At 74.3% G+C, this 113,432-nt stretch carries 95 protein-coding genes and 4 pseudogenes (2 of these 99 only partly in view); 47 read left to right on the plus strand and 52 right to left on the minus strand.

Annotation, left to right across the window (positions count from 1 at the left end):
* The 3 genes from ACZ51S_RS17390 to ACZ51S_RS17400 form a co-directional block, all read left to right on the plus strand.
* On the plus strand, positions 1-190 hold the end of the coding sequence (locus tag ACZ51S_RS17390; RefSeq protein WP_468803307.1) for an ABC transporter permease. The gene continues 2,378 nt to the left of window position 1, outside the view; the window shows 190 of its 2,568 coding nt (coding positions 2,379-2,568); its start codon lies off the left edge, out of view; the stop codon is at positions 188-190.
* Between the two features lie 180 nt (positions 191-370).
* On the plus strand, positions 371-1,738 hold the full coding sequence (locus ACZ51S_RS17395) for an AMP-binding protein (RefSeq protein WP_468961314.1): 1,368 nt from the start codon (positions 371-373) through the stop codon (positions 1,736-1,738).
* 63 nt (positions 1,739-1,801) lie between these two features.
* On the plus strand, positions 1,802-2,767 hold the full coding sequence (locus ACZ51S_RS17400) for a glycosyltransferase family 2 protein (protein WP_468803309.1): 966 nt from the start codon (positions 1,802-1,804) through the stop codon (positions 2,765-2,767).
* Between the two features lie 7 nt (positions 2,768-2,774).
* Here the strand turns inward: ACZ51S_RS17400 and ACZ51S_RS17405 are convergent, their stop codons facing one another.
* The 3 genes from ACZ51S_RS17405 to ACZ51S_RS17415 form a co-directional block, all read right to left on the minus strand.
* Positions 2,775-3,986, minus strand: coding sequence for a hypothetical protein (locus ACZ51S_RS17405; RefSeq protein ID WP_468961316.1), 1,212 nt, complete (start codon positions 3,984-3,986; stop codon positions 2,775-2,777).
* A 287-nt stretch (positions 3,987-4,273) separates the two neighbouring features.
* Complete coding sequence (locus tag ACZ51S_RS17410; protein ID WP_468961318.1) at positions 4,274-5,260, minus strand: aldo/keto reductase; 987 nt, start codon at positions 5,258-5,260, stop codon at positions 4,274-4,276.
* A gap of 381 nt (positions 5,261-5,641) precedes the next feature.
* On the minus strand, positions 5,642-6,037 hold the full coding sequence (locus ACZ51S_RS17415; RefSeq protein WP_468885963.1) for a cupin domain-containing protein: 396 nt from the start codon (positions 6,035-6,037) through the stop codon (positions 5,642-5,644).
* A gap of 52 nt (positions 6,038-6,089) precedes the next feature.
* On the opposite strand from ACZ51S_RS17415, the gene ACZ51S_RS17420 reads away from it, so the two are divergent.
* Both ACZ51S_RS17420 and ACZ51S_RS17425 read left to right on the plus strand, forming a co-directional pair.
* On the plus strand, positions 6,090-7,082 hold the full coding sequence (locus ACZ51S_RS17420) for a GlxA family transcriptional regulator (protein ID WP_468803313.1): 993 nt from the start codon (positions 6,090-6,092) through the stop codon (positions 7,080-7,082).
* Positions 7,083-7,112: 30 nt separating this feature from the next.
* Positions 7,113-7,436 (plus strand): putative quinol monooxygenase, encoded by a 324-nt coding sequence (locus tag ACZ51S_RS17425; RefSeq protein ID WP_388940705.1) that lies wholly within the window; start codon positions 7,113-7,115, stop codon positions 7,434-7,436.
* Positions 7,437-7,510: 74 nt separating this feature from the next.
* Here ACZ51S_RS17425 and ACZ51S_RS17430 read toward each other — a convergent pair whose 3' ends face one another.
* Positions 7,511-9,052: an MMPL family transporter gene (locus ACZ51S_RS17430; RefSeq protein ID WP_468961444.1), complete on the minus strand. Its 1,542-nt coding sequence runs from the start codon at positions 9,050-9,052 to the stop codon at positions 7,511-7,513.
* A gap of 579 nt (positions 9,053-9,631) precedes the next feature.
* The gene (locus tag ACZ51S_RS17435; protein WP_468961321.1) at positions 9,632-11,254 is read right to left on the minus strand and encodes a hypothetical protein; all 1,623 of its coding nucleotides are present in this window, start codon (positions 11,252-11,254) and stop codon (positions 9,632-9,634) included.
* A 251-nt stretch (positions 11,255-11,505) separates the two neighbouring features.
* Between ACZ51S_RS17435 and ACZ51S_RS17440 the strand changes: the two genes are divergently transcribed.
* Positions 11,506-11,916, plus strand: coding sequence for a rodlin (locus tag ACZ51S_RS17440; RefSeq protein WP_467896707.1), 411 nt, complete (start codon positions 11,506-11,508; stop codon positions 11,914-11,916).
* Positions 11,917-12,299: 383 nt separating this feature from the next.
* Positions 12,300-13,028, plus strand: coding sequence for a hypothetical protein (locus ACZ51S_RS17445; RefSeq protein ID WP_468961323.1), 729 nt, complete (start codon positions 12,300-12,302; stop codon positions 13,026-13,028).
* 48 nt (positions 13,029-13,076) lie between these two features.
* Here ACZ51S_RS17445 and ACZ51S_RS17450 read toward each other — a convergent pair whose 3' ends face one another.
* From ACZ51S_RS17450 to ACZ51S_RS17480, 7 genes are all read right to left on the minus strand, one after another.
* On the minus strand, positions 13,077-14,330 hold the full coding sequence (locus ACZ51S_RS17450) for an ATP-grasp domain-containing protein (RefSeq protein WP_468961325.1): 1,254 nt from the start codon (positions 14,328-14,330) through the stop codon (positions 13,077-13,079).
* Entirely contained in the window at positions 14,327-15,619 is a 1,293-nt protein-coding gene (locus ACZ51S_RS17455) for an ATP-grasp domain-containing protein (protein WP_468961327.1), read from the minus strand. Before ACZ51S_RS17455 ends, ACZ51S_RS17450 begins: the two co-directional genes overlap by 4 nt.
* Positions 15,616-16,854, minus strand: coding sequence for an ATP-grasp domain-containing protein (locus tag ACZ51S_RS17460; protein WP_468474612.1), 1,239 nt, complete (start codon positions 16,852-16,854; stop codon positions 15,616-15,618). Before ACZ51S_RS17460 ends, ACZ51S_RS17455 begins: the two co-directional genes overlap by 4 nt.
* Positions 16,851-18,167, minus strand: a complete 1,317-nt coding sequence (locus ACZ51S_RS17465) for an MFS transporter (protein WP_468804020.1) — start codon at positions 18,165-18,167, stop codon at positions 16,851-16,853. Before ACZ51S_RS17465 ends, ACZ51S_RS17460 begins: the two co-directional genes overlap by 4 nt.
* 52 nt (positions 18,168-18,219) lie before the next feature.
* On the minus strand, positions 18,220-19,260 hold the full coding sequence (locus ACZ51S_RS17470) for a PLP-dependent cysteine synthase family protein (protein WP_468961329.1): 1,041 nt from the start codon (positions 19,258-19,260) through the stop codon (positions 18,220-18,222).
* A gap of 150 nt (positions 19,261-19,410) precedes the next feature.
* Positions 19,411-20,022, minus strand: a complete 612-nt coding sequence (epsC, locus tag ACZ51S_RS17475) for a serine O-acetyltransferase EpsC (RefSeq protein ID WP_388940356.1) — start codon at positions 20,020-20,022, stop codon at positions 19,411-19,413.
* Entirely contained in the window at positions 20,022-20,603 is a 582-nt protein-coding gene (locus ACZ51S_RS17480) for an NADPH-dependent FMN reductase (RefSeq protein ID WP_468474615.1), read from the minus strand. The genes epsC and ACZ51S_RS17480 overlap by 1 nt, the downstream gene beginning before the upstream one ends.
* A gap of 455 nt (positions 20,604-21,058) precedes the next feature.
* Between ACZ51S_RS17480 and ACZ51S_RS17485 the strand changes: the two genes are divergently transcribed.
* Positions 21,059-21,670 carry a CAP domain-containing protein gene (locus ACZ51S_RS17485; protein WP_468474616.1) on the plus strand — a complete coding sequence of 204 codons (612 nt, stop codon included), beginning with the start codon at positions 21,059-21,061 and terminating at the stop codon, positions 21,668-21,670.
* A gap of 111 nt (positions 21,671-21,781) precedes the next feature.
* Here ACZ51S_RS17485 and ACZ51S_RS17490 read toward each other — a convergent pair whose 3' ends face one another.
* Positions 21,782-22,963 carry a cytochrome P450 gene (locus tag ACZ51S_RS17490; protein WP_468961331.1) on the minus strand — a complete coding sequence of 394 codons (1,182 nt, stop codon included), beginning with the start codon at positions 22,961-22,963 and terminating at the stop codon, positions 21,782-21,784.
* Positions 22,960-23,670, minus strand: a complete 711-nt coding sequence (locus tag ACZ51S_RS17495) for a cyclodityrosine synthase (protein ID WP_388940347.1) — start codon at positions 23,668-23,670, stop codon at positions 22,960-22,962. The genes ACZ51S_RS17490 and ACZ51S_RS17495 overlap by 4 nt, the downstream gene beginning before the upstream one ends.
* A 397-nt stretch (positions 23,671-24,067) precedes the next feature.
* Here ACZ51S_RS17495 and ACZ51S_RS17500 point away from each other — a divergent pair, with 397 nt between their 5' ends.
* Positions 24,068-25,249, plus strand: a complete 1,182-nt coding sequence (locus ACZ51S_RS17500; protein ID WP_468474618.1) for an MFS transporter — start codon at positions 24,068-24,070, stop codon at positions 25,247-25,249.
* A 7-nt stretch (positions 25,250-25,256) separates the two neighbouring features.
* Here ACZ51S_RS17500 and ACZ51S_RS17505 read toward each other — a convergent pair whose 3' ends face one another.
* Genes ACZ51S_RS17505 through ACZ51S_RS17515 form a run of 3 tightly spaced genes read right to left on the minus strand, consistent with a single transcriptional unit; the run spans position 25,257 to position 27,656 of the window.
* A complete protein-coding gene (locus ACZ51S_RS17505; protein ID WP_468474677.1) occupies positions 25,257-26,054 on the minus strand; it encodes an amino acid ABC transporter ATP-binding protein in 798 nt (265 codons plus the stop codon).
* Between the two features lie 37 nt (positions 26,055-26,091).
* A complete protein-coding gene (locus ACZ51S_RS17510) occupies positions 26,092-26,892 on the minus strand; it encodes an amino acid ABC transporter permease (protein ID WP_388940343.1) in 801 nt (266 codons plus the stop codon).
* Positions 26,889-27,656: an ABC transporter substrate-binding protein gene (locus tag ACZ51S_RS17515; RefSeq protein WP_468474678.1), complete on the minus strand. Its 768-nt coding sequence runs from the start codon at positions 27,654-27,656 to the stop codon at positions 26,889-26,891. The genes ACZ51S_RS17510 and ACZ51S_RS17515 overlap by 4 nt, the downstream gene beginning before the upstream one ends.
* Before the next feature lie 807 nt (positions 27,657-28,463).
* Between ACZ51S_RS17515 and ACZ51S_RS17520 the strand changes: the two genes are divergently transcribed.
* From ACZ51S_RS17520 to ACZ51S_RS17535, 4 genes are all read left to right on the plus strand, one after another.
* Positions 28,464-29,867, plus strand: coding sequence for a glycosyltransferase (locus tag ACZ51S_RS17520; RefSeq protein ID WP_468474619.1), 1,404 nt, complete (start codon positions 28,464-28,466; stop codon positions 29,865-29,867).
* Between the two features lie 4 nt (positions 29,868-29,871).
* A complete protein-coding gene (locus ACZ51S_RS17525) occupies positions 29,872-30,627 on the plus strand; it encodes a PIG-L deacetylase family protein (protein WP_468474620.1) in 756 nt (251 codons plus the stop codon).
* Entirely contained in the window at positions 30,624-31,859 is a 1,236-nt protein-coding gene (locus ACZ51S_RS17530) for an MFS transporter (protein WP_468961334.1), read from the plus strand. The genes ACZ51S_RS17525 and ACZ51S_RS17530 overlap by 4 nt, the downstream gene beginning before the upstream one ends.
* Before the next feature lie 231 nt (positions 31,860-32,090).
* Positions 32,091-32,741, plus strand: coding sequence for a transcriptional regulator (locus ACZ51S_RS17535; protein ID WP_468961336.1), 651 nt, complete (start codon positions 32,091-32,093; stop codon positions 32,739-32,741).
* A 64-nt stretch (positions 32,742-32,805) separates the two neighbouring features.
* Here ACZ51S_RS17535 and ACZ51S_RS17540 read toward each other — a convergent pair whose 3' ends face one another.
* From ACZ51S_RS17540 to ACZ51S_RS17550, 3 genes are all read right to left on the minus strand, one after another.
* Positions 32,806-34,233: a nucleobase:cation symporter-2 family protein gene (locus ACZ51S_RS17540; RefSeq protein WP_468474623.1), complete on the minus strand. Its 1,428-nt coding sequence runs from the start codon at positions 34,231-34,233 to the stop codon at positions 32,806-32,808.
* A gap of 287 nt (positions 34,234-34,520) precedes the next feature.
* A complete protein-coding gene (locus ACZ51S_RS17545) occupies positions 34,521-34,712 on the minus strand; it encodes a hypothetical protein (RefSeq protein WP_468961338.1) in 192 nt (63 codons plus the stop codon).
* 183 nt (positions 34,713-34,895) lie between these two features.
* Complete coding sequence (locus tag ACZ51S_RS17550) at positions 34,896-35,561, minus strand: DUF4360 domain-containing protein (RefSeq protein WP_388940332.1); 666 nt, start codon at positions 35,559-35,561, stop codon at positions 34,896-34,898.
* 248 nt (positions 35,562-35,809) lie between these two features.
* Here ACZ51S_RS17550 and ACZ51S_RS17555 point away from each other — a divergent pair, with 248 nt between their 5' ends.
* Entirely contained in the window at positions 35,810-36,754 is a 945-nt protein-coding gene (locus ACZ51S_RS17555) for a nucleoside hydrolase (protein ID WP_468474625.1), read from the plus strand.
* A gap of 260 nt (positions 36,755-37,014) precedes the next feature.
* Here ACZ51S_RS17555 and ACZ51S_RS17560 read toward each other — a convergent pair.
* Together ACZ51S_RS17560 and ACZ51S_RS17565 are read right to left on the minus strand one after the other, a co-directional pair.
* Positions 37,015-37,782, minus strand: a pseudogene (locus tag ACZ51S_RS17560) (IclR family transcriptional regulator domain-containing protein); the annotation flags it as partial.
* 869 nt (positions 37,783-38,651) lie between these two features.
* Positions 38,652-39,230 (minus strand): RNA polymerase sigma factor, encoded by a 579-nt coding sequence (locus tag ACZ51S_RS17565; protein WP_468474626.1) that lies wholly within the window; start codon positions 39,228-39,230, stop codon positions 38,652-38,654.
* A 453-nt stretch (positions 39,231-39,683) separates the two neighbouring features.
* On the opposite strand from ACZ51S_RS17565, the gene ACZ51S_RS17570 reads away from it, so the two are divergent.
* The gene (locus ACZ51S_RS17570) at positions 39,684-40,115 is read left to right on the plus strand and encodes a VOC family protein (protein WP_388940327.1); all 432 of its coding nucleotides are present in this window, start codon (positions 39,684-39,686) and stop codon (positions 40,113-40,115) included.
* A gap of 24 nt (positions 40,116-40,139) precedes the next feature.
* Here the strand turns inward: ACZ51S_RS17570 and ACZ51S_RS17575 are convergent, their stop codons facing one another.
* Positions 40,140-40,766: an NADPH-dependent FMN reductase gene (locus ACZ51S_RS17575; protein WP_468474679.1), complete on the minus strand. Its 627-nt coding sequence runs from the start codon at positions 40,764-40,766 to the stop codon at positions 40,140-40,142.
* Between the two features lie 313 nt (positions 40,767-41,079).
* Here ACZ51S_RS17575 and ACZ51S_RS17580 point away from each other — a divergent pair, with 313 nt between their 5' ends.
* The gene (locus tag ACZ51S_RS17580; protein WP_468474628.1) at positions 41,080-41,850 is read left to right on the plus strand and encodes a polysaccharide deacetylase family protein; all 771 of its coding nucleotides are present in this window, start codon (positions 41,080-41,082) and stop codon (positions 41,848-41,850) included.
* A gap of 83 nt (positions 41,851-41,933) precedes the next feature.
* Here the strand turns inward: ACZ51S_RS17580 and ACZ51S_RS17585 are convergent, their stop codons facing one another.
* Positions 41,934-42,803, minus strand: a complete 870-nt coding sequence (locus tag ACZ51S_RS17585) for a hypothetical protein (protein ID WP_468804013.1) — start codon at positions 42,801-42,803, stop codon at positions 41,934-41,936.
* Between the two features lie 512 nt (positions 42,804-43,315).
* On the opposite strand from ACZ51S_RS17585, the gene ACZ51S_RS17590 reads away from it, so the two are divergent.
* Together ACZ51S_RS17590 and ACZ51S_RS17595 are read left to right on the plus strand one after the other, a co-directional pair.
* Complete coding sequence (locus ACZ51S_RS17590; RefSeq protein WP_468474630.1) at positions 43,316-44,422, plus strand: mechanosensitive ion channel family protein; 1,107 nt, start codon at positions 43,316-43,318, stop codon at positions 44,420-44,422.
* Between the two features lie 201 nt (positions 44,423-44,623).
* A complete protein-coding gene (locus ACZ51S_RS17595) occupies positions 44,624-45,526 on the plus strand; it encodes an alpha/beta fold hydrolase (RefSeq protein WP_468474631.1) in 903 nt (300 codons plus the stop codon).
* 58 nt (positions 45,527-45,584) lie between these two features.
* On the opposite strand, the gene ACZ51S_RS17600 is transcribed toward ACZ51S_RS17595, so the two are convergent.
* Positions 45,585-46,613: a cation diffusion facilitator family transporter gene (locus tag ACZ51S_RS17600; RefSeq protein ID WP_468885935.1), complete on the minus strand. Its 1,029-nt coding sequence runs from the start codon at positions 46,611-46,613 to the stop codon at positions 45,585-45,587.
* Positions 46,614-46,708: 95 nt separating this feature from the next.
* On the opposite strand from ACZ51S_RS17600, the pseudogene ACZ51S_RS17605 reads away from it, so the two are divergent.
* A pseudogene (locus ACZ51S_RS17605) lies at positions 46,709-47,012 on the plus strand (hypothetical protein); the annotation flags it as partial.
* Positions 47,013-47,064: 52 nt separating this feature from the next.
* Here the strand turns inward: ACZ51S_RS17605 and ACZ51S_RS17610 are convergent.
* On the minus strand, positions 47,065-47,616 hold the full coding sequence (locus ACZ51S_RS17610; protein ID WP_468474633.1) for a hypothetical protein: 552 nt from the start codon (positions 47,614-47,616) through the stop codon (positions 47,065-47,067).
* Positions 47,617-47,814: 198 nt separating this feature from the next.
* On the opposite strand from ACZ51S_RS17610, the gene ACZ51S_RS17615 reads away from it, so the two are divergent.
* The 3 genes from ACZ51S_RS17615 (at position 47,815) to ACZ51S_RS17625 (ending at position 50,909) form a co-directional block, all read left to right on the plus strand.
* Positions 47,815-48,486, plus strand: a complete 672-nt coding sequence (locus ACZ51S_RS17615; RefSeq protein WP_468474634.1) for a hypothetical protein — start codon at positions 47,815-47,817, stop codon at positions 48,484-48,486.
* Between the two features lie 99 nt (positions 48,487-48,585).
* On the plus strand, positions 48,586-49,140 hold the full coding sequence (locus ACZ51S_RS17620; protein ID WP_468474635.1) for a heme-binding beta-barrel domain-containing protein: 555 nt from the start codon (positions 48,586-48,588) through the stop codon (positions 49,138-49,140).
* 152 nt (positions 49,141-49,292) lie between these two features.
* Positions 49,293-50,909 (plus strand): alpha/beta hydrolase, encoded by a 1,617-nt coding sequence (locus ACZ51S_RS17625; protein WP_468474636.1) that lies wholly within the window; start codon positions 49,293-49,295, stop codon positions 50,907-50,909.
* Here the strand turns inward: ACZ51S_RS17625 and ACZ51S_RS17630 are convergent.
* Positions 50,837-51,595 carry an SDR family NAD(P)-dependent oxidoreductase gene (locus ACZ51S_RS17630; protein WP_468474637.1) on the minus strand — a complete coding sequence of 253 codons (759 nt, stop codon included), beginning with the start codon at positions 51,593-51,595 and terminating at the stop codon, positions 50,837-50,839. The two genes, ACZ51S_RS17625 and ACZ51S_RS17630, sit on opposite strands and share 73 nt — an antisense overlap.
* A gap of 116 nt (positions 51,596-51,711) precedes the next feature.
* Entirely contained in the window at positions 51,712-52,296 is a 585-nt protein-coding gene (locus tag ACZ51S_RS17635) for a TetR/AcrR family transcriptional regulator (protein ID WP_468474638.1), read from the minus strand.
* A gap of 164 nt (positions 52,297-52,460) precedes the next feature.
* On the opposite strand from ACZ51S_RS17635, the gene ACZ51S_RS17640 reads away from it, so the two are divergent.
* On the plus strand, positions 52,461-52,895 hold the full coding sequence (locus ACZ51S_RS17640; RefSeq protein WP_468474639.1) for a CBS domain-containing protein: 435 nt from the start codon (positions 52,461-52,463) through the stop codon (positions 52,893-52,895).
* A gap of 231 nt (positions 52,896-53,126) precedes the next feature.
* Positions 53,127-54,182 carry an N-acetylmuramoyl-L-alanine amidase gene (locus ACZ51S_RS17645; RefSeq protein WP_468961341.1) on the plus strand — a complete coding sequence of 352 codons (1,056 nt, stop codon included), beginning with the start codon at positions 53,127-53,129 and terminating at the stop codon, positions 54,180-54,182.
* Positions 54,183-54,388: 206 nt separating this feature from the next.
* On the opposite strand, the pseudogene ACZ51S_RS17650 reads toward ACZ51S_RS17645, so the two are convergent.
* From ACZ51S_RS17650 to ACZ51S_RS17670, 5 genes and pseudogenes are all read right to left on the minus strand, one after another.
* Positions 54,389-54,715 (minus strand): annotated as a pseudogene (locus ACZ51S_RS17650) (hypothetical protein); the annotation flags it as partial.
* Positions 54,712-55,371 (minus strand): DUF2278 family protein, encoded by a 660-nt coding sequence (locus ACZ51S_RS17655; protein WP_468961343.1) that lies wholly within the window; start codon positions 55,369-55,371, stop codon positions 54,712-54,714. The pseudogene ACZ51S_RS17650 and the gene ACZ51S_RS17655, both read right to left, overlap by 4 nt.
* A 106-nt stretch (positions 55,372-55,477) precedes the next feature.
* Entirely contained in the window at positions 55,478-56,992 is a 1,515-nt protein-coding gene (locus ACZ51S_RS17660; protein ID WP_468474642.1) for an alpha/beta hydrolase, read from the minus strand.
* A gap of 74 nt (positions 56,993-57,066) precedes the next feature.
* Positions 57,067-60,251: pseudogene (locus tag ACZ51S_RS17665) on the minus strand (amidohydrolase family protein).
* Positions 60,252-60,388: 137 nt separating this feature from the next.
* Positions 60,389-61,864 (minus strand): multicopper oxidase family protein, encoded by a 1,476-nt coding sequence (locus ACZ51S_RS17670; RefSeq protein WP_468474644.1) that lies wholly within the window; start codon positions 61,862-61,864, stop codon positions 60,389-60,391.
* A 169-nt stretch (positions 61,865-62,033) separates the two neighbouring features.
* Here ACZ51S_RS17670 and ACZ51S_RS17675 point away from each other — a divergent pair, with 169 nt between their 5' ends.
* Positions 62,034-63,176 carry an ADP-ribosylglycohydrolase family protein gene (locus tag ACZ51S_RS17675; RefSeq protein ID WP_468961345.1) on the plus strand — a complete coding sequence of 381 codons (1,143 nt, stop codon included), beginning with the start codon at positions 62,034-62,036 and terminating at the stop codon, positions 63,174-63,176.
* Between the two features lie 159 nt (positions 63,177-63,335).
* The gene (locus tag ACZ51S_RS17680; RefSeq protein WP_468961347.1) at positions 63,336-65,240 is read left to right on the plus strand and encodes a choice-of-anchor R domain-containing protein; all 1,905 of its coding nucleotides are present in this window, start codon (positions 63,336-63,338) and stop codon (positions 65,238-65,240) included.
* 24 nt (positions 65,241-65,264) lie between these two features.
* Here ACZ51S_RS17680 and ACZ51S_RS17685 read toward each other — a convergent pair whose 3' ends face one another.
* The 3 genes from ACZ51S_RS17685 to ACZ51S_RS17695 are packed head-to-tail and all read right to left on the minus strand — an operon-like array spanning position 65,265 to position 69,277.
* Positions 65,265-66,464 (minus strand): anhydro-N-acetylmuramic acid kinase, encoded by a 1,200-nt coding sequence (locus ACZ51S_RS17685; protein WP_468474647.1) that lies wholly within the window; start codon positions 66,462-66,464, stop codon positions 65,265-65,267.
* Positions 66,461-67,852, minus strand: a complete 1,392-nt coding sequence (locus tag ACZ51S_RS17690) for an MFS transporter (RefSeq protein ID WP_468961350.1) — start codon at positions 67,850-67,852, stop codon at positions 66,461-66,463. Before ACZ51S_RS17690 ends, ACZ51S_RS17685 begins: the two co-directional genes overlap by 4 nt.
* A gap of 3 nt (positions 67,853-67,855) precedes the next feature.
* Positions 67,856-69,277: a L,D-transpeptidase gene (locus ACZ51S_RS17695; RefSeq protein WP_388940288.1), complete on the minus strand. Its 1,422-nt coding sequence runs from the start codon at positions 69,275-69,277 to the stop codon at positions 67,856-67,858.
* Between the two features lie 198 nt (positions 69,278-69,475).
* Here ACZ51S_RS17695 and ACZ51S_RS17700 point away from each other — a divergent pair, with 198 nt between their 5' ends.
* From ACZ51S_RS17700 to ACZ51S_RS17750, 11 genes are all read left to right on the plus strand, one after another.
* The gene (locus tag ACZ51S_RS17700) at positions 69,476-70,096 is read left to right on the plus strand and encodes an L-threonylcarbamoyladenylate synthase (protein ID WP_388940286.1); all 621 of its coding nucleotides are present in this window, start codon (positions 69,476-69,478) and stop codon (positions 70,094-70,096) included.
* 492 nt (positions 70,097-70,588) lie between these two features.
* The gene (locus ACZ51S_RS17705) at positions 70,589-72,325 is read left to right on the plus strand and encodes an AfsR/SARP family transcriptional regulator (RefSeq protein ID WP_468474649.1); all 1,737 of its coding nucleotides are present in this window, start codon (positions 70,589-70,591) and stop codon (positions 72,323-72,325) included.
* 74 nt (positions 72,326-72,399) lie between these two features.
* Positions 72,400-74,592: a TOMM precursor leader peptide-binding protein gene (locus ACZ51S_RS17710; protein ID WP_468474650.1), complete on the plus strand. Its 2,193-nt coding sequence runs from the start codon at positions 72,400-72,402 to the stop codon at positions 74,590-74,592.
* Complete coding sequence (locus tag ACZ51S_RS17715) at positions 74,582-76,492, plus strand: TOMM precursor leader peptide-binding protein (RefSeq protein ID WP_468961353.1); 1,911 nt, start codon at positions 74,582-74,584, stop codon at positions 76,490-76,492. Before ACZ51S_RS17710 ends, ACZ51S_RS17715 begins: the two co-directional genes overlap by 11 nt.
* 48 nt (positions 76,493-76,540) lie before the next feature.
* Positions 76,541-78,088 carry a SagB family peptide dehydrogenase gene (locus ACZ51S_RS17720; protein WP_468961355.1) on the plus strand — a complete coding sequence of 516 codons (1,548 nt, stop codon included), beginning with the start codon at positions 76,541-76,543 and terminating at the stop codon, positions 78,086-78,088.
* A 30-nt stretch (positions 78,089-78,118) separates the two neighbouring features.
* Entirely contained in the window at positions 78,119-80,896 is a 2,778-nt protein-coding gene (locus ACZ51S_RS17725) for a lantibiotic dehydratase (protein WP_468961357.1), read from the plus strand.
* Positions 80,884-81,951, plus strand: coding sequence for a lantibiotic dehydratase C-terminal domain-containing protein (locus tag ACZ51S_RS17730; RefSeq protein WP_468474654.1), 1,068 nt, complete (start codon positions 80,884-80,886; stop codon positions 81,949-81,951). The genes ACZ51S_RS17725 and ACZ51S_RS17730 overlap by 13 nt, the downstream gene beginning before the upstream one ends.
* On the plus strand, positions 81,948-83,054 hold the full coding sequence (locus ACZ51S_RS17735; RefSeq protein ID WP_468961359.1) for a peptidase M50: 1,107 nt from the start codon (positions 81,948-81,950) through the stop codon (positions 83,052-83,054). Before ACZ51S_RS17730 ends, ACZ51S_RS17735 begins: the two co-directional genes overlap by 4 nt.
* Positions 83,055-83,159: 105 nt before the next feature.
* On the plus strand, positions 83,160-84,128 hold the full coding sequence (locus ACZ51S_RS17740; protein WP_388940271.1) for an ABC transporter ATP-binding protein: 969 nt from the start codon (positions 83,160-83,162) through the stop codon (positions 84,126-84,128).
* A complete protein-coding gene (locus tag ACZ51S_RS17745; protein ID WP_467890665.1) occupies positions 84,125-84,880 on the plus strand; it encodes an ABC transporter permease in 756 nt (251 codons plus the stop codon). Before ACZ51S_RS17740 ends, ACZ51S_RS17745 begins: the two co-directional genes overlap by 4 nt.
* Positions 84,877-86,838: a TOMM precursor leader peptide-binding protein gene (locus ACZ51S_RS17750; RefSeq protein WP_468474657.1), complete on the plus strand. Its 1,962-nt coding sequence runs from the start codon at positions 84,877-84,879 to the stop codon at positions 86,836-86,838. The genes ACZ51S_RS17745 and ACZ51S_RS17750 overlap by 4 nt, the downstream gene beginning before the upstream one ends.
* 131 nt (positions 86,839-86,969) lie before the next feature.
* Here ACZ51S_RS17750 and ACZ51S_RS17755 read toward each other — a convergent pair whose 3' ends face one another.
* Positions 86,970-87,143 carry a thiazolylpeptide-type bacteriocin gene (locus tag ACZ51S_RS17755; RefSeq protein ID WP_007268044.1) on the minus strand — a complete coding sequence of 58 codons (174 nt, stop codon included), beginning with the start codon at positions 87,141-87,143 and terminating at the stop codon, positions 86,970-86,972.
* Positions 87,144-87,380: 237 nt separating this feature from the next.
* On the opposite strand from ACZ51S_RS17755, the gene ACZ51S_RS17760 reads away from it, so the two are divergent.
* Positions 87,381-88,700, plus strand: coding sequence for an amidohydrolase (locus ACZ51S_RS17760; RefSeq protein WP_468961362.1), 1,320 nt, complete (start codon positions 87,381-87,383; stop codon positions 88,698-88,700).
* On the opposite strand, the gene ACZ51S_RS17765 is transcribed toward ACZ51S_RS17760, so the two are convergent.
* Positions 88,693-89,154 carry a hypothetical protein gene (locus ACZ51S_RS17765; protein WP_468885908.1) on the minus strand — a complete coding sequence of 154 codons (462 nt, stop codon included), beginning with the start codon at positions 89,152-89,154 and terminating at the stop codon, positions 88,693-88,695. The two genes, ACZ51S_RS17760 and ACZ51S_RS17765, sit on opposite strands and share 8 nt — an antisense overlap.
* A gap of 150 nt (positions 89,155-89,304) precedes the next feature.
* Between ACZ51S_RS17765 and cynR the strand changes: the two genes are divergently transcribed.
* Both cynR and ACZ51S_RS17775 read left to right on the plus strand, forming a co-directional pair.
* On the plus strand, positions 89,305-90,204 hold the full coding sequence (gene cynR, locus ACZ51S_RS17770) for a transcriptional regulator CynR (RefSeq protein ID WP_468961364.1): 900 nt from the start codon (positions 89,305-89,307) through the stop codon (positions 90,202-90,204).
* A gap of 99 nt (positions 90,205-90,303) precedes the next feature.
* The gene (locus tag ACZ51S_RS17775; RefSeq protein ID WP_468474661.1) at positions 90,304-90,543 is read left to right on the plus strand and encodes a DUF6296 family protein; all 240 of its coding nucleotides are present in this window, start codon (positions 90,304-90,306) and stop codon (positions 90,541-90,543) included.
* 106 nt (positions 90,544-90,649) lie between these two features.
* On the opposite strand, the gene ACZ51S_RS17780 is transcribed toward ACZ51S_RS17775, so the two are convergent.
* The 3 genes from ACZ51S_RS17780 to ACZ51S_RS17790 form a co-directional block, all read right to left on the minus strand.
* A complete protein-coding gene (locus tag ACZ51S_RS17780) occupies positions 90,650-91,909 on the minus strand; it encodes an MFS transporter (RefSeq protein WP_468474662.1) in 1,260 nt (419 codons plus the stop codon).
* The gene (locus ACZ51S_RS17785; protein WP_468961365.1) at positions 91,906-94,464 is read right to left on the minus strand and encodes an ATP-grasp domain-containing protein; all 2,559 of its coding nucleotides are present in this window, start codon (positions 94,462-94,464) and stop codon (positions 91,906-91,908) included. Before ACZ51S_RS17785 ends, ACZ51S_RS17780 begins: the two co-directional genes overlap by 4 nt.
* 85 nt (positions 94,465-94,549) lie before the next feature.
* A complete protein-coding gene (locus ACZ51S_RS17790) occupies positions 94,550-95,509 on the minus strand; it encodes a PLP-dependent cysteine synthase family protein (protein WP_468961367.1) in 960 nt (319 codons plus the stop codon).
* A 184-nt stretch (positions 95,510-95,693) separates the two neighbouring features.
* On the opposite strand from ACZ51S_RS17790, the gene ACZ51S_RS17795 reads away from it, so the two are divergent.
* Positions 95,694-96,278 carry a YdeI/OmpD-associated family protein gene (locus ACZ51S_RS17795; protein ID WP_468474665.1) on the plus strand — a complete coding sequence of 195 codons (585 nt, stop codon included), beginning with the start codon at positions 95,694-95,696 and terminating at the stop codon, positions 96,276-96,278.
* On the opposite strand, the gene ACZ51S_RS17800 is transcribed toward ACZ51S_RS17795, so the two are convergent.
* The 5 genes from ACZ51S_RS17800 to ACZ51S_RS17820 all read right to left on the minus strand — a co-directional run bounded on the left by ACZ51S_RS17800 (position 96,275) and on the right by ACZ51S_RS17820 (position 100,676).
* Complete coding sequence (locus ACZ51S_RS17800) at positions 96,275-97,171, minus strand: RNA polymerase sigma-70 factor (RefSeq protein ID WP_468474666.1); 897 nt, start codon at positions 97,169-97,171, stop codon at positions 96,275-96,277. The genes ACZ51S_RS17795 and ACZ51S_RS17800 overlap by 4 nt on opposite strands.
* 53 nt (positions 97,172-97,224) lie before the next feature.
* Positions 97,225-97,842 carry a HutD/Ves family protein gene (locus tag ACZ51S_RS17805; RefSeq protein WP_468961369.1) on the minus strand — a complete coding sequence of 206 codons (618 nt, stop codon included), beginning with the start codon at positions 97,840-97,842 and terminating at the stop codon, positions 97,225-97,227.
* Between the two features lie 238 nt (positions 97,843-98,080).
* A complete protein-coding gene (locus ACZ51S_RS17810) occupies positions 98,081-99,502 on the minus strand; it encodes a VWA domain-containing protein (protein ID WP_468961445.1) in 1,422 nt (473 codons plus the stop codon).
* 138 nt (positions 99,503-99,640) lie between these two features.
* Positions 99,641-99,844 carry a cold-shock protein gene (locus tag ACZ51S_RS17815; protein ID WP_007268031.1) on the minus strand — a complete coding sequence of 68 codons (204 nt, stop codon included), beginning with the start codon at positions 99,842-99,844 and terminating at the stop codon, positions 99,641-99,643.
* Positions 99,845-100,013: 169 nt separating this feature from the next.
* A complete protein-coding gene (locus tag ACZ51S_RS17820) occupies positions 100,014-100,676 on the minus strand; it encodes an NADPH-dependent F420 reductase (protein WP_468476624.1) in 663 nt (220 codons plus the stop codon).
* A gap of 222 nt (positions 100,677-100,898) precedes the next feature.
* Between ACZ51S_RS17820 and ACZ51S_RS17825 the strand changes: the two genes are divergently transcribed.
* Positions 100,899-101,360 (plus strand): hypothetical protein, encoded by a 462-nt coding sequence (locus ACZ51S_RS17825; protein ID WP_468476623.1) that lies wholly within the window; start codon positions 100,899-100,901, stop codon positions 101,358-101,360.
* A gap of 78 nt (positions 101,361-101,438) precedes the next feature.
* Here ACZ51S_RS17825 and ACZ51S_RS17830 read toward each other — a convergent pair whose 3' ends face one another.
* The 3 genes from ACZ51S_RS17830 to ACZ51S_RS17840 all read right to left on the minus strand — a co-directional run bounded on the left by ACZ51S_RS17830 (position 101,439) and on the right by ACZ51S_RS17840 (position 104,114).
* The gene (locus ACZ51S_RS17830) at positions 101,439-102,800 is read right to left on the minus strand and encodes an FAD-dependent oxidoreductase (protein ID WP_468961371.1); all 1,362 of its coding nucleotides are present in this window, start codon (positions 102,798-102,800) and stop codon (positions 101,439-101,441) included.
* A gap of 186 nt (positions 102,801-102,986) precedes the next feature.
* A complete protein-coding gene (locus ACZ51S_RS17835; RefSeq protein WP_468476621.1) occupies positions 102,987-103,520 on the minus strand; it encodes a GNAT family N-acetyltransferase in 534 nt (177 codons plus the stop codon).
* Between the two features lie 93 nt (positions 103,521-103,613).
* Complete coding sequence (locus ACZ51S_RS17840; RefSeq protein ID WP_468476620.1) at positions 103,614-104,114, minus strand: hypothetical protein; 501 nt, start codon at positions 104,112-104,114, stop codon at positions 103,614-103,616.
* A gap of 272 nt (positions 104,115-104,386) precedes the next feature.
* On the opposite strand from ACZ51S_RS17840, the gene ACZ51S_RS17845 reads away from it, so the two are divergent.
* The 3 genes from ACZ51S_RS17845 to ACZ51S_RS17855 all read left to right on the plus strand — a co-directional run bounded on the left by ACZ51S_RS17845 (position 104,387) and on the right by ACZ51S_RS17855 (position 106,882).
* Positions 104,387-104,932: an HPP family protein gene (locus ACZ51S_RS17845; protein ID WP_468803051.1), complete on the plus strand. Its 546-nt coding sequence runs from the start codon at positions 104,387-104,389 to the stop codon at positions 104,930-104,932.
* 105 nt (positions 104,933-105,037) lie between these two features.
* Positions 105,038-105,799 carry a VOC family protein gene (locus ACZ51S_RS17850; RefSeq protein WP_468476633.1) on the plus strand — a complete coding sequence of 254 codons (762 nt, stop codon included), beginning with the start codon at positions 105,038-105,040 and terminating at the stop codon, positions 105,797-105,799.
* A 60-nt stretch (positions 105,800-105,859) separates the two neighbouring features.
* Entirely contained in the window at positions 105,860-106,882 is a 1,023-nt protein-coding gene (locus ACZ51S_RS17855) for a PHP domain-containing protein (RefSeq protein ID WP_468961373.1), read from the plus strand.
* 106 nt (positions 106,883-106,988) lie between these two features.
* Here the strand turns inward: ACZ51S_RS17855 and ACZ51S_RS17860 are convergent, their stop codons facing one another.
* Positions 106,989-107,933, minus strand: a complete 945-nt coding sequence (locus tag ACZ51S_RS17860) for a hypothetical protein (protein WP_468961375.1) — start codon at positions 107,931-107,933, stop codon at positions 106,989-106,991.
* Positions 107,934-108,265: 332 nt separating this feature from the next.
* Between ACZ51S_RS17860 and ACZ51S_RS17865 the strand changes: the two genes are divergently transcribed.
* Positions 108,266-109,933: a carboxylesterase/lipase family protein gene (locus ACZ51S_RS17865; protein ID WP_468961377.1), complete on the plus strand. Its 1,668-nt coding sequence runs from the start codon at positions 108,266-108,268 to the stop codon at positions 109,931-109,933.
* A gap of 52 nt (positions 109,934-109,985) precedes the next feature.
* Here the strand turns inward: ACZ51S_RS17865 and ACZ51S_RS17870 are convergent, their stop codons facing one another.
* The gene (locus ACZ51S_RS17870; RefSeq protein WP_468476615.1) at positions 109,986-111,332 is read right to left on the minus strand and encodes a M64 family metallopeptidase; all 1,347 of its coding nucleotides are present in this window, start codon (positions 111,330-111,332) and stop codon (positions 109,986-109,988) included.
* A 163-nt stretch (positions 111,333-111,495) separates the two neighbouring features.
* Here ACZ51S_RS17870 and ACZ51S_RS17875 point away from each other — a divergent pair, with 163 nt between their 5' ends.
* On the plus strand, positions 111,496-112,851 hold the full coding sequence (locus tag ACZ51S_RS17875) for a helix-turn-helix domain-containing protein (RefSeq protein ID WP_468803055.1): 1,356 nt from the start codon (positions 111,496-111,498) through the stop codon (positions 112,849-112,851).
* Between the two features lie 89 nt (positions 112,852-112,940).
* Here ACZ51S_RS17875 and ACZ51S_RS17880 read toward each other — a convergent pair whose 3' ends face one another.
* On the minus strand, positions 112,941-113,432 hold the 3' portion of the coding sequence (locus tag ACZ51S_RS17880; protein WP_468961379.1) for an MFS transporter. It continues 1,032 nt past the right edge of the window; only the last 492 of its 1,524 coding nucleotides appear in the window; its start codon lies beyond the right edge, outside the window — the gene reads right to left on this strand; it ends in the stop codon at positions 112,941-112,943.

Raw genomic sequence — 113,432 nt, forward strand, 5'->3', positions numbered from 1 at the left:
CGGCCTGTTCGGGGCGTGGAAGGTCAGCGGACTGGCCAACGGGGCCATCCCGCAGTACGCCTTCTCCCTCCCCTGGGGCACCCTCGCCCTCGTCGTCCTCCTCTCCCTGGCCGTCGGCGCCGCGGCGGCCGCCCTTCCCGCCCGACGGGCCGCCGCGCTCAGCCCGCTGCACGCCGTCGCGGACGCGTAGCGCCCGTTCCACGGGGTCTGGCGTTTTGGACCTTCTGCTGACGGGATCCGGCCGTCCTGGTCGGGAACGCGCCTTGCGCGCGGGTCCTCTGACGGACTGGAATGCCAAGGTCAGGGCCCGTCACCGCGCACCACGACCCGCACGGTGCCCGGTCCGGAAACCGGCATGGAAGGAACCGCGTTGGCATCCCTGCTCGACGGCTGCACCCCCTGGCCCGGGGAATGCGTCGACCGCTACTGGGCGGCCGGTCACTGGGGCGGCAACACGCTGGACAACCTGCTGCGCGGGTGGGCCCTGGAGTACGGGCCGCGGACCGCGCTGGTGCACGGCGGCACCCGCGTCACCTACGCGCACCTGAACCGGCGCGTGGACCGCATGGCCGCCGGGTTCCGGCTGCGCGGCCTGCGGCCCGGTATGCGGGTCGTCGTCCAGCTGCCGAACGTGCCCGAACTCGTCGTCACCGTGTTCGCCCTGATGCGGGCCGGCGTGGTCCCCCTCCTCTGCCCGGTCGCGTACCCCGCGTCCGGGGTGCCCGAGCTCGTACGGGTCACCCAGGCCGTCGGGTACGTCGGCCCGGCCACGTACGGGGGCTTCGACCACACGGCGATGGCCGCGGACATCGCGGCCCGGTGGCCCTTCCTGCGGCGGGTGTTCACCTATGAGGCGCCGGGGACCGAGTCCCCGTACGGCGGTATGACGACCGACCCGTCGAACTGCCAGTACGCCCCGCTGGGTTCCATCGACGCCGCACCCGAGCCGGCGCTGCCGCTGAGCGCCGGCCAGGTGGCGTTCCTGCTGCCCGCCGACGGCGACGGCGGCGGCACGCCGCGGCTCGTTCCGCGCACCCACAACGACTACGCCTACCAGGCGCGGGCCGCGGCCGGGCTGGTGTCGCTCACCGAGGACGACGTGTACCTCGCCGCGCTGCCCGCCGGGTCGGCCCTCGCCCTCGGGTGCCCCGGCGTCATCGGCACGCTCGGTGTGGGCGGCACCGTCGTCCTGGCCGACGGGACGGACCCCGCCGCGTGCCTCCCGGCCGTCGAACGGGAGCGGGTCACCCTGACCTCGCTGCCGCCGGCCGCCGCCGAGGCCTGGCTCGACGCGCTCGCCACGGTCCGGGCCGACGTGAGCAGTCTGCGTCTCGTACAGATCGGCGGCGGGCCCCTGTCCCGGGCGACCGCCGAGCGGGTGGAGCGCGAACTGGGCGGGCGGCTCCAGCAGGTCTTCGCCATGGCCGAGGGGCCGCTCGTGCTCACGCGGCCCGGCGATCCGGACGAGTCCGTGCTCACCACGCAGGGGCGCCCGCTGTCGCCCGACGACGAGGTCCTCGTCGTCGACGCCGACGGCCGGAACGTGCCCGACGGGGAGCCCAGCGAACTCCTGGTCCGCGGCCCGTACACCGCCCGTGGCTACTACCGGGCGGCCGGGGACAACGCCCGCTCCTTCACCGCCGACGGCTACTTCCGCACCGGCGCCCTGGCACGGCGCACGGCGTCGGGCGACCTGGTGGTGACCGGCCGGCGGCCCGAGCGGCCCCCGGCGGGCTGAGGACCGGCCGGGCGGGGCGACGTCCTCCCGGCCGACATGCCGGCTCTGGGCCCCTCCCGCATCATGAGTGCTGTGCACGAGCCACCGCGGGGACCGGTCTCTGTGTCGGTCGTGGTTCCCGTCTTCAACGAGGAGGAGGCCCTGCCCGTTCTCGCGGCGCGGCTGCGGCCCGTCCTGGACCGGGGCGGGGAACCGTACGAGGTCCTCGCCGTCGATGACGGCTCCACCGACCGGACGCCCCGCGTGCTGGAGGACCTGCGCCGTGCGTGGCCCCAGCTGCGCGTCGTGACCCTGCGGCGCAACAGCGGCCACCAGGCGGCCCTGACCGCCGGACTGCACCGGTCCCTGGGCTCGTACGTGATCAGCATGGACGCGGACCTCCAGGACCCGCCGGAACTCGTCCCGCAGATGCTTGCCCTGGCCCGGGCGGACGGTCTGGACGTCGTCTACGGCATCCGGAAGGACCGCTCCGCCGACACCGGGTTCAAACGCCGGACGGCCGCCGCGTACTACTGGCTCATGCGCCGCCTGGCCGGCTCCCACGTGCCCGCCCAGGCCGGCGACTTCCGCCTGCTGTCCCGACCCGTGGTGGAGACCCTGAAGACGCTCCCCGAGCAGCAGCGGATCTACCGCCTGCTCATCCCGTGGCTCGGCTTCCCCGAAGGCCGGATCACCTACCAGCGCGGGGAGCGGGCCGCCGGGGCCACCAAGTACCCGCTCCACAAGATGGTCCTCCTGGCCCTGGACAGCATCACGAGCTTCTCGGCGGTCCCCCTGCGCCTGGCCACGGCGATCGGCGCCTCCAGTCTCGTCGTCTGCCTCGCCTTCCTCGTCTGGGCCCTCGTCGCCCATGCGAGGGGCAGCACCCTGCCCGGCTGGACCTCCTTGATCATCACGGTCCTGTTCTTCGGGGCCGTCCAGCTCTTCTGCGTGGGAATGCTCGGCGAGTACGTGGCCCGCATCTACACGGCCGTCCAGGGCCGGCCCACCTACCACGTCGCTCGCGACACGGAGGACGAACGGCGGTAGGAGACGGTCACACCAGGACTCCGGAGAAGAACATCGCCCCCAGCAGTGCGTACTGGAGCGCGCAGCAGGCCAGCAGGGGCACCTGGACCCAGCGGGACGCCCGCGCGACCAGGACGAGCCCGACGAACATCTGCGCGTGATTGCGGTACCACGACATCTCCGCACCCGCGAGGAACGGCACGAGGAACACCGCCTCCGTCAGGACCAGGGCGGCCCATTGCCCGGCGTCGAGCCGGCGGTCCCGTACGAGCAGGACGGCGGCCGTCACCAGGACGAGCACGGCGAAGGCTGTGTTCAGCCACAGCTGCGTCCGGTGCGCCTCGAGGGCGTGCTCCACCAGTGGCGGAAGCGGCCCCTCGGGCGTGTACCAGTCGCGGAAGGGGAAACCGTACGCCTTGCCCATCTCCTCGAAGGGCTGGTGCAGGCCGCCCTGTCCGTAGCTGGATTCCTGGATGATCTCGTACGCGTCCCAGTGGCCCGTGGCCTGCCACATCAGCCATTTGGCCCAGAGCACTCCGCAGCTGGCGAGCGCGGCCGACGATCCGGCCTTGGCGAACCGCACCGGCCACGTGTCGCCCCGCCACGCGAAGAAGGCGCCGGCGAGCAGCATGCCGACGGCGACGGCACCGACGGGATGGCAGGCGGCCGCCACGAAACCGCCGGCGGCGGCGACCCCCCAGGACCCGCGCCGCACTCCGTCGGTGCAGACCAGGAGGGCCAGGGTGGCGGTGGCGACGGGGAAGGCGGCGTGGAGGTAGACCCCGCCGGGGAACACCGTACCGATGGCGAGGGTGAGGCCGGTGGCCCAGGTGAGCCGGGCGCCGAGCAGCCGCCAGAGCAGCACGAACATGCCCAGCAGGGACACTTCGGTGAGGACGACGGCGGAGAGCTCGTAGGAGAGCCCGGTGGCCGACACCGCGCGGACCGCCATCGGGTATCCGGGGAACCAGGCGACGTTTCCGCACATGACGTCGCGGAAGTCCGGATAGCGGTCCCGGCACCGGAACATCTCGTAGCCGGTGCGGGCGATGGACAGGTAGTGCGCGGAGTCCCAGCGGCTGCGGCCGCCGGTGGACCAGTACGCCACCCCCGACCCGTCGGCGGAGACCGATGCCCTCGCGACCATCCAGGTGAGGAGGTTCGAGACCAGCCACGCGACGACCGGCGGCCAGGGGGCCCGGCGATTCTCGCGGCCCGCCGGGCGGGTCGGTTCCACCATCTCCAGCCCCGCGATCGTCTCGTCGGCGGTGCCCGGTCCCGCCGGGGGCGGTCCGTGGTCCGCCGCATGGCCAGGCCGGGCGGAGGAGACCTGGCGGCCCGTACGGTGCCGTGCTTCACGGTCAGTCTGGCGAACGCCTCGCGCGGCTGCATCCGGGGGCGCCCGCAGGGGTCACGCGTACCGCGCCGGCAGGCGTCCCGGGACCCGCCGGTCCTCCGCTCCGCCGAACGGGCGAAGGCCCCGGCCGTGCCGTCGGACCCGCACCCGCCGGGCGGACCGGCCCGTGCTCAGTTGTCGACGAAGGTGAGGCTGGTGGCGTCGTACCGGGTGCCCGCGATCCGCTCCGCCGGCGCGGCGGCCTCGATGGCGGCGAGGTCCTCGGGGGACAGCTCCACGGCCAGGGCCGCGACGTTCTCCTCCAGGTAGCGCTGCCTCCGGGTGCCGGGGATCGGAGCCACGTCGTCGCCCCGGTGCTGGACCCACGCCAGGGCGAGCTGCCCGGTGGTGATGCCCTTCGCCGCGGCCAGTTCGTCGAGCCGCGCGACGATCGCCAGGTTCCGTTCGAGGTTCCCCTCGGCGAAACGCGGCTGCGTGCGCCGGATGTCGTCCTCGGCCATCCCCTCGACCGAGCTGTACCGGCCGGTCAGGAAGCCCCGCCCGAGCGGGGAGAAGGGCACCAGGCCGATGCCGAGTTCACGGCAGAGCGGGGCGGTCTCCGCTTCGAGGTCCCTGGTCCACAACGACCACTCGCTCTGCAGCGCGGCGATCGGGTGGACCGCGTGCGCCCGCCGGATGGTGGCCGCCCCGGCCTCGGACAGGCCGAGGTGGCGGACCTTCCCGGCCTGGACGAGCTCGGCCATGGCCCCGACGGTCTCCTCGATCGGCACCTTCGGGTCGACCCGGTGCTGGTAGTAGAGGTCGATGTGATCGACGCCGAGGCGCCGCAGCGACGCCTCGCACGCCTCCCGCACGTAGGCCGCGTCACCGCGGATCAGGGTGGGCTCGCCCAGCCGGTTGGCGAAGCCGAACTTGGTGGCCAGCACCACTTCGTCGCGGCGGCCGGCGACGGCCCGCCCGACCAACTCCTCGTTGTGGCCGAATCCGTAGAAGTCGGAGGTGTCGAGGAGGGTCACGCCGAGGTCGAGGGCGCGGTGCACGGTCGCGATCGACTGCGCGTCGTCCGGCGTGCCGTAGCCGTGGCTCATGCCCATGCATCCCAGGCCCTGCGCGGAAACCTTCAGACTGCCCAAGTGCCGGGCGGGTACGCCGTTCATGCCGCTTCCTCCTGATCTCGGAACATCACCGGACCAGGAGGCTAGGTGTTGGAGCGCACTCCATGTCAACCGCCGCCTGCCGAGCGGCGGCCGACACGGGGCACGGGACACGGCGCACGAGGCACGGCACACGGCAAAGGCCCCGGTCTCCGTGAGGAGGCCGGGGCCTTGATCGAGCGCTGGGCAGGCCTTGCACCTGCATTCCCCCACGGGAAGTGGGGTGTCTTTCCTTGGACCACCAACGCCGGTCCCACCACCGTGTTTCCCCGGCGGCGAGCTCGAGGTCAACCATACCGCAGCCCCGCGGCTACGACGTCCCCCCGGGCCTCGGTCGTGCCCGCGCGGGGACTCCGCGCCGGGCCCGACCGCGCGAGGGGCCGCTCAGCCGCCGAGGCCGTGCCCGGTCGTCACGTCCACGTGGTCCGGGACCTCCTCGTGACGGTCGCCCACGCTGAGCGTGCCGGAGGGCTCGAACAGGAGGAGCGCGGCGCCCGACGGCGCGGAGGGCTTGTGCTCGGTGCCGCGGGGGACGGTGAACACGGCTCCCCGGGGGAGCAGGACGGTGCGTTCTCCTCCGGGCTCGCGCAGGGAGATGCGCAGTTCGCCGTCGAGCACGAGGAAGAACTCGTCGGTGTGGTCGTGGGCGTGCCAGACGTGTTCGCCCTCGACCTTGGCGACGCGGACGTCGTAGTCGTTGACGCGGGTGACGATGCGGGGGCTCCACAGGGTGTCGAAGGAGGCCAGGGCCGTGCTCAGGGAGATGGGTCCGTTGCTCATGGGCCCATCCTGAGCGGTTCCGCGCGAGGGCCGTGAGTGCTAGGAATCGCAGATGCCGAAAGAATCCTCGCAGTCCCCGCGCCCGGCGGGAGTACACCGGGTCGTCGTGATCGTCGACGAGAACTCGAACCCCTTCGAACTGGGCTGCGCGACCGAGGTCTTCGGTCTGCGCCGGCCCGAGACCGGACGCGACCTCTACGCGTTCGGGCTCTGCTCCCCCGAGCCCCGGACGCAGATGCGGGACGGGTTCTTCACGCTCACGGGAGTCGCCGGGCTGGAGGCGGCCGACACGGCGGACACCCTGATCGTCCCCAACCGCCCCGACGTCGAGGTGCCCCGCCGTCGGGCCGTCCTCGACGCCGTCCGGCGGGCGCACGCGCGCGGCGCGCGCCTGGTCGGCTTCTGCAGCGGGGCCTTCACCCTGGCCGAGGCGGGAGTCCTCGACGGGCGCCGGGCCACCGCGCACTGGCAGTGGGCGGACTCCTTCCGGGCCCGGTTCCCCTCCGTACGCCTCGAACCGGACGTGCTGTTCGTCGACGACGGAGACATCCTCACCGCCGCGGGGAGCGCGGCCGCGCTCGACCTCGGACTGCACCTGGTCCGACGCGACCACGGCGCGGAGGTCGCCAATGCGGTGAGCCGGCGGCTGGTCTTCGCGGCGCACCGGGACGGCGGCCAGCGGCAGTTCGTGGAGCGCCCGGTCCCCGACCTGCCCGACGAGTCCCTGGCGCCGGTGCTGGCCTGGGCCCAGGAGCGGCTGGACGCACCGCTCACGGTCTCCGACCTCGCGGAGCGCGCGGTGGTGAGCCCGGCGACGCTGCACCGCCGCTTCCGGGCACAGCTGGGCACGACGCCGCTGGCGTGGCTCACGGGGGAACGGCTCGCCCTGGCATGCCGGTTGCTCGAGCGGGGCGAGTCCCGCCTGGAGCTGGTCGCGCGGCACAGCGGGCTCGGCACCGCCGCGAACCTGCGCGCGCTGATGCGCCGCGAGACGGGCATCACCCCGTCGGCGTACAGGCGCCGGTTCGGGCCGGAGGCGGTGTGACGGCGGCCCGGGCGTGCCTACAATGACTGAATGATCTTCATTGTGGTGAAATTCGCCGTCAAGCCCGCGTACGTGGACCAGTGGCCGGAGAAGGTCGCGGAGTTCACCCGCGCCACCCGCGCCGAGCCGGGCAACCTGTGGTTCGAGTGGTCCCGCAGCCTCGAGGAACCGGACACCTACGTCCTGGTCGAGGCGTTCCAGGACGACGCGGCCGAGGCGCACGTCACCTCCGAGCACTTCGCGGCGGCGCTGGAGACCATGCGTCCGATGGTCACCCGCACGCCCGAAATCGTCAGCACCACCATCGAGGGCGCCACCGGCTGGAGCCGGATGGGCGAGCTCCGGATCGACTGAACCGGCCCGGCGCCCAGTCTGCCGCTGCCGACCGCCCGGACGGACGCGGCAGACCGTCGCCCGGGCGCCCGTGCTCAGCGAACCGCCGCCTCCTCTCGCGGCGCCGTGGACCCGCTCCCGGCGGCCGGGCGGGGGCGGCGCAGGGGGCGTGGGGACCACCAGTTGGCGCGGCCCAGGAGGGTCATGGTGGCGGGGACCAGGAGGCAGCGCACCAGCGTGGCGTCGACCACCACGACCAGGGTCAGCGCTGTCGCCAGCTGCTTCATCACCAGCACCTCCCCCGTCGCGAAGCCGGTGAAGACGATGCACATCAGCAGCGCCGATGAGCTGATGATGCGGGCGGAACGCTGCACGCCCGCCTCCACGGCCAGGTCGTTGCCGGCGCCGGCGCGGTAGAGCTCCTGGATGCGGGAGAGCAGGAACACCTCGTAGTCCATGGACAGGCCGAAGGCCAGGGCGAACACGACCACCGGCAGCCAGTAGCCCAGGCCGCCCAGGGTGTGCACGCCCAGGAGCCCCGCGCACCAGCCGTCCTGGAACACCAGGACGAGCGCGCCGAACGAGGCACCGAGGGACAGGGTGTTCATCACGATCGCCTTCAGCGGGAGCAGCACCGAGCCGGTCATCGCCAGCAGCAGGACGTAGCTGGTCAGGGCGATCAGGGCGGCGGCGCGCGGCGCGTGCTCGACGACCTCGGCCCTGAAGTCGGCGTCGAGCGCGGCCCGTCCGGTCACCCACACGGGGAATTCCGACGGGCGGTCCGCGCGGAGCCGCTCCACCAGCCGGGTGGCGGTGGCCGCGTCCTCGTCGGGGACCGGTACGAGGCGGACGACGGAGACCCCGGGACCCGCGGCGGTGGCGGGTTCGATCCGCTCCACCTGCGGTACGGCCGCGAAGCGCTCCGCCCACGCCGTCAGCCGGGACGGGCCGGTACGGGCCACGACCACGACGGCGTCGGCGCGGTGCTGGGGGAACTCCTCGGTGACCAGGTCGGCGAAGCGCCTCGCCTCGGTGCCCGGCGGGAGTTGCAGTTCGCCGACCGGGCTGACGAGGTGGACCCGCAGGAAGGGCGCGGCGGCGGCCAGCAGCAGGACCCCGACCCCGACGGCGACGGCCGGGGCCCGGCGGCGGGTCCAGCGGGCCAGCGCCGCGAAGGCACCCTCGTCGGCCTCCCGGCAGGCGCGGGCCCCGATCCGCTTCCCGCAGGCCGTGAGGAGTGCGGGGGTCAGGGTGACGGCGGCGGCCAGCGACAGCAGGACCGTGCCCGCCGCGGCCAGGCCGACGGAGGCGTAGAAGTCGCTGGGGAAGGCGGCCAGCCCGCTGAGGGCGGCCGCGACGACCAGGGCGGCGAACAGGACCGAGCGGCCCGCGCTGCCCATGGTCCGCACCACCGCCTCCGGGACGTCGTGGCCGGCGGCGAGCTCCTCCCGGAAGCGTCCGACGGTGAGCAGCGAGTAGTCCACGGCCAGGCCCAGGCCCACCATCGTGGTTGTCGACAGCACCGGGGAGGTGAGGTCGTACCAGCGTGACAGCAGCAGGAGCCAGAGCATCCCGGTGCCGATCGTGGCGACGGCGGCGAACAGCGGCACGGCGGCCGCCACGAGGCCGCCGAACAGGAGGTAACACCACCCCCAGGGTCAGAGGCAGGGTGATCAGTTCGGCGCGCCGGGTGTCGGCCAGGGTCCGCGCCGCGACCTCGGCGCGCGCCCGGTCGCTGCCGCCGAGCGTCACCGCGGAGCCGGGCACGGCCCGCCGCACGGCGCGCAGCCGGGCTTCCACGGCCCGCTCGCAGCGCCGGCGGTCCTGCCCGGCCTGCTCCCGGTCCAGCCGGACGGAGAGCAGCACGGCCCGCCGGCCGGCGGCGTACGCGCCTTCGGTGAGGGGGGTGACGGCGTGTACGCCGGGGACGGCGGCCAGGTCGCGGCGCGCCGCGGCGAGTTCCCGGCGGAGGTCCGGGTCGGTCACCGGCACGCCGGACACCACCGCGTCGATCTGGCCCCCGTAGGGGCGGACGCCGTCCAGCAGCCGGTTGCCGCGCACCGATTCGTGCGCGGCCACGCTCCAGGGCCGCCGGTCCATGCCGTCCGCCACCGGTCCGGCGGCGGCCGCCCCGGCGGCGAGGAGCAGCAGCCACAGCAGCAGCACCGGCACGTGGTGGCGTACGCAGACCAGGGCGAGCCGGGCGGGCACCGTGCTCAGGCGGCACATCGGCGGCCTTCGGCGAGGTAGGCGGAGCCGATGGTGACGTCGCCCGGTTCCCGTACGGTCAGCCGGACGAAGCCGTCCTCGCGTCTCCCCCGCATCGGTTCGAGGCAGCCGGCGTCGGCCGTCAGCCAGGGCGAGTCGACGATCCGCACGGTCACCGTGCCGGGCCGGGGCATACGGAGGGTGATCCCGGCCGCGCCGGAGCTCCGTACGGTGGCCGGCGGGTCCACGAGGGGAACGGCGTCCCGGACGCGGTAGATCCGCCAGTTCCGGTCCCGCCACACCGGCTCCAGGTAGGCGGGCGCGCCGGTGACCAGGGCGTGTTCGGCCTCGGAGGCGGCGTCGGGCGGGCCGTCGTGCAGGACCACGAGGCCCACGGCCCAGTGGTCGAGCCAGGCACGGTAGGCGTCGGGGGCGAGGCCGCCGGCCCCGTAGAAGAGGCGGCCGCGTTCCACGTCCGCCTGCCGGTTCCAGCCGCGGGCCAGGGTGACGTACGGGGCGAGGACGGCGGCCTCGCGGTGGCTGCGCGCCATGACGGCCTCCACCCGGGTGCGGTCCGCGCCGAGGCGGCCGAGCTCGGCGAGGACCCCGTCGGTCTCCGCCGCCCACGCCGGGACCCGTACGGTATCGGCGAGGTGGGCGGCCGTGTTCCCGCCCGTCCAGAGCAGGCAGAGGGCGAGGCCGGCCCCGGCCAGGGCGCTGCGTACGCGGCCGGACGCCGACGCGGCGGCGAGGAGCAGGGCGGGCGCGGCGAGGCAGCCGAGCCGCTCGACGTTCGTCCCCATCGGGGAGGGGACAGCGTACGTGAGCACGACGGCGGCCGCGTACAGCGCGGCGGTGCGTCTGACCCACGGCCAGCCGCGCGGTGCCGCCGCCAAGACGGCCAGGGACATCAGCAGCGGCGGCCAGATCCGCTCCGCCGGCATGGGCTGTTCGCCCCGGAAGGGGAAGAGCCAGGCCGTCAGGGCGAGTACGGCACAGGGCGGCAGGAGCAGGACGGCGGCTTCGGCGGCCCGGCGGCCGGGCGCGGGCGGGAGCGCCGTGCCGATCAGGAGGAGGAAGAGTCCGGCGACGGGGCTGGCCATGGTGGCGAGGGCGGCGCAGAGCGCGGTGGCGGTGAGCCGTCCCGCCCGGCCGCCGGACGTCCGGAACCGGACTCCCAGTACCGCCGCGAGTCCGAAGGCGACGCCCAGGACGAAGGTCGTACGCCCCGACGCCGCCTGGCACCACAGGGCGAGGGCCGCCGCCAGCGCGGGCCGTTCGGGCGACCGGACTCCGCTGCGCGCGCACAGCAGTCCGGCGAGCCAGGTCGCCGCCAGCCCGCCCGCCACGGTGACCGGGACCACGCCGAAGGCGGCCATGGCGTACGGCGAGACGAGGCTGTAGGCAGCGGTGTGCAGCCCTCCGTGCCAGGCGAGGTTGTAGGCGGAGCCCGGGTGGCGGGCGGTGAAGTCCGCCCAGGTCGTCTGGGCCGCGAGGTCCCCTCCGCCGGTCGCCAGGACCGACGCCCACACGGCGTACAGCGGCAGCGCGCAACCGGTCGCGGCGAGCGCGGCCCTGACGGTGAGGGGGAGGGCGGCGGGGGGCCGCCGGAGCAGGGCGACAGAGGTCATGGGCGGCTCCGGTCGTGACTGCGCGTCGAGGGGGCGGAGGGGCGGGGGCCGTACCCTCCAACGACGGGTGGCGGCCGGTGTGGCGATGTTCCGGTCAGGGGCACCCGGTCGGCGCCTTGGGGGGCGCGGCGGCGGGGGCGGCGCTCTGCCGTTCGGGTGACGCACCGCCACGTCCCCGGCCGTGTTGCCGTTACAAGGGCGGATCCCCCGATCCGGGGCTCGTTTCCGCTACAGCGAAGGACAGTTCTCGAATGCTGAAGAAGATGATGGTCACCGCAGCAGCCACCGCCGCCGCCGTCGGCGCGGGTGCCGCCGTCGCCGCTCCGGCCATGGCCATCGGCAACGACAACGGGATCAACACCGTCAACGGCAACGGCGCCCAGCAGATCTACGGCAACCAGAAGACCACCGGCGACCAGAGCCCCCAGCTCGGCCTGGTCCAGGGCACCCTCAACAAGCCCTGCATCGGCCTGCCCGCGAAGGTCAACGTCCAGTCGCTCCTCGCCCTGGTCAACGTCGGCGTCCAGGACATCAACGTCCTGTCCAACCCGCAGAACCAGCAGTGCACCGAGAACTCCACCCAGGCCAAGGGCGACGAGCCGCTCTCCCACATCCTGAGCAACATCCCGGTCCTCTCCGGCAACCTGTCCGCGGGCAGCTGACCTCCGGCTACCGCCGCTGAGCGGGCCGGCCGTGGGCGTCCGCACGAACACCCACGGCCGGCCCATTCGCGTTCCCCGGGGGCGCCGTTGTGCGGGATCCCGGACTCCCCCGTGCCGCTCGGGCCCCGGGACGGGCGGCACGGGGGCGCATGACGAAAGGCCCCGGTCTCCGTGAGGAGGCCGGGGCCTTGATCGAGCGCTGGGCAGGCCTTGCACCTGCATTCCCCCACGGGAAGTGGGGTGTCTTTCCTTGGACCACCAACGCCGGTCCCACCACCGTGTTTCCGCGGCTGCGAGCTCGAGATGAACTGTACCGTAAGTCCCAGGTCAGCGCACCCGCCCCAGGGCCGACAATGGTCTGACGTCGACGAAGGGGGGTACCGATGCCGCGCCGTCCGCGCGTCATGGCGGTGGCCGTCGCCCTGCTGGTCTGCGGGGCCGTCTCCTCGGCCTGCGGGCCCGCCGGGTCGGGAGCCGGGGCGGGGTCGCGCCGCGCGGAGCCGCTGACGGCGGCCGAGTTGCTGTCGGTCCTGCCCTCGGGGAAGGACCTGCCGGGCTTCGTCGTCACGGCCCGGGGGCCGGCCGCCGCGGCCACACCCTCCGCCGTGGCCTCCCGGGTCGCCCCGGGACATCCCGCGGAGTGCCAGGCCCTGGTCGACTTCGAGCTGGACCACGGGGCGGCGCACCGGCCGGCGGCCAGGGTGGTGGCCACGGTAGCGCCGCGCTCGGGCGCCTCGGACGCCCGTCGGAACGTCGACTTCGGGAAGCTCCACTCCGTGGCGCTGTCGAGCCACACCGTCGAGGAGGCGTCGGCGGTGCTGGAGTCCCTCAGGAAGGCCGTACCGCTGTGCGGGGGGTTCCTGGTGTACACCCTGGCCTACGGTGACCAGGACGCCCGCGTCGTCGTCGGCCGGCGGCCCGTGCCGACGGCCGGGGACGACGCGGTCGCCTTCGACTGGACGGTGCCGGGCATCGCGATGGAGCAGACCGTGCCCGTCACGGTCGTCCGTACCGGCGGCGTCCTGACCGCGTACTCCGGCGCGGTACCGGCCGGCGTCGCACAGGGACAGCACCGGCGGCTGCGGGCCTTCCTCTCCGGGTCCGCGGGCTGACGGGCGGCAGGCGACGGGAGCCGGGAACCCTGGTCGCCCGCCGGCCGGTCAGCCGATCACGATCTCCGTCTCGAACCGGGCTCCCAGTTCCCGCAGGCGCCGCTCGCACTCCTCCCGCGTCGGCGCCGACAGTACGGCGGCCGCGAGGAAGTCGGAGGACAGGGCGGCCTCTTCGATGACCTCGCCCGGTTCCGCGAAGACCCCGTAGAACTCCACCCAGGGCTCCTCGGGGGTGACCGGGATGGCGCGTACGGTGCCGGGCCGCTTCATCATCAGGACCTGGCCCGCCATGCGGACCGGCTCCAGCCGGGCGCCTTCCGCCGTCCCGGCCGGGACGGGCAGCCGCAGTCCCGTGTGCGCCCGCACCGCCAGCTCGACCGGGTGCACCCCGAACACCGCGTCCAGCACCTCCCGGATCCGCGCGCCGGCGGGGCGGGAGGCGACCTCGCAGACGACGAGGCGGTCGTCGGGGGTGTGGAAGACCTCCGCGTGGAAGCAGTAGTCCGCCGGGCCGCCGAGGGCGTCGAGCGCCTCCTGCGCCACCTCCAGCAGGCGCGGGGTCAGCGGGTCCGAGGGGGCCAGGGTGAGGTCCACCCGGGCGCCGGGGTCGGCGCGGAAGGAGGAGAGGTCGTACTGGTACTGGGACGGCCAGGCCATCACCGTGCGGCCGCCCACGACCACGCCGTCCACGTGGCACATCCGGCCCGGGACGTACGCCTCCGCCAGCAGGTCCTCCCGGGGCGGCGCGCCGGGCGGGAAGGCCTCGGCCAGGTGCTGCTCCAGCTCGTCCGGCGTCGTGACGATCCTCAGCCCGATGGAGCCGAAGCCGTCCCGGGCCTTGAAGACCAGCGGCAGGCCGTGCTGGTCCGCGAAGTCCCGCGCCCCGTCGGCCGTACCGGGCAGGGAGTACGGGGCGACCTCGATGCCGGCCGCCTCCAGCCGCCGCTTCATCAGCAGCTTGTCCCGGAAGGGCAGCACTTCCTCGGGCAGCTGCCCGGGCAGGCCGAACTTCTCGCGCAGCCGGGCCGCCCGCAGCAGGTCCGCCTCGTGGGGGGCGATGACGTGGGTGACCCCGTACTCCTCGGCCAGTTCGAGGGCGACGTGGTCGAGGAGTGCCTCGTCCTCGAAGTCGTCGAGCACGACCAGCCTGCGGTAGCCCCCGTCGCCGTCCGGGACCTGTTCGCGGGCGCCCTCGATCCGGTCGCGGGCGGCGATCACCACCACGCCGCCTTCGAGTCCCGCCAGCCAGCGGTCGTAGGGGAACGGGCCGAGGGGGAACCGGTGCAGTACGAGGGCGGTCACGCCGCGACCTCCAGCTCTCTGGCGCCGGCCGGCACCGGGGCCGGGGTCACGTCGATGCGGATCCGCGCGGTCAGCCGCTCGCACAGGGCGATCGCGGCGTCGGTGTCTGCCGCGGTCACCGCGGCGAAGCCGAGCCGGTCCCAGTTGTCCCGCAGCGGGCGCACCGGGTCCCCGGGCCCCACGGAGACCTCCACGGCGAGCACGTCGGGGCGGGCGGCGACCTCCTCGACGCCGGAGACGGCCGTGACCGTGCCGGGGTCACGGAGCACGAAGCGGGTGCAGGCGCCCGCGCGTGCCTCCGGGGGCTCCGCGAGGGCCTCGACCAGGCCCAGCGGCCAGGCGACGCCGTAGCCGAGGAGGTCGATCCCGTAGGCGGCCTCGACCAGTTCGTTGATGTGGCCGCCGCCGACCCGGTTGTGGGACTCGATGACGACGGGGCCCCGGGAGGTCAGGCGCAGCTCGGTGTGGCTGGGTCCGTCGGTGACGCCCATCGTGTCGAGGAAGTCCTCGACCGCGGCCGTGATCCGGGCGTGGGCGTCCGGTGCCAGCCGGGCGGGCAGGGCGTGGCCGAGCTCCGCGAAGTGGGTCTCGTCGACGAGCTTCTCGGTCACGGCGATCACCACGTGGCGGCCGGCGAAGCTGAAGGCCTCCACGCTGAACTCGGGCCCGTCGAGGTAGGACTCCATCAGGAACTCGGTGATCCTGTAGAGGGTCGAGCCGCGGTCGGTGTGCCGGCCGCGCAGCTCCTCGATCCGCTCCCAGGTCGCGTCCAGTTCCTCGGCGCCGCCGACGCGGAGCAGGCCGAAGCCGGCGGTGGCGTCGGTGGGCTTGATGATGAAGGGGTAGCCGGCGAGGGCGGCGAAGGCGTCGAGGGAAGCGCGGTCGGTGACCCGGTCCCAGTGGATCGACAGCTTGCCGCGCTCGGTGAGGTGCCGGCGCATCAGGAACTTGTCGCGCATGCGGCGGCTGGCCTCGGGGCCGGTGCCGGGGAAGCCGAAGTGGGCGTTGAGGCGGGCTGCCATGTCCAGGCCGGCCTCGGTGAGGGAGGCGATCGTGTCGAAGCCCCAGACCTCCCGGGCGGCCTCGGCGAGCGGCCGTACGGTGTCCCAGTCGGTGTAGTCGACCATCAGCAGGGCGTCGGCGAGGCCCGTCTGGTAGGCGTTGATCTTGTCGGGGTGCTGGAGGAGCACCACGCGGACGCCCAGCGCCTTGGCGCGTTGGAGGTGCTGGTCCGTGGCGCCGACGAGCAGGAGGGTGCGGTCCGCGGCGCGCGCGGTCGGGGCGGTCATCGCAGTGCTTCCTTCGGGGTGGGAGTGGTCGTGGTGCGCAGTGCGGTGCGGGCCGCGGCGATCCGTTCGGCGGCTCCGGAGGGGGTCGGGGCGTCGACGACGGCGTAGCCGTGGCGGGTGCCGGAGTCGGTGGTGCGGGGCAGGACGTCGCCCGGCGCGTACGGGAAGTGCACGCCGTGGACGTGGTCGAGGGCACGCAGTGCGTCGAGGCCCTCGACGGACTCCAGGCGTCCGGCGGGGAGCTGGAAGAAGCCGATGGAGGCGTACCGGTGCGGTGCGGGGACGGTGACGTCCTCGCCGGCCAGGCCGCGGAAGATCGCGGCCTCCAGGTCGTAGCCGGTGGCGACCTCCACGAGCAGCGGGATCCGGTCACCGCCGAGGCGGGCCTGGGATTCGACGATGCGCGGGCCGGCCGGGGTGAGGATGACCTCGGTGTGGGCGGGGCCGAAGGCGTAGCCGGTGAGGTCGAGCAGGGCGGTGACGGTGTCGCGTACGGCCTCGGCGTCGGCCGGGTCGAGGGGGGCCGGGTGGATGTGCCCGGTCTCCACGAATCCGGGCGGGCCGCTCGTCTGCTTGGCGGTGATCCCGACGACGTGGTGGGTGCCGCCGACGGTCAGGGTCTCGACGCTGTATTCGGGTCCTTCGAGGAAGTCCTCGATGATGAAGGGTCCTTCGAAACCGCCGGCCTTGATGCGCTCGGTCCATTCGTCGAGGTCGTCGGCGGTGCGGACCAGTGCGATCCCCCGGCTGCCGGCCGTGTTGGTGGGCTTGACGACGGCGGGCAGTCCGAACTCGGCGAGCAGCGGCTCCACTTCGGCGAGGGTCTCGGCCCGCCGGGCCCGGACGACGGAGACGCCGCCGGCGTTGAGCAGGCCGCGCATCGCGTGCTTGTCGTTGAGCAGCCGTACGGATTCGGCGGTGTTCGGCGACAGGCCGAGGGCCTCGGCTTCGGCGAGCACGGGGGCCATGGTGGCCTCGCTGCCGAGGTGCAGGACGTACTGGACGTCGTGCTCCAGTGCCGTCCTGGCGACGAGGGCGCGCAGGGCCGTCTCGTCCGTGAAGTCGGCCGGGAGCAGTTCCCGCGAGTGCGCGGCGACGGCGTCGAGGTAGTCGGGCGGGCGCAGCGCCGGGTCCCAGATCGACCAGACCTGGAATCCCGTTTCGACGGCCTTGCGTACGAGCTGTTCGTACGGCATCACCATCAGGATGCGGCCGGGCTCGCGGGGCGGGGTCATGACGTGGCTCCGTTCTGGGCCGGTGCGGTCGCCGGCGGGGCGGCCGGCCGCTCGGCGGCGGGTTCCTGCTCCGCGGCGGGGCGGCGGGATCCGCGCAGCGGCAGCAGGGAGCGGTAGACGAGGATGGCGCCGAGGCCGAAGGCGCCGTAGAGGACGCTCATGCCGACCGGGGAGAGGAAGGCTCCCACGGTCACGCAGACCGATCCGATGAGCAGGCCGACGCGGGGCACCAGGCCGTAGGCGGCGAGGTACTTGGTGCGGGCGGCCGGGTCCACCAGGTCGGCCAGGAGGGCCTGCTTGACCGGTACGTTCGCGATCTCGCCGAGGGTGAAGACGACGGCGGCGGCGATCAGGATCCAGCCGTTGTCGCTGACGGCGAGGACCATGTGGCCGGCGGTGAAGAGGGCGATCCCGGCGTAGAGGCGGACCCGGTCGGACAGCCGGCGGAACATGCTGCCGGCGAAGAGGGCGAAGCCGACGACCAGGACGGTGTTGACCGCCCGCAGGATGCCGAGCATGGCGACGCCGTCCACGGAGGGGAACCACCGCTCCAGGCCGGCCAGCGCCTGTTCGGGGAAGTCGTCGGCGAGGCGGACGGCGATGTAGTAGCCGATCTGGACCTCGATGGCCCGGGTGAGGAGCGCGGCGCCCACCAGCCTGAGGAACACCCGGTCCCGGGAGACGGCGAGGTAGCCGCGGAGCATGGCCGGGATGCCGGACGCCCGGTCTCCGGCGGATTCCGGGGCGCTCTCGGCGATCCGCCACCAGGTGACCAGGGCGGTCGCCAGGGAGAGCGCGGCCGCACCCGCCAGCAGCAGGGTGAAGTGTTCTCCGTAGAAGAAGCCGCCGATCAGGGCGCCGACGGTGAACGCCATGTTGATCGACCAGTAGTTGACCGTGTAGACGAGCCGGCGGTTCTCGGGGGTGGAGACGTCGATCATCATCGCCTCGGCGGCGGGTGTGGCGGCGCTGGCGAGGCAGGTGTTGAGCAGGAAGAGGAGGAAGGTGGCCGCCCCGGACTGCCACCAGGGCGAGTTGGCCAGGGCGAGCAGGGCGAAGGTGAGCGCCGCCCCCACCTCGCCGGCGACCATCAGCGGCTTGCGGCCGTGGACGTCGGCGAGGTGGCCCCCGACGAAGTTGCTGGCGATGCCCGCCGCGGCCACGGCCATGGTCAGCGCGCCGGCCGCGGCCGCGCCGTAGAGCGTGGCGAGGTGGATGACCATCAGCGGCATCAGCATGATGCCGAGCATCCGCTGGACGAATCCGATGCCGAGCCTCAGCTTGATGTTCGGATGGAGCTGACGGAAGTTCACGCCGGGTTCCTTCGGGGGTGGGGGACGGGGCCGGGCGCCCGGGCGCGGACGGTCAGGGCTTTGCGGTCAGGGCGGGGGCGGGGGCCGGGGCGGGGGCGGGGGCCGGGGCGGGGGCGGGGGCCGGCTGCTGGGCGGGCCGGGCGGCGGGGGCGGAGGCCTCGTTCCAGAGGCTGAGGTAGCGCTCGCCGGTGTCGGGCAGGATCGTGACGATCGAGGCGCCGATGTAGTCCGGGTGCGCGGCCAGCCGGGCGCAGGCGTGGGCGACGGCGCCGGAGGAGACGCCGACGAAGATGCCCTGCTCGCGGGCGAGCGAGCGGGCGCCGGTCATGGCCTCCTCGTCGGTGACGGTGACGACGCTGTCGATCAGGGAGACGTCGGTGGTGGGGGCCACGAAGCCGCCGTTGAGTCCCGGGATCCGGTGCAGGCCGCCTGTGCCCTGGGAGAGCACCGGGGAGTTCTCCGGCTCGACCGCGACCACGCGTATCGCCGGGTTCTGCTCCTTGAGGTACTTCGCGACGCCGCTGAGCGTGCCCCCGGTGCCGACGCCGCAGACCAGTACGTCGATCCGGCCCGCCGTGTCGGCCCAGATCTCGGGGCCGGTGGTCTCGTAGTGGGCGCGCACGTTGTCGCTGTTCTCGTGCTGGCAGGCGAACCAGGACCCGGGGGTGGCCGCGTGCAGCTCCTCGGCCTTGGCGATGGCGCCGGGGTAGCCGGCGTCGCGGGGCGTCAGCACGACTTCCGCGCCCAGGGCCTTGAGGAGGGCGATGCGCTCGGCGGTGGCGCTGTCGGGCAGCACGATGACGCAGCGGTAGCCGCGGGACGCGGAGAGGGCGGCCAGGGAGATCCCGGTGTTCCCGGAGGTCGCCTCGATGACGGTGCCGCTGCCGGGCGTCAGTTCGCCGCGCTCCTCGGCGGCGCGCAGCATGGCGAGGGCCGCCCGGTCCTTGCTGGTGGACATCGGGTTGGCGGACTCCAGTTTGGCCAGTACCTCGGCGCCCGGGGCGGAGTCTTCGAAGTGCAGTCGGATCAGCGGGGTCGAGCCGACCAGGTCCGCGATGCTGTCTGCGATGCGGCGCGTCTCACGGCTTTCCACGTGTGGTTCCTCACAAGTCAGGTCGTACGGCTGCGCGCCGGGCGGACGGATGCGGTCCGCCGGGCCCGGTGCGGCGTTCGTGTGGGGGGTGTCCGGCAGGGCCGCGCGGGATCGCGGAGGTGCCGGGCTACGGTGCGGTGCGGGGTGCGGCTACCAGGAGCCGGCCGAGGCCGTCATCGCGTACAGGTCTTCCATGGGCTGCGGCCGCTGGCCGACGGGCTTGATCACCGCGGTGGCGGCGAGGACCCGGGCGCCCGCGGGCACGTCCTTGTTCACGAGGGCCTGGGCGCCGATGACGGCGTGCGCGCCGATGGTGACCGGGCCGAGCACGGTCGCGTTGGTGCCGAGTACGACGTGGGCGCCGACGACCGGGTGCCTGCGGTCCCCCTCGGGCCGGTTGTTGTCGCTCCACCAGCCGACCGCTCCCAGGGTCACCTGGTGGTAGATGGTCACGTCGTCCCCGACCACGGCGGTTTCGCCGATCACGACGGCGGCGCCGTGGTCGATGAACACGCGGCGGCCGAGCACCGCACCGGGGTGGATCTCCACCGATGTGCTGCGGCGGGCGTTCCAGGCGATGAGCCGCGCGATCATCCGGTGTCCGCGCAGGTGCAGGCGGTGCGCGATCCGGTGGGCCCAGAGCGCGGGGAGGGCGGCGTGCAGCAGGGCCTCGCGGCGGTTGCGCATGGAGGGGTCGCGGGCGACGACGACCTCCAGGTCCTCCTTCATGATCCGGAACAGGCCGGGCTTCGAGGCCGCCATCAGACCAGCACCTCCTCGCGGTCGCCGGCCGGGGCGAGCTCGGCGATCAGGGCCCGGGTCAGGCTCTCCAGCCGGGTGACGAGCCCGGCGTCGGTGTAGCGGCCGTCCTCGGAGGCGAGCGTGCCGGCGCGGGCGACGGCGACCGGCTCGTGCTCGACGACCCGGGCGCCGCAGCGGGCGAGTACGCCGATCAGTCCGGTCTGCGCGTCGAGACCGCCGCGCGCTCCGGGGGAGGCGCTGGTCACGGCGGCCGGCTTGCCGGTCAGCGGGCTCGGGCGGTCGCCCTGCGCCCGGGACAGCCAGTCCAAGGCGTTCTTCAGCGCGCCGGGCATCTCGCCGTTGTAGGAGGGGGTGCTGATGAACAGCGCGTCCGCGCCGGTGACCAGCTCCTTGGCGGCGCGGACTGCCGCCGAGCCGTCGGTGCGCTCCAGTTCGGCCTCGTAGTGGGGCAGCTCGCCGACGGGGAGCAGCACGCTCTCGTGCTCACCGGGCAGGTTCCCGAGGATGTGGCGCACGGTGGCCAGTACGGCGGTGTTCGCCGAATCGCCTCGGGTGCTGCCGGATATCAGAACGATCTTCACTGGTGGAACTCCTTCTCCTCAGCCTTCCGGTCGGCAGGCCTTCGACTGGTCGAGACTCACGCCTGCGTTCCGGGCCTCCCGGGTCCCTGCCGCTCCGCCGCGCGGGCCTGGGGCGCGGCGGCCGGGCACCGGGGTGCTCGAGCGGGATGGTCCGGCCCGCGTCCTGGTCGTAACCGTGTCAGCTCGAACCGATGCCCTGCTCGACTGCGGCTAGCGCCCCGGCGGAGGGTCGCTCCAGGCACGGCCGCGGTGTGCCCGGGCGGGTGGTGGCGGAGGTGGCGGACGCCGCGCCGGCGATGTCGACGGCGGCCTGGGACCGCGGCGGGGGCCGGTGTCGGGAAGCGCCTCGCCGCGCGGGCCCGATGGTGATCAGCGGGCCGCGGTGCCAGGCTGGAGGGAGCAGCCGCAGCTGAGGCTCCCCCGGACCTGTTCGAGTCGGCAGGAGGTGGAAGCCCGTGAGGATCCGCCCTTCACGCAGCAGTACCCGTACCCGTACCACGGTCTCCCTGGCCGTGGCCTCGGTCCTGTCCGCCGCGCTCGTACCGCTGGCCGCGCCGTCCGCGACCGCCGTGAGCTGCGACACCGCGGCGGCCGCCCGGCCGCCGGGCGGGGGCCTCCAGGAGCGGGACGCGGTCCTGTGCCTCATCAACGCCCAGCGCGCCCAGCGCGGTCTGCCCGCCCTGACGGGCAACCAGGCCCTGACGGACGCGGCCCGGCAGCACACCGCCGCGGCCGTGCAGCTGAAGTGGTGGGGGCCCTGGAAGGATTCGCACACCAACCCGCGGACCGGCTCCACTCCGCAGAGCCGCATCATGGGCGCCGGCTACTGCCCCAACCCCCGTTCCTGGGGAGTCTCCGAGATCACCTACAACGGCTGGGGCGGCTCGGGCACCCCGAACGCCGCCGTCAAGTGGTGGATGAACAGCCCGGGTCACCGCGCGATCATCCTCGACGCCTCGCTGCGCCAGTTCGGCGGCTGGGCGCAGGCCGGTGCGGCCGACCCGGCCGGGGCCGGCGCGAGCGGTGCCGGAACGTACGTCGTGGACTTCGGCCGCTGCCTGCGCTGAGGCGGCCGGGCACACGGCCGGGGAAGGCGGGCACGCGTCGGCCGTCCGTGCAGCTCCGCCCGCCGGCGGAGCTGCACGGACGGCCTCCGTACGGTGGTCAGGCCGCGCCGGTCACCACATCACGGGCAGACGCTCGGGCAGGCGCTTCATGAAGCCCGTGCGCCACACGAGCTGCTCGACCGGCACGGCCAGCCGTATGCGGGGCATGGCCTTGAGGAGGGCGAGCAGCGCGGTCTCGGCATGCTTCTTGCCGAGGGCGGTGGCAGGGCAGTAGTGCGAGCCGCCGCCGAAGGAGAAGTGCGCGGAGGAGTTGGTCCGGGTGAAGTCGAGGCGGTGCGGGTCCGGGAAGACGGAGGGGTCGAAGTTGGCGCCCTCGGGCAGGACCAGTACGAGCTCGCCCGCCTTGACCTGGACGTCGCCCAGGGTCATGTCCTCCATGACCAGGCGCGGCAGGCCGTCTCCGATGGACAGGTTGATCCGCAGCAGCTCGTCCACGGCCTGGGGCATCAGCTCCGGGTGGTCGGCGAGGTAGTCGGACTCCTCCGGGTGGGTGAGCAGGGTGACCAGCGCCATGGCGAGGAAGCCGGCGGTGGAGATGACGCCCGCGCCGAAGAGGGTGACGCCGACCGTCGCGAACATCTCATCGGTGACGTGCTCGTACCCCTCGGTGCCGCGCAGCCGGGCGAGGTCGCCGATGAGGCCGTGCTCGGTGTCGTCGAGGCGATCCTTCATGTACGCGATGTCGCGGTCCCAGTTCAGGCGCGCGGCCGGGATCTCCCGGGCGCTGTTCATGAAGGCGATGGGCAGCGACTCCGCCAGGCGCGGGGCGGCGTCGTGCGGGATGCCGAGGATCTGGCAGTGCATCGCCTCGGAGAACGGGTCGGTGAACATGGTACGGACGTCGACGGGGGCGCCGTGCTGGAGCATCCGCTCGACCAGTTCGACGGCGTGCTCGTCCATCCACCGCTGGAGTCCGGGGGACTTGGGGTTGATGGCCTTCATCACGGCCTTGCGCAGGCCGGCGCCGGTGATGTTGCCCATGTTGTTGACGACCTCCGGGGGGATCGTCAGCGCGTACTGGCGGGGCACACCGGGGTCGGAGGTGTTCTTGAGGCTGAACCGGTCGTCCTCGAGGACCTGCTTGACGAGCTCGTAGGAGGAGACCAGCCAGGCCTCGGCTCCGGCGATGGTGCGGACCTTCGCCACCGGGGGCAGTTCGTCGACCTGGGTGGGCAGGTGCGTTCCGTCCCACGTGAAGGGGAATTCGAGGATCGGCTCCGCGTGGGTGGTCACAGCTGGTCTCCTTCGGTGGCGGGGGTGACGACGGCGTGGCCCTGGTTGCGGGAGGCCCGCAGTCCGGCGCCGCGCGAGTAGAGCAGGTCCGCCATCGGCAGCGCCTGGTGGTAGCAGTTCAGCGACGAGGGGACGCCGAGGATCGCGGGGGTGTCCAGGAAGAGCGGCGCTTCGGCGCACACGTAGTCCAGGCAGACGGCCCGCTGGTGTTCGGTGGCCCGCTCGCCCCCGAGGACCTTCGACGACAGGAAGATGTCGACGAGTTCGTTGCAGGTCTGCGCGAACGCCGGGTCGGTGTGCAGCCGGTCCAGCAGGTCGGCGTGCATGCGGTCGTAGGCGGGAATGCCCTGGAGCGAGGACATCGGTCTGCCGCGCAGCCGGGTGCCGGACGGGTCGATGTCGGCGACCGCGTTGGTCACCTTGGCGCGTACGCCGCGCAGGTTCTTGACGGTCTTGCGGCGGGCCTCGTCGGGGGGATAGCCCATGGCCTCGTACATCTCGGCCACGTGCAGGTCCGTGTAGATGAGGTCGGCCTGCGCGAAGTTGTCGAGCGCCCACTCGGCGAGTGCGTGCACGCGCTGGGCGGAGAAGTAGGAGTTACCGGGGGAGATGCCGATGACGGCGTGGTCCCCTTCGTCGGCGATGACCTGGCAGTGCGGTGTGTACGCGTCGACACGGAAGGCACTGGTTCGAGTGGCTGTTGTCATGGGAGTGGTCGCATCCCTGTCGCCGCGATTCCCCGCGCGGACCCCGTGTCCCCAGGTGCGGCGGCGACGAGCTGAAGCTATACGAACACGCGAGCCACCGGACGATTACCGTCGAGTTCGTCTCGGTTACTGAAACCGCATGTTGCCCCAGTCAACCGCAACGGGCTGTAAGCGCGTTGATCCGGACGGTAAAGTGACGTTCCGCCACGTCCACTGGCGCGTCAGCCCTTTCGGAAGCAACATTCCGTTTTGAGCGGTATCAGGACTTCCGCTGCTCCGACGGGGCCTCCCCGGCGGTGCCGGTCAGCCCGTGACTCCTGTGCCGGGCGGGCGACGCCCCGGCGATTCGGCGCTCCGGGACGGGACCGTGGTGGTGCGCGGGGTTACGGTCGGCGGCATGGACCGGATGCGCCGGGGGTGGCGGCAGTGCGTGCTCGGCGGGGCGGTGTTCGCCGTGTGCATGGCGGGCACCACGCTGCCGACCCCGCTCTACGGCCTCTACCAGGAGAAGTTCGGCTTCTCCGAGCTGACCGTGACCGTCGTGTACGCCGTGTACGCCTTCGGGGTGATCGGGGTGCTGCTGCTGGCCGGCAACGCCTCCGACACCGTGGGCAGACGGCCGGTGCTGCTGGCGGGGCTGGGGTTCGCGGCGGCGAGCGCGGGATGTTTCCTGTTCGCCACCGGGCTGGGCTGGCTGTACGCGGGGCGGCTGCTGTCGGGGCTGTCCGCCGGCCTGTTCACGGGGGCCGCCACGGCCTACGTGATCGAGTCGGCGCCGCCGGGCGGCGGCGGCCGGGCCACGTTCGTGGCGACGGCCGCCAACATGGGCGGGCTGGGCTGCGGTCCGCTGCTGGCCGGGCTGCTCGCGCAGTACGCCCCCCGGCCGCTCCACCTGCCGTTCACCGTGCACCTCGCCCTGGTGGCAACCTCGGTCGCCGTCCTGCTGGGGCTCGGGGAGACCGTACGGCAGCGGCGGCCGGCGGCCACCGTACGGCCGCAGCGGCCGGGGCTGCCGCCGCCGGTGCGGCCGGTGTTCGGGCCGGCGGCGACCGCCTCGTTCGTGGGGTTCGCGCTGTTCGGCGTGTTCACCTCGGTCAGCCCCGCGTTCCTCGCGCGGTCCCTGGGGGTGCACAACCACGCCGTGAGCGGGCTGGTCGTCGCGCTGGCCTTCTTCGCGTCGACCGCGGGGCAGCTGGTGGTGGGCCGGGTCGGTGCACGGCGGTCGCTGCCCCTGGGCTGCGCGGGACTCCTGGCCGGGCTGGCGCTGCTCGCGGGCGCGCTGTACTGGGACCTCCTGGTGCTGGTGGTGCTGAGCGCGCTGGTCGGCGGGGCCGGCCAGGGGCTGGCTTTCCGCGGGGCGCTGTCCGTGGTGGCGCGGGCGTCGCCGGACGACCGGCGCGCCGCGGTGATCTCGACGCTCTTCGTGGTGGCGTACGCGGGCATCTCGGTGCCGGTCATCGGTGTGGGCGTACTGGTGGAGCCGATCGGCCTGGAGGGCGCGGGGCTGGTGTTCATCGCCTGCATGGCGGCCCTGGTCGCGGCCGCCGGGGCCTATCTGCTGCGCCGCGCGGGCAGGTGAGGGGCGGTCAGGCCTCCGGACCTCTCGCGGTGCCGTCGTCGGCCGGTGCCTCGACCGCCGCCGGGTCGAGGATGCGGTTGAGGAAATTGCGGGTGCGTTCGTGCCGGGGGCGGGTGACGACCTGTTCCGCGGGCCCCTGCTCGACGATCACGCCCTCGTCCATGAACACGACCCGGTCCGCGACCTCCCGGGCGAAGCTCATCTCGTGGGTGACGACCATCATCGTCATCCCCTCCCCCGCCAGGATCCGCATCACCGACAGCACCTCGCCGACGAGTTCCGGGTCGAGCGCCGAGGTCGGCTCGTCGAAGAGCATCACCTCGGGTCCCATCGACAGGGCGCGGGCGATCGCCACCCGCTGCTGCTGGCCGCCGGACAGCTGGGCCGGGTAGGCGTCCGCCTTGGCCGCGAGGCCGACCCGCTCCAGGTTCTCCCGGGCGACGGCGGCGGCCTTCTCCTTGTCCGTGCCGAGGACCCTCCGCTGCGGGAGGGTGAGGTTGGCGGTGACGCTGATGTGCGGGAAGAGGTTGAACTGCTGGAAGACCATGCCGATGCGGCGGCGCGCGGCGTCGATGTCGACATCGGGGTCGGTGAGTTCCGTACCGCCGACGAAGACCTGGCCCCGGCTGGGCTCCTCCAGCAGGTTCACACAGCGCAGCAGCGTCGATTTGCCCGAGCCGGAGGGGCCGATGACGCACACCACCTCGCCTCGGGCGATGTCGAGGTCGATGCCCCGCAGGACGTGGTTGTCGCCGAAGGACTTGTGCAGTCCCCGGATCTCGATCTCCGGGCGGTCGCTGCCCATCGTGTCCCCCGTTCCCGTCGTCTGTGGCATCGGTTCCTCACGTGGCCTTGTCGGCACGGGCCTCGAGCCGGCGCACCACGAAGCTGAGCGGTACGGTCACGAGGAGGTAGCACAGGCCCGCGACGAGGATCGGGGTGGAGTTGGCGGTCTCGCTGGCGAGGTCGCGGCCGAATTTCGTCAGCTCCCGCTCCTCCAGCGTCACGCCCAGGAAGAGCACCAGCGAGGAGTCCTTGAAGAGGAGGACCAGTTCGTTGGTGAGCGGGGGGATGACGATGCGGAACGCCTGGGGGATGACCACGGACACCATGGCGCGGCCGTGCGAGAAGCCCAGGGAGCGGGCCGCTTCCATCTGCCCCTTGGGCACGGCCTGGATGCCGGCGCGGATCGTCTCCGCCATGTAGGCGGCGGCGACCAGGCCGAGGCCGAGCGCGACCTTCCCGTACGTGCCGCCGGGGATGGCGGTGCCGGGGAAGGCCAGCGGTACCGCCACGCCGACGAAGATGAAGATCAGCAGGGCGGGCAGGCCCCGGAACAGTTCGATGTAGACGCTCGCGACCCAGCGGTACGGGGCCACCGAGGACAGCCTCATCATGGCGATGACCAGGCCGAGCACCAGGCCGAAGAGGAACCCGGAGAGGGTGTACACCACCGTGTTCCGCAGGGCGATGGTGATGATCTTCGGGAAGAGCCTGAGCGCCAGGTCCGTCTGGGCGAACTGGTTGCGCAGCCGGTCCCAGTCGGCGAGTACGCCGACCAGGACCAGCGCGGCCGCGAAGACCGCGTACTGGACGCCCTGCCAGACGCGGCGCCGCTGCCGCCGGGTGAGCCGTGAGGTCACGACGCGGCCTGGGGCAGCGGGCCGATCCACTGCTCGTAGGTCTTCTTGTAGGTGCCGTCGGCCTTGGCGTCGGTGATCGCCTTGTCGATGGCGGCGAGCAGGGCGGTGTTGCCCTTCTTCACCGAGAAGCCGTACTTCTCGCCGGTCTCGATGTTCTGGCCGAGGACGAACGCCGAGGCGTTCGCCGGGTCCTTGAGCCAGCCCTGGACGACCGGGTAGTCGATGACGACGGCGTCGACCTGGCCCGTGCGCAGTCCGTTGAGCACCGCGTCCGAACTCTCGAAGGCGACGGGATCGAAGCCCTGCGCCTTGGCGTAGCTCTCGCCGGTGGTCTCGGCCTGCGCGCCCAGTTTCTTCGCCTTGGCCTTGACGTCGGCGAGGGAGGTGATGCCGCTCTTCTTCGTCGAGAGCAGTGCCTGGGTGGCGTCGAAGTAGGGGACGGAGAAGTCGACGTTCTTCTTGCGCTCGTCGGTGATGGTCATGCCGGCGGCGGCGAGGTCGCACTGGCCGGAGTTGAGGAAGGCGCCCGTCTTGAAGTTTTCGAACGGCGTGTCGAGGATCTTCTGTTCGACTCCGAGCTTCTTCGCGACGAGGTCGATCAGGGCCACGTCGAAGCCGACGACCTTGCCGTCCCGCTCGAACTGGAACGGCGGGTAGGGCAGGTGGGTGCAGGTGGTCAGTTTGCCCTTCTCGACGACCGGTACGCCCCCTGCCGCCTCCCCCGGTCCGCTGTCGCCGGAGGAGCAGCCCACGGCCAGGAACATGCCCGCGGCGGCGGCCGCGGCGGCCAGGGCGCGCGGACGCCGGCGGGAGGGGTGGTGGTGAGCGCCGTCGCGGTGACTGCGGTGTCCTTCGGCCGTCCGGAACACGGTTGACCTCCACGGGTGCGGGGGGGGGGAGCGGCGGTCGCGGGAGGAGACCGTCCGTCGAGATCGTAAGCCCCGGCGGCACACCGGCAAGGGACCATTCGCGATGCGGCGCGAACCGTCCGGCCGTACGGAGCCACGGAACGAGAAGTCCCGGAGGCAAAGGGCGTATGACCTTCACGATGCGTTCGCGTAAGCGCTCCGTCAACGGATTCGCGTTCCGGCCGACGGGCAGTTCACCGCGCTCGGCGGGAATGCGCTGATGGGAGCCCCTGACGCGGTCCCGAACGGCGGGTGGGAGGGCTTCACCGCGCGTTCGCTACGTGTGCGGGAACACATGTCACGGCTGTGGACCTCATGCCAGGATCGGGGCGGGGCGACGCGGATTCCTTCATATGCCGACACATCCTCACTTCCCCGGTCGCCCCCGACCGTCATGGGTGCGGGGATAGCCCTGCGGCCACAACAGGCCGCGAGGACCGGAATTCGACCATGAGTCGAGCGGGTTTCCCCTCACCTTCGATGCCCGACACTCCCGGGAAGGCGAATATCGTGACACGTCTGCGCCATGGAAACAGGTTGTTGCACAAACTCTCGGTCCCCCTCGGGTCCCGCCCGCCGGGGAGGGCGCAGGCGGCCCGGGGAAGGCGATTACCGGGCTCCCGGCCCCTGCCCGCGCCTGCCCGGGTACCGGCCGTACCCGAGGTGGAGCTGCCCGGCACGCCACTGGACTGGATCGAGCCGATCGTCGGCGCCGAGCGGACGGAAACCGTACGGGACACCCTGCGCGGAGTGCGTGAGCTGCTCGACGGGCGCACCGTATGGCACATCAGTGACAACCCGGTGCGGGGCGGAGTGGCCGAACTCCTGCGGGCCAATCTCCCCTGCCTCGCGGGCGAGGGCATTTCCACCCGCTGGGCCACCATCGGCGGGCCGCCCGAATTCCGCGCTTTCACCAAGTCCCTGTACTACCGGCTGTGCGGAGTGGCTCCGGGGGCGAAGCCCGCGGACCTCGAACGGGGCCGCCGGATGTACGAACGGATATGCGCGGAAACAGCGGCGCGGCTGGTACCCGCCATGGGCCGGCGTTCCATCGTCGTCCTCCACGACCACCAGACCGCCGGACTCATTCCCCATCTTCGCGAAGCGGGCTGCACCGTGCTGTGGCGGGTCCATGTCGGCACGGCGCTGAGGGAGGACCTCGCGGCGCCCGGATGGGAATTCCTGTACCGCTACATTTCCTCCGCGCATTGCCACATCACCTCCTATCCCGGAGTCCTGCCCGCCGGACCGCCGACGGTGGACCGCCGTGTCGTCCAGCCGTCCATCGATCCGCTGTCTCCCAAGAACATCCCGCTGCACCCGGACGCGGATCCGTCGCGCCTGCTGGCCGGTGCGGGGCTGATCGAGGAGGCGGGCGGCGCCCCTCGGGGACGGCACGCCCTGACCGACCTCCTCGTACGCCATCCGGCGCGCGTGGTGCGCGCCGGCGGACCGGCCCCGGCGGGCGCGCCCCTGGTGACCCAGGTGAGCCGCTGGGACCGGGTCAAGGACATCCCGGGGGTGATCCGGGGCTTCGCCGAGTACGTCGATCCGGCCTTCGGCGCCCACCTGATGCTGGTCGGCCCGGACACCAGGGGCGACCGGCAGGCCGAGCAGGTCTTCGCCGAGTGCCGTCAGGCGTGGGAGGACCTCGGCCCGCGGGGGCGGCGCGTCCACCTCGTCCAGGTGCCGACGGACAACCGGTCCGAGCACGCCCTGACCGTCAACGCCGTCCAGCGCCACTCGGCCGTGGTGATCCAGAAGAGCCTGGCCGAGGGCTTCGGCCTGACCGTGTCCGAGGCCGCCTGGAAGGGGCGGCCCGTGGTCGCCGCCCCCGTCGGGGGGATCCGGGAACAGGTCGAGCACGGCACGACGGGGCTGCTGCTCTCGGATCCCCGGGACCTGCGCGGGCTCGGGGAGGCGGTCAACCGCCTGCTCTCGGACCGGGATTACGCGCGGGAACTCGGCAGGAACGGCCATCGGCGCGTGCTGCGGCGCTTCCTCACCGACAGCAGCGTCCTCGGCTTCGCGCGGGTCCTCGCGGACGCCGCCCAGCGCTACCAGTAGAGGAGTGACAGCAGTGCGCATCCTGGCCGTCGGGGCCCATCCCGACGACGTCGAGCTCTTCTGTGCGGGGACGCTCGCCCACTACGCCCGGCAGGGGGCCCGGGTCACCGTCGCCATCGCGACCAACGGCGAACTCGGCTCCCGCACCCTGCCGCCCGCCCGGACGGCCGCGGTCCGCGAGGAGGAGGCACGGCGGGCCGTCGGCGTGCTCGACGCGGAGCTGCTCTGGCTCGGGCAGCCGGACGGCTTCCTCTTCGACACGGCAGACACCCGCCGCCAGATGGTGGAGGTGCTGCGCCGGGTGCGGCCCGACATCGTCCTCGCCCACCACCCCGACGACTACCACCCCGACCACCGGGCCGTGAGCCGACTGGTCGGCGCGGCACGGCTGCTGGCCCGCGAGCCCGCCCTCTCCACCGGGAGCCCGGCCACGGACGCGGTCCCCCCGCTCTTCTACATGGACACCCTGCTCGGAACGAACGCGGGCACCCCGGACCTGTGGGTGGACATCACGGACACCATGGCGGTGAAGGAGGCGATGCTGGCCGAGCACCGCAGCCAGAACAGCTCCCGCAAGGAGCGCAAGGGCGCCGACTTCGTGGACCTGACGCGGCAGCAGGCGGCGCACCGCGGCCTGGAGGCGGGGGTCCGGTACGCGGAGGCCTTCACCTGCGCGCCCTCCCATCCCGCCACCTCGGTGCACGATCTGGTCCCGGAGGGCACGGGCGTCCGCCTCCCGGTCCTGCCCTCCCCGCGGTGAGCGGCTCCGGGGGCCGGGGTACCGCCGCCGGCGGCGCGGGCGCCCTCTACGCGGTCTTCTTCCTGAACGGGATCGTCCTGGCGAGCTGGGCCCCGCGCATCCCCCAGGTGAAGGAGCAGCTGGGGCTCTCCGACGGGCAGCTCGGTACGGCTCTGCTCGGGGTGGCGCTCGGTTCGGTACCGGCCATGCCCGCGGCCGGTCTGCTGGTGAACCGCTTCGGCAGCCGGCCGGTGGCCCGGTGCGCCGCCCTCGTCTACGCCCCGGCCATCGCGTTGCCCGGGCTGGCCGGCTCCATGACCGGCCTGATGCTGGGACTGGTCGTCCTGGGCGCGGCGGTCGGGGCGCTGGACGTCGCCATGAACGCCCACGCGGTGGATCTGGAGCGGCGCAGCGGCCGGGCGAGGCTCTCCTCCTTCCACGGCCTGTTCAGCGCCGGGGCGCTGGCGGGTGCGCTGCTCGGTACCGCCGCCGCCGGCGCGGGAGTGGCCGCGCGTACGCAGTTCACGGTGTCGGCGGCCATCGGGACGGCCGCCGCCGGGGTGGCGGTGGCCGCCCTGCACCGGGCGGCGCCACCCGCGCCGCCCGGGCGCCGGGCGGGGCCGGGCGGGCCTGCGGCGGCCGTCCGGCGCCGGGGCCGGGGCGCCGCCCGGCTGCTGCCGCTCAGCGCGCTGGGGCTGTGCGTCCTGCTCGTGGAGGGGGTGGTGACCGACTGGAGCAGCGTGTACCTGGCCGACGCGCTGGGCGCGGGGCCGGGTCTGGCGGGTGCCGGGTACGCGGCCTTCGCGCTGGCCATGACGGCCGGGCGGCTCGGCGGCGACCGGACGGCCGGGCGTTTCGGTCCCGTGCGCGTCGTGCGCTGGGGGGCGCTGCTGACCGCGGCCGGGGCGGTGGTGGCCCTGGTGTCCGGACACCCGGTGGCCTCGGCGGTGGCGTTCTGCGCGGTCGGCCTCGGGATCTCCGCGTCCTTCCCCCTGGTCGTCAGCGGGGCGAGCCGGATCCCCTCCGCCGCCCCGGGGACCGCGGTGGCGACGGTCTCGACCACCGGCTATTTCGCCTTCCTCGCCGGTCCGCCGCTGATCGGCTTCCTGGCCTCCCACAGCAGCTTGCGCACGGCCCTGTTCCTGGTGCCCGCGCTCGCCCTGGCGGCTGCGGCGCTCGCTGCCTCCCTGTCCGCGACGCAGCCCGGAGAAGAGATTCCGCTTCCACGAGAGGACGTATCGAGTCACCATTGATCATTGGATCAAATCTCCATCAGGGCCTTCTAATTCAAGGAACAGAACCGACCTGAACCTTCTTAACATCTGTTATTGTGCCCGCGCTTGGTGTTCGTTCAGCATTCCGTTTCTCCTCGGGCGCGGGCCGTTCGAGGGTTGTCGCGAGGTGGCGTGTACGTGTACAGCACTCCCTTTTCCCCCACCGAAGCCCGATCCGCGCGCGCCCGCATGGGATTGAGCACGGTTCAGGTGGCCGAGGCCATGGCGGCCTGCGGGAGCCCCGTCCATCCCGCCATGGTGGCGGCGTGGGAGCAGGGCTCCCACGTCCCTTCCGACCAGCACCTCTTCGCCCTCGCGGACGTGCTGTGGTGCGACGCGGCCACCCTGATGGGGACCGTGCCGAGGACGCTGCCCGAGTTCCGGCTGGCCCGCCGGATCACCGTGGAACGGCTGGCCTACCGGCTGGGCATGGGCCCGTCGGAGTACCGCGCCGCCGAGCAGTCGGGGCACTGGCAGGGGGACTCCCGGCAGACCAGGGTCCTGGTGGAGGCCCTGGGCCTGTCCCTGCGCGCGCTGACCACCATCACGGGCCGCGACCAGGAGCTGGAGGAGCACCTGCGGTCGGCGGTCACCGGGCGGTGGAAGGCCCACGTCGATCCCGTGGTGGAGATCGTGTCGGTGGACGCCACCAGCGTCGGCGACGCGCTCCACACGATGCACACGGAGCTCTCCTCCTTCTCCGAGCGGTACATGGGGCACCTGGTCGCCCGCAACGACGACGCCAGGCTGAAGGAGATAGCGACGGAGCGGTCCGCCTACCTGCGCCGCCTGGCCGACCACTTCTGGGAGCTGATCGGCGAGCAGGGCGAGGCCCCGGCGAGGCCTCCGGCGGGCGGCTGAGGCGGGTCACGGAGCGGCCGGGCGGGCCGGGAGGGCGCGAGCCCCTTCCCGGCCCGCCCGTGCGTCAACGGGCCGCCGCCACGAAGGGGCCGGGCGGGCCGTCCTCCTCGATGTCGTCCCAGTCGATCTCCATCGTGCTGCGGCTCGTGAAGACGTTGAAGAGCAGGTTCAGCAGGATGGCGGTGAGGGCCCCCAGCGTGATCCCGCTGTCGAGCACGGCCCGGACGTCGTCCGGCATGCGCTCGAAGAAGGGCTTCACCGTCGTCGGCAGCAGGGCCGCGCCCAGACTGACCGCCAGGATCAGGGTGTTGCGCTCCTCGCGCAGGTCGGCCTTGGCCAGGATCTGGATGCCGACGGCCGCGACGATGCCGAACATGGAGACCGCCGCTCCGCCCAGCACCGGGTGCGGGACGGAGGCGACCAGGCTGCCCGCCTTCGGCAGCAGCCCGAGGGCGATCATGAACAGGCCGGCCGCGACGACGACGTAGCGGCTCATGACCTTCGACATCCGGACGATGCCGATGTTCTCCGCGAAGGCCACGTACGGGAAGGAGTTGAGGACACCGCCGAGGACCGTCGCCACGCCGTCGGCGCGCAGGGCCCGCGCGACCGTGTCGGCATCGACCTTCTTGCGGGTGATCTCCCCGATGGCGTAGACGTCGCCGGTCGTCTCCACCATGGTGATCAGCATGACGACGAGCATCGCGGCGATCGGGAGCAGTTCGAAGCGCGGCACGCCGTAGTGGAAGGGGGTGGTGACCCCGATCCAGTCGGCCTGCGCCACGGCGCCGAAGTCCACGTCCCCGAAGAGCCAGGCGACGGCCGTACCGGCCACGAGCCCGAGGAGGACGGCCAGGCTGCTGAGGAAGGGCTTGCCGACGCGGACCAGCACCAGGATGAAGAGCAGGGTGCCCAGCGCGTACGCGAGGTTCTTCACGGACCCGTACGCGGGCGTTCCCACGAGGTGGGCCCCGCCGGCCGCGTCCTGCAGGGCCACCGGGATGAGGGTGATGCCGATGACGGTCAGGATCGTACCGATGACGACCGGCGGGAAGTACTTCACCAGCTTGCTGAAGAGCGGCGCGAAGGCGAAGGTGGCGATGCCCGCCGTGATCACCGCGCCGTAGACGACGAGGAGGCCGGCGGTACCTCCGCCGGCGCCCAGGCCGATGGCGATCATGGGTGAGACCGCGGTGAAGGTGACCCCCTGGACGAGGGGCAGCCGGGCGCCCGCCTTCCAGATGCCGAGGGCCTGGATGATCGAGGCGATGCCGCAGGTGAGGAGGTCCGCGTTGATGAGGTGGACCAGTTCCTGGCGGGTGAGTCCGAGTGCGTTGCCGAGCAGGACGGGGACGATGACCGCCGCCGCGTAGAACGCCAGCACGTGCTGGAAGCCGTACAGGGCGAGTCGGGGGAAGGGGAGGAGTTCGTCGACGGGGTGTATGCCCTGTCGGGTGGACCGCCGGGAGGACTGTCTGGTGGCTCTTGCCATCTCTGCCTTGCCTTCACGAGGTAGGTGAATGAGAGGGCCGCCGCGCCCGTGCCCCGGGTGGCGGGGCGGGCGCAGGCCGGCTCGCATGGAGCCGACGTCGGGCGGTGTTGCCGACAGCACGTCGCTCTGGATGCATTTACGTCCCGGATTGGCGGGACATCCTTCGATCAGCACCCGGATCCCTGACTGGGCATGGGATCCGAAGGGACCGCGACCGGAGGGCGCTCACCATAACCAAAGGGCGGGTTTCCTCGCGAGTAACCGGAGCTTCCGCTTCCCGAGCAGGCTCAGCGCCCGACCGGGCGGAAGGGCTCGGAGGGCCTGGAAGGCTCGGAAGGCTCGGCGAGATCGGCCCCGGGGCCCGCGGGCGCCTCGGGCTCGTCCATGTCGTGGAGACCGGGGAAGCGGTAGGGGTCGAGCACCCACTGCGGCGTCCCGGTGGAAAGGCCGTAGGTCGGTGCGGCGTTCATGGTGCTCATCAGACCTCCCGGTAGTGGAGCCATCACTGATCGTCATGACTCGTTACTCTCTGCTTCCGGTTGCTGGGTGGGGGCATTCCCACCCGAATGTCGCCAATGGCATCTCTTCACACCAGCTCCCGGCATGCCGAGGGGCCGTGCCCGGCGCGTCCCGGGTACGGCCCCTAGCCGTCAGGCCGGGTGTCAGCGCCGCTGCGGGCACGTCTTCCAGGAGAAGTGGTACACGGTGTTGAAGCTGCCGTCGGTGGAGTCCATCGCGAGGAAGCTGGTGGTGTTCGCCGTGTCGGAGGAGCCCGCGTGGGCACGCAGCTCGGTGTTGATGTTCAGGTTCCGCTTGGCCCCGCAGGGGTGGAAGACCAGCGCCTCGACCGGCACCGCGTCCGACACCTGCCAGTTGCCCTCGGCGGGGCCGTTCAGGGTGTGGCTCCGGTAGGCCGTCTGGGACATGCCCTGGAAGTAGTAGCTGGCGTTCTGGGTGGCGCTCGCGCCCTCCGCGATGCTGGCGAAGCCGCGGTAGTCGGCCTTGGCGATGGCGTAGGTGTAGCCCTGGGGCACGTTCACGCGGAGGCCGAGCTGGCAGTTCTTGCGGAAGTCGGTCGCCTTGGCGTCCTTGCCGACCTGGGCGAGGTACTCGCTGTACGTCACCGTGAAGGCGGTGTTGTCCGGGGAGACCGCCACGTTGGCGGTGCCCGGGCGGCAGCCGGAGCCGTTGACCTGGACCACGTCGACGGTGATCTGGCCGGGAGGCGCGGCGGCCGGGACGGAGGAGGTCGCGGCACCCGCGGAGGGCGCGAGGGCGGCAGCGGCGAGCGCGGCGGCCGCGCCGGCAGTGAACACCGTTCTGAGCATGGGTTGTCCTTCCGATCGCTGCTGTGCGTGATCGGCACGAACCGTTCCACACTCCCCCGCGCCATCGGCGCAGGCGCGTCAGTCGCCGCCGCCACCACCCCCGTCCGGGGTAGTGGGCCGACCACCACACCGCCCGCCGAGGGGCCGCCGTCCGCCACGCCCCACCGCGTTTTTGGCTCGTAAGGAGCGGCCCGCGCGGTCTCCCGGGGGCAGACTGGGCGGCCCAGGACCAGGAGGAGGACCAGCGCGTGCCCGTACCGATCATCATCGACTGCGATCCCGGACACGACGACGCCCTGGCGATCATGCTGGCGGCCGGGGATCCCGGCGTCGACCTCCTCGCCGTCACCACCGTCGCCGGCAACCAGACGCTGGAGAAGACCACCCTCAACGCCCGCCGGGTGCTGACCCTCGCCGGCGTCACGGACGTGCCCGTCGCCGCCGGCTGCGACCGGCCGCTGCTCCAGCCGCTGGCCGTCGCCGCCGACGTGCACGGCGAATCCGGCATGGACGGGCCGCAGTTCCCGCCGCCCACGGTGGACGTGGTGCCGGAGCACGCGGTGGACCTCATCCACCGGATCCTCCTCGAGCACCCCGAACCGGTCACCCTGGTGCCCACCGCCCCGCTGACCAACATCGCCCTCCTCCTGACCCGCCACCCCGGGATCGGCGCCCGCATCCGCGAGATCGTGCTGATGGGCGGTTCCGTGGGGCCGGGCAACCGCACACCGGCGGCCGAGTTCAACGTGTACACCGACCCGGAGGCCGCCGCCGTCGTCTTCGGCAGCGGGGTACCGGTGACCATGTGCGGGCTCGACGTCACCCACCAGGCCCTGGCCACGCCCGAAGTGCTGGCCCGCTTCGAGGCCCTCGGCACGGAACTCGGCTCCGTCTGCGTGGAACTGCTCACCTATTACGCCTCCACGTACCGTCTGCTGTGGGACATGCCCCATGCGCCGCTGCACGACCCGGTCGCGGTGGCCCGGGTGATCGACCCGGCGATCGTGGGCTGTGTGGACGCCAACGTCGTGGTCGAGCTCCAGGGCCGCTACACCCGCGGGGCCACCGTCGTGGACCTCCACGACTACGTGGGCCGCCCGGTGAACGCGCGGGTCGCCACCACCCTGGACGCGGGCCTCTTCTGGGACCGCATGGTCGGCGCGGTGGCCGCCCTCGGGTCCCGCCGCGCATGACGCGGCCCCAGCCGCGACCGGGCGCCTCAGGCTGACGTGCGGCGAAGCGGGCCGGGCCTGGATGTCCGGGCCCGCTCCGGCGCGTCGTCGTCCTGACCGGACGCCGGCCCCGTTTTCCGGCGGGGCCGGCCGCTCTAGACGGTGGTGGAGAGGAAGGTGGGCAGTGTGGCCGGGTCCGCCGCGGCGGACCCGGTCCACGGCAGGTCCGGGGAGGCGGGTGTGCCGCGCACCGGTACCGGGTCGGGCCTGGTACTGCCGGCCACGATCAGGGCCAGTAAGACAGCGGCGGCCTCGCTCTGCAGGATCCGGGCGGCCTGCCTGAGCCGTCCGGCATCGGGGACGGGGATGGAGAGGGCCACGCATTCGGCGTTGGGGCCCGAGGTGATCGGGACGGCCGCGCAGACCGTGCCGATGGCGTACTCCTGGAAGTCGAGCAGCGGGGCGTTGGGCCCGCGCGTGTCGAGCTGGTGGAAGAGGGCCTTCTCGCTGGCGAGGGTGTGGCGGGTCAGTTTGGACATCTGGTGGCGGTCCAGGTGGTCCTTCCGGTCGTCGTAGTCGAGTTGGGTGAGGAGGGCCTTGCCGACGGCGGAGGCGTGGGCGGCCGACCTGAAGTCGACCCACTCCTCGACGACGGGTGTGCCCGGGCCGTCGGCGTACTGGGTGATGGAGACCTCGCCGTCGGTGTAGCGGGCCACGTAGACGGCGGCGCCGACGGCGTCGCGCACCCAGGCGAGGGTCTCCTTGAGGTGCCCGCGCCCCTCACCGCCCGCCGCGTCGGTGAGCAGCAGGGCGTTGCCGGCGATGTAGGCGTCGGGCCCGGTCGGGATGGCCAGGTTGGCCCGGAAGAGCTGCTCCACCGCCCGGGCGATCACCAGCTGCGGCAGTTTCGTCTCACGGGCGATCTGGGTGAGGCTGACGCCGCCCGAGAACCGGTTGATCACCTCCAGGACGCGCAGCGCCTGGTGTACGGATTCCAGCGCGGCCGGCGCCGGCCGCGCTTCGGGGGTCTTGCGGGCGGCGTGCGTCAGGTGCGGCTGCTTGAGCGCTTCGAGCGCCCACGCGTTCGCCTCTGGCGTCAGGTACAGGGGGTTGAGGCGTGCGTGGTAGGCCACGGCCACGGCGACCGGCGGGCCGGGGGTGAACACCTCCCCCAGGTCGGGGTGTTCGCTGTGGGGGTGCTCCGCCACGGCCTGGCGCAGCCGCGCAGGCAGCCGGTACGGCGGCCGCACGGCCCGGCCGGGCCCCCCGGAGAGGGAGCTGAGGTCCTGGGTGGTGATGGGCGGGGAGGTCCAGATCACGGAGGCGGTCAGGGCCTCTTCGAGGTCCCCCGGGATCAGCGGCAGGTGGGGCAGGTGCTCCTCGGCGGGCAGGATCCGGGCCTGCTGCTTCCAGTGGCGGGCGGTACGGACCTCCGCTCGGGAGAGGTGGTGGAGGTAGAGGCACTGCGCGGCGGTACGGGAGCCCGCGCCGGCCGCGTACTGGAACCAGAACCGGGCGCCCTCCGTGCGCTCCGTCAGGTGGAGGAGGGAACCGAACAGCAGCGCCGAGTCCACGCCGTGGGGCCAGGATTCGGCGTGCAGGGCGCGTTCCGCGAAGTCCCGGCTCTCCACGAGGGACCAGGTGACGTCGTCCAGGACGCGGGCCGCCCGCACGTGGCAGGCGGCGTCCAGGACGAGGGCGTCGTGGTCGGCGGCCGTGGCCGGGCACCGGACGGGCAGGTCCGAGCCGGCGGCGCTGCCGATCGCGGAGCGGGCGCGGTCGGCGACGATCCGGCGGGCGATCCGGCGCCGGGCGGCGCCCTCGTCGTAGCCGGCGTACTCCTCCGCGAGCACCGAGGCGTTCTTCAGGGCCGCGTTCAGCTCGCACAGCGGCATGTCACGGTCAGCGGGCATGTCGCTCACTGGTCCTTCTCCTCTCCGGGGATCCAGTCCACCCCGAGCTTGCGGGACAGGGTTCGGCGTGCGCCGCGTACGTGTGAACGGACGGTCGCGGGGGAGATCCCCATCATGCGGGCGACCGTCTCGGAGTCGTTGCCCAGCAGGAAGGCCAGCAGCACCACGTCGTACTGTCGCTCGGACAGCTCCGCGATGGCCGCGTACAGGCCGAGCTTGGACTCCAGCAGTTCGAGGCGTTCCCTCGACGAACGGCGCAGGGCGGAGAACCACGCGGTCTCCACCATGGCGACCTGGCGGCCGAGGGCCGCCAGCCGGCGTTCGACGTGTTCGCGCAGCACCGCCCAGGCGAAGCCGTGCAGGCTCGCCTCCTTGAGGGCCTGGCGCCACACCTTCAGGAGGAAGGTGAACACGTCGTCGACGACTTCCTGGGCGTCCTTGGCGTTGCCCAGCTGGAGGTGGGCGTAGCGCAGGTACGCGCGGTGCTGCTGCGAGTGGAACGCGGTGAACTCCACGGGCAGGACGCCCGCCAGTTCACTGGAGACCGTCTGGTCCCCCGCTGGGTCGAACTCGCCTTCGCTCATGCATTCCCCCACCGTTGCTCGTCGCCGCCCTCCAGGGCGGTGGGTGTCACATCGCTCGAGAAAACACGGACCGTGGTGGTGACTATCAGCGCGAGGGCGACAATCTCGGCAACATTCACTTCGGCGTGAAACCTTCCGACTGGTGGGTGGGGAAGAAGGGCTGCCTGCCCCCGTGTGCGGCAGCCGTGGAGCGTCGAGCGCCCTCATCACCACCCCATCGGAAAGGGCGTCCGATCGTGCAAGCCGGTCTCGGAAAACTTCCGGAAGAGTGGCATCCGCCGTCCCGCACGCCCCCTCCGCACCAGCGCGCGCCCCCCTGCGCGGGTGTGCGCCCCGCGCCGGCCGGTTGCGCCGGTGGCTGAGCCTGCGGACCCGGCGCGCCCTCTTGCGGGAGACTCGGTTCCACCGTCCCACCGTCCGGCGGATCCGCCGGCGCTCTCGAGGAGGCTCTCCGTGAACTGGACGCTCGAAGTCGTCCCGGTACCCGTCACCGACATGGACCGGGCGAAGGAGTTCTACGCCGACGCCGTCGGCTTCGGGGTGGACCTCGACGACGAGGTCGCCCCAGGGGTGCGCATCATCCAGCTGACCCCGCCCGGATCGCGGTGTTCGGTCGCGCTGCTCCAGGGGATGCCGCCCGCGCCCGGTACGGCGGTGATGGCGCCGGGCACGCTGCACGGGCTCCAGCTCTGCGTCACCGACATCGAGGCGGCCCGCGCGGAGCTGGTGGCGCGGGGCGTGGACGTCTCCCCGGTGCGCCACCTCGGGGCGGCGGGCTGGGAGGACGGCAAGGGCGACACCTGGAACTCGTTCCTGACCTTCCGTGACCCGGACGGCAACGGCTGGGTGGTGCAGGAGGCTCCGTCGGAGCTGTCGCAGCGCTGAGCGGGGCGCGGGCCGGCGGGCCGCTCAGTCCTGGGCGCGGGCGGTGACCGGCGCGTCGGTCCGGTCACCGAGGAACTCGTACCAGCGGCGCTGCAGGCACAGGTAGCGGGTGTCGGCCTCGGCGAGGTCCAGGAAGGAGTCGACCGTCGAGGTCAGGCGCTCGGCCAGCCCCCGGTCGGTGAGCGCGCCGTCCTCGGTGAACTCCTGATGGGCCATCGCCAGGCTGAACATGTCGGGGTAGACCCGCGCCCCGAGGTGTTCCAGGGGGATGCGCAGCGCCCACAGGCCGCGGTTGCCGCCGACCATCGAGGGCGAGGCCGACACCAGCAGGACCTGCTTGTCCTTGAAGGGCTGCGGCCGGACGCGGGAGACCCAGTCGACGGCGTTCTTGACCACGCCCGGGACGGAGGCGTTGTACTCGGGCGAGGCGATGACCAGGGCCTGGGCCGCCTCGATCCGCTCGCGCAGGGCCAGTGCCCCCGGCGGCACCCCCTCGTCGGCCTCGAGGTCGCCGTCGTACAGCGGCATCGGGAAGTCCCCGATCATGGCGGGTTCGGCGGTGGCTCCCGCCCGTACCACCAGGCTCGCGACGAGGGCCGCCAGCCGGGCGTTGACCGAGCCGGTCCGGGAGGAGCCCGAGAACACGAGCACGTGGAGCGAGGCCCTTCCGGTGAGGCCCCCGTCCTGGGGCCGGGCCGGGTCGGGCGGGAAGCGGTCCTGGTCGGTCGAGTTCACGGCTGTCTCCCTTGCCGGTAGGCGCCTTGCGGTGACGGCGGCGGCGGTGCCCGCAGCGGACTGTACGGCGCTCCCGGGCGGCGGCGGGCCGGGCGCACCGTGCGCCGGCGGCGCCGCCCGCGGCAATCACCCGGGTGCCCGCCACGGCCGCGCGGCTCCCGGCCGGCCGGTCGCGCATAGTCGTGGCAGCGCCGCGCGGGGCGGCGCCGTGTCCGAGGGAGTGACCGTGGTGGATGTGGGACGACGCGCCGCGATGGCGGCGCTGCTGGCGGCGGGGCTCGTTCCGGGCCCCAGCGCTCTGGCGGCCTCCGGTCCCCCGGTACGGAGGGCCGCCGCGGCGGCGGGTCCCCGGCCGCCGGCCTCGCTGCTGGGGCGGGAGATCCGCCGGCTGCCGACGTCCGGCAGGGTGATGGCGCTCACCTTCAACGCGGCGTGGGACGAGAGCGGGCTCGACGCGGTCCTGGCCGAACTGCGGCGCCGGGGGGCGGCCGCCACCTTCTTCCCCACGGGCCTGTTCGCGCAGGCCCGTCCCGCCGCGGTGCGCGCGATGGCCGCCGCGGGGCACGGGCTGGGCAACCACTCGCACAGCCACCCCTACTTCGACGACCTCGCCACGGCGGAGCGGGAGCGGGAGGTGCGCGCGGCCGACGCGGCGATCCGTACGGCGTCGGGGGCCGAGCCGCTTCCGTTCTTCCGGTTCCCGTACAGCTCCACCACGCAGGAATCCGTCGAGGACGTCAACGGCCTCGGCTACGCGGCGATCGAGTTCACCAACGACACGAACGGCTACCTGGGTACGGCCGGCGGCATGACGGTGGACAAGGCGGTCAGCAGGGCGGTGGGCTCCTTCGGTCCCGGGGCGATCCTCCAGATGCACGTCGGCAGCGGCATGGGCGACGGGGTCGTCCTCGACGCGCAGGCCCTGCCCCGCATCATCGACGCGGCCCTGGAGGAGGGCTACGGAATCGTCGACCTGCGGGAATTCCTCACCGGGTCCTAGGAACGCGGAACCGCCCGTTCCCGCGGCGGGGGGCCGCGGGAGCGGGCGGTCGGGGTGTGGGCGCCCGTCCGGTCAGGACGGTGTTACCACCAGATGACGACGTAACCGGATCCGCCGGGCTGACCCGGGACGCCGGCCTCTCCGGGGGCGAGGCCTCCCGCCCCGCCGTCGCCGCCCTCGGCACCGCGCGGGGGCAGGGCGACGATGCCGTCGACGGGGAGACCGCCCTGGCCGACCGTCAGGCCCGTGCCGCCGGGCGTGCCGGGGGCGCCCGTCCGGTTCACGCCGCCCGTGGAGCACGAGCCGTTGCCGCCCGCACCGCCGGCGCCACCAGCGCCCGGGGTGGTCGTACCGCCGGCGCCGCCGCCACCGCCCGCGCCGCCGGAGGCGGTGGCGAGCGTGGTGTTGGTCGTCGTCGCGACGACGGTGGAGTTGCCGCCCGCGCCACCGGCGCCGCCGGCCCCGCCCGTCGCTCCGCCGCCGGCGCCACCGGTTCCGCCGGTTCCGGCGTCACCGACGTCCACGCCGTAGTCGGCCAGCGGGGTCACGTTGAGGGTGCACCAGGTGAAGCCGCCGGCGCCGCCACCGCCGCCCGCGCCACCCGCGCTGGTGGTGGAGGCGCCACCGCCACCGCCGCCGCCACCGCCGGCGCCCCAGGCCTGGACGAAGACCGTCCTGACGCCCGCCGGGACGGTGAAGGTGTTGTCGGCGGTGAACTGGCGCAGCCCGTGCGGGAACTGGGACGGCTTCTTCTTGTGGGCGTCCTTGTCGGGGTTCCGCTGCTTGTCCTGGGCCGTGGGGGCGTTGTCGCCCGGCTTCGGACCGTGCGCGGAGGCGGCGGGGGCGAGTGCCACCAGCTGGCCGGTCAGGGCCGCGGTCGCGGCGATGGAGGCGAGGAGCACCCGGGAACGCGTCCGGGGCCGTCGGGTCACCATGTGAGCGTTGAGGTTCATGACTTCCTTCCCCGCCGGCGCCGAGAGCGCCGCGGGAGTGCGAGAGAACGGTTGCGTGGGCCCCCATGGCCTGTTGGCGGGCCCGGGCGCCTCTCCACGCGCTGCACATATCACCCCTCCCCCGCGGCCCGGACCACCCCGACAGGCCGGGGGTGTGGGCCGGGCAGGTGAGCGGTTCGTCAACCCGGACCAACCCCGCGGCCGTCCGGCGGGGACGCCGACGGGGAGCCGAATCGATTCACCACCCGTACGCCGGGCAGCGGCCGGGGCACGCCCGGGCGCCCGGCGCGGGGCTCCGTACGCCCGCGCCCCGCCGGACGGCCGGAACGCCGGGGTCCGGCTGCGGGCCCGGGGGGACCATGGGGCAGGATGACCGTGCGTTCGGAATGCGTACATCTGCTCCAACAGCGCCGCGCACGACACGATCTGACAGGTGACAAGGTGACGACACAGCACATATGGCGGCCCGCGGCCTCCCGCTCCTTCGCCCCCCTCGGCGCGGAGGCGGGCCGGTGACCCGGGACCTCGTCCTGCACGACTGGATGGTGGCCGGCATCGCGCTGGCCTCCGGCGGCGTGGCCGGTCTGCTGCTGCGCGCGCTGATGAAGTGGCTGGCCAAGCACGCGAGCCGGACCCGCTGGAGCGGGGACGACGTCATCGTCGACGCGCTGCGGACGATCGTCCCCTGGGCCGCGGTCCTCGCCGGGGCCGCGGTGGCCACGTCGGCGCTGCCGTTCACCGCGCGGGTCGCGGGTCTGGTCAGCCAGACGCTGACGGCTGTGCTCATCGTCATCGCCACGCTCAGCGCGGCCCGGGTTGTGGCGGGTCTGGTCCAGTCGGTGGCCGCGTCCCGTACGGGCGTGGCGGCGTCCGCGACGATCTTCGTCAACATCACGAGGATCGTGGTGCTGACGATGGGCGTCCTCGTGGCGCTGGAGACCCTCGGGGTGTCGATCGCCCCGCTGGTCACCGCTCTCGGAGTGGGCGGTCTCGCGGTCGCCCTGGCCTTGCAGGACACCCTCGCCAACCTCTTCGCCGGGGTGCACATCCTCGCCTCGAAGACTGTCCAGCCGGGCGACTACATCCGGCTCACCAGCGGTGAGGAGGGGTACGTCGTCGACATCAACTGGCGCAACAGCGTGGTGCGCAACCTGTCGAACAACCTGGTGATCATCCCCAACGGCCGCCTCGCGCGGACGAACATGACCAACTTCACCCAGCCCGAGCAGAAGCTGTCGATCCTGGTCCAGGCCGGGGTCGGCTACGACAGCGACCTGGAGCACGTCGAGCGGGTGACCCTCGACGTCGTCGACGGCGTGATGGCCGACATCAGCGGCGGGGTCCCCGACCACGAGGCCGCCGTCCGCTTCCACACCTTCGGGGACTCCAGGATCAACTTCACGGTGATCCTCGGGGTCGGCGAGTTCAGCGACCAGTACCGGATCAAGCACGAGTTCATCAAGCGCCTGCACCAGCGGTACCGGGCGGAGGGCATCTCGATCCCGGCGCCCGCGCACACGGTCTCGCTCCAGCACGACGACCCGGGGGCGCGGCCGTACCCGCCCGTCCCGCACCAGCGGGACGGGTCGCCCGGGGCCCTGGCGGACCGTCGGCGGTAGCGGCCCCCCACCGGCCGGGGCCCGGGACCCCGCAGTACGAGGGGCCGCGCGGCGGCCGCTTCGCCGGAACCGGGCGATGCCCCGCGGGCCTGGTGGAGGCGGCGGGCGTGCCGTACCGGGGACGCGCCCGGCCGTGTGAGGCCCTGCGGGCCGTGTCCCGCCGGTATGTTCGGCGTCCTTCCCCCGCGACGAGGAGGCGGCGTGACGGTGCGCGAAGAGATGGCCGTGAACGTGGGACCGGCGGGCATCGAGGTGGCCTACGAGCGCTGGGGGGACGCGCAGGACCCGCCCGTGCTTCTCGTCATGGGCCTCGCCCTCCAGATGCACGGCTGGCCCGACGGATTCTGCGCGGAACTGACCCGGCGCGGCGTCCAGCCGGTCCGGTTCGACAACCGCGACGTGGGGCTCTCCTCCCACTTCCGGGACGCGCCGGTGCCCGATGTGCCGGCGGCGCTCGCGGGGGACCTGTCGTCCGTGGCGTACTCCCTGTCCGACATGGCGGCCGACGCGGTGGGCCTGCTCGACGCGCTGGGGCTGGACGGCGCCCACGTGGTCGGCATGTCGCTGGGCGGGGCGATCGCCCAGACGATGGCGATCGAACACCCCGGCCGGGTCCGGTCGCTGACGTCCATGATGTCCACGACGGGCGGCCCGGGGGTCGGCCTGCCGGACCCGACGGCCCTGAGCGCGCTGGCGGGGCCGCCGCCGAGGAGCCGCGAGGAGGTCGTCGAACGGATGGTCCACTCGGTACGGGTGCTGGGTTCGCCGGGGTTCGTGTTCGACGAGGACGCGGTCCGCGAGCGGGCCGGCCGGGCCTTCGACCGGTCGTACGACCCGCTCGGCGTCGCCCGCCAGGCCGTGGCCTCGGTGGCGTCGGGCGACCGTACGGCGCGGCTGCGGTCGCTGCGGCTGCCCACGCTGGTGATCCACGGGGCCGACGATCCGTTGTGCCACGTCAGCGGCGGCCGGGCCACCGCGGAGGCCGTGCCGGGCGCCGAGCTCGCGGTCTTCGCCGGCATGGGCCACGACCTGCCGCGGGCCCTGTGGCCGGAGATCGCCGCGCTGATCACGGGCCTCGTCCACCGCGCGGAGGCGGCCCGCTGAACCAGCGGACGGCCACGGCACCGCCGCCCGGGCCGGGCGCGGCCCCGGCGGCCGTGCCTCAGGCCGCCAGGTGGTCCGCGGGGGCCGGGTGATCGGTGTGGACGGTCGCGGCCGTCATCCTGGGGATCGCCCTGATCAGGGCGTGCTCGGCGGCGAGCGCCAGTCCGTGCGCCTGGACCACGGTCAGGTGGGGGCCGACCACGATGTCTGCCTCGGCGTGCAGGGCGTGGCCGATCCACCGCATGCGCAGCTGGCCGACGCCGAGGACGCCGGGGACCTCCCGCAGGGCCTGCTCGGCGGTGTCCACGAGGGCGGGGTCGACGCAGTCCATCAGCCGGTGGTAGACCTCGCGGGCGGCGTCCTTCAGGACCAGCAGGATGGCGAGGGTGATCAGCAGGCCGACGACGGGGTCGGCGGCCCGCAGGCCGGCCGCCGCGCCGGCGGCGCCCAGCAGGACGGCCAGCGAGGTGAACCCGTCGGTGCGGGCGTGCAGGCCGTCGGCGACCAGCGCGGCGGACCCGATCCGCCGCCCGGTGCGGATGCGCAGGCGGGCCACCCATTCGTTGCCGGCGAAGCCCGTCAGGGCCGCCGCGCAGACCGCCCACAGGTGGGTGACCTCCCGGGGGTGCAGGAGCCGGTCGACGGCCGCCCAGGCGGCGAGGGCGGCGGACGCGGCGATGACCAGCACGATGAGCACGCCCGCCAGGTCCTCGGCGCGGCCGTAGCCGTAGGTGTAGCGGCGGTTGGGGGCCCGGCGGCCGAGGACGAAGGCGATGCCCAGCGGTACGGACGTCAGCGCGTCGGCGGTGTTGTGGACCGTGTCGCCGAGCAGCGCGACCGACCCGGACAGGACGACGATGACGGCCTGGGCGGCGGCGGTCGCCCCCAGCACCGCGAGGGAGATCCACAGCGTGCGCATGCCCTCGCGGGAGGCCTCCATGGCCGCGTCGACCTTGTCGCCGGCGTCGTGGCGGTGCGGGGTGAGCAGGTGCCGCAGCCGGCGCCGCCCGCCCTGATGGTGATCGTGGTGATGGTGGTCGTGCCGGTGCGTGGAGGTACTGCGGCCGCTGCCCCGATTGCCGTCCATGGGGCCTACGTTGGCACAGGGAACCCATTGCGGCTACAGCCGTCGTACGTGCCGTGACCAGGTGCGACGGGCTCGCATCTGCACACGCCGTCAACGTGGTCGCGAACGGGCGGTTCGAGTCCACGACCTGGACGGCCACCGTGCTCGGACCGCCGCTCGGCGGGGCCGCGATGGGGTTGTCCGGGCCGGTTCGCCCCCTGGCAGTACGGCCCCGCCTTCGCCGTGCCCTGCCTCGGGGGGCTGCTCGGCTCGCGGCCGGCGCCGGGTCATGCGCGCCGCCGGGATCCTGCGGGCGCGCCGGCTGCCCGGACTGGCCTTCACCGGGCCCGGTACCGGCGGCCTCGTGTTGGTCTGGCCATCGAGTTCGGGCTGCTCGTCCTGACGACGCCGTTCCTGCCCCCCGGCATGAGCACGCGGGGCATCCGGACCGGGCGGACGCGGGTGTCCGGGCTCAGAAGACGGCCGTGAGGAGCCCGACGAGGAGGCCCGCCGCCAGGCCCAGCACGATCACGGCCACCATCGCGGCCAGCGCCGCGAGTACGAACCCGCCCCCGTCCACCCGTTCGCCGCGGCGGGCGCAGGCGGACAGCCAGGCCGCCAGGGCGAGGAAGGGGACGAGGAGCAGACCGGTCGCGACGCCCAGGTTGCCGACGGCGAAGCCGGACAGTTCGTACGCCTTCCCGCGCGCGGTCCGCACGGGCACCTCGGTGCCCGGCCGGTAGGCGTCGGCGGCCGTCTCCAGCAGGATCTCCTCCTGCGGTCCGTCTCCCCCGCGGCCCCGGGCGTAGCGGCCCTTGCACTGCGTGCCGGCGGCGTAGCCCTCCACATCGGTGGCCTCGTAGCACTCGGCGACCGTCAGGACTCCGTCCACGGGTCCGAAGCCGAGTACGGCGGCCAGTTGCGGGCCGGGCAGGAGCCAGACCAGCCAGGCGGCGACGGCGAGGGTCGCCGCCGACCCGAACGCGGCCGCGCCCCGGGCCGCCTTGCGTGCACCTTCCCGCACTCCGTGCACCCCCTCCCCGGTGGGCCCATACCCCCGGCGGGGGGTACCTCATGCGGGCCGCCCGCAAGTAGCCACCGTCCGCCATCCGCCATATGGGGTGCCGACGCCCGCGCGGGGTCCCGCCCGGCTCCTAGGATGAGGCCCGCTGCGGCCCGGTAGCGCGCCGCAGTACGGGTTCACAGGCAGGGAGTTGCGGGAATGAAGCGGTTGCGGGTACTGATGGCGGTCGGAGTCCTGGCGCTGGCGTCGGCGGGAGCGGGCACGGCCCAGGCGGACCCGTCGGCCTGGGCCCCCGGCGGCACGGACTGCCCGGCCGCCGAGATCTTCGCCACCGACAACACCGCCGTCATCACGGATCCGGCCGATCCCCGGCTGCGGACGCGGCTGAAGCGCTTCGACCACGAGGTGCGGGAGATCATCCGCTCCCACGGGGCGCGGCCGGGATCCTCGACCCTGCTGGACGGGGTGTTCTGGTCCGAGAACGAGCAGCAGACCACCTACGAGCGTTCGCGGGAGTTCGACGTCGAAGAGGTCAACGCGGACGGACTGCATCACATCGCCGATGTCATCCGCAAGCAGTACCGGCAGGAGTCGGTGCTGACGTTCCGCTGCCTGCCGCGCACCTCGCCGGAGACGGACGCCGTCGAGATCCAGGCCGAGGGCGTCAGCGCCACCCGGCTGCACGACGCGCTGATGGCCGACCCCGTGGCGCGGGTGCGGCTCGGCGGCGGCTCGGTGGCCCTCGACGGGCGGCTGATCCTCATCGCGCCGATCGCCGACCTGACGCTCGCACGGAAGTTCACGGCCCGGCTCGGGGTCGACTGGAACTCCGCCGAGGTCCGCTACGGGGACGAGGAGTTCGTCGCGTAGTCCGCGCCCCGTCCGGCCGGCGGACCGCCCCGGAGCGGCCCCGGCCGGCGCGCTACGCTGCACGTCCGCGGGGGCCGACGACAGACGGGCAAGGTGCACATGTTCGAGCCGGCGCAGGAGAATCCGTACCCGGACGGCCACGTCCTCGGGGAGGGTCCCGACCCGCATCCGCTGCTGGCTCCGGTGCTCCCCCTGCTCGGGCGCTGGCACGGACGGGGGCGGGGCGAGTACCCGACCCTGGCGCGGGACTTCCGGTACGAGCAGGAGATCACCTTCAGCCACGACGGCCGGCCCTTCCTGCGCTACGAGGCACGCGCGTGGCTGACCGACGCCTCCGGGACCCCCGTGCGGCCGGCGGGGCGAGAGACCGGCTGGTGGCGGGTGACGCCCGACGCGTCCCTGGAGGTGGTGCTCGCCCATCCGACCGGCATCGTCGAGACGTACGCCGGGCGGGTCCGCGGCGGGGCGGCGGCGGAGCTGGAGATCGGGATCGAGACCCGGGACGTGGCGCTGACCCCGCTGGCGAAGGAGGTCACCGGCACCCGCCGCCTTTACACCCTCGACGGCGCCGGCCTGACGGTCGTCCACGACATGGCGGCCGTGGGGCAGCCCCTCCAGCACCATCTGACGACCCGGCTGGTCCGCCGGGCGTGACACCGGGACGGCCCTGGCGGTGGCACCGGGGGTGACACCCGGGGTGGCACCAGCACCACCGCGGACAAGGGTGGTGGGGAGATCGCCGCGGGGCGCGGCGGTCGCGGAGGATCGACACGACCGATCACCGCGACGGGGGAGAGACCACCCTGATGGACCTGTTGAAGAAGACCGCGCGCCGGGCCGCTGCCGCCGCCTGCGGGCTGCTCGCCGTGGCGGCGCTGCCCGTGGTCCCCGCGCACGCCGCGGGCGCGGCCGGGGCGAACCCGGTACCGGGCCGGTACGGCGGCCAGCGCCTCGACTGGCGGCCCTGCGACTCCGGGCCGCTGGAGTGCGCCTCGATGACGGTGCCGCGCGACTGGTACCACCCCGGCAGGGGCCCGGACCTGACCGTGGCGGTGTCCCGGCACCGCTCCACGGACCCCGCCGCCCGGCGCGGCGTCCTGATGATGGCGGCCGGCGGGCCGGGGGCCTCCGGGCTGGGCCGGCCGGCGGGCCTGGCCTCGTACGCGCCGAGGCTGGCGGCCGCGTACGACATCGTGAGCTTCGACCAGCGCGGCGTCGGGGCGAGCACGAACGTGGTCTGCTCCGACCAGGCCACGGTGGACGCCCTGTTCGGCGGCGGCGATCTGCGCGACCGTTCGGAGCAGGCCGTACGCGGCACGGTGGAACGCGCCCGGGGCTTCGTACGCGACTGCCGGCGCGACTCGGGCGGTCTGCTGCCGTACATCACCACCGACCAGGCCGTGCACGACATGGACCTGTACCGGGCGCTGCTCGGCGAACGGCGGGTCTCGTACTACGGCCCGTCGTACGCCACGTACCTGGGCGCCCGGTACGCGACCCGTTTCCCGGGCCGGGTGGAGCGGGTGGTGCTCGACAGCGTCATCGACCCCGGCGGCAGCTGGCAGGACTTCATGACCGGACAGCCGATGAGCTTCCAGCGCCGCTTCGAGCAGGACTTCCTGCCGTGGCTGGCCGCGAACGACGCCACCTACCACCGGGGCAGGACCCCGGAGGAGACCAAGGCCTCCTACGAGCGGCTGCGCGCCTCGCTGCGCGAGCACCCGGTGGACCTGGAGGGGACCCGGGTCCTGCCCGACCACCTGGACGCGGCGGCGACCGGCATCATCTACAGCGGCAACCGCTTCCCGGACCTGGCGGCGCTCCTCGGCGTCCTGGAAGACCCGGCGGGCGCGCCGGCGGCCACCCGCCGGGCCTTCGCGCAGAAGCTGAAGCACCCCGTGCAGGCCGCGTTCGCCGCGGACTTCTTCTCCGTGGTCTGCCAGGACACCCCCTGGAACCGGGACAGCGCGTACTGGGTGCGCAGGAGCGAGGCGGACAGCCGCGACCACCCCATGGCCGGGGCGCGGGAACTGGCCTTCGCCTCGGTCTGCGCCGCCTGGCCGCGCTCCCGGGCTCCGCGCGCCGGGGTGACCGGCCGGGGGCTGCCGCCGGTCCTGATGCTCAACTCGAAGCACGACCCGGCGACCCGTTACGAGGGGGCCGTACGAGCCCACGCGCGGCTGGCGGGATCGCGCCTGATCACCGTCGGCGGCGGTGACCACGGCACCTACCAGGCGGGGAACGCCTGTGTGGACGGCTACGTCGAGGGCTTCCTGCTCGGTGGCCGGCTGCCGGAGGCGGACGCGGAATGCGCCGGGAAGCCGCTGCCGGATCCGGCCGGGCGGGGCGCTCAGGCGGAGGAGCCGCTGTCCACGACGAGGTCGGTCCCGACCACCGAGCCGGCCGCGGGCGAGGCCAGGTAGAGCACGGCGGCGGCCACTTCCTCGGCCTCCGCGACCCGGCCGAGCGGGTTCTGCGACTTGACCCTCTCGGCGCGGCCTGCCTCGGTCTCGCCGGGCAGCAGCGACATCGGCGCGTCGGCGGCTCCGGGGCTGACCGCGTTGATGCGTATCCCCTCGTGGATGTGGTCGAGGGCGGCGGCGCGGGTGAGGGCGGACACGGCCGCCTTGGAGGTGATGTAGGCGGCGGCGTTCGGGATCCGCTTGTGGGCGCCCAGGTTGGAGGAGATGTTGACGATGGCGCCGCCGCCGTTGCGCCGCATGTGCGCGATCTGGTGCTTCATCGCCAGCCAGACGCCGGTGACGTTGGTGCGCAGGACCGCGTCCCAGTCCTCCTCGCTGACGTCGCCGACCGGCCCGGTGCCGCGGAGTATCCCGGCGTTGTTGACCGCGACGTCCAGTCCGCCGAAGCGGGCGACGCTCTCCCGGACGAGGTCCTCCAGCCGGCCCGAGTTCGTGACGTCGGCGGGGACGGCGGCGGCGGTGCCGCCGGCCGCCTCGATGAGGGTGACCGTCTCGTCGAGGGTGGCCGCGGTGCGGCCCGCGGCGACGACGCGGGCGCCCTCGGCGGCGAAGGCGAGTGCGATGGCGCGGCCGAGGCCGGAGCCCGCCCCCGTCACCAGGACGGTCTTGCCGGTGAAACGGTTCATCTTCGGTGACTCCTCCGAGGGGCGGTCAGCCCCATATTTGAACGAACGGTTCAGAATTCGGGCATGCGGAAACGCGGGTACGGGAAGGGAATCGGAAACGGGGGGGGCCGGCGCGGTCAGTCCAGCAGGGTCAGGGCCTGCTCCGCCGCGTCCCGGACGCGGGCGGGGTCGTCCGAGGCCTTGCCGACGACGCGGACGCCCTGGAGCAGGACCAGCAGCATCCGGGCCAGCGCACGCGGATCGCTGCCCTCGCCCAGCTCCCCCTGCCCCCGGGCCCGCAGGAGCGCCGAGTGCAGCAGGGTCTCGAAGCGGTCCCAGCTCACCTCGACCCGCCGGGCGGCAGCGGCGTCGTGGGGGGCCAGCTCGGCCGCCGTGTTGGTGACGAAGCAGCCGCTGCGCCGCTCCCCCGGGGACGTGGCCTCCTCGGCGAAGCGGCGCACCACGGCCCGCACGGCGGGCAGCGCGGGTCCCGGCGCGGAGAGCTGGGCCAGGAGCAGCGGGTCGTACGTCTCGGCGTAGCGGTCCAGCGCCTTCAGGTAGAGCTCGTGCTTGCTGCCGAAGGTCGCGTAGATGCTGGCCCGTCCGATGCCGAGGTGCTCGACGAGGTCCGCCACCGACGTCGCTTCGTAGCCGCGCCGCCAGAACAGCTCGAGGGCCGACTGGAGGGCCGCGTCCGGATCGAATTCCTTGGTCCTTGCCACGCGGAAGATCATAAAGCTATCTGGAACGACCGGTCAATAACGAGGTGGGGTACGGAGCCAGGGGTCCCCCGACGCGCCGCGCCGCTCCATCCGTGTTGTCCTCGTAGGGGAGGGCAGGGGGGCGGGAAGGTTTCGGAACGCACTCGGAGGACCGAGGAGGAACCATGGACAGGAACCTGCGGGCCCGCGACATCATGACCCAGGGCGTGCAGTGCATCCGCGAGGACCAGTCCCTGCAGGACGCGGCGCGCATGATGCGCGAGCTGAACGTCGGATGCCTGCCGATCTGCGGGGACGACCAGCGTCTCCAGGGCCTGATCACCGACCGCGACATCGTCGTCAAGTGCTGCGCCGACGGCAAGGACCCGGCGAGCATGCGGGCCGGGGAGCTCGCCGGCAACCTGCACTGGATCGACGCCGACAGCAACGCGCAGGAGGCACTGGACACCATGGAGGTGCACCAGATCAAGCGGCTGCCCGTCATCGACGTGGAGGGCGGCCACCGCCTGGTCGGCATGATCACCGAGGCCAATCTGGCGAAGAACCTCTCCGACGCGGACATCGCGGAGTTCGCGATCCGGGTGTACGCCGCCAACTGAGCGCAGCGATCCGCCCGCCACCGGCCGTGACCACCGGGCCTCCGGCTCGTTGAAGGGGCGGTCAGCGAAGTGCGCAGAGCGCCGGCCGGGCACTTCCAGTCCGGCCGGCGCCTTGTGTGCTCGGGCCCGGGAACGCGCGGGGGCCGGCCGGCGAAGCCGCCGGCCGCGGTTCCCGTTCCGCCGTCGTCCGGGATCCTGGAGAGAGCCGAGTTGCGCACCCGCGGATTCCCGTTGACGCCCCTCACCGCCGCCCTGACCTGCGCTCTGGTCACCCTGGCCGCTGCCGGCGCCGAACCGGCCGGCGCTCCCCCGCCGCCGCGCGGCGACACCCTCACCTCGGCCGGCGCCCCCGTCCTCGCGGACGCCCGGACCCCCTTCAGCATGCTGGCCGTCACGGCGCCCGCCGGCGGGCCGGGCGGGACCTACCGGGTCCGCGTCCGGGAACGGGGCTCCGGCCACTGGACGCCGTGGACGGCGGTGGAGGCCGGGGAGCCGTGGTGGGCGGGGCCTTCGGACGCCGTGGAGGTACGCGCGGCCGGCGCCGGTGAGCAGCTGCCGGCCGGAGTGCGCCTGGACCTGGTCGACCCGGGCCCGGATCCGGGGCCGGGGAGGCCCGGGGCGGCCGCCGGGCCGGTGCCGGTGCCGGTGGTTCACGCGGTGGCGGGCCCCGCCGCCTCGCGGCCCCGCGTCGTCCCCCGCTCCCGCTGGGGCGCGGCCGAGGATCCCGGGGAGCCCGTCGTGTACGGCAGGGACGTCAAGGCCGTGTTCGTCCACCACACCGCCCAGAGCAACGACTACGCGTGCTCCGACTCCCCCGCCGTCGTGCGCGGTCTGCAGGCCCTCCACCGGCGGGTCAACGGCTGGAAGGACCTCGGCTACAACTACGTGGTCGACAAGTGCGGCACGGTCTTCGAAGGACGGGCCGGCGGCTCCGGGCGGCCGGTCACCGGCGCGCACACCCTCGGCTTCAACCAGGACACCCTGGGCGTCGCGGTGATCGGCCGGTATTCCGGCCTGGAGGCGCCGCCCGCGGCCACGGCGGCCGTCGCGCGGCTCGCGGCCTGGGCACTCGGCCGGTACGGGCACTCCCCCGCGGGCACCGTCGAGCTCGGCGCCTCCATCGACAACGGGCGATTCCGGGCCGGCGAGCGGGTGACGGTGGAGCGGATCTCGGGCCACCGCGACGTCTTCGCCACCGAGTGCCCCGGAGCCGCCCTCCACCGGCAGTTGCCCGCCGTCCGGGCGCTGGCCTCGGACCCCTTCAACGGCGTGCTCGCCGGCCGCTGACCGCCCACGCGCGGGCGGTCAGCGCGATGGAGCCGTCGGACCCTACGGGCAGGGCCCCGGCGAGCGTGTCGCACAGCCGCCGGCGGGCGCCGTGGCGAGGGAGGTGACGTAGCCGGGCGCGGGACCCTGCCCGCAGAGGAAGGGTTGTTCAGGGTGAGGGCGCTGACGGCCGCGTCGAAGGTCCCGTCGCGCACCGGCAGCGCCTGGGCGTCCGCCACCGCGAAGAGCGGGGCGCACGCCGCGGTGCCCGGGGCGCCGGCTTCCCCGGCGGCGGTGCCGGCCGATGCCATGAAGGCTGCCGACCGGTCAAGGCCCAGGACCAGCCGTGGCCGGCCGTGCGCGGCCACCGCCGCGGCCAGGGCGCCCGTCCCGCAGCCCGCGTCGGGCCACCGGGCGCCGGCGGCGACGCCGAGCGAGGCCGCGAAGGCGACGGCGACGGGCCGGCTCCAGCGGCCCGTGTAGCGCTCGTAGCCGTCCCCGGCCGCCCAGGTGTCGAAGCGCCGCCGCCGTCCGTCCGGGCCGGCGGCGCTCACACCGGGTGCCCGTCCGGCCCGGTGTGGTCGGACTGGCTGGAGAACTTGTTGAGGAAGACGTCGTACAGGCCGTCGGGCCGGCGGGTGAGAGTGGCCCCGTCCTGCCAGGTGCCGTTCTCGTCCCACCACTGGCTGCCGTACGGATCGCCCTGGTTCTGGTGGATGTTGTGCATGCCGAGCCCGTGGTCGAAGGGCTCTCCGAAGACCATGACCTCCCGGCCGGGCACCAGGATGGGCTCCAGGGCCCGGGCGGCGTCGAGGTTGGAGCCCGAGATCCAGGAGCGGGGCGGGTTCAGCCGGTTCATGAGGTCCTGGAGCCAGGCGGGCGGGCGTACGGGGAAGGCGCAGCCGGGGCGGTGCTGGAGGGCGGGATGGCGCAGGCAGTCGAGGGCGCCGGAGCCCGGGCTCATCGAGAGGTCGTGGTAGCCGGGATCCAGGGAGGGCACCGGGTCGAGGACGGAGGCGGCCAGGGTGAACACCTTCCACTGGACGCCGGTGGTGGACTGTTTGCTGTCCACGTCGACGGCGCACCGGTACCGGCCGGCGGGCGCGTCCACCTCCAGGTTGACGTGGAACCAGTGCCCCTGGGTGTCGGGCCGGTCTCGGAAGTGGCGGTGCAGCGTTCCCGACAGCACCCCGTAGGAGTCGAGCGGCATGACGGCCAGTCAACCACCGTCCCGGCGCCCGGCGCCGTGACGCGCGGGGCACCGTCGCCCCGGCCCCCGGGCGGCCCAGTCCTTCCCGGCCGGCCGGCCCCGGCGCTCAGTTCGCGCAGCTGGTGTCGCGGGCGGGGCGCTGGCCGGTGGTGAGGAACCGGGTGACGGTGCGGTCCCCGCAGGCGTTGCCGTTGCCGAGGTAGACGCCGTGGCCGCCCTGTTCGACGGTGACGAGTACGGCCCGGTCCCCGAGGGCCTCGCGCATCTTCAGGCTCTTGGAGTGGGGCGTGGAGGGGTCGCGGCGGCTCTGGATCATCAGGATGCCGGAGGGGCCGTGGTTGGTGATCTTGGTGGGCTTGTGCTCGGGGGCGTCCTTCCAGAAGGAGCACGGGAGCACGTTGACCGGCATGCCGGCCGTCAGCGGGTGCCGGGCCCGGTCCTCATCGACGGCGCGCTGCCGGTCGGCCGGGGAACCGCCCGGCCAGGTCACGTCGTTGCACAGGACCGCGACGAGCTGGGCGGCGTCCTCGTCGCGCAGGGGGCGGGCGAGCTCGGGCGGGAGGGCGGGGGTGTGGGCCGGGTCGCGCAGGGCGGCGACGAGCCGGGCGAAGCCGGGGAAGGCGGAGTCGCTGTAGAGGGTGTTCTGGAGGGCCTGGCGCAGGCCGTTGCCGGTCAGGGGCACCCCGGGGGTGGTGGACGGGCGGGGTGCGCGGTCCAGGGAGGCGAAGAGCGAGAGCACGAGGGGCTCGACGTCCTCGGGGCGCTGCGCCAGCCGCAGGCCGTCCTTGTCGCGGTCGGGGTGGGCGGCCCAGGCGGCGAAGTCGGGGAAGCGGTCGTCGGAGCCCTGGGCCATGTTGGCCAGCCAGCCGCGGGCGACGCGCTTGGGGTCGGGGTCGCCGCTGCTGTCGAGGACCCAGCGGTCGGTGCGCCCGGGGTACGTCTGCGCGTAGACGGCGCCCACGTAGGTGCCGTACGAGACTCCCCAGGCGGAGAGCTTGCGCTCGCCGAGTGCCGCGCGGAGGCGGTCCATGTCGCGGACCTGGTTGGCGGTGGTGAAGCTGCGCAGCACGGGTCCGCCGTTGCGGGCGCAGGCCTCGGCGGTGCGGCGGGAGCGGGCGAGGTTCTCGGTGATGTCCCCGTCGGCGGCGGGCCAGGAGCGCAGGGCGGTGAGGTAGCGGTCCTCGGGGGCGAGGCCGCAGCTCGCGGTGGTGGAGCCGCCGACGCCGCGGGGGTCGAAGGCGACGAGGTCGTAGGCGCCGCCGAGCTGCTGCTGGAGGGCGGGGCCCTTCTGCGTCAGACGCTGTACCCCGGAGCCTCCCGGGCCGCCGGGGATCACGACGAGGGTGCCGCGCCGGGCGTCGGGGCGGTCACTGCGGATCCGGGAGACGGCCACGCTGATCTGCGGGCCGCGCGGGTCTGCGTAGTCGAGCGGAACGGGGAGGTCGGCGCACTCCTGGGCGGCGGGCCCGCCCGGCTTGGCGCAGGGGCGCCAGTCGAGCCCGGGCACCTCGGTGCGGGGGCCGCCGGCGGCCTGCGCCGGGAGGGCGGAGGCGGTCAGGGCGGCCGCTGCGGCCGCGGCGGAGAGGGTCAGCAGGAGGGCCTTGCTCCGGGAAATCGTCATGCGGCAAGCCTCGTGCAGTGCGCCCGGGCGGGCCCATCCGGCAGACCGGCCGCCCGGGGGTGGGGCTAACCCCCCTAAAGGAACGGCCCGTTGACCCGGTGCGCGGTGCAGCAGGAGTCGCGGTGCATCTGGCGCAGCACGGGCCGCCAGGCCCGGTCGGGGGTGAGCGGACCGGGGAAGGCCGCTTCCAGCGCGTCGCGTTCGTAGGGGGTGCCGGCGCGGAGGACCGCGCGGACGCGGACCAGGTCGTCGAAGTCGGTGAAGGGGTCTCCGTCGATGAGGGTGAGGTCGGCGAGCCTGCCCGGTTCGGCCGTGCCGAGGTGCCCGTCGGCGCCGTAGACGCGGGCGGGGGTGCGGGTGGCGGTGGTGAGGGCCTCGGCGGGCGAGAAGCCGTACCGGTGCAGGGCGCGCAGGGCGAGGTGGAGGTGGAGGCCGACGGGGGTGAGCGGGGCGTCGGTGCCGAGTGCGACGCGGCCGCCGCCCGCGAGGACGCTCCGGTAGACGGCGATCTCCCGCTCCAGCGCGGTGTTCTGCTCGGGGGTCGGCGGGCGGGCGGCGGCTGCCCGGAGGGTGGCCACGTCCCAGGGCGGCATCATGGCCGTGACGCGCCGGTCCGCGGCGAGGGAGGGGTCCGCGCCGATGAGGGGCAGGGCGGTGAAGGGGGTGGCCACGAGGTCGAAGCCTCCGTGGGTGTAGACCTCCAGGGTGTCCTGGTGCGTGTGGCCGGCGGGGGTCGCGCCGTGGCCGTACTCGGCGCGTTCGGTGGCGATCAGGTGCGTGGTCAGGTCCTGGCCGGACTGGATGCCCGGAGCGCACAGGTGGGAGCCGCAGCGGACGCCGAGCCGTTCGCGGGCGAAGCGGGCGGCCTCTTCCATGAAGGCGTAGGGGGCGCGTACGTAGGTCTTGACGAAGTCCCAGTCCAGGCCTCGGCGCGGGCCAGGGAGCGGGCGAGTCCGGCGTGCGTGCGGTGGGCGCGGCCCATGCTGTAGGCGACGCGGGAGCCGTCGAGGAGTTCGCCGCCGGCCAGCAGCCGGGGGGAGGCGAGGCGGCCGGAGCGGATGTCCTCGCGCAGGCGGGCCTGTTCGTAGGCGGAGCCGCCGAGGGAGACGGCGGTGGTGATGCCGTAGGCCAGGTGGAGGGCGCCCTGCCGGGCTCCGTAGGTGTAGGGGTACGGGTGGACGTGCGCGTCCCACAGTCCCGGCAGGACGGTGCCCCGGGAGGCGTCGACGGTGCGGGCGGCCCGGCGGCGCGGGCGGTGCGGTTCGACGGCGGTGATGCGGCCGCCGCTGATGAGCAGGTCGACGTCGGCGCGGGGCGGGGATCCGGTGGCGTCCCACAGCAGTCCGGCGTGGACGACGGTGTCGACGGGCTCGGGGCGGCGGTAGGAGAGGGCGACGGGGACGGTGCGCGGCGCCCCCTCGGGGGTGCCGTCGGGGCGGAGGCCGAGCAGCCGCAGGCGGGCGCAGGACTGGTAGAGCAGGGTGCGGGAGTCGGCGGACCAGGACGGGTGGTCGGCGGGTTCGTCGGTGAGGCGGCGGGCGGGTCCGGCGGGGGTGCCGTCGGGGGTGACGGGGAGCAGCCACAGGGCCGATTCGGCGACGCAGGCCAGGAAGCGGCCGTCGGGCGACCAGACGGGGCCGGCGGCGTAGCGGTCGGAGAGGGAGGTGTGCGGGGCGAGGGCGTGGAGGCGGGCGGAGCCGGTGGCGGTGTCGACGATCCGGATCAGGTTGTAGCCCTCGCGGAAGCGGCGGCTGAGCCGGTTGCGGTCACAGAGGGCGACGTGGCGTCCGTCGGGGGACCAGCTGGGCGGGCTGGGCAGGCCTCCGCCGCCGAGCGGGGCCACGAGCGGGGTGTCGGTGCCGGAGGCGAGGTCGCGGACGATCAGCCGGCCGGCGAGGTCCAGGGCGGCGAGCCGGGTGCCGTCCGGGGAGAGGGAGCCGTAGACCCGGCCGGGCGGGGAGAGGACGCTGTCCCGGCCGTCGGCGAGTTCCCTGCGGCGTACGGTGTTCAGCCCGTCGCGGTCGTCGGTGTAGAGCAGGGCCCGGCCGTCCGGGGTCCACACCGGGCCCTGGACGTAGGCGGTGGCGGGGGCCTGGAGGATCCGGCGCGGGGGTCCCCCGGCGACGGGGGCGGTCCAGAGGGCGCCGAGCGCGGCGAAGGCGACGCTGCGGGCGTCGGGCGAGAGGGCGGGCAGGTGGACGCCGCGTACGGGGCGGGGGCGTTCGGCTTCCAGGTCGTAGTCCTTGACCCGGTAGCGGGGGCGGGGCACGTCGAGGGTGGCGTCGAGGGGGATCTCGTGGGCGGTGGCGTCGCGGTGGGGACGGATCACCCGGAACCGGCCGTCGAGGGTGACCAGCAGGCGGTCGTCGCCGATCCAGCGCGGGGGCGCGGGAGCGAGGTCGCCGTCGAGGGCGACGGGGCGGCCGTCGGCGTAGAGGGTGAGGTGCTCGGCCCTGCGGGGTCCGGGGGCGGCGGACAGCCAGGCGGAGCGGCCGGCCGGGGAGAGGGCGGGGGCCAGCATGCTGCCGGCGGCGGCGGTGTGTTCGGTCCGTACGGGGCCGGTCCCGTCGGCGGCGACGGAGGCGAGGATGCGCGCGGTGAGGGTTTCGCCGGACGGGGTGGCGCGCGGGAAGAGCACCCGGCCGCCGTCGGGCGAGAAGACCGGGTCGAGGTCCTCCCAGGCGCCGTCCTGGCCGGGTCCGTCCTGGCCGGGTGCTCCGGTGAGGCGGCGCAGGCCGCCGTCGGCGAGGGAGACGGTCCAGATGCGGTACGGGCTTCCGGCGACGGGGTCCCCGCCGCGTTCGGAGCAGAAGGCGAGGGTGCGGCCGTCGGGGGACCAGGCGGGCGCGCGGTGGTCGAAGGGGCCGTCGGTGAGGCGGCGCAGGCCGGTGCCGTCGGCGCGCATCACCCAGATGTGGAAGGTTCCGCCGCGGTAGGCGCTCATGGCGACGCGGCTCCCGTCCGGGGAGAACACCGGGCGGCCGGGCTCCAGGTCGGGCGGGGTGAGGCGGGTGGCGGGCCCGCCGTCCGGGGGCAGCGACCAGAGGACGTTCTGCACCTCGGCGATGACGCGCCGTCCGTCGGCGGTGGCGGTGGCCGCGCCGTTGGTGGCGCGGGTGAAGCGCAGCACCGCCCGGTCCCCGTCGGGGGGTCCCTGTGCCGGCGCGGCCGCCGCGCCGCTGGGGGCGCGGAGCCCGGCCAGTGCCGTCAGCGCCCCGGCCGAAGCCGCCCGCAGTACCGTCCTGCGCCCCATCCGCATCCCGGTCACCCGTCCCGTGTGTGGTTCCTGCCCGGCCGTCCGTCAGGCGGCCAAACGATCAGGACCCCGGCGGGGCAACGGGGACGGGTCCGCCCCGGCGGCCGCGAGTGGCCGCCGGGGCGGGGAGGGCCGGGGCGTCAGGAGATGCGCATGTTGGCCATCATGCCCATGGCGCCGTGGTCGAACAGGTGGCAGTGGTAGACGTAGGTGCCGCGGTAGCCGTCGAAGGTGGCCTGGAGCTTCACGGTCTCGCCCGGCTTGAGTGGCACGGTGTCCTTGAGGCCGGTCTCGGGGCCGGAGGTGACGGGCTTGCCGTTGCGTTCCAGCACGCGGAACTGCACGAGGTGCATGTGGAAGTTGTGCGGGGCGATCTTGTTGCTGTTCGTCACGGTCCAGATCTCGGTGGCACCGTAGGCGATGTCGGTGTCGATGCGGTCCATGTCGTACGTCTTGCCGTTGATGTACGCGCTGCCGCCGGGGGCCTCGTCCATCCGCATGTCGAACTCGCGCTGGACGGTGGCCGGGCCGAGCGGCGGCAGGGTGCGCAGCTGGTCCGGGACGACGCTGTGGTCGGCCGCGGTGCGGGTGACGCGGAACTGGAGCACCTTGCCGACCACGTCCGCGGACTCGAACGGGGCGATGTCCTTGTTGCGCAGCTCGATGACGGTGCCGACGGGGTAGCGGGAGAAGTCGATGACGACGTCGGCGCGCTCGCCGGGGCTGATCGCGACCACGTTCGTGCGGTGCGGGGCGGGCAGCAGGCCGCCGTCGGTGCCGATCTGGACGAGCTCGGAGTCGTCGGCGAGGTGCAGGTCGAAGAAGCGCTGGTTGGAGGTGTTGGTGAGGCGGAAGCGGTACTTGCGGGCCGCGACCTCGAAGAACGGCCAGGACTTGCCGTTGGCGAGGACGACGTTGCGCTTCATGAAGTCGCCCATGGCGTAGACGAGTTCGCCGCTCTCGAGGAAGCGGGCGTCGCGCAGCGAGATCGGGACGTCGTACTGGCCGGAGGGCAGGCGCAGGCGGCGCTCGATGTCGTCGGTGAGGATGTAGGTGCCCGTCATCCCGCGGAAGACGTTCTCCGACTCCATGTGGTGGGCGTGGTCGTGGAACCACAGGTTCGCGTGCGGCTGGGTGTTGGGGTACGTGTACGTCTTCGTGCCGCCGCCGGCCGGGATCAGGTCCATCGGGGCGCCGTCGCTGTCCGGCGGGACGTGGGCGCCGTGGAGGTGGATCGAGGTGGGGACGGCGAGGGAGTTCGTCTGCTTGATGACGACGCGCCGGCCCGACTCGGCCTTGATGACGGGGCCGGGGAAGGAGCCGTTGAAGGTGCGCAGCGGGGTCTTGAGCCCGGGCACGATCTCCTTCGTGGCTTCCTTCAGGGTCATGCGGTAGTAGCTGGTGGTGCTCGTGGTCCGGTAGGGCTGCAGGACCGGGGGCACGGGCATCTTCTGCGTGAACTTGGTTATGGACGCGGCGTCGAGTTCGGCGGCGCCTGCGGCGTTGCGGGCCGGCTCTGCCGTGGCGGCGTTCACGGCGGGCAGCAGCATGCCGCCGGTGCCGACGATGCTGGTGGCGGCGACGCCTGCCCGGAGTGCGGTCCGTCGAGTGATCACTTTTCCCCCGTGGGTGTGGCCCGGCGCCTCGTGTGCCGGTCGGTCGGGTTGGCGCAAAGTGCGCGGTGGCTGGACGGGGAGAGCCTGTTCGATTGCGCTCGCGCGCCGCTGGTGCGGATGTGGAGGCCTGGTGAGATGGCCGGAAATGCCGTGCGTACGATGCCCACCGGTGTTCGACGCGGATGAGGGGGACCCGGAACCGATGGACGGGCTGACGGAGCGCCAGGAGCCGGCGGAGCGCGGCAGGGCGACGGAGGGTGCCCGTGGGCTGCTGCTCGGGCTGGCGCTCGGGGAGTCCCTGGGCGCGGCGCGGGGCGGGCCGGTGCCCGCGGGGGTGCTGCGTGCGGGGGTCTGCACCCAGCTGGCCTGCTTCACCGTGGAGGGTTCGGTACGGGCCGCCGTGCGCGGCAGCCACAAGGGCATCTGCCATCCCCCGTCGGTGCTGTGGCACGCGTACGGACGCTGGGCGTACCTCCAGGGCATCGCGCGCGAGCACGTGCGCGGGCGCTGGGACCGGTCGGGCGGTGCCCGGGAGTGGCCGGACGGCTGGCTCGCCGGGGTGCCGGCGCTGGCGGAGCGGCGCGGCAGCGCCCCGGCCACCGTCGAGGCCCTGTCGGGGGCCTGGCAGGGCACGCTGGAGGAGCCGGCGACGCGCAGCCGCGGCTGGCACGCGGTGGGCCGGACGCTGCCCCTGGCGCTGTGGGGCGACGCCCGGTCGCCGAAGTACGTCCGGCTGAGGAACCACCCGCTGCGCGAGGTGGCGGCGCTGACCCACGGGGATCCGGGGGCGCAGTGGGCGGCGGTGTGCGCGACCGCGCTGGCCGCGCACTGCCTGGTCGCGGAGTCGGTGCGCGGGGCCGCCGGGGACGCGCTCGCGGCGCTCGGCGGGGTGGAGGACGTACCGCGGGCGGAGCTGGGGCTGCTGGCCGGGGCGCTGGCCGGGGCGGCCGCCCATCCGGGGGATCCGGTCCGGCTGGCGCGGCTGGCGCCGGACCCGACGGCGTGGTCGGCGGTGCTCGGGGGGCTGTACGCGGCGGCTTCGTTCCCGGAGCGCGGGGAGGTGGAGCGGGCGCTGCGGTTCGCGGCGGGGGCGCCCGACGGGGAGGCGGTCGCCTGTGTGGCGGGGGCGCTGCTGGGCGCGGTCCACGGGGCCCAGGCGCTGCCGGTGGGGCTGGTGAGCCGGCACGAGCTGGCGTGGGTGCTGGACACCCTGGCGCGGGACCTGCTGTCGGAGCTGCGGGAGTCGCCGGGCGGCGGCGAGTACGAGAAGGGCTGGGACCCGCACTGGCTGCACCGTTACCCCGGCTGGTGACGGGCGTTGGACCGTCCGGGCGGTGCTTCGGGGGGTCTTGAGCGGCTGGAGCGATCACGCCCCCTCGGCGGGGGCGCCGCCGGGGATATTGGATGAACGGCGCCGTGTACGCGCTCCCCCCGGCTTCTTGACGCTTCATCACAGTGGAGGCAATGCGTGATGCGCACACGGTCGGTCCTGGTGGCCGTCGCCCTGCTCGCGGCCCTGTCGCAGACGGCGGACGGCGCGGTCGCCGCGGGCGGGCCCCTCTCCCCCGCCGGACGGGCGGCCTTCGACGGGCAGGCGGGTCACGACGTGGGCCTGTACTGGATCAGGGGCGGGGGGAACACCGGATGGGCGGCGGCCCAGGAGTTCACCACCGACGACGACCGGCTCTCGCGGGTCTCGCTCTTCCTCGGCAGTACGGCGGCGGCCGGGAGGCTGACCGTGCAGGTGCGTACCGCCCGGGGCGACGCCGGCTCGGCGGTCGCCTCGGCCACCGTCGACCTGGCCGCCCTGGGCGGGGCGGGCACGGGCTGGGTGGAGGTGCCGATGAGCGCGGCGCTGCGGCCCGGCGCCCGGTACCACCTGTTCGCCCAGGCCACCACCGCCGAGAACACGAAGGTCACCTGGTACGGCACGCGGGCGGCCCCGGCCGGTTTTCCGCCGGCCGCGCAGTACGACCAGGCCCGGGGGAAGTGGCAGCCGGGCACGGGCCGCCTGGCCTTCTACGTGAACCCGGCGGGCTCCGAGCGGTGCGGGGAGACCGAGGCCTGTTACGTACCGGCCTCGACGAAGCCCGCCCGGACGGCGGGCCTGCTCTTCAACGGGCGGGCGGTGGAGGCCGTGAGCCCGGCCTTCGCGGTGGGCGCCCGCTACGTGGAGGGCAGCAACGTGCTGGTGCTGCCGTCGGGCCGCTGGCGCTACCTGCCCGAGGGCGCGGAGAAGTCCCGGGTCGTCGAGGCCGGCGACGCGGGCGCGCTGGCCCAGATCGCCGAGTCCCGGCGCTGGCTGGCCCAGGGCCTGGTCCCGGGGGCGGCCGGGGCCCGCCGCGAGAGCGCCGGGCGGGCGCTGCTGTCGATGCGGGCGCTGCTGCGGCCCAACGGGGCCTTCGCCGCGGCCTGGCACCCCTTCTGGGATTTCTCCTGGCCTCGTGACGCCGCCTTCGCGGCGGCCGCCTTCGCGCACACCGGGCACGACGAGGAGGCGTACCGGATCCTGCGGCACAGCGCCGAGACGCAGCGGGCGGACGGCACCTGGGAGGCCCGTACCAAGCTCGACGGCTCGGGACCGCCGGACTCCCGGCCGTGGCAGCTCGACGCCAACGGCTGGGTCCCCTGGGCGGCCTGGCAGTGGTACCGGACCACGCCCCGCGAGGGCCGGGAGGAACGGCTGCGCGGGCTGTACCCCGCGCTCGCGAAGGCCGCCGACTACGCGGCTGCCTCCCTCGACGGCGAGGGGCTGCCGCCGGCCTCCCCCGACTACTGGGAACTGCCCACGCAGACCGCCAACCTCGGCACCGCCGCACCGCTGCTGTCCGGCCTGCGGGCCGCCGCCGACCTGGCCTCCGGGCTCGGGCGGGAAGCGGACTCCGCCCGCTGGGCCTCCGCCGCGGGGCGGCTGGAGGCGGCCATCGCCAGGCGGTTCGGGCCGCTCGGCTACCCGCGCACCCTCGACGGGCAGTTCGGCCCCGACACCGCGGTGGCGTTCATGGCGCCGCCGTTCAACCGGACCCCCGCCGATATCCCCCGGGCGCTCGACGAGACGTACCGGGCCCTGCGGAGGTCCAACGGCGGGATCGTGCCGGGTACCGACGACTCGGAGTGGGGGAACGTCACGTGGACGCCGAGCACCACGTTCTTCTCCCTCGCCTGGTCGGCGACGGGTGAGCGGGAGAAGGGCCGCGCCGTGCTGGACTGGGTGCTCGCCCAGCGCAACGTGCTGGGCGAACTGCCCGAGACGGTGGACGAGCAGGGCCGGCCGCGCGCGGTCGTGCCGCTGGGCTGGACGGACGCGCTCGTCCTGCTGACGCTCGTACAGGAGGGGGCCACTCCGCTGCCGACGCCTCCCGCCCGCCGTACGTGACCTACAGTCCTCGCGGCGGCACGCTCAAGACGGTCCGACCCCGGACGCTGGGCCCACGGTGAGCCGTACCGGTGGGCGCGGCGGCCGGGGCGGCAGGCGCAGCGGTCCGTGGCCCGGGGTGAGGGAGCCGAGCAGCCGGGGCCCCCGGGCGCCGGTGCAGCCGGGGGCGTTGCCGGGCAGGCCGTGCAGGGTGAGGAAGCCGAGGACGGCGAAGGCGTACGCCTCCTTGGCGGCGGCGGGCAGGCCCAGGGCCGCCGAGTCCAGCAGGGCGGTGCGCGGGGGCAGTTCCTCGCGGAGCATGGCCATGAGGACCGGGTTGCGGGTGCCGCCGCCGGAGGCGATGACCTCGGTGACGCGCAGCGGGCGCAGGGCGTCGGCGACGGTCCGGGCGGTGAGCCGGGCGAGGGTGGCGAGGAGGTCCTGCGGCGGGAGGGCGGGGCAGCCGTCGAGGGCGGTGCGCAGGTGGCCGTGGTGGAACAGTTCCTTGCCGGTGGTCTTGGGGGCGGGGCGCCGGTAGTACGGCTCGGCGAGCAGGCGCCGCAAGAGCGGCTCGTGGACCCGGCCGGCGGCGGCGAGGGCGCCGCCCTCGTCGTACCCGAGGCGCCCGCCGGTGACTTCGCGTACGGCGGCGTCCATCAGGGCGTTGCCGGGTCCGGTGTCGAAGGCCACCGGCGGGCCGGCCGCGGGCACGGCGGTGAGGTTGGCGATCCCGCCGATGTTCAGGGCGGCGGGCGTCCCGGGGCGTCCGCGCAGCAGCATCAGGTCGACGAGGCTGACGAGCGGGGCGCCCTGGCCGCCGGCCGCGATGTCGCGGGGGCGGAAGTCGGAGACGACGGGACGCCCGGTGGCCTCGGCGATCCAGGCGGGGCTGCCCAGCTGGAGGGTGCCGTGGACCTGCCCGGCGTCGGTCCAGTGGTAGACGGTCTGGCCGTGCGAGGCGATCAGCCGGGCGCGGCCGGCGCACAGTTCGCGGTCGGCGCGGACCGCGAGGGCGGCGAAGGCCTGCCCGATGCGGGTGTCGAGGAGGCACACGTCGGCCAGGGTGGTGGCCGCGGGCGGCAGGGAGGCGGCGAGGGCGTCGCGCAGGCCGTCCTCGTAGGGGGCACTGACCAGTCCGAGCGGGACCAGACGCAGGGTCTCGCCGTCGTCCTCGAAGGCCAGCCGGGCCGCGGCCGCGTCGACGGCGTCGTACGAGGTGCCCGACATCAGCCCGATCACCCTCACGGCAGGGGCCTCCTGTGGCCGTCGCCTCGCAGGCCGGCCAGGGCGAGGGCGCTGAGGGCGCAGGTGCCGGCGGCGTAGTAGGCGGGGACGTCGTGGTCGCCGGTGGCGGCGGTCAGGGCGGTGATGACGAGCCCGGCGCAGCCGGAGAACACCGCACCGCTGAGGGCGTACGCCAGCCCAAGCCCGGTGCAGCGCACCCGGGCGGGGAACATCTCGGCGAGCATGGCGGGGCCGGGGCCGGCGAGCAGGCCGACGGTGGCGCCGGCGGCGAGGACGGCGGCGGCCTTGGCGGCGGCGGGGGCGGCGGGGTCCTGGAGGAGGTGGAGCAGCGGGAGCGCGAAGAGGGTGACGGCGAGGGCGCCGGCCAGCATGACGGGGCGGCGGCCGACGCGGTCGCTGAGGATGCCGGCGGGCAGGATGGCGGCGGCGAAGCCGAGGTTGGCGAGGGTGGTCGCGACCAGGGCCTGGTGGAAGGAGGCGCCGAGGGTGGCCTGGAGGTAGGAGGGCAGGACCACGAGGAAGGTGTAGCCGGCCGCCGACCAGCCCATGAGCCGGCCCACCGCGAGGGCGACGGCCCGGACGGTGCCGGTGCGGCCGGGGGCCCGGGCATCCGGCGGCGGGGACGGGGCCTGAGACAGGGACGGGGGCGGCGGGACAGGGGGCGCGGGCGGGGGCGGCGGGACAGGGGGCGCGGGCGGGGGCGGCGGGGCAGGGGGCGGGGGCTCCGCGGGCAGTCCGGAGCGCAGCCGGTACGCGGCGAGCCCGAGCGGCAGGGCCAGCAGGAAGGGGATCCGCCAGCCCCAGGCGTGCAGGGCCGCCGGGGTGAGGAGTCCGGCCAGGAGGGCGGCGACGGCCGCGCCGGCGAGCAGGCCGAGGGCGACGGTGAAGGACTGCCAGGCGCCGTGTCGGCCCCGCCGGCCCGGAGGCGCGGATTCCGTCATCAGGGCCACGGCTCCGCCGAACTCCCCGCCCGTGCAGAGCCCTTGCAGGACGCGGAGCAGGACCAGCAGCCAGGGGGCGGCGGCTCCGATGGCGTCCCGGGTCGGGAGGAGGCCGATCAGGGTGGTGGCCAGGGTCATCAGGGCGATGACGAGGATCAGGGCGGGGCGGCGGCCGAGGCGGTCGCCGAGGCGGCCGAAGAGGAGGGCTCCGGCGGGCCGGAAGAAGAAGGACACCGCGAAGGAGGCGTACGTGGCGACCAGCGGCCCGGCGCCGCCCTGGCCGGCCGCCCCGGAGGGGGTGAAGAACCGGTCGGCGATGACCGTGGCGAAGGCTCCGTAGACGCCGAACTCGTACCACTCGGTGAAGTTCCCGACGGAGCCCGCGAGCAGCACCCGGCGCGGGCCGGCGGCGGGCGGTGCGGGGCGGCGTACCGCGAGGGGGGCCATGCCTCAGGTCGTCGGGGTGAGGCGCGAGGGGCTGTCCGGCGGCGCGGGCGGCGCGGCGGCGCCGTTCAGGGCGCTGCCCGCGAGCCATGTGCGCCAGTCCAGGTTCCAGTCGCCGATGCCGTTGCCGAAGGGGTCCATCTTCGCGCCGCCGCTGTTGACCACCTCGACGATGTCGCCCTCGCGGACGGTCCCGTAGAACCAGGCGGCGTCCTCGGTGGACATGCCGGTGCAGCCGTGGCTGACGTTCTCCTCGCCCTGCGCCTCGACCGACCAGGGCGCGGCGTGGACGTACTCTCCGCTCCAGGTGACCCGTGTCGCGTAGAAGACGGGGAGGTCGTAGAACTCCTTGGTGCCCTTCTTGATGCCGACGGTGTCCCCGCGCATGCGGACCTTGTACTCCTTGCCGAGGACGACCTTGATGCCGCTGCGGGTGCGGAAGCCGGCCTTGCCGGTGGTGACCGGGATGGTCCTGATGACGCGTCCGTTGCGGCGTACGGTCATCAGGTGGGCGGCGGAGTCGGTGACGGCCTCGATGCGGTCCCCGACGGTGAATTCGAGGGGTTCGGAGGGGCCTCCGTAGCCGTGTTCGCCGAGTTCGACCCCGTCGAGGCCGCTGCGGACGCGGACGACGGTGTGGGCGGGCCAGTAGGTGCGGGGCCGGAAGTGCAGGGTCGAGCCGTCGACCCAGTGCCAGGCTCCCTCGACGTGGGGCCGGGAGGTGACCTGGAGGGCCTGCTCGACGCGGGCGCGGGCGCCGGGGTCGTCGGCGGGGACCGGGTGGCTGAGCTCGGCGGTGACGATCTGGCCCGCGCCGTACGTGCCGGGGCGGGGGCCGAACTCGGCGGTGAGCCTGCCCCCGTCGTCGGGTGCGTCGGCCGGTGAGGTCCGGAAGACCAGGCCGACGCCGACGGGGGCGCCGCGGCCGTCCTGGGCGCGGACCCGCACGGTGTAGCCCTCCCCCGCGCGCAGGGGTTCGGTGTTGCGCCAGTGTCCGCCGTCCGGGCCGAGCTCGCCGGCGAGGTGGCGGCCGTGCCCGTCGGTCACGGTCACGTCGGTCAGACGGCCCGCCTCCGGCCGGGCGAGGGTGATCTCCAGGGGGGAGCCCGGGTCGGTGGGGAGTTCGCCGGCCTCGCCGAGGGCCGGGTCCCGCAGGACGGCGCCGCCCCGGGCGGTGGCGAGCACCCGCTGTTCCCGCCAGGTGCCGCAGCGGCCGCCCCGGAAGGCTCCGGCGGCGCACCACCCGGCGGCGTCCGCGCGCGGGCCGCCGTCCAGGGCGTGGCCGACCAGCAGGGTGACCGCCGCCTCCGGGGCGGGGCCGGGGGCCGCCGCCGCTTCGGCCGTACGGCCCGGTGCGTGGGCGAGGGCCAGCGCGGCCCCCGTCACCGCGGCGACCGCACTCCACGCCTTCGTCCCTGACTTCGCCACGCAGCCCTCCCAGTTGTCCCGGTTGCCCCGGTTGCCCCACGGCCGGATGACAGCATCAAAGAGGACGGAAAGCCGAAACGATGATCATAAACTCGGTGCTGCGTCCGAACGGGCGCCCCAAGTGAACCCGGACGGAGCACAGCGCCTGCCCTGGGGACAGCGGCGGAGCGGAGCGATCCGGTCCCGTAGGCTCGGCGGATGGCGAAGTACTTCGACGTGCACCCCGAGAACCCCCAGCGGCGCACCCTCAGCAGCGTGGCCGACAGCATCCGCTCCGGCGCGCTCATCGCGTACCCCACGGATTCCTGTTTCGCGCTGGGATGCCAGCTGGGCAACCGTGACGGCATCGCGCGGATCCGGTCGATCCGCAACCTGGACGACAAGCACCACTTCACCCTCGTGTGCCAGAACTTCGCCCAGCTGGGGCAGTTCGTGCACGTGGACAACGACGTGTTCCGGGCCGTCAAGGCGGCGACCCCGGGCCCCTACACCTTCATCCTCAAGGCCACCTCGGAGGTGCCGCGCCAGCTGCTGCACCCGAAGAAGAAGACGGTCGGGGTCCGGATCCCCGACCACCTCGTCACCCAGGCCCTCCTCGCCGAGCTGGGCGAGCCGCTGCTCTCCAGCACCCTGCTGCTGCCGGACGAGGAGGAGCCGATGACGCAGGGCTGGGAGATCAAGGAGCGGCTCGACCACGTGGTGGACGCGGTGGTCGACTCCGGCGACTGCGGCACCCGGCCGACCACGGTCGTCGACTTCTCCGGCGGCGGGGTGGAGATCCTGCGCCGCGGAGCGGGCGACACCACGCGCTTCGAGTAGCGCGCCGGCCCGCGCGCCCCGGCCGGCTCCCGGCCGGGGCGCTTTTTCCTGGGCGGCGGATTCCGGTTCGGGTTCCGGAATTCACCGTTCCAGCCGTCGGGCACGACTGGAATACGCCAGTCCGGTCACCTCATCCGGCCATCCGGCCCCCCTCCGCGAATGCGTCCTCCATCGATACTCGACCGCGCTTCCATCAGAACTCGTTTATGTCTGAACAGAATTGACGAACCGGCGGTAACTCCACGGATTCCCGGCGTGACGGAGAGGAGAAAAACGCCTGGACCGCCGGAATCGACCCGGATCTCGGTTCGACTTCCACAAGATCCGTTCTGTAGGGTTCCAGATATTCACCGCCCAACGGGGAGCGGCGAGCAGCCGCGGGCACTGGTCCGGACTCCTTCGGGAGTACGCGTCCGTCATCGCGGCTCGCGGGAACGACGCCCCCCGTCATCACGCTCATCTGCGACACACGTGACCCGACACGGGGGACCAATGCGGTTCCAGCTTTTGGGGCCCTTGAGTATTGCGCACGGCCCCGAGACAGTAGTTCTCAAACCTTCCAAACCGACCAGTCTTCTCGCCGCTCTCCTGCTCCACCCCGGAGCCGTCGTTTCCACCGGCTATCTGATGCGCGCCGTATGGGACGAGGAGCCTCCCGCCACCGCCCGGGCCGCACTCCAGACCTGTGTGCTGCGCCTGCGCAGGTTATTCGCGAAATACGGCATATCCGCGACCACCATCGAGGCCGTGCCGGGCGGTTACCGCATGCGCAACGACACCGAAACGCTCGACCTCGTGCTGTTCCGGTTACTGACAGCGCAGGCGCGGGCCGCCGCCGGGACCCCCGAGGAGCTGTACCGGCTGCGGGAGGCGCTCTCGCTCTGGCAGGGGCAGCCCCTGTCCAACGTGGCCTCGGGCATGCTCCACCGGGACGCGGTGCCCGCGCTCGAACAGGAGCGGCTCCGGGTGCTGGAGCGGGTGTGCGACCTCGAACTGGCCGCCGGGAACTGCCACCAGGTGCTCGTCGACCTGTACGAGGGCGCCCGCCGCCAGCCCGTCCGCGAGCGCTTCACCGAGCAGCTCATCGAGGCGCTCTACCGCACCGGAAGGCAGGCGGAGGCCCTCGCCGAGTACCGCACCGTGCGCGAGCGGCTGCGCGAGGAACTCGGCGTCGACCCGGGCCCGGGCCTGCGGCGCCTGGAACTGGCGATCCTGCGGGCCGAGGAGCTGGGCCCGGCCGGCCGCCCCGAGGAACTCGGACCGGCGCCGCCGCGCCCCGCGCCGGCCGTGCGCGACCGTGCCCCCGAGCACGCCGGGCCACCGCCGGTGCCCGGTTTCGCCGGACGCGGGGCGGACCTGCGGGCCCTGGCGCTGCGCCTCACCGACGCCGACGCGCCCCGGCTGCTGGTCGTCTCCGGAGCCCCCGGCATCGGCAAGTCGGCGCTCGCGCAGCAGAGTGCGTACGAGGTCCGGCGGGCCTTCCCCGGCGGGGTATCGGGCATCGACCTGGCCCGGCCCGACGGGAGCCCGCTGGACGTCGAGGAGGCGCGCAAGCTGCTGCCGGAGCCGGGTGGCGGCGGCCGGCGGCTGCTGGTCCTCGACAACGCGGCCGGGGCCGGGCAGGTGCTGCCGCTGCTGCCGGAGACCGGCGGCGCCACGGTACTGGTGACGAGCCGGCGCGCCCTCGCCGCCGCCGTCGCCCGGCACGGCGGCTTCGTGCACCGGCTCGACGTCCTCGCGCCGGCCGAGGCCCACGAACTGCTCACCGGTCTCGTCGGGGCCGGGCGGATCGCCGCCGAGGAGCGGGCGGCACGCGAACTGGCCGCCGTATGCGGCTACTTCCCGCTCGCGCTGCGGATCGCCGCCGGACGGCTGCTGACCCGGCCGGGGCTGTCCGTCGCCGACTGCGCGGCCTGGCTGGCGGAGGACCCGCCGGGCCGGCTGGCCCTCGCCGAGGACCCCCGGCTGTCGGTGCCGGAGGTCCTCGGGCAGGCCGTCGGCGCGCTCCCGCCCGATCTGCGGGAGGCCTTCCTGCGGATCGGCTCGCTCGAGCCGCACTCCGGTCCGGCCACAGCCGCGGGCGAGAGCGTGCTGGAACAGCTCGTGGAGGCCGGGATGCTCGAGGACGGGCCGCCCGGCGAGCCCTACCGGATCCACGCCTTCCTCCGCGTCTACGCGCGGTGGCTGGCCCGGGGCCGTGACGGCGCCGCGGCCCTCCTGCCCGGCTGAGGCGGCAACGCCGCCTCCCCGACATTTCCCACCTCACGTCTTCGTCCCCATCAGACCGCAATCAGAGGTGTTCCATGTCCCTGGACAGCTACCAGTACGTTGCCGCGACACGCCCCAGGATCCGCCGGGACGTGCTCTTCACCGAAACGCCCGACGGCGTGCTCTTCCACAATTCCGACGGTGGGTTCCGCCTCACCGCCCGCACCGCCTACCGGTTCGCCACGCTGATCGTCCCGCACCTGACCGGCGAGCACACCGTCGAAGAGCTCTGCCGGGGGCTGGGCGACGCGCAGCGCGCGATGGTCGGCGAACTCGTCAAGACGCTGTACGAACGGGACTTCGCCCGTTCCGTCGCAGAGCCCGCGCGGCCGGAGCCGGCCGCCGCGCCGTCGGCGGACGTGGCCCGCAGGTTCGCGCCGCAGATCGCCTACGCCGACCACTACGCCGATGACGCCGAAGCCCGCTTCCTGCGCTTCCGCAGAACCCGGGTCGCCGTCCTGGGCGAGGACGCCGTGGCCCGCTGGTGCGCGCTGAGCCTGGTACGCAACGGCTGCGCCACCGTCGGCCTGCCGCCGGGGGCGGACGCGGACGAGGTACGGGCCGAGGCGGCCGAGGCCGTCGCCGACGGCTGTCCGGTGGAGGTCCGTACGCTGCCCGGACAGCCCCTCGGCTGGGACGCGCTGGACGGGTACGACTTCGTGGTGGTGACCGGCGGGGCGGCGGCTCCGGCCCGGCTGCTGCCGCTGCTGCGCGCCGGGATACCCGAGGGACGCACCCTGCTGCCCGCCTGGTCGTACGGGAACGACGCCGTCGTCGGCCCGCTCATGGCCCACGGCACCGCCGGCTGCTGGTCCTGCGCGGCCCTGCGGCTGGGCTCGGCCCGCGGCGGCGCCCCGGCGGCCGCGCTGTGGAGCGCGCTGGCACTGCCGGAGGCACCGCTCGCGCAGGGCCCGGTGCCGGGGCGGCCGCTGGCCGCGATGATCGGCAACCTGCTCGGGTACGAGGTGTTCCGCGCGACCTCCGGTTCGCTGCCGGCCGAGACCGCCGGGCGGCTCCTCGTCCAGGACACGGCCTCGCTGGACGTCACCGCCGAGCCGCTCTTCCCGCACCCCCGCTGCCCGTTCTGCACGCCCGGGGAGCCGGAGGCGGCCCCCCTGGACCTCGCCGCCGCCGGCACCTCGGGCATGCCCGCGCTGCCGACGCTGGAGACCGCCCGGGACGCGGACGAGCTGGTCGAGGAGCTGAACCGGCGCTCCGCCGTGGTGCGTCCGTACGCGGGGGTGTTCACCCGGTACGCGGACGAGGAGCTGACGCAGATCCCGCTGAAGGCCGGGGTGGTCGAGCTGGGCCTCGGGCACGGCGAGGCACGCACCGTGGCCGCGTTCGACGTGCACCACGTCGCGGGGGCGCGGATGCGCGCCCTGGACGCGGCGGCGCTGGTGTACGCGGAGCACGTGGTGCCGGCCCGGGACGTGGTCGGCGGCGGCGAGCCGGGCGCGGTGGCCGCGGCGGGGCTGGCGACGGCCTCCGGGATACCGGGCGAGCCGTCCGCGTACCAGCGTGCGGTGTCCCTGCTGACGAAGGAGCCCGTACTGGTCCCGGCGGGCGCGGTACGGCCGTTCGGCCCGCACAACGCCGAGCGGCTCTTCGAGCGCACCCGCGCCGGGGCCGGGGCCGGCCCCTCCCCCGCCGACGCCGCCGCGGCCGGGCTGCTGTCGGCGCTCGGGCACGCCGCGCTGCTGCGCGCGGTGCGGGGGGCGGCGGCGGACCGGGTGCCGCTGCCGGACCGTGACGGCGAGGACGCGGAACTGGTCTTCCTGCTGCGGTCGGCGGACCGGCTGGAGCTGGAACCGGAGCTGCTGGACCTCGGGGAGGGCCGGCGGTCCGGGGTGGAGGTGCTGCTGGCGCGCGCCGGGGAGCGCTGGGCGCTGGGCGAGGGCCTGGACCGGCGTACGGCGGCGGTGGCGGCGCTGCGCGAGCTCCTCGGCGCGGCGCAGTACGGGGCGGTGGACGGCGCCGACGCGGGCCGTGATCCCCTGCTGCGCGATCTGGACCCGCGCGCGCTGGCGGTGTCCGGTGCGGCGGCCGCGCCCGTGGCGGCGGGGCCCGGGGCGTCCTGGGAGCAGGTGCTCGAACGCCTCGCCGGGACCGGGCTCGACGCGTACGCGGTGCCGACCGGGTCGCCGGAGCTGGCCGGGGTGGGCATCCACACCGTGCGGGTGCTGCTCGCCTCGGCGGCGGTCCGGGAGTCCGGCGATGACGCGTAGCGGCTCCGCCGCCGTGGCGGACGGACTCGGGGCGAAGGCCGCCGGGCGGTTCACGGCGCTGCTGGAGCGGGCGGTCGCCGCGTTGGGCGGGCCGCCGCCGGCCGTGACGGCGCTGGGGCTGCGGGACGCGTTCGCCGCCCCGGACCGGGAGGTTCCCGCGGGTGCGGTCCCGGTGGCGCTCTACGGCCACCAGGCGGTGGTCGGCCCCCTCCCGGCGGACGGGCCGGGGTGCGCGCGGTGCCTGGAGCGGCGCTGGCAGGCGGTGCGGTCGGTCGCGCTGCGGGACGCCCTGGAACTGGGCGGCGAGACCCGGGCGGTGGGCGGCTGGCCGTACGCGCACCCCTTCGCGGCGGACGCGCTGGCCGCGCTGGTGGTCTCGGCGGGCTCCGGCACCGCCGGTCCGGCACGCGGGGTGTTCCCCGGGGTGTGGGTGCTGGACCTGCGGAGCGGGGCCGTGCGGGGGTACCCGCTGGTGCCCGATCCCGAGTGCCCGGTGTGCGGGACGCCCGAGGCGGACACGGCCCGGGCGCTGGATCCGGAGCCGGCGCCCAAGTACCGGCCGGGGGCGTTCCGTACGCGGCCCGTGGAGGCGTACGCCCTCGACGTGGCGGCGTTCGCGAACCCGCTGTGCGGGGCGCTGGGGCCCTCGCTGGTCCAGGACGTCTCCTCGACCTCCACCTCCGCGACCATCGGCTGCTTCTCGATGCGCTCCGGCGAGTACCTGCGCGAGACGTTCTGGGGCGGCCACACGGACTCCTTCGACCGCAGCGCGCGCGTCGGGGTGCTGGAGGGGCTGGAGCGGTACGCGGGCATGCGCTCGCGCTCCCGTACGACCAGCGTCACCGGCTCGCTGAACGGGTTCGGGGCCGAGGCCGTGGATCCGCGCCTGGTCGGGCTGTACAGCGAGGCCTTCTACCGGGACAACCCCCGGGTGCGGCCCTTCGATCCGGACCGGGAGATCCCCTGGGTGTGGGGGTGGTCGCTGCGGGACCGGCAGCCGAGGCTGGTGCCGGAGGTGCTGACGTACTACCACGCGCCTGGTCTGGAGAACCGGTTCGTGCAGGAGAGCTCCAACGGCTGCGCCTCGGGCGGCAGTCTGGCCGAGGCCGCCTACTTCGGGCTGATGGAGGTGGTCGAGCGGGACGCCTTCCTGCTCACCTGGTACGGGCGGCAGCCGCTGCCGGAGATCGATCCGGCGACCAGCGGGCGCGCCTCGACGCGGGCGATGGTCGACCGGCTCGCCCTGTACGGGTACCGGGCGCGGTTCTTCGACACGCGGATCAGCTTCCCGATCCCGGTGGTGACGGCGGTCGCCGAGCGGTTCGACGGCGGCCTGGGGCGGATGTGCTTCGGGGCGGGGGCCGGGCTGGACCCGGAGTCGGCGCTGGACTCGGCGCTGTGCGAGATCGCGACGGACGCGGTGAACCTGCCCGGGCGCACCGAGCGGGACGAGGAGCGGCTGCGCGCGATGGCGGCCGACTTCGGCCTGGTGACCGCGCTGCACGACCACCCGCTGGTGTACGGGGTGCCGGAGATGGGCCGCCACGCCGACTTCCTGCTGCGCGGGCCTTCGCGGGGTCCGCTGCGGCCGGTGTCCTCGCTGCTCGGGCCCGAGGGTGTGTCGGACGACGTGTCCGAGGACCTGGCGCGGTGCGTGGAGGCCGTCGCCGCCCGGGGGTTCGACGTGGTGGTGGTCGACCAGACCCTGCCGGAGCAGCGGGCGCTGGGTCTGCACACCGTGAGCGTGCTGGTGCCGGGGCTGCTGCCGATCGACTTCGGCTGGTCGCGGCAGCGGGCGCTGGGCATGCCGCGCATGCGTACGGCCCTGCGCGAGGCGGGGCTGCGCGAGCGCGACCTGGAGCCGGCCGACCTCAACCCGGCCCCGCACCCCTTCCCCTGACCCGGCCGCCGGCTCGCCCGGCACGGCCGCACGAACCGAGGAGGACCCGTGGGCTACGCCCATGACTACGCCAGCGCCATCATGTACCGGGGCCGGGTGCCCATGGAGCCCGTGGACTTCGTGCCCGACTGGGCCGACCGCCCCCGCAAGGCGAAGTACTACCCGGACGCGGAGACCCTGCCGCTGCCGGATCCGGCGGCCGGGCCGCGTCCCGCACCGGGGTTCACGCTGCCCCTGCTGTCCGGGATGCTCCAGGAGTCGTACGGGCTGACCGGCCGGCGCCTGGGCGTGCAGGCCAACACCGACCTGGCCGCGCTCCCCCACTACACGCAGGCCAACTGGTCGCGCGGCACCGCCTCGGGCGGCGGCCTGTATCCGGTCGGCGTGTACTGGGCGGCCGGTGCGGGCGGCCCGCTGACCCCGGGCCTGTACCACTACGCCCCGCACCAGCACGGGCTGCGCCGGCTGCTGACCGGCGATGTCACCGGTGACGTGCGGGAGGCGCTGGGCCTCGGGCCGGACGAGGGCTGCTCCCAGTACCTGGTGCTGAGCGTCAAGTACTGGCAGAACTCCTTCAAGTACAACAGCTTCTCCTTCCACGCGGTCAGCATGGACGTGGGCGCCCTGGTGCAGACCTGGCGGCTGTGGGCGAGGGCGTACGGGCTGCGGATCGCGCCCGCGCTCTGGTTCGACGAGGAGAGGCTCGCCCGGCTCCTGGGCACCGCGCCCGGGGAGGAGGGCGTCTTCGCGGTGCTCCCCCTGGAATGGGAGGGCGGCGCGGAGCGGCACGGCGGGGCGGCTCCGTCGGCCGGCGCGGAGGTCCGGCACCGGGACGCGGAGCGCTCCCGTACCGTGCTGGCCTTCGAGACGCTGGAGCGGATCCACGCGGCGACCCTCGGCCGGGCCGGGGACCGTCCGGCGCCCGGCGTGCTGGACGCGGCCGCCGCGTATCCGCCGCGGGGCGGACGGCCCGTCCCCCTGCCGGCCCCGGCTGCGCCGGCGGTCGAGGAGGCCGCCGCGCTGCGGGCCCGGCGCAGCAGCTTCGGCCGGTTCGACGCCACCCGGGCGGTGACGGCGGAGCAGCTGGCGGCGGCGCTGGCCGACTGCGCGGCGACCCGGCCGGGCAGCGAGGCGGAACGGCCCGGCGGGCCTTCGCTGACCTCCTTGTACGTCTTCGTCAACCACGTGGAGGGCATCGAGCCGGGCAGCTACGCCTATGACGCCGGGGCCCACGCGCTGCGGCTGGTGGTGCCGGGGCCGCCCGGGCCCTTCCTCCAGGAGAACTACTTCCTGTCCAACTACAACCTGGAGCAGGCGGGCGCCGTGCTGGTGCCGACCGTGCGGACCACGGCGGTCCTGGACGCGGTGGGCGACCGGGGCTACCGCCTCGTGGGGGCGGCCGTCGGCGCGATCGCGCAGACCTTCTACACCACGGCCGCCGCCCACGGGCTCGGCGCGGGCGTGGCGCTGGGCTTCGACAACGTCTCCTACGCCGAGCGGCTGGGGCTGACCGGCACCGACGAGGCACCGCTGCTGATCATGCTCCTCGGCCACGAGCGGCCGGGGCCCGCCGACTTCCGCCACGAGATCGCCTGACCGGGCGACGAGAGAAGCAGGAAGACCAGGATGAACACCACCACCGAATGGCACACCGGCGAGCGCTTCATGCTGCGCGTCGCCGGGCTGCCCCTGGCCGCCGCCGACGCGCTGCGCTGCGGGGACACCGGGCGCTGGGCGGCCGACGTGCTCGCGGCCGAGGACGCGCTGCGGGCGGACGCGCAGTGGCTGAGCGAGGTACTGCACCGGGCGGTCGGCGCGACCGATCCGGAGCCGGGCGGGCCGGGCGCCGCGCACCGGCGGGAACTGCTGCGGCTGCGCCGCCAGATCCACAACGGGCGCCTGCCCGCCGATCCCGGGGCCGCCCTGCGGGCGGTGGCGGATCTGGGGGAGGAGGCGGGCGACCGGCTCGCGCTCTGGCTGCGGCGGACCCGAGAGCTGGAGAAGCTGCTGGCCGAGGGGGAACCGCTGCTCGCCGGCGACCTCGTCCGGGGCCGGGCCGCGCTGCGCGGGCTGCTGGACGACGACCGGCTGCGGCACGGCCTGCTGCTGGCCTCCCCGGTGCTGGAGGGACAGCTCGACGCGTACGCGGCGGCCACCGCCGGGGGCGCGGAGCCGGCGGCCCGGGCGCGCAAGGCCGAACGCTCGGTGCTCTCGTACCTCTACCGCACCGCCTGCAAGACCAGTCCCTTCAGTACCTTCACCGGGGTGGCGACCGGCCGGTTCACCCCGGAGGCGGGGGCGGACGGGATCCGGGTGGAGGACACCTGGAGCAGCCATGTCCGGCTGAACGTGGTGGTTCTGGCGCGGCTCGCCGAGCTGATCCTCGCCGACCCGGTGCGCCGCCGGGACCTGCCGCTGCGCCCGGCCCCGGGCTGGGGCCGGGAGGACGACCGGATCCGGTACGTGCGCCGCTCGGTCACGGCCGGCGACGACACGGCCGCCGTGACCTTCGACGCGGTCAAGGACCGGCTGTTCTTCCTGCGCCGCAGCGGCACCCTGGACCGGCTGCTGGCCCTGTTCGCCGAGCGGGCGCGGCAGACGCGGGACCGGCCGGGCGGCGGTGGGCCGGAGCTGCGCCACCACGAGCTGGCCCACTGGCTGGCGGCGGAGCACGGGGCCTCCCCCGAGGAGTGCGAGGCGTACATCGGGGCGCTGCTCCAGCTCGGCATGGTGCGGGTGCCGTGCCTGGACACCGAGGTGCACGGCGGTGATCCGGTACGCGCCTTCCAGCGGGCCCTGTCCGGTCTGGAGCGGCCCTGGGCCGATGAGCTGGCGGCGCTGCTGGAGGAGCCGGCCCGGCTGCTGGAGCGCTATCCGCTCGCCGGGCGCGCCGAGCGCCGCGAGCTCCTGCACGGCCTGCGCGCGGCGCTGCGCCGGGCGCAGGTGGAGCTGGGCGCTCCGCCGGACGCGCCGCTGCCGCAGACGCTGGTGTACGAGGACACGAGCGCCGGCCGTGATCTGGCGGCGGCTCCCCCGGCCTGGGCGGAGCCGGGTGCGGGCGGCGGCTCGCTGCGCTCGGTCGAGCGGATCCTGCCGGCCTTCGACCTCACGGTGGCGCAGCGGATCACCTTCGAGGGGTTCTTCACGGCCCGCTACGGCCAGGGGGGCCGCTGCGAGGACCTGCTGGGTCTGGTCCACGACTTCCACGAGGACTTCTTCGACCAGTACCTGTCGTTCACGGCGCGGCGTACGCCCTTCGACGCGCGCGGCGAGTACGTGCCGGAGGAGAACTGGCTGGGCCTGCCCGGGATCCGGGCCCTGGACGCGGCGCGGCGGGCCTTCACGGGCCGGATGCGGGCGCACTGGGCGGCGTACCTGGAGCACGGCGGGGACGGTGAGGTGCGGCTCTCCGAGGAGGACGTCGAGGCCGTCGCCGGTGAACTGGAGCCGGTGGTGCCCGGGTTCGCACCGCGCTGCCACCACGTCCAGCTGGCGCGGGACCCGGAGACGGGTGCGGAGCTGACGGTCCTCAACCGCTCGTACGGCGGACTCTCCTTCCCCTTCAGCCGGTTCACGCACCTGTACCCGAAACCGGACGGGCTGGACGGACGGCTGCGCGCGACGGCCGCCGCGGTCACACCGCCCGGCGCGGTGTTCGCGGAGGTCACCGGCGGCGCGGTCACCACCAACCTGAACCTGCACGGCAGGCTCACCGAGTACGAGATCGTCTGCCCGGGCGAGAGCGGCACCCTGCCCGAGGACCGGCTGCTGCGCCTGGACGACCTGTACGCGGAGCACGTGCCCGGCACCGGGCGGGTGGTGCTGCGTTCCCGGCGCCTGGGCCTGGAGGTGATCCCGGTCTACCTGGGGTACCTGGTGCCGCTCGCGCTGCCCGCGGTACCGCGCACCCTGCTGCTGCTCTCGCCGTCCTCGATGTCGCCGCTGGACGTCTGGGCGGGGGTGCCGGAAGGCGTCCCGCAGGGCGGTGTGACCACCCGGCCGCGGGTGGTGCACGGGGACCTGGTGCTGAGCCGGCGCAGCTGGAGCACCACGGCGGGCGAACTGCCGGCGCGGGGTGCGCGGGAGGCCGGGCATTTCCTGGACTGGCAGCGGTGGCGCCGGGCGCACGGGCTGCCGGAGCGGGTGTTCGCGACCGTGTCGGCGGGCCCTTCCGCGCTCGGGGCGAAACCGCAGTACGTGGACTTCTCCAGTCTGCTGTCGCTGGCGGCCTTCGAGCCGCTGCTGCGGGAGGGCGGCCACCGGGTCGTGTTCCGGGAGATGCTCCCGGACCCGGGCGGCCTGCACACCCGTTCGGCGCGCGGCGAGCACGTCGCCGAGCTCGCCGTCGAGACCTTCACCACGACCACCCCGCCCCCGGAGGGAGCACCCCGATGCCAGAGCTGACCCCGACGCGTGGCGCGTGGCAGGCCATGCACGTCTTCTACGCCGCCAACCCGCAGCCGCTGCTGGTGCAGTGCGTGAGGCCGCTGATCGCCTCCCTCACGGCGGACGGGCTGCTGGCGGGACACTTCTTCATCAACTACTGGCTGGAGGGTCCGCACGTACGGCTGCGGCTGCGGCCGGTCAGCCCGGAGGCGGAGCCGGAGGTGCGCCGCCGTGCCGAGGAGGCCGTGTCGGCGTTCCTGAAGGCCCGGCCCGCGCTGTACGAGGTGGACTCCGGTTTCCTCAACGAGTTCTACAACACCCTGTTCGACATCGAGTTCCCCGAGGGGGACCGGGCCGCCTTCATGGGCGAGGACGGCCGGATGAACCTGCGGCCCAACAACTCCTTCTCCTACGAGCCGTACGAACCCGAGTACGGCAAGTACGGCGGCCCGGCCGGGGTGGAGCTCGCGGAGTGGCACTTCGCGCACTCCAGCGACCTCGTCATGGACGCCCTGGGCTCCATGAACCTGCACCTGCGGACGGTGCTGCTGGGCACTTCCGCGCAGCTGATGATGGTGATGGCGGGGGTGTTCCTGCCCGACCGGGAGGAGCTCGGCGACTACCTGGACAGCTACTACCAGTTCTGGCACCGCGCGTTCCCCGGCACCGGGTTCATCGGCTCCGTCGAGTACGACCGGACGTACGAGCAGACCGGCCCCGCCCTGGGACGGCGGTTCGGTGCGGTGCTGGAGGCGCTCGGCTCCGGGGAGACCGGCCGGCTGCCGGGCTTCCTCGCCGGCTGGGCGGAGCACTGCCGGGAGCTGCGGCGGCGCGCGGAGGCCCTGGCCGTGGGCGGGGAGCTGGTGTTCCGGTCCTGGGACGGGAGCCGCGACGAGCGGGTGACGGATCCGGCGGCGGCGCTGCCGCTGCTGCTGTCCCCGTACATGCACATGACCAACAACCGGCTGCACGTGACCATCCGGGACGAGGCCTACCTGGCGCACCTGCTGGGCCGGGTGCTGCGGGAGGGGGCCGCCGAGGGCGCGGAGGCGGCCGGGACGGTCGTGCCGTGACCGCCCCCTCGGGACTGCTGGAGCACCGGCCCGCGCTGCGGCCCGGGGTCCTGCTGTCACCGCCGCTGCTGAACGGCCCCGCCGTGGTCCACCTGGTCAAGGACCCGGTGTCGGGGGCGGCGTTCGAGATCGGGCCGAAGGAGTACTTCCTCGTCTCGCGCCTCGACGGCTCGCGCAGCCTCGCGGAGATCGGTGAGGCGTACGGGCACGCCTTCGGGCGCCGCCTGGGCGAGCGGAACTGGCAGCAGCTGCTGGGGCTGCTCGGGACCCGCCGGCTGCTGGCGGGCGGACCGGTCCCGCAGGCGGAGGCCGGTCCCGGGCCGCAGCGGACCGGGACCCTGCTGCGCGGGACCCTGCGCCTGGTCGCGGATGCCGATGCCACGACGGCGCGGCTGCACCGCTTCCTGCGGCCGGCGCTGCGGCCGGCGGTACTGGGGGCGCTGCTGGTGGTGTTCCTGGCGATGGAGGCCTGGCTGGCCGCTTCGGCGGGCGGGCTCCTCGCCGATCTGGGGTGGCTGCTGTCGCGTCCGGTGCCCCTGCTTGCCGTGGCGACGCTGCTGTGGCTCAGTACGGCCCTGCACGAGTTCGCCCACGGCATCGCCGCCCGGCACGTGGGCGGCACCGTCGGGGAGATCGGGCTGCGCTGGCGGCTGCCGATGGTGATCATGTACTGCCGGGTCGACAACTACCGCTACCTGCCGCGCCGCCGCGATCAGCTGGCCGTCGCCGGCGCGGGCGCCTTCGCCAACCTCCTGTTCCTGCTGCCCTTCTGCGCCTGGTGGGCGGCCCTGCCCGCGGGCGATCCCACCCGCCGGGTGCTGGGCGCGCTGCTGCTGCTCGGCAGCGCGCAGGCCCTGGTCAACCTCGTCCCGCTGCCGCCGCTCGACGGCTACACGCTGCTCGGGCACGCGCTGCGCGTGACCCGGCTGGCGCCCGCGAGCTCGGCGTACCTGCGGCTGCGGCTGCGGGACCGCGGCGCGGCGGCCGCCTACCCGGTACGGGCCCGGCGGCTCTACCTCGGCTACGGGATCGGCTCGGCCGTGCTGGTCCTGCTCCTGGCCGGGCTCCTCACGGCCGCCGGCGTCTTCGTCATCAGATCCTGAGCCCCCGTCAGCTGCCGGGGCGGCGGCGCTCTCCCGAGCACCGCCGGCCCCGGCAGCGCCCTTCGTCCCCCCACCCGATTCCGACACCGAGGGAACCGCACGCCCATGACAACTGACCGCACCTCACCGCCCGACGCGCCCGTGGCCGTCTCCGTCCGGGAGGTCCGCAAGCGCTACGGCGACCGGCAGGCCGTGGACGGCCTCTCGCTCGACGTGCGCCGCGGCGAGTTCTTCGGCCTGCTCGGCCCCAACGGCGCGGGGAAGACCACCTTCATCGAGATCGTCGAAGGCCTGCGCCGGCCGGACTCCGGCACGGTCGAGGTCCTCGGCCAGAGCTGCTGGCCGCGCAACACGGCCCTGCTGCCCAGGATCGGCGTCCAGACGCAGGCCTCGGCGTTCTTCGTCCGGCAGACGGCGCGCGAGCACCTCGCCACCGTGGCCGGGCTGTACCGCAAGGACGCTGCCGCCGCCGACCGCACGCTGGAGGTGGTCGGGCTGACCGAGCAGCGCGACGTCCTGGTGGAGAACCTCTCGGGCGGCCAGCGCCAGCGGCTCGCCATCGCCTCCGCCCTCGTCCACGACCCCGAGCTGATCTTCCTCGACGAGCCGACCGCCGCGCTGGACCCGCAGGCCCGCCGCGACCTGTGGCAGGTGCTGCGCGCCCTCAAGGGCGAGGGCCGCACCATCGTCTACACCACCCACCACCTCGACGAGGCCGAGGCCTTGTGCGACCGGGTGGCCATCCTCGTCGGCGGCCGCATCGCCGCCCTGGACTCCCCGCACCAGCTGATCACCGCCGCCGGCGCCCGGGCCCGGCTGCTGGTCCCCGAGGGGCGGATCGGCCGGGCCGAGGCCGCCGCGCTGGAAGGGGTGGAGCGGGTCAGCGAACAGGGCGGCTCGCTGGTCCTGGAGACCTCGGTCCCCGGCAAGGTGCTCCAGGCCGTCGACGCGCTCACCGGGCTCGACGGCGTGATGACCCGTACGGCCACCCTGGAGGACGTCTACCTGGAGCTGACCGGCCGCACCGAGGCCGCCGACCACGCCCCCGCTCACACCCTGGAGTCCCGCGCATGAGCGCCTACACGGCACTGACCGCCGCCGGCTACCGGGCCCAGGTCCGGGACAAGGCCACCCTCTTCTTCACCTTCGCCTTCCCGCTGCTCTTCCTCGTGGTCTTCGGCCTGATCTTCAGCGGCCAGGACGTGGAGCAGAGCGGCCGCCCGTACATCTCGTACATCGCGCCCGGCGTGATGTCCTGGGGCGTGGCCAACGCCGCCGTCTTCGGGATCGCCTTCACCCTGATGCAGTGGCGCCGGGACGACCTGCTGCGGCTGATCCGGCTCAGTCCCACACCGCTGACCACGGTGCTGGCCTCGCGCTACGTCCTGGCGCTCGTGGTCGGCGTGGTGCAGGCCGCGGTGTTCATCGCCGTCGCGATGCTCCCCGGGTTCGGGCTCGAACTGGACGGGCGCTGGCCGCTGGTGCTGCCCGCGCTGGTGCTCGGCATCACCGCCTTCATGGCGATCGGGGTGATCGTCGGCAACTACGCCAGGACGCCCGAGGCCGTCGCCGCGATCGCCAACTGCATGATGGTGCCGATGGCCTTCCTGTCGGGCTCCTTCCTGCCGCTCGACATGATGCCGTCCTGGCTGCGGTCGGTCTCCCGGGTGCTGCCGCTGCGCTACCTCAACGACGCCGCCTCCGGTGCCCTCACCGGCTCCGGTTCCCTCGCCGCCATCGGGACGGGCTGCGCGGCGCTGGCCGGCTTCGCCCTCCTGTTCGGCGGGATCGGGCTGAAGACCTTCCGCTGGAGCGACCAGTCATGACCGGTACCGCGACGCAGACCGTACGGGCGGCCGCGGCCCCCGACGGCACCGCACTGGAGACGGCCCGCCGGCAACTGGAGCGGGCGCTGGCCGCCGCCCCGGGCGCGGCGGCGCCGTACGTGGTCACGCTCGGGGTGCACGACGCCCTCGGGCCGCGTACCGCCGACCCCTTCGCCGCAGTCCGCCCGGCCGCCACCGTCCACCTCGGCGCCCAGGCCGTGCTGCTGGGGCCCTGGGGCGGCGACGGCACCGCCCCCGCCTGCGGGCAGTGCCTGGCGATGCGCTGGCAGCGGCTGCGCAGCAAGAGCGAGCGGGACGCTCTGGAGACGGGGAGCGGGCCGCGCACCCCCGTCTCGGCGCAGTGGCCCCTGCTGTCGCCGTACGTGCTGGACGCGGTGGCGGCCCTGCACGCGGCCGTGGCCGGCGGCGAGGCGCGGGCCCCGGGCGCGGTGGCCGCCGACCGGGCCCTGCCGCAGGTGTCCCGGCTGGACCTGGAGACCCTCCAGGTGCGCACGTACCCGCTGGCCGCCGACCCGCTCTGCCCCGACTGCGGGCCGCGGGCCGCCGCCGCGCCGCTGCCCTTCACCCCCGCGTCCCGGCCCAAGCCGGCCCCGGACGCGCAGCGGCTGCGCGAGGCTTCCTCGTACCCGGTGCCGCGGGAGGCACTGGCCAATCCGGTGACCGGGGTGCTGGGCGGGGGCACCTGGATCAACGTGACCTCGCCGACCACCGCCCCGGTCGCGGGCAGCGTGTTCATGCGCGGCTACGCGGGGCTGACGGACGTCACCTGGAGCGGGCAGGCCAACAGCTTCTCCGCCAGCCGGGACCTCGCCTTCCTGGAAGGCCTGGAGCGGTACGCGGGCACGCACCGGCGGACCGGCGCCGAGGCCCTCACCGCCTCCTACGCGGAGCTGGGCGAACGGGCCCTGAACCCGGCGGAGTGCGGCTTCTACCCGCCCGAGACCTACCGGGACGACCCGATGGTGTCGCCCTTCGACCCCGAGCGGCCCATCCCCTGGGTGTACGGGCATTCGCTGCGCGACGACCGGCCGGTGCTGGTCCCGGCGCGTCTGGCCTACTACAGCGCGGGTCTGGCCGCCGACAACTTCGTCTTCGAGTGCTCCAACGGCTGTGCGATCGGCGGCTGCCCGGAGGAAGCGCTGCTGGGCGCCCTGCTGGAGCTGATCGAGCGGGACGCCTTCCTGCTCGCCTGGTACGGCGGCCAGCGGCTGACGGAGATCGACCTGGACACCGTGCCCGGGCCGGCGGTGCGGATGATGGTGGACCGGGCGGCCCTCCAGGGGTACGACGTGCACGCCTTCGACAACCGGATCGACCTCGCGGTGCCCGTGGTGACGGGGCTGGCCGTCCGGCGCGACGGCGGTCCGGGGCTGTACTCCTTCGGCGCGGGCGCGGCGCTCGATCCGGCGTCGGCGGTGGAGGCCGCGCTGTCGGAGGTCCTCACCTACATCCCGCACCTGCCCCGGCAGGTGGCCGAGCGGCAGGACGAACTGGAGGAGATGTCCCGGGACTTCGGGCGGGTCAGGCACCTCAAGGACCATGCCCAGCTGTACGGGCTGCCGGCGATGGCCCCGCACGCGCGCACCTACCGCGAGCCGCTCGCCGTGCGGTCCATGGCGGAGCTGTACGCGGGGTGGGAGGCGGGAGGGCGTCCGAGGACGGGCGACCTGCGGGACGACCTGCTGCTGTGCGTGCGGGAGCTGACGGGCGCCGGACACGATGTGATCGTCGTCGACCAGACCACGCCGGAGCAGCGGCGGATGGGGTTGAGCACGGTGTGCGCGATCGTGCCGGGCCTGCTGCCGATCGACTTCGGCTGGTCGCGCCAGCGGGCCCCGTACATGTCCCGGCTGCGGACGGCGGCCGTGCGCGCGGGGCTGCGCGGGAGCCCGCTGACGGACGCGGAGATCCGGATGGTGCCGCACCCCTTCCCCTGACCCCCCGCCCCCTCCGGCCCCGGGCTGCGGCCCGGGGCCCCCTATTGCGGGCCACCACGCGTGCCGGATGCCCCGGACCCCTTCCTGCGGGGTCCGGGGCATCCGGTGTGTGCGGTGCCGCGCCGGGAGTGTCAGGCGCTGCAGGAGGTGGTGCTGGTGGTGGAGGAACAGGTCGAGGTGGAGCTGCAGCTCGTGGAACCGGCGAGCACGACCTCGCTGGCGTCCGAGTAGTCCGAGATCTCGAAGGTCTCCGACTCCAGCTCCAGGATCTCGTCGGCGAGCGAGGCGAGCGGCGACTTCTCCATGGGACTCTCCTTCATGGGTTCGGGCGGTTCAGCCGGCGTGGTCGGCGCAGCTGGTTCTGGTGGTTCCGGTGCTACCGGCGGTGTGCCGTCCGTGAGTTCCGGCCGGTTTCCTGTGGTGCCCTTCCAGGAAAACCGGTCGCACCTTCACTTCACCCGTCCATCTCCTGACACTCCCCTGACAGAAAGTGTCAGCGTTCTGACAGTCGGGCCGCCGGGCCGGTGGCCGAGCATGGCGTCATGACCGTCTCCGCCGCCGGGCTCCCCGGACTCCCGCCGCTCCTGCGGCCGTTGACGACCCTGTACCTGGACCTGCACCGCCACCCCGAGCTGTCGGGCGAGGAGGAGCGTACGGCCGCCCGGTTCGCCGACTGGCTGGAGTCCGCCGGGTACGCAACCACGCGCGGGATCGGCGGCCACGGCGTGGCCGGGGTGCTGCGCCGCGGCACGGGGCCGACGGTCGTGCTGCGCGCCGAGCTGGACGCGCTGCCGGTCCGGGAGAGCACGGGGCTGCCGTACGCGAGCGAGGGCCCCGCGGCGCACGCCTGCGGGCACGACCTCCACCTGGCCGCGGCCGCCGGGGCGGCCTCGCTGCTGGCGGGCGCCGGTCCCGGGGCCTGGCGGGGCACGCTGGTGGTGGTGGGACAGCCCGCGGAGGAAACCCTGGAGGGGGCGCGGGCGATGCTGGCCGACGGGCTGTACGAGCGCGTCGGACGCCCGGACGCCGTCCTCGCGCAGCACGCCGCCCCGCTGCCCGCCGGGATGGTCGCGCACGGGTACGGGCCCATGACCGCCGGGAGCGTCACCTTCCGCGTGGTCGTGCACGGGCGCGGCGGACACGCGGGCGCCCCTCACCTGACCGTGGACCCGGTGGTGACGGCGGCCCACGTCGTGACCCGGCTCCAGACCGTGGTGGCCCGGGAGGCGGCTCCCTCGGAGCAGGTCGCCGTCACCGTGGGCTCGCTGCGGGCCGGCGAGCGGGCCAACGTGGTGCCCGACCGGGCCGAGCTGGGGATCACCGTACGGGCGGCCGGCGAGGCCGCGCTCACCCGGGCCGCGGAGGCCGTCGAGCGGATCGTGCGCGCCGAGTGCGCCGCCTCGGGCTGCCCCCGGGAGCCGGAGATCGTCCGCACGGGCGCCTCCCCCGTCACCCATCCCGACCCGGCCACGACGGCCGCGGTGCGCGCCGCGCACACGGCGCGGCTGGGGGCGGAGCGGGTGGCGATGTGGCCGCCGTCCCTCGCCACGGAGGACTTCGGGCTGTTCGGCGACGCGGGGCGGCACGTGCACGGCGCGCGGGGGGTACGGCTCGCCTACTGGATGCTCGGGGTGATCGGGCCGGCCGCCTGGGCCGCGGCGCCCGGTGAGGGGGCGGCCGGGAAGCTGGCGGCCCTCCCCGCCAACCACGCCCCGGACTTCGCCCCGGACGTGCGCACGGCCCTCCCCGCCGGGGTCGACTCGCTGACGGCGGCGGCCCTGGCCTGCCTGGCGCCCGGCACGGGCGGCGGTGACGGGGCCCGGCGGGCGGGGGCGGACGGGGCCCGGAGTCCCGCTACTTGATGTCGTAGCGGCACATGCCGGTCTTGCCGCCGCCGTTGTCGGCGACCTTCTTGCCGTCGACGGTGATCACGCACTCCGCGGCGTGCAGCAGCCCGTCGGCGCCGGTCACCGAACCGGGGACGACGGAGACCGTGGTGCCGACGCGCTTCTCGGCGGCGGTGGTGAGGGTGACCGTGCCGGTCTTCTTCCAGGGCAGGGTGACCTGTTCCATCTTGTTGGTCTCGAGGTTGTAGTACACCTGCGTGGAGCCGGTGCCGAGGACCTCCAGGGTGACCTCGTGCTTGACCGCCGCGTCCTCGGCGGACGGCTTCGGCTTGCCGGCGGACGGCGCCGCGGCGGACGCGGCGGCCGGCTTGCCCTCGGCTCCCCCGTCCCCGGCCGCGCCGCCGCCGCAGCCGGTGAGCAGAAGGGCCGTCAGCGCCGTCAGGACGGAACCGGTGGTGATCTTGCGCATGTTTCTCCCTCACGAATGAGTAAGCGATCTTAGTGCGCGTGCCGGGCGGCCTCCCGACCGGTCAAGGCCCTGAGCACGGCCTGACCTGGTTTCATAGCGCATACGCACCCTGAACCATGACTTCCATCGATGCCATCTATAGTGGTCCCCATGGCCCTCGAACTGCGTCACCTGCGCTACCTGCTCGCGGTCGCCGAGCACCACAGCTTCACGCGCGCGGCGGAGGACTTGCACATCTCCCAGCCCACCCTGTCGCAGCAGATCAAGCAGCTGGAGCGGACGGTGGGCGTGCGGCTGCTGGACCGCGGCGGGCGCACGGTGCGGCTGACCGACGCCGGAGAGGCGTACGCCCACCACGCGCGCCGCGCGCTGCGGGACCTCGCGGCCGCCGAGCGGGCTGTCCACGACGTCGCCGGCCTCTCGCGCGGCCACCTCCGCCTGGCGCTGGCCCCCGTCTTCACCGCGTACCTCCTCGGGCCGCTGCTGGGCACCCTGCACACGGCACACCCCGGTATCACCGTGGAGGTGCGGGAGATGACCCAGGACCGCATCGAGTCGGCCCTGCTCGCGGACGGGGCCGACCTCGGGATCGCGTTCGCCGGGCCCCACCTGCCGGGGATCGCGGCCACCGCGCTCTTCACCGAGACCCTCTCCCTGGTCGTCCGCGCCACCCCGGCGGCGCCGGCCGCAGCGGCGGCGCTGCCAGTGACCGACCTGGCGGACCGTCCGCTGGCGCTGCTGAACGGGGACTTCCCGACCCGGCGGCACGTGGACGCCTACTGCGCGGCCCACGGGGTGCGCCCCCGCGTCGCGGTCGAGGCCGACTCCGTCCAGGCACTGACCGAGCTCGTACGGCGCACCGGGCTGGCCACCCTCCTGCCCGAAGCCGTCGTCCGCGAGCAGCCCGGCCTGGCCCGGATCCCCCTGGACCCGGCCCCGCCCGCGCGTACGGTCACCCTGCTCCGGCGGGACACCCCTTACCAGAGCGCCGCCGCCCGCGCGTTCACCACCCTGGCCCGGGGCTACGCCCCGGCCGGGCAGGAGGAGTAGCCCCCGTCGGGCGGGCGCCGCGGAAGGGGCCCGGCGTACCGGGCAAAGTGAAGGCAAAGTCGAAAGGCGGGGCGGGCTCGCCCGGCCCACGATGGACTCATGAGCGTCCGACGGTACGAGCTGACGTTTCCCGGCAGCGACGGGACGGGCGAGGACACCGTGGTCCTGGAGCGCACCGATGCCGCGGGACCGGGCGGCCACCCGGTCTACGCCGACGCCACGGGCATCGTCCGCGCCGAGATCAGCGACCGCGGCGAGGTCCGCATGCTCCCCTCGGGGGGCCACCAGGCCCTCGCGCACCCCACCTCGACGCGCCGGCTGCCCGACGCCGACGGCTGACCGTCCCGGTCCCGGCGTCGCGCCTGCCCCGGCGCCGCGGTACGCGCGAGCCCCCTGCCGGGCCGCGTCACCGCGGCGGCAGGGGGCTCGGGGGGTGTCCGGTGGGTCAGGCCGCCGCGGGCTCCGCCGGCGTGCTCGGCACCGGGCGCTGACGCGGAGCCGGGTACACCGCCTCCTCCGGCAGCCTCGGCTCCAGCCGCAGGACGCCCAGGGCGGAGACCGTCGCGCCCGCCGCGAGGACCAGCCACATCGCCGTCGGCGACAGCGTGAGCAGGGCCGTCAGGACGGCCGGGGCCAGGGCGCTGGGCACCGCCCAGGAGAGCTGGTAGACGGCCAGGTGCCGGCCCCGCGTCTCCTCGGGCGCGGCCTGCGCGCACAGGGCCGACGCCGTGGCGCCGTGCATCAGCTCACCCGCCGTGAACAGGGCCGTCGCCGCGAAGATGCCGATCAGGATGACGGTCTTGTCCCCCACCGCGGCGAGTACGGCGAACACCACGAACGACGCCGCGAACACCGCCGCGCCCAGGGACACCGCACGGGAACGCCGGTAGGCGACGAGCGCCCGGGTGACCGGGATCTGGAGCAGCGCGATCCCGACCGTGTTGACCGCGTACAGGACGCCCACCAGTGAGGTGGACGCGCCCAGGTCCTGCGTGACGTACGCCGGGATGCCGATGGCGAGCACCGTGTAGCCGAACGCCGTCGGCACGTTGAGCAGGGTCAGCGCCAGGAACGGCCGGTTCCGCGCCACCAGCCGGTAGCCGCCCTTGCGGGAGGTCCGGACCAGCGGGACGGCCGCCTTCGCGATCGGGATCGAGCCGAAGCAGGCGGCGGCCAGCAGGTACCCGGCGGCGGTACCGAACACGATCACGTAGTAGAAGGCGTCGCTGCCGAGGGCCAGGACCCCGCCCGCGACCAGACCGCCCACGCCCAGACCGGCGTTGCGCAGGCTGCGCTGCGCGGCGAGCAGCTTGTCCCGCTCGGTGCCCTGGACGAACTCGGCGATGAACGACTGGATCGCCGGCGGGTACGAGGTGTCGCCGAGCGCGACCAGCAGGATCACGGCGAACATCGTGTAGCCGTTGTCCACCAGCGGGTACGTACAGAATCCCGCCGCCCGCAGCAGGTACCCGCCGGTGACGACGGCCTTGGCCCCGAAGCGGTCGATGAGGACGCCCGCCGCCGGGTTGCTGATCAGGCCGATCACGGCGGCAGCCGTCATCAGGGTGCCCACCTGGGTGAGCGGCAGCCCCGTCACGTGGTGGAAGTAGAGCAGGGACAGGGGCAGGTACATGCCGGCGCCGGTGGCATCGACGACCATGCCCAGCATGTACCGCGTCTTCGCCGACAGGCGGGCCCCCGTCATGACCCGTCGCCGATCACGCTGTGTTCGCGGACCCACTCGCCCAGCTCGCGCAGCCGACGCTCGACCTCGGCGCGGGTCGGGGCGGTGCCCACGGCCGCGGCGAGGAAGTCGGAGGAACCCGAGGCGGGCGCGATGACCTGGCCCTCCTCCGCGTAGAGCCAGAAACCGGCAAGCCAGTCGTGCTCGGGCACCGCGGGCAGCTCGCGCACCAGTCCGGGCCGCTTCATCATGAGCAGCTGCCCCGCCATGTGCCGCGGCTTCGGCAGCCCGGCCGCGTCACCGCCGCGCCGTACCTCGGGGTGCAGTTCGTGGCCGGCGTCGGCGCGGACGGCGTACCCGCCGAGGTGCACGCCGAACAGGCTGTGGAAGACCTCGCGGATCTTGGCGCCGCCGGGCCGGCAGGCGATCTCGCACATGACGAGGCGGTCGTCCGGGGTGTGGAAGACCTCCATGTGGAAGGCGTGGTCGCGCAGCCGGGAGCCTGCGGGGGCCAGCGAGGCGAGGACCCGCTCGGCGAGGTCGAGCAGCCGCGGGGTGATCGGGTCGTCCTCGTCGAGGGTGAGGTCGATGCGCGGGCCGGGGTCGGAGGCGAAGGAGGAGAGGTCGTACTGGTACTGCGAGGGCCAGGCCATGGCCACCCGGCCGTCGCGCACCACGCCGTCGACGTGGCACATGCGGCCCGGGACGAAGTCCTCCAGCAGGACGTCGTCCCGCTCGCCGGCCCCGTACACCTCCGTCAGGCACTCCTCGAAGGAGGCCTCGTCCTGGAGGATGCGCAGACCGACCGCGTTGAAGCCGCTGCGCTCCTTGAACACCACCGGGAAGCCCTCGGCGGCGGCGAACTCGCGCGCCTCGTCGGCGGTGCGGGCCTGGACCCAGGCCGCCACGTCGATGCCGGAGGCCTGTGCGCGGGTCTTCATCAGCGCCTTGTCGCGGAACGGCATCACGTCGTCGTGCCAGGCGCCGCGCAGCCCGAACCGCTCGCGCAGCCGAGCCGCCCGCAGCATGTCCGCCTCGTGCAGCGCGGTCACGCCGGTGATGTTGTGCTCGGCGATGAGTTCGAGGGCGCGGGCGTCGACCTCTTCGGCGTCGAAGTCGTCGAAGATCTCCAGGCGGGTGTAGCCGAGGGTGCCGTCCGGCACCTTCTCACCGGCCAGTTCGATCTTGTCCCGGGCGGCGAGGACGACGATGTCGCCGGTGTGGTCCGGCAGCCAGGAGCGGTACGGGAACGGCTCCAGCGGGTTGCGGTGCAGGATCAGCAGGTTCTCGCGCGGGGCGATCTCGGACGGCTGCGCGAGCACGGTCTCCCCGTTGGGACGGGTCAGGGTGATCCGGATGTCGTCGCGGATCACCTCGGCCCCGCGGCGGATCGCCGCGGTGGTGTCCTCGGCGGCGACCGCGATCAGGCCGAGCCGGTCCCAGTTGTCCTGGAGCACCCGGACGTCGTCGCCGGGCTTGGCGCTGATGGTGACGGAGATGACGCCCTCGGCGGCCCGGGCCTCCTCGATCCCGGCGATGGACTCCACCCGGCTCCCCGGCGTCCCGATCAGGGCGCGCACGCTGGCACCGCCGTGCGCCTGCGGCCGGTCGGGGAGCTCCTCGAGCAGGCCGAAGGGGTGGGCCACCGCGAGCGTGACCAGGTCGACGCCGAAGGCGCTGCGCACCAGCTCGGGGATGGAGTCGCCGCCGATCCGGTTGTGGCCCTCGATCACGCGCGGGCCCTTGGCGGTGAGGCGGACCTCGGTGTGGCAGACGCCGTCGCGCAGGCCCATCACGTCGAGGAAGCCGCGTATGCCGTCGCGTATCGCTTCCTCGTCGGCGTCGGACAGCCGGGCCGGGACCGCGTGGCCGAGCTCCGCGAAGTGGCCGTCGGCGGTGAACTTCTCGGTGACCGTGACGATCACGTGGCGGCCGCCGAAGCTGAAGGACTCGACGCTGTACTCGGGTCCGTCCAGGAACTCCTCCATCAGGAAGTCCTTCAGGACGAACAGCGAGGAGACCCGGTCGGTGCGGGTGCCGGAGAGCCGGGTGACCTCGGCCCACACGCGGTCGGCGTCGTGCGGGCCCTCGACCCGCATGACCCCGATGCTCGCGGTGGCGTCGACGGGCTTGACGATGAACGGGAAGCCGTAGGCGGCGCCGAAGGCGTCCAGGTCCTCACGGGTCTTCAGGGACTGGGCCCCGACGGCGTGCTCCGGGTCGTGCTCGGCGACGTACCGCCGCATGGCGGCCTTGTCCCGGATGCGGGCGGTGACCTCGTAGCCGGTCCCGCCCAGTCCGTACAGGTCGTTGATCCGGCCCGCGTTCTCGAGTCCCGGCTCGGTCAGGGAGACGCACGCGGCGAAGCCGGGGCTCTCGTGCCAGGCGCGTACCAGGGGCTCGATCAGCTCCCACTGGGTGAAGTCCACGACCTCGACGGCCGCGGCGAGCCGGTTCTGCTCCTCGCTGACCTTGGTCGGGTGCTGGAGCAGCAGCACGCTCAGTCCCAGGTCGTGGGCCTTCCGCACGGTCTCGTCGGTCGCACCGACGAGCAGCAGGGTGCGCTCGGGGTTCATTCGCTCTCATCTCCCCCTGCGGCGGCAGGGATATCTTTCCGGGCTCGTACTCGGGTAGGGGCGGGGGGTGGGGCGGGCTCCGGCCTCACCGCGGGCCGGCGGGGTCCTCTTCCGGCCACCAGCTGAGGTAGCGTTCGCCGCTGTCGGGGAACACCGTCGCCACGACCGCGTCCGACAGGTCGTGCCGGCGGGCCAGTTCGAGGCAGCCGTACGCGGCGGCGCCCGAGGAGATCCCGACGAGGAGCCCGGAGCGTGCGGCGATGGCGCGCGTGGTGGCCGCGGCGTCGGAGTCCTTGACGGCGATCACCTCGTCGATGAGGTGCAGGTCGGTGACGGGGCTGATGAAGCCGCCGTTGAGGCCGGGGATGCGGTGCGGGCCGGGGTCGCCGCCGGAGAGCAGCGCGGAGCCCGCCGGTTCGACGGCGATCACCTTCAGGTCGGGGTTGCGCTCGCGCAGGTAGCGGGCGCAGCCGGTGAGGGTGCCGCCGGTGCCGATCCCGCACAGCAGGTAGTCGACGCGGCCTCCGGCGTCGCGCCAGATCTCGGGGCCGGTGGTCTCGTAGTGGGCGCGGACGTTGTCGGGGTTCTCGTGCTGGCGCGCGTACCAGGAGCCGGGCATCTCGGCGTGCAGTTTCGCGGCGTGCTCGACGCAGGCGGCGAAGCCCAGGGCGTGGTCGGTGAACTCCACCTCGGCGCCGAGCATCCGCAGGGTCAGCACGCGTTCGCGGGAGGAGTTGGAGGGGAGGACGATCAGACAGCGGTAGCCGCGGGCGGCGGCGAGGGCGGCCAGGGCGATGCCGGTGTTGCCGGAGGTGGACTCGATGACGGTGGCGCCGGGCCGGAGCGCGCCGGATTCCTCGGCGGCCCGCAGCATGAACAGGGCGGCCCGGTCCTTGATGCTGGACAGCGGGTTGGCCGCCTCCAGCTTGGCGAGGACGCGGGTGGTCTCGGGCAGGCCGTCGAGCTGGAGGCGGAACAGCGGGGTGTCGCCGACGAGGTCCTCGAATGATGCCGCGATGCGGCGGGTGGTGCGCGCGTGGTTCACGTGCCAACCCCTTTGGTGCTGTGCGTGCGGTCGGTCTCCGAAAAGTAGCCAGAGGCGGTAGCGCGCGATTGGTGCCCGGCTCGGGCCGGACTCGAGTGCCGCTCGCGCGCCCGCGATCGCGGAACGGGCCCGAACGGCCAGCGGAGCACGGGCCGTTGTCGTACCCCGCCGCTAGCCTGGACGCATGGACGAGATCAACGGTGTGGAGGTCGTCACCTTCGCGGATGCCGGTGCCTTCGAGAGCTGGCTGTCGCGGCACCACACGCGTACGGAGGGCGTGTGGATCAAGGTGGCCAAGAAGAAGTCCGGCATCCCGACGGTCACCGACGACGAACTGGTGGACGTCGGGCTCTGCTACGGCTGGATCTCCGGCCAGCGGCGTTCCCACGACGAGCGGTACTACCTCCAGAAGTACGTACCGCGCCGCCCCCGGAGCCTGTGGTCGCAGGTGAACGTGGAGAAGGTCGCGGCGCTCACGGCGGCCGGCCGGATGCGTGAACCGGGCCTCGCGGAGGTACGCCGGGCGCAGGCCGACGGGCGGTGGGCCGCGGCGTACGAGTCCCAGCGCACGGCGGCGGTCCCGCCGGACCTGGCGGCCTCCCTGGAGGCGGACCCCCGGGCCCGGACGGCGTTCGAGGCCCTCGACCGGTCCGGCCGCTACCAGCTGGCGCTGCCACTGCTCCAGGCCCTCACCCCCGAGACCCGCCGGGCCCGCCTCGACCGGGCCCTCGACACGCTGCGGCGCGCCGGAGGCCCGGCCGGGGCTTAGGCCCTGTCGCCGGACGGCGCGTCACGTCGCAGGCCCGCCAGCTTGTCGGGGTTGACCTGGATGCGGATGTTGCGGAGCAGCCCGCCCTCCAGGTCGTAGGTGCACGAGCCGATCGGCTCCTCCCCCGCCAGGACGAGGAGGCCGAGCTCGCCGTTGATGACCGCAGGGGTGACGGTGACCCCGGCCATGGCGGGCTTGGCCAGCACGCCGAGCAGGAAGCGCGCCACGCGGTCGGCGCCGTACACGGGCCGGCGGCCGGCGGTGACCTTGCCTCCGCCGTCGGACCAGGCGGTGACGTCGGGGGCGAGCATCTCCAGGACGGCGTTGAGGTCTCCCCCGGCACAGGCGCTGAGGAAGCGCTGCGTGACCTCCTCGCGCTGCGCGCTGTCGGAGTCGTAGCGGTGGCGGCGCTCCGCGACGTGTTTGCGGGCGCGGTGGGAGATCTGCCGGACGGCCGGCTCCGGGCGCTCCAGGAAGCCGGCGATCTCGGCGTGCGAGTAGCCGAAGACCTCCCGCAGCACGAAGACGGCACGCTCCACGGGGGTGAGCGTCTCCAGGACGACGAGCATGGCCGTGGAGACGCTCTCGGCCAGCTCCCGCTCCTGCGCCACGTCGGGCTCGGTGAGGAGCGGTTCCGGCAGCCAGGGGCCGACGTATTCCTCCCGCGTGGCCCGGGCCGAGGTGAGCCGGTTCAGGGACAGGTTGGTGACCGTCCGCACGAGGTACGCCTTGGGGTGCCGGACCTCCGACCGGTCGGCCTTGTGCCAGGTCAGCCAGGCGTCCTGGACGATGTCCTCGGCGTCGCTGACGGTCCCCAGCATGCGGTAGGCGGTGGCGAACAACAGCCGTCGGTGTTCGTTGAAGGGATCCGCTTCGGGTTCGCTCGTGATCACCGTCCGATTCTGCCCGGCGTACGACGGCCCGGCCACCCCGCCCCCGCCGCGGCTCAGTCGGAGGGCGACGGCGAGGGGTCCGCGCGCAGCCGTACGCCCACGACGGCCAGTCGTCCGTCGGTGCGGATCACGCAGTCCACGGGGTGCGCGGTCAAGGCCGCGTCGTGAAGGCCGAGTTCGACGTCGCCGTCCGGGTGCCCGGGCCGGTGGAGGACCGCCCGCCCCTCCAGGGCGGCCACGAGCAGGGTCTCGTCCGGCCGGGCGGCGAGGGCGAGTTCGCCGCGCACGACGGCGGTGCGGGCGCGGACCTGGTCCCGGCGGTACATCACGTTGAAGTTGACGACCGGGCCGGCCAGCAGCCGGCAGTCGGTCGCCCGGTCCCCGGGGAAGTGCCGGGGCGCGTGGCGCTCGTCGAGGAGGCGCCGTTCGCCCCCGACCGTGAGGTCCATGCCCGCGCCCTCGGCCAGGGTGAGGATCCGGTCGACGCCGGGGAAGTACGAGAAGGGCCCGTCGGCCTCCACCTCCGCGAGGCTGACCCGCCAGGCGAAGCCGGCGGTCCCCGCGCCCTCGGGCCAGGCCGCGCTCTCGCGGGTGACACCGCCGCGGTTCTTCCACGGCACGGCCGAACGGTCGGCGGCGCGCAGGATCCGGATCTCGGCGGGGCCGGGCATGACGGGGGCTTCCTTCCCTCGGGTGCGTACCGCCTCGAGCCTAGGTCCTGTCGTCAAAGTAGCGCCGGTCAGGACTGCGGCGTCCGGTGCCGTGCGTCGCAAGGCGGAGGGGCGCCCGAGTACTGGACGTACTTGGGCGCCCCGACAACGCGGCGAGGTGCGGTGCCGGGGGCCGCGGGCCAGGCGGGACTTTGACGACAGGGCCCGGGCGGTGGGTGCGGGAGGGGGCGCGGGCGGGTCAGCGCAGGATTCCCGCCTGCCGGGCGGCCCGCAGCCAGGAGGGGAACTCCGACAGGAGCCGGTCGTACAGGTCCTGGTCCGAGACCTTGTCGATGTCGTCGACGGCGAAGAAGCCGACGTTGTCGACGCGGCGCCCGGGCATGGTGTCGAAGCGTTCCAGTACGCCGAACCCGGCGCGGCCGAGGCCGACGAACTGCCAGAACACCGGCTCCTCGACGGCCGCCCGCAGTTCCCGCTCGATCTCGTCGTTGCGGTACACCCCGCCGTCGGAGAAGAAGAGGACCAGGGTCGGGGCGGGCACGGGGTGGGAGCGCACGAAGTCCCGTACCTCGGCGATGACCTTCTGCTCCTCGTTCTGGAAGCCGACCTGCCGCATGTCGACCTGGCCCGGGAGCAGCCCCTTGGCCGGCTTCTTGCGGCCGAAGAGGCTCATCTGGCCGATGCGTACGTGCAGCCGCAGCCACTCGGGCAGGTCGCCGATGGCGAGGTCCGGCAGCCGGGCGGGGTTGGTGGCGAAGGTCCAGGCCTGCATTTCGCCGTCGTCGTCGAGCTGCGCGGCGACGGCCGCCATCCGCTCGACCACGCTCGCGACGGTGCCGCGCGTGTAGAGGGCGCTCATCGACCCGGAGGCGTCGAGGACCAGGATCACGCGGGCGGTGACACCCTGGGCGCCGGCCTTGCTCAGGCTGACGGCCACCTGTTTCTTGCGCAGTGACAGGCGCCCCCGCATGTCCTCCGGAAGCCACTCCTCGCCCTTGACGAGCCGTACGACCGCCTCACCCGCACCGGTGGCGGGCGCGGGAGGGCGGGGCGCGGGCGCGGGAGCCGGGCGGGCCGCAGGCGCGGAGGCCCGGCGGGGAGCCGGCGCGGGCGCAGGCGCGGGGGCACGCCGAGGCGCGGGCGCGGGGGCCGGCGCGTCGTCCACGGTGATGCCGTAGTCGGTGGCGAGTCCCGCGAGGCCGCTCGCGTACCCCTGGCCGACGGCGCGGAACTTCCACGCGCCGGCCCGCCGGTAGAGCTCGCCGCTCACGAAGGCGGTCTCCGGCCCGGCCTCCATGTCGAAGCGGGCCAGTTCGGCGCCGGAGGCGGCGTCCAGCAGGCGCAGGTGCAGGCCCGGGACCCGGCCGAAGGTGCCGCCGTCGGCGGAGGCGCAGAGGACGACCCGCTCGATGTCCCCTTCCAGGGCGGCGAGGTCGACGTCGAGGGTGTCGGAGCCCGGCTGCTTGCCGAGGTGGCGTACGGCTCCGGAGGCGTGCCGGGGCTGGTTGTAGAAGACGAAGTCTCCGTCGGAGCGGACCCGTCCGGTGGCTGCCAGGAGCAGCGCTGAGGCGTCGACGTCGGGCACTCCGGGCCCGGCGGACCAGCCGAGCACGGCTCTGACCGAGGGGGCGGCGACCGGGAGGTTGGCGCCTTTGCTCATTGTCGTCACATCGGACAGTCTGCCCGGTGGTCCGGCTCCGCGGGGCCGAATGGGAACGGAAGCGGTGCTCGGACGCGGCCGGGGCCCGCACCTTCGGTGCGGGCCCCGGCGTCGCTCGGGTCGAGCGGGTCGATCAGCTCAGGCGGGAACGATGTTCTCGGCCTGCGGGCCCTTCTGGCCCTGGGTGACGTCGAAGTTCACCTTCTGGCCCTCCTGGAGCTCACGGTAGCCCTGGGTGGCGATGTTCGAGTAGTGGGCGAACACGTCGGCGCCGCCGCCGTCCTGCTCGATGAAGCCGAAGCCCTTTTCCGCGTTGAACCACTTCACGGTGCCGGACGCCATATCGATTCTCCTTCGGGGCCGTACCCGGAGCCGCACTGTGCGGACCCGGCGTCGCCGGGTTGATTGACCCCGTTCGAAGAACTCTGGGAACCACACCTGCAACTGTCCCGACCGTAGCACAAGGCGCCCGCCTCATTGCGGAGCGTTACGTCGATCGGGCGTACGGGCCTCAGCCGCGGAAGTCGGCCGTGCGCTCGGGCGAGGCCTCGGCCAGGGCCCGGGTGACCGCCTCGACGCCGCCCCGGAGCCCGTAGACGGGCGTGTCGGGCTGCTGTCGCCAGGACTCGTCGAGACCGCCCGCGTCGACGGTGTCGAAGCCGAGCTCGTCGATGAGCGCGCGGACCGTCTTCTTGGCCGCTTCGTCGTCACCGGCGACGGGGAGCGCGATCCGCTCGGGGTGTCCGGCCGGCCGCGGCCGGTCGATGATGTCGGCGGCGTAGGTGCCGTTGAAGGCCTTGACGACGGGGTGGCCCAGGTGGCGCTCGGTCCAGCGGCTCTCGGTCAGGCCCTCGTCCTCGACGGCGGCGATCCGGCCGTCGCGCTGCCGCGGGTAGTAGTTGCCGGTGTCGATGACGGTGAAGCCGTCGGCCGCCCCGTCGAAGAGCCCGGCGGGCAGGTCGGGGATGTTCTTGAAGGGGATGGTGACCACCACGATCTCGGCGCCGTGCGCCGCCTCGGCGACGGTGACGGCGGTGGCGCCGGTCTCCTCCGCGAGGGCCGCGAGGGTCTGCGGTCCGCGGGAGTTGGCGACCCGGACCTGGTGTCCGAGCGAGGTGAGTCGGCGGGTGAGGTTGCCGCCGATGTTGCCGGCGCCGATGATGCCGATCTTCATGAGCCCTCCATTGCGTACGGAAATGGGTGCGACCCCTGCCCCAACCCTTCGCCCGGCCGCCGCATTCCGCGCCGGCACGCCATGGCTCCGCGATGGCCCGTACGGGTGGAATCCCGCCATTTCCCCCTTCGGTGACAACCGACCGGTGAGCGGGACCCGTCCTTCCCTGCGGGGCCGGGGACCGTACCGGCCCGCACCCAGCACGGGGAAAGGTACCGATCGATGCCCAAGCTCCCGACCAAGCGCACCCTCTCCATCGCCCTCGCGGCCACCGCGGGCGCCGCAGCCCTCTCCTTGGCCCTCGTCTCCACCACCTCGGCGACCGCCGCCGCGCCGCCGTCCGTCTCCGGCAGCCCGGAGGGGGCCTTCACCCGGATCGCCGATTTCTACGGCTCGTACGTCGACGCGATGTACGACGGGGACGGCGCGACGGCCGACCGGCTGCGCTCCTTCTACCTCTCCGAGCCCCTCCGGCGGGAGCTGAGGCAGTGGGAGGACACCCACCACGCCAACGGCGTGCTCCGCGCGCAGAACGTCCCGGTCGAGTGGAAGGTGACCTCCACGGGCAGCGGGGCGGGCAAGACCAACGCCACGGTCACCCTGACCTGGAGCGGAAGTTCCACGACCCAGATCCGGGTGCAGGCCGACCTGCGGACGAAGAAGATCACGGCCATCACGGACTGACCCGGTCCCCGTGACGAGAGCGGGGCCCGCCACCCGGCGGGCCCCGCTCGACCGTCTTCCGCTCGCGGCGGGGCGCCCTTACGCGCCGCTCGCCCCGAGCATCTCCTCGCGCTCCACGATCTTCACGCGCTCACGGCCCTGCGGCTCGCCCAGCGCCTTCTCGGCGGCGTCCAGCCGGTACCAGCCCTCCCAGGTGGTGTACCGGACCTGCCGCTCGGCGAGGAAGGCCTCGACCGCCTCCGGCTCGGGGGTCGCGGGGGTGAGCAGGCGCCCCTCGGCGTGGTCGGCCAGCAGGTTGGCGACGGTCTCGTTCGCGTCGCCCTTGGTGTGGCCGATCAGGCCGATGGGGCCGCGCCGGATCCAGCCGGTGACGTACGTCGAGGCGAGGTGCTCGCCGTTCTCGATGACCCGGCCGCCCTCGTCGGGCACCGTGCCGGACTCCACGTCCCAGGGCAGCTTGGACAGTTCGTCGGAGAGGTAGCCGACGGCGCGGTAGACGGACTGGACGTCCCAGGTGGTGAACTGTCCGGTGCCCCTGACGTTGCCGGTGCCGTCCAGCTCGGTGCGCTCGGTGCGCAGGCCGACGACCTTGCCGTCCTCGCCGAGGATCTCGGCGGGGGACTCGAAGAAGTGCAGGAACAGCTTGTGGGGGCGGTCGCCGATGTCGCGGATCGCCCAGTTCTCGAGGGTCTTGGCGACCATGTCCGCCTGCTTGTTGGAGCGGCGGGTGGTGATCGAACCCTCGTCGTAGTCGATGTCCTCGGGGTTGACGATGACCTCGATGTTCGGCGAGTGGTCGAGCTCGCGCAGCTCCATCGGGCTGAACTTGGCCTGCGCCGGACCGCGGCGGCCGAAGACGTGGACCTCCAGGGCCTTGTTGGCCTTGAGGCCGTCGTAGACGTTCGGCGGGATCTCGGTCGGGAGCAGCTCGTCGGCGGTCTTGGCGAGGATGCGGGCGACGTCGAGGGCGACGTTGCCGACGCCGAGGACCGCGACCTTCTCGGCCTCCAGCGGCCAGGTGCGCGGCACGTCGGGGTGGCCGTCGTACCAGGAGACGAAGTCGGCGGCGCCGTAGGAGCCGTCGAGGTCGACGCCGGGGATGCTGAGCGTCCGGTCCGCGGTGGCGCCGGTGGAGAAGATGACGGCGTCGTAGAAGGCGTGGAGCTCGTCGAGCGAGATGTCGTTCGGGTAGTCGACGTTGCCGAAGAGGCGGACCTGCGGTTTGTCGAGCACCTGGTGCAGGGCCGTGATGATGCCCTTGATGCGGGGGTGGTCGGGGGCGACCCCGTAGCGGATGAGGCCGAAGGGCGCGGGCATCCGTTCGAAGAGGTCGATGGACACGCCGGGGTCGGCCGCCGCCTCGGACTTCAGCAGCGCGTCGGCCGCGTAAATACCGGCGGGGCCGGCACCGACGATTGCTACCCGCAGAGAGCGAGGCATGACTGGGTTCCCTTCGACCGACAATCTGACTGATCAAGGAAACCCTAAACTAAGGCCACCCTAACCCGGCACCCGCCCCCGGGTTATGACCCCATAATCGAATCTTATGGCTTGCCAAAGGCTGACTTTTGGCTGACCGTGGCCTCCCCGCCGGGCCCTCCGCTGACGTGCGACGACGCCCGCGGCTCAGGCCTCGTACTGGGTGAGGTCGATGCTGTGGAGGCTGAGCCGGTCCCCGGTCCGCGGGTCGGAGGCCTGCCCGTCCTCCTCCATGCCGAGCTTGCGGATCACGTTCGCGGACTCGTCGTTGCCGAGCCGGTTGACGGCGACGACGCGGTCGAGGCCCCGGTCCTGAAGGGCGAACTCCAGGACCGTCTGGGCCGCTTCGGAGGCGTAGCCCTGGCCCCAGAAGGGCCGGCCCAGCCGCCAGGTGATCTGTACCTGGTGCCGCGTCTCGGGCAGGTCGTCCGCGGCCGACAGCCCCACGGCCCCGATCAGCTCGCCGGAGGCCAGGAGCTCGACGGCGAACACGCCGAAGCCCTCGTCGTCCCACTCCTCCTCCCAGCGCTCGATGGCTTCGGCCGTCTCATCCAGGTCGAGGGCGGAGCCGTCACCGATCCAGCGCATCACTTCCGGATCTGAGTTGATCTCCGAGAGGGGGACGAGGTCGTCGTCGGTCCAGCGGCGGAGGAGGAGGCGGGGGGTGCGGATCTCAGTCATGCGCACATCCTGCCGAACGGGGTCCGACCAGGGGTAATCGGCCCACCGCCCGCGCCCCGCTCCGGGCGCGGTGACCGCGTCGGGCCCCCGGGGTCAGTCCGGCAGGCCGGTGCCGCAGCGGGAGCAGTAGCGGGCCCCGGAATCGGTGGCGAGCCGGCCGCAGTCCGGGCAGACCCGGTGCAGCAGGCAGGCCGTCTCGCCGCCCTCGGCGGCGTCGGCCGGCCGCCCGGCGGTGCCGATGCCGAGCCCGGGGCGCCGGGTGTGGACGGTGAGGTACGTCAGCCCCTGCGGGCCCGCGGTCAGGGAGCGCCGGGCGCCGCGCGCGAGCCAGCAGGCGGTGTGGGGGCGCAGCGGGTGCGGGCCGTCCTCGGTGTCGATCCGCCCGCCGCCCTCCACCACGACGAGCAGGACGTCGAGGGCGGGCTCGGCGTGCTCCGCGATCGCCGCGCCCGGACGCAGCCGGATCAGGTTGGAGTCCAGGCCGCGACCGGTTCCGGTCAGCCGCCACAGGGCGCCGGTCGCGTCGGCGGGGGCTCCGGCGATCACCTCGTCGAGGTCCGTCAGGATCCCGGTGAGCTGGGGATGCGTGGTCATTGCTGGTCCTTCCCTGCCTGGAGCACGTGCCTCCGCAGTCATACACGATCGCGGGCGGCCATTTCCGGCCGATCCGCTCTTTGCACTCCGACTGCCCGGGGTCCCGGCGGCCGTACCCCGGCTGCCGCCTCCGTCCGTACGGCCGATAAGGTCGTGTCCGGATTGCGCCGGCCCCACCCGGTTCGGACGCGAGGCCCGGCCGGCGGTCGATCACCGCCCGGGCACGGCCGCTCCCGCCTCCCTGCCCCGCCCGTACCGGAAACCTGCCCCGCATGCACCCCAGCACCACCACCGCCGCTCCCGCCCCCGGCCCCGCCCCGCGCAGGCGCCTGATCACGCCCCGGGCCCCGGCCCGCCCGAGCGCGGTCGCCGCCTTCCACAGCGTCAGCGCCGCGACCACCGTGCTGCTGGGCCTCGTCGCGATCGGCGCGGCGATCCACGAGCCGGTACTGATACCCCCGCTGGCCGCGAGCGCGGCGCTGGTGCACAGCGCGCCCACCCTGCCCCTGGCCCAGCCGCGCGGAGTGGTCATCGGGCACCTCCTGGGCGCGGCGGCCGGCTTCGCGGTCCTGGCCGTGGCGGGCAGCAGCGCCTGGGCGGCGGCCCTGGCCGCCGGGCTCACCCTGGCCCTGCTGACGCTGGCCCGCACCCCGCACTCCCCGGCGGTGGCGACCGCCGTGGTGACGGTGCTCCAGACCCCCGATCCGGCCCGGTTCCTCCCCCTGCTCCTCGGGTCCACCGTGCTGCTGGTCCTGACCGGATACGCCGGTTCGCGCATCCGCCGTACCGCGCCGAGGTACCCCGCGTACTGGTGGTGATCCGCTGGCGCGCCTGCGCCGCGGCGAGGGGGCGCGGGCGCTACTCCTTGAGGTGTGGACATTTCTACGAAGGACGTCTTCGGGGCCCCCTGCTGGGTGAGTCTGATGGCCCGTGACCTGGAGGCGTCCCAGCGCTTCTACGGGGCGGTCGTCGGCTGGAGCTTCCGGCGGGCCAGGCTCGGCTCCGCCTTCTCGGTCGCCGTGATGGACGGCGTGCCCGTCGCCGGCATCGGGGCGCTCGCCACGGATCTGGCGGTGGCGGTGGCCTGGACCCCGTACTTCGCGGTCGACGACGTCGACGTGGCGACGGCCCGGATCCGCGAGCGCAGCGGCACGGTCGGGGTGGGCCCGGTCTCCTTCCCCGGGGGCGGGCGGGCGGCGCTGGTCGCCGATGTGGACGGCGCGGCCTTCGGGGTCTGGCAGGGGCCCGTCTCGGCGGGCTGGCGCGTGGGGGTGGGCCCCGCCCCGGCGTGGCTGGAGCTGCGGACCAGGAACGCGTTCGACGCCGCGTTGTTCTACGGCGAGGTGCTGGAGTGGGCCTCGGGCCGTGAGGGGTGCTGCGAGGTCTCGTACGAGGACGAGCGGGTCGTCCTGCGGCAGGGCGGGGAGCCGGTGGCCCGGCTGGACAGCGGCCCCGTGGAGCAGGGCGCCTACACCCCGCACACCCGGCCCCGCTGGCACGTCCACTTCCGGGTGGCGGACCTGGACTCCGCCGTCGAGTGGGCCGTCGACCTCGGCGGACGGGCCGTTTCGGTGGTCACCACGGACGGCGCCGTGCGCTCGATCGCGCTCCGCGACCCGGACGGCGCCCTCTTCACGCTCACGGAGCGGGTCACGCCGCCCGGACCGCAGGACGGCGCGCGCTGACGGGGTCCGCTCGCCGGTCCCCGGGCCCACGGGGACACTGGGTCCTGGAGGAGGTACGCGATGGACCCGGTGGCGGCGCTGGACCGGATCGCCTTCCTGCTGGAGCGCGCTCAGGCCCCGACCTACCGCGTACGGGCCTTCCGTACCGCTTCGGCGGCCGTGGCGCACCTGGGCGAGCGGGAGACAGCCGAGCGGGCGGCGGCGGGCTCGCTGGAAGCGGTGAAGGGCATCGGGCCCAAGACGGCCAAGGTGGTGCGCGAGGCGCTGGCCGGGGGGATCCCCGAGTACCTGGGCGTCCTGGAGGAGGCCGCGGCGATGCCGCACGGGCCGCCCGCCTCCCCCGCCGCAACCGCGCTGCGCGCCGCTCTGCGCGGGGACTGCCATCTGCACTCGGACTGGTCGGACGGCGGCAGTCCCATCGAGGCAATGGGACGGGCGGCGGCGGAACTGGGCCACGAGTGGGCGGTGCTGACGGACCACTCGCCGAGCCTGAAGGTGGCCCGGGGCCTGTCGCCGGACCGGTTGCGCGAACAGCTGCGGGTGGTGGCCGAGCTGAACGAGGCGTGGGCCCCTTTCCGGCTGCTCACCGGCATCGAGTGCGACATCCTCCTCGACGGCTCGCTCGACCAGGAGCCGGAACTGCTGGAAGGGCTCGACCTGGTGGTGGGCTCCGTCCACTCGAAGCTGCGGATGGAGTCGCCCGCGATGACACGGCGGCTGCTCAAGGCCGTGCGCAACCCCCTGATGGACGTCCTCGGGCACTGCACGGGGCGGCTGGTGACCGGCCGGACCCGCCCCGAGTCCACCTTCGACGCCGAGGCCGTCTTCGCCGCCTGCGCGGAGTCCGGCACGGCCGTGGAGATCAACAGCCGTCCCGAGCGGCTCGACCCGCCCCGGCGGCTGCTGCGCCTGGCCGTCGGGGCGGGCACCCTCTTCGCGATCGACACCGACGCGCACGCCCCCGGCCAGCTGGACTGGCAGATCCTGGGCTGTGAGCGGGCGGCCGAGTGCGGGGTGCCCGCCGAACGCGTGGTCAACACCTGGCCCGCGGACCGGCTGCTCGCCTGGACGCGCTCCGCGTAGTCCCGGCCCGGCGGGGAGGAGAACGGCACGGGACGGGGCCCTGGCCGCGCCGTGCACCGCCGGGGCCCGTCGGGTCCGTCGGGTCCGTCGGGGCCCGTCGGGTCCGTCAGGGGCAGCCTTCCGCGCCGGGCGGCGGGCGACCGTACGTGAGGTCCAGGCCGCCCTGGACCGCCGCGGCGCCGGCGCAGAGCACGGCCGTGACCCCGGACCAGGCGTACGGGCGCCCGAGCGCCCCGTCCAGCGGGTCGAAGAACACCGGGCCGCCCACGATGTGCAGGGTGACCGCGGCGAGCGCGGCCACCGCCGCGGTACGCCAGACCGCCGGGGTGCCGCGTACCGCCGGCAGGGCGCCGAGCACCGGGCAGAGCAGGGACCCCGCGAGCGGCGCAAGGCTCTCGGGGGCCGGTGGCCGCGCCAGGTCGCCGGGCAGGTGCAGGACCCCGCACAGGAACAGCGCGGCGGCGGCCGGCCAGCGCGGTAGGTTACGCAGCGCGCTCCCGCCCCGGGCGGGGGCGGGCACCGTCTCCGCCCCGGAGGGCGCCTGCGCGGAGACGGCCGCGGGCGGCGGAGCGGCGGGGGCCCGCACGGGCTCCGGCGCGGGGGCCGGCGGTTCCTGCGGCGGCGGCAGGGACGTCCGCGCGGGGGGCCGCTCCGCGGGCGGAGCCCCGTCGGGACCGAGGACGCGGGCGAGCGGGGCCACGTCCTCGATGGGCCGGCCGACGGCCGCCGCCCGCAGGGTGATGACGGCCTCGGCCTCCTCGAGCGGGTGCTCGCCGAGCAGGGTGACCATGTGCCGGACGCCGTCGACGGGACGGGTGACGGCGGCGGTGCGGAGCGCGTCGTGTCCGGGGCTGGCCAGCCCGCCGGTCTCCTTGAGGAGGCTCACCGGCGCGGTGACCTCCTCGACGGGGCGGCAGGCGGACGCGGTCTCCAGCAGGGTGCGGATCGGCTCGGGGCACGGTTCGGGACGCGTGGCGGGCCGGGGTTCACGGTCGGATCCGGTGGGGGCCGGGCCGGCGGGCGCCGGGTCCGGGGCGGCGGGCGGGGACATGGGGGGTGGGGCCGTCGAGGGGGTGCGGGGTGACGGGGAGCCCGTCGCGGTCGCCTTGGTCCGTCGCCGCGAGGGTGCCGGGGCATTCGTGGAAAGCTCCGTCCGCCGACGCGCGGGTCCACACATCGCGCGGCCGGCCGTGGTGCGTCAGGGGAATCGCACGTTCTGTCACATTCAGCGGCACCCGTCCCCACTGCGCCGTTCGAGGCGGGCAAACGGGGGCCGCCCCGGCGTGTCCGCGCCCCGTGCCGGACACGCCGGGGGCCAAGACGGCCCGGGACGGCGCGGCCGCGTCACAGTGGCCCGACCGACCCGTCGAGGAGGGGGCAGCCGTGCCGGATCCCCGACCCGCCCGCGGCGCGCGCGTCCGCCGCCGGCCGCTGGGCGCGCCGCTGGCCGCGCTGGTCCTGCTCTGCGCGGCCGGCTCGGGGCCGCCCGCCGCCGTGGCCGTGGCCGGCGAGGGCGAGCGGCCCGTGGTCCGGACCGCCGAGGGACCCGTACGGGGGCGCGCGCACGGGGCGTACGACACGTTCCAGGGGATCCCGTACGCGGCCCCGCCGACCGGCCCGCTGCGCTGGCGGCCGCCGCGGCCCGCGCCGCACCGGACGGAGGTGCTCGACGCGGGGGCGCCGGGGGCTCCCTGCGCGCAGTTGCCGCCGCTCGGCCCGGGCGGGCCGTCCGGCTCGGAGGACTGCCTCTTCCTGAACGTCACCGCCCCGGCGGGGCGGGGACGCGGCCGGCCGGTGATGGTGTGGTTCCACGGCGGCGGCTTCCGCGTCGGCTCGGCGGACACGTACCGGCCGGAGCCGCTGGCGGTGCGGGGCGACGCCGTGGTGGTCACGGTCAACTACCGGCTCGGCGTCTTCGGCTTCTTCGGCCACCCGGAGCTGGGCGGCGCGCCGGACTTCGGGCTCGCCGACCAGCAGGCGGCGCTGCGCTGGGTACGGGCGAACGCGGCCCGCTTCGGCGGCGATCCGGAGCGGGTCACCGTGTTCGGGGAGTCCGCGGGCGGGCTCAGCGTCTGCGCGCACCTGGTCTCCCCCGGCTCGGCGGGCCTGTTCCAGCGGGCGATCGTGCAGAGCGGATCCTGCTCGACGACCATCCCGCCGTACTCCTTGCTGCCGACGCTGGGGACGTACGAGCCGTTCGTGCCCGAGGAGCGCACGGTCTCGGCCGGCGCGGCCGCGGCCGGCGCGCTCGGCTGCGGCGGCCGGCCGGCGGGCCGGGTGCTCGACTGCCTGCGCGGGCTGGAGACGGGGCGGCTGCTGACGGCGGAGCTGATGGAGCGGTTCTCCGGGGTCGCGTACGGCAATGCCCTGCTGCCGGCCGAGCCGGCGCGGGCGTTGGTCTCGGGGCGTTTCCACCGGGTGCCGGTGATGCAGGGCAGCAACCTCGACGAGATGCGGATCTTCCTCGGGCAGACCCTGGCCGCGTATCCGGTGGAGGGGGCGGAGGGCTACCGGGAGCGGCTGCGGGTCTCCTTCGGTGCGGCGGCCCCCGCCGTGGAAGCGGCCTATCCGCCGGGCCACTTCGCGACGCCCGCGCTGGCCTGGGCCGCGGTGCTCTCCGACGCGTCCTTCACCTGCCCCACGCTGCGGGACGGCCGTGCGCTGGCCCGGCACGTGCCGGTGTACGGCTACCTCTTCAGTGACAGGACGGCGCCCAATTTCACCGGCCTGCCCGAGCCGGCCGGCTTTCCGTACGGCGCGGCGCACGGCTTCGAACTGCCCTACCTGTTCACGATGGCGGAGCTGACGGAGCCCCAGCGCGCCCTGTCCGGCCGGATGACGGACTACTGGACGCGCTTCGCCCGCACCGGTTCGCCGAACGCGCCGGACTCCCCCGTCTGGCCCCGGTTCGCGCCGCCCGCCCCTTCCGTGCTGAGCCTGGCGCCGGGCACGGGCGGTATCCGGCGGATCGACCCGGCGGCCGCACACCACTGCGCCCTCTGGGACGGCCTGCCCGTCCCCGCGTCCCCCGCCTCCGGGGCGGGCCGGTGACGGCCGGACCGGCCGGGGCGCCGCCCCCGGGCGGTCGCCCGGGGGCGGGGGTTCAGAGCCGGACGTCCCAGGCGACCGTGGAGACCAGGGCGCGCGCGATCTCCGGGTCGCGGACCGAGGGGGTGCGGTCCCGCACGCTGACCGACAGCCTGTGGCCGCGCAGGTCGAGCAGCCACAGCTCGGCCACCCGGACCTCGCTGCGGCCCGCGAACCTCTTGAGCTCCCGGCCGTCGAGGTACCAGCGCACCTCCGGCTCGCGCCCGTCGGCCCCGTACAGGCGCGGGACGGCCACCTCGGCGGCGTCCCCCAGACGCAGGGTGCGGTCGGTGGGGGTGAGCGGGGTCGCCAGGCGGGCGTGCCGGTGGAAGCCGGCGATCATCGCCTCGACGCCGGGGAGGTTGAAGGGCTTGCCCAGGATCCGCATCAGGGAGTTGTCCGTGGGCCGGTAGAGGCCGGTGACGTAGTAGCCGCCGCCCTCGTACGCGCCGACCGTGCCGCCGTCGGGGGAGGTCTCGCCGAGCCAGCGGTGCCACTTGGCCCGCTCCCGGGCCATCCGGGAGGCGTCCAGGGTGGAGGTGTTGATGTCGGCGGGCTCGCGGCCGGTGTACTTCTCGTAGCCGGGGACGCCCGGGTAGAAGTACTCGTCGGCGAGCTTCCCGAGGGAGTGGCCGGTCTCGTGGATGGCGACCTGCCCGGACTTGGGGTGACCGGCGGACGCGGTGGAGATGCCCTCGTAGCCGAGGGTGGCGCTCGGCTCGTTGTATCCCGCGCCGCCGTACTTGGCGCTGTTGGCGAGGACGATCACCAGGTCGGCGGCGGGCGCCTTGGCGACGTACGCGTCGACCTTGGGCTGGTCCACGCAGAGCAGCCGCTCGATGGACTCGCACCAGAAAGAGGAGCCGAGCGCGGTGTCCCGGACGGTGTCCTGGGCCGGGTCGCCGGAGACCCCTGACTGGGCGGACACCGCGTCCACGGTCCACACGTTGAAGAGGTCGCGGTAGGTGGTGTACGGCTCGACGGCCGTGACCTCGGCCCATTTGGCCCGGGCGTCGGTGTGGAAGCGGTCCAGCTCGCCCTCGGTGTAGCCGTCGCCGATCACGACCACGTCCAGCCGGTCCGCGGTGGGGCCGTTGTCGATCATTTTGGTGACCCGGCCGTCGGCGGCGCGTGCGGCCTCGGAGAGCCGGGGCGCGGCCTTCGCCGGTCCGGCCGCCGGCACCAGGACGTGGCCGGATCCGGCGTCGCCCCCGTGTTCCGGCCCGGGTATCTCGACCTCCACACCGGTCCGGCGGGGCGGGTCGGCGGCTGCCGGGGGCGCGGGGGCGGCGGCCAGGAGCGCGGCGCTCGCGCAGGCCGCGGCGAGCGCCGTGCGCAGGGCCGGCCGGACGGTTCGCCTCATGAAGTCCTCCGTGGGGGAAGGGAGTCGGGGGCACGGTTAAGTGAGCGGTTAAGTCTGCTGAACCGGCTGCTTAAACTAGGTGGCGGTCGAGGCGGTGCGCAATGGCCGACCGCCGTTGAATACTGGGGAGTTGAGACACCCAGGGTGACAACAGGGGGAGTTCATGGACGAACCGGCCGAGATCGGGCGCCGGGTGCAGCGGCTCCGCGCCGAACGCGGTCTGACCCAGCGGCAGTTGGCGGAACCGGCGTACACCCCGGCGTACGTGTCCACCCTGGAGGCCGGCAAGGTGCGGCCCTCGGAAACCGCGCTGCGCTTCCTCGCGGAACGGCTCGGCACCTCGTACGAGGAGCTCGCCACGGGGCGCCCCGCGCACCTGGCCACCGAACTGCGGCTCGCCCTCACCGACGCCCAGCGCATCCTGGCCACCGGCTCGGCGCAGGAGGCCGCCGCGCACTTCCGGCGGCTGCTGGCCGAGGCCGAGCGGCTGGGCCTGGCCGACGAGCGGGCCGAGGCGCTGCTCGGGCTCGGCGACTGCGCACTGGAGTCCGGTGAACTGGCCGGGGCGGCGGGTCACTTCGAGGCGGCGGAGCTGCTGCTGGCGGACGAGCCGCTGCCCCGCCGGGCCCGGGCGGTCCGGGGGCGCGCCGTCGCGCACCTGCTGGCCGGGGAGCTGCGGTACGCCTGCTACCTGCTGGAGTCGGCGATCGACGCGCTGAACTCCGGCGGACTCGGGGACCCGGAGGCGCTGGTGCTGCTGTACTCGGCGGTCATCGGCCCGTACATCGACATGGGCGCGCACGCCCGCGCGGCCCATGCCGCGGAACTCGCGCTGGCGCTGGCTCCGCAGGTCGGGGATCCGGCGCTGGTGGCGGGGATGCACCGGCAGGTCGCGCGGACCTTCCTGACCGAGGGCCGGGTGGCCGATGCCGACGCCTCCCTGGCGAAGGCCCAGGCCGTCTACCGGCAGCTGCGGCTGCGCACCGATCTGGCGCACTGCCACTGGATGCGCGGCTACGTCCAGGCGCAGCACGGGGAACTGGGCGCGGCGGAGCGGGAGCTGCGGATCGCCCGGGAGATGCTGACGGCGCGGCGGGCGGCGCTGTACACCGCGCAGGTGGAGGTGGAGCTGGCCGATGTGCTGCGCCGTCTGGGCCGGTACGAGGAAGCCGCGGAGCTGGTGTCGGGGCTGCTGGAGGAGGGGTCGGACCCGGGGGCGGTGCACGCGGGCGGCGCGCACCGGCTGCTGGGGCTGATCGCGCAGGAACGGGGGGACCCCGAGGGCGCCGAGGAGCACTTCGTCCGGGCGCTGGCCCTGCTGGAGCGCAGCGGGGCGGGCGGTGACCTCGCAGACCTGTGCCGGCTGCTGGGCGACCTGCTGCGCCGGTCGGGGCGTACGGAGGCGGCGATGGACGCCTACCGCACCGGGCTCGGGTACCGCTCGGCGCCCGGCACGACCACCCTGGGTCCGGCTCCGGCCGCCCCGGCGCACACGGCACCGCTCCCGGCGCCGCGCTGAGGCGGTGCGGGAGCGGTGCGGGCGTCACGCGGCCGCGGCGGTGCGGGCGTGCCGCGGGGGCGTGACCCCGTCGCGGCGGGGCGGGCGGGTCAGTGGTTCTCGGTGGGCTCCAGGTCGCGCGGGATCAGCGCCCAGGTCGTGGCCGCGGCGGCGACGGCCAGGGCTCCGGCCATCAGGAAGGCCGGGGTGATCGCCAGGGTGTAGGCCTGCGAGGCGGTCTCCAGCAGGGCCTGGCCGACGGCGCCACCGAGCCGTTCGGCGGTGTGCGCCGCCTCGCCGACCGAGTCCCGTACGGCGCTCGCGGCCGGGCCGTCCAGGTCGAGCACCGGCAGGTTGCCCCGGTAGAGGGCGGCGGCCGTGCTGCCGAGGATGGCGACGCCCATCGCGGAGCCCAGTTCGTAGCAGGTCTCCTCGATGGCGGCCGCGCTGGAGACCTGGTCGGCGGGCGCGGCGGAGACCAGGGTCACGGAGGCCACGGTGGTCGCGATGCCGGCGCCCAGCCCCATCACGGTCAGCCCCGCCGCGAAGGCCGGATATCCGGGCTCGGTGAACCGCTGCACGGTCCAGGGCATCGCCATTCC

Source organism: Streptomyces sp. NPDC034043 (assembly GCF_055575675.1).

Excerpts from the sequence above, each read along its gene's own strand:
- ACZ51S_RS17425 (WP_388940705.1), top strand. The coding sequence starts at position 7,113 with ATGATCTTCATTGTGGTGAAATTCGCCGTCAAGCCCGCGTACGTGGAC.
- ACZ51S_RS17690 (WP_468961350.1), bottom strand. The coding sequence starts at position 67,852 with ATGGCCCCCCTCGCGGTACGCCGCCCCGCACCGCCCGCCGCCGGCCCG.
- ACZ51S_RS17795 (WP_468474665.1), top strand. The coding sequence starts at position 95,694 with ATGGACGAGATCAACGGTGTGGAGGTCGTCACCTTCGCGGATGCCGGT.
- ACZ51S_RS17835 (WP_468476621.1), bottom strand. The coding sequence starts at position 103,520 with ATGACTGAGATCCGCACCCCCCGCCTCCTCCTCCGCCGCTGGACCGAC.
- ACZ51S_RS17565 (WP_468474626.1), bottom strand. The coding sequence starts at position 39,230 with ATGAGCGAAGGCGAGTTCGACCCAGCGGGGGACCAGACGGTCTCCAGT.
- ACZ51S_RS17850 (WP_468476633.1), top strand. The coding sequence starts at position 105,038 with ATGGCCCGTGACCTGGAGGCGTCCCAGCGCTTCTACGGGGCGGTCGTC.
- ACZ51S_RS17615 (WP_468474634.1), top strand. The coding sequence starts at position 47,815 with ATGAAGCGGTTGCGGGTACTGATGGCGGTCGGAGTCCTGGCGCTGGCG.
- ACZ51S_RS17655 (WP_468961343.1), bottom strand. The coding sequence starts at position 55,371 with ATGCCGCTCGACTCCTACGGGGTGCTGTCGGGAACGCTGCACCGCCAC.
- ACZ51S_RS17405 (WP_468961316.1), bottom strand. The coding sequence starts at position 3,986 with ATGGTGGAACCGACCCGCCCGGCGGGCCGCGAGAATCGCCGGGCCCCC.
- ACZ51S_RS17855 (WP_468961373.1), top strand. The coding sequence starts at position 105,860 with ATGGACCCGGTGGCGGCGCTGGACCGGATCGCCTTCCTGCTGGAGCGC.
- ACZ51S_RS17875 (WP_468803055.1), top strand. The coding sequence starts at position 111,496 with ATGGACGAACCGGCCGAGATCGGGCGCCGGGTGCAGCGGCTCCGCGCC.
- ACZ51S_RS17820 (WP_468476624.1), bottom strand. The coding sequence starts at position 100,676 with ATGAAGATCGGCATCATCGGCGCCGGCAACATCGGCGGCAACCTCACC.
- ACZ51S_RS17495 (WP_388940347.1), bottom strand. The coding sequence starts at position 23,670 with ATGACAACAGCCACTCGAACCAGTGCCTTCCGTGTCGACGCGTACACA.
- ACZ51S_RS17550 (WP_388940332.1), bottom strand. The coding sequence starts at position 35,561 with ATGCTCAGAACGGTGTTCACTGCCGGCGCGGCCGCCGCGCTCGCCGCT.
- ACZ51S_RS17640 (WP_468474639.1), top strand. The coding sequence starts at position 52,461 with ATGGACAGGAACCTGCGGGCCCGCGACATCATGACCCAGGGCGTGCAG.
- ACZ51S_RS17840 (WP_468476620.1), bottom strand. The coding sequence starts at position 104,114 with ATGACCACGCATCCCCAGCTCACCGGGATCCTGACGGACCTCGACGAG.
- ACZ51S_RS17630 (WP_468474637.1), bottom strand. The coding sequence starts at position 51,595 with ATGAACCGTTTCACCGGCAAGACCGTCCTGGTGACGGGGGCGGGCTCC.
- cynR (WP_468961364.1), top strand. The coding sequence starts at position 89,305 with ATGGCCCTCGAACTGCGTCACCTGCGCTACCTGCTCGCGGTCGCCGAG.
- ACZ51S_RS17760 (WP_468961362.1), top strand. The coding sequence starts at position 87,381 with ATGACCGTCTCCGCCGCCGGGCTCCCCGGACTCCCGCCGCTCCTGCGG.
- ACZ51S_RS17860 (WP_468961375.1), bottom strand. The coding sequence starts at position 107,933 with ATGTCCCCGCCCGCCGCCCCGGACCCGGCGCCCGCCGGCCCGGCCCCC.
- ACZ51S_RS17730 (WP_468474654.1), top strand. The coding sequence starts at position 80,884 with ATGCCAGAGCTGACCCCGACGCGTGGCGCGTGGCAGGCCATGCACGTC.
- ACZ51S_RS17810 (WP_468961445.1), bottom strand. The coding sequence starts at position 99,502 with ATGAGCAAAGGCGCCAACCTCCCGGTCGCCGCCCCCTCGGTCAGAGCC.
- ACZ51S_RS17765 (WP_468885908.1), bottom strand. The coding sequence starts at position 89,154 with ATGCGCAAGATCACCACCGGTTCCGTCCTGACGGCGCTGACGGCCCTT.
- ACZ51S_RS17415 (WP_468885963.1), bottom strand. The coding sequence starts at position 6,037 with ATGAGCAACGGACCCATCTCCCTGAGCACGGCCCTGGCCTCCTTCGAC.
- ACZ51S_RS17585 (WP_468804013.1), bottom strand. The coding sequence starts at position 42,803 with ATGAACCTCAACGCTCACATGGTGACCCGACGGCCCCGGACGCGTTCC.
- ACZ51S_RS17410 (WP_468961318.1), bottom strand. The coding sequence starts at position 5,260 with ATGAACGGCGTACCCGCCCGGCACTTGGGCAGTCTGAAGGTTTCCGCG.
- ACZ51S_RS17400 (WP_468803309.1), top strand. The coding sequence starts at position 1,802 with ATGAGTGCTGTGCACGAGCCACCGCGGGGACCGGTCTCTGTGTCGGTC.
- ACZ51S_RS17710 (WP_468474650.1), top strand. The coding sequence starts at position 72,400 with ATGTCCCTGGACAGCTACCAGTACGTTGCCGCGACACGCCCCAGGATC.
- ACZ51S_RS17660 (WP_468474642.1), bottom strand. The coding sequence starts at position 56,992 with ATGACGATTTCCCGGAGCAAGGCCCTCCTGCTGACCCTCTCCGCCGCG.
- ACZ51S_RS17420 (WP_468803313.1), top strand. The coding sequence starts at position 6,090 with ATGCCGAAAGAATCCTCGCAGTCCCCGCGCCCGGCGGGAGTACACCGG.
- ACZ51S_RS17740 (WP_388940271.1), top strand. The coding sequence starts at position 83,160 with ATGACAACTGACCGCACCTCACCGCCCGACGCGCCCGTGGCCGTCTCC.
- ACZ51S_RS17705 (WP_468474649.1), top strand. The coding sequence starts at position 70,589 with ATGCGGTTCCAGCTTTTGGGGCCCTTGAGTATTGCGCACGGCCCCGAG.
- ACZ51S_RS17715 (WP_468961353.1), top strand. The coding sequence starts at position 74,582 with ATGACGCGTAGCGGCTCCGCCGCCGTGGCGGACGGACTCGGGGCGAAG.
- ACZ51S_RS17440 (WP_467896707.1), top strand. The coding sequence starts at position 11,506 with ATGCTGAAGAAGATGATGGTCACCGCAGCAGCCACCGCCGCCGCCGTC.
- ACZ51S_RS17540 (WP_468474623.1), bottom strand. The coding sequence starts at position 34,233 with ATGGCAAGAGCCACCAGACAGTCCTCCCGGCGGTCCACCCGACAGGGC.
- ACZ51S_RS17445 (WP_468961323.1), top strand. The coding sequence starts at position 12,300 with ATGCCGCGCCGTCCGCGCGTCATGGCGGTGGCCGTCGCCCTGCTGGTC.
- ACZ51S_RS17780 (WP_468474662.1), bottom strand. The coding sequence starts at position 91,909 with ATGACGGGGGCCCGCCTGTCGGCGAAGACGCGGTACATGCTGGGCATG.
- ACZ51S_RS17815 (WP_007268031.1), bottom strand. The coding sequence starts at position 99,844 with ATGGCGTCCGGCACCGTGAAGTGGTTCAACGCGGAAAAGGGCTTCGGC.
- ACZ51S_RS17545 (WP_468961338.1), bottom strand. The coding sequence starts at position 34,712 with ATGAGCACCATGAACGCCGCACCGACCTACGGCCTTTCCACCGGGACG.
- ACZ51S_RS17680 (WP_468961347.1), top strand. The coding sequence starts at position 63,336 with ATGCGCACACGGTCGGTCCTGGTGGCCGTCGCCCTGCTCGCGGCCCTG.
- ACZ51S_RS17745 (WP_467890665.1), top strand. The coding sequence starts at position 84,125 with ATGAGCGCCTACACGGCACTGACCGCCGCCGGCTACCGGGCCCAGGTC.
- ACZ51S_RS17500 (WP_468474618.1), top strand. The coding sequence starts at position 24,068 with ATGGACCGGATGCGCCGGGGGTGGCGGCAGTGCGTGCTCGGCGGGGCG.
- ACZ51S_RS17460 (WP_468474612.1), bottom strand. The coding sequence starts at position 16,854 with ATGACCCCGCCCCGCGAGCCCGGCCGCATCCTGATGGTGATGCCGTAC.
- ACZ51S_RS17600 (WP_468885935.1), bottom strand. The coding sequence starts at position 46,613 with ATGGACGGCAATCGGGGCAGCGGCCGCAGTACCTCCACGCACCGGCAC.
- ACZ51S_RS17845 (WP_468803051.1), top strand. The coding sequence starts at position 104,387 with ATGCACCCCAGCACCACCACCGCCGCTCCCGCCCCCGGCCCCGCCCCG.
- ACZ51S_RS17805 (WP_468961369.1), bottom strand. The coding sequence starts at position 97,842 with ATGCCCGGCCCCGCCGAGATCCGGATCCTGCGCGCCGCCGACCGTTCG.
- ACZ51S_RS17505 (WP_468474677.1), bottom strand. The coding sequence starts at position 26,054 with ATGGGCAGCGACCGCCCGGAGATCGAGATCCGGGGACTGCACAAGTCC.
- ACZ51S_RS17830 (WP_468961371.1), bottom strand. The coding sequence starts at position 102,800 with ATGCCTCGCTCTCTGCGGGTAGCAATCGTCGGTGCCGGCCCCGCCGGT.
- ACZ51S_RS17870 (WP_468476615.1), bottom strand. The coding sequence starts at position 111,332 with ATGAGGCGAACCGTCCGGCCGGCCCTGCGCACGGCGCTCGCCGCGGCC.
- ACZ51S_RS17435 (WP_468961321.1), bottom strand. The coding sequence starts at position 11,254 with ATGACCTCTGTCGCCCTGCTCCGGCGGCCCCCCGCCGCCCTCCCCCTC.
- ACZ51S_RS17455 (WP_468961327.1), bottom strand. The coding sequence starts at position 15,619 with ATGACCGCCCCGACCGCGCGCGCCGCGGACCGCACCCTCCTGCTCGTC.
- ACZ51S_RS17725 (WP_468961357.1), top strand. The coding sequence starts at position 78,119 with ATGAACACCACCACCGAATGGCACACCGGCGAGCGCTTCATGCTGCGC.
- epsC (WP_388940356.1), bottom strand. The coding sequence starts at position 20,022 with ATGGCGGCCTCGAAGCCCGGCCTGTTCCGGATCATGAAGGAGGACCTG.
- ACZ51S_RS17825 (WP_468476623.1), top strand. The coding sequence starts at position 100,899 with ATGCCCAAGCTCCCGACCAAGCGCACCCTCTCCATCGCCCTCGCGGCC.
- ACZ51S_RS17700 (WP_388940286.1), top strand. The coding sequence starts at position 69,476 with ATGGCGAAGTACTTCGACGTGCACCCCGAGAACCCCCAGCGGCGCACC.
- ACZ51S_RS17515 (WP_468474678.1), bottom strand. The coding sequence starts at position 27,656 with ATGTTCCTGGCCGTGGGCTGCTCCTCCGGCGACAGCGGACCGGGGGAG.
- ACZ51S_RS17620 (WP_468474635.1), top strand. The coding sequence starts at position 48,586 with ATGTTCGAGCCGGCGCAGGAGAATCCGTACCCGGACGGCCACGTCCTC.
- ACZ51S_RS17755 (WP_007268044.1), bottom strand. The coding sequence starts at position 87,143 with ATGGAGAAGTCGCCGCTCGCCTCGCTCGCCGACGAGATCCTGGAGCTG.
- ACZ51S_RS17785 (WP_468961365.1), bottom strand. The coding sequence starts at position 94,464 with ATGAACCCCGAGCGCACCCTGCTGCTCGTCGGTGCGACCGACGAGACC.
- ACZ51S_RS17775 (WP_468474661.1), top strand. The coding sequence starts at position 90,304 with ATGAGCGTCCGACGGTACGAGCTGACGTTTCCCGGCAGCGACGGGACG.
- ACZ51S_RS17625 (WP_468474636.1), top strand. The coding sequence starts at position 49,293 with ATGGACCTGTTGAAGAAGACCGCGCGCCGGGCCGCTGCCGCCGCCTGC.
- ACZ51S_RS17750 (WP_468474657.1), top strand. The coding sequence starts at position 84,877 with ATGACCGGTACCGCGACGCAGACCGTACGGGCGGCCGCGGCCCCCGAC.